The sequence below is a fragment of the Mycobacterium sp. EPa45 genome (genome assembly GCF_001021385.1).
Taxonomy (GTDB): Bacteria; Actinomycetota; Actinomycetes; order Mycobacteriales; family Mycobacteriaceae; genus Mycobacterium.
The window spans coordinates 3,664,494-3,779,537 of sequence record NZ_CP011773.1; the positions used below are offsets into that span (position 1 = coordinate 3,664,494).

General features: G+C 66.5%; 100 protein-coding genes, 2 tRNA genes, 3 rRNA genes and 3 pseudogenes (1 of these 108 cut by a window edge). 31 read left to right on the forward strand and 77 right to left on the reverse strand.

Features of this window, described 5'->3' with window-relative positions; translation table 11 throughout:
• Positions 1–8 precede the first annotated feature (8 nt).
• The 7 genes and pseudogenes from AB431_RS17575 to AB431_RS17605 form a co-directional block, all read right to left on the reverse strand.
• Positions 9–353, reverse strand: a complete 345-nt coding sequence (locus AB431_RS17575; RefSeq protein ID WP_047331015.1) for a hypothetical protein — start codon at positions 351–353, stop codon at positions 9–11.
• Positions 354–446: 93 nt separating this feature from the next.
• Positions 447–1,592, reverse strand: a complete 1,146-nt coding sequence (locus AB431_RS17580; RefSeq protein WP_047331016.1) for a BTAD domain-containing putative transcriptional regulator — start codon at positions 1,590–1,592, stop codon at positions 447–449.
• Complete coding sequence (locus tag AB431_RS17585; protein WP_047331017.1) at positions 1,592–3,424, reverse strand: serine/threonine-protein kinase PknD; 1,833 nt, start codon at positions 3,422–3,424, stop codon at positions 1,592–1,594. The genes AB431_RS17580 and AB431_RS17585 overlap by 1 nt, the downstream gene beginning before the upstream one ends.
• A 396-nt stretch (positions 3,425–3,820) precedes the next feature.
• Positions 3,821–4,249: an arsenate reductase ArsC gene (locus AB431_RS17590; protein ID WP_047331018.1), complete on the reverse strand. Its 429-nt coding sequence runs from the start codon at positions 4,247–4,249 to the stop codon at positions 3,821–3,823.
• A gap of 310 nt (positions 4,250–4,559) precedes the next feature.
• Positions 4,560–5,618 (reverse strand): annotated as a pseudogene (gene arsB / locus AB431_RS17595) (ACR3 family arsenite efflux transporter); the annotation flags it as partial.
• Complete coding sequence (locus AB431_RS17600; RefSeq protein ID WP_047331020.1) at positions 5,615–5,995, reverse strand: helix-turn-helix transcriptional regulator; 381 nt, start codon at positions 5,993–5,995, stop codon at positions 5,615–5,617. The pseudogene arsB and the gene AB431_RS17600, both read right to left, overlap by 4 nt.
• Positions 5,996–6,132: 137 nt before the next feature.
• Positions 6,133–6,627, reverse strand: coding sequence for an ArsI/CadI family heavy metal resistance metalloenzyme (locus tag AB431_RS17605; protein WP_047331021.1), 495 nt, complete (start codon positions 6,625–6,627; stop codon positions 6,133–6,135).
• Between the two features lie 103 nt (positions 6,628–6,730).
• Here AB431_RS17605 and AB431_RS17610 point away from each other — a divergent pair, with 103 nt between their 5' ends.
• The 6 genes and pseudogenes from AB431_RS17610 (at position 6,731) to AB431_RS17630 (ending at position 10,544) form a co-directional block, all read left to right on the forward strand.
• Positions 6,731–7,090 carry an Rv2640c family ArsR-like transcriptional regulator gene (locus tag AB431_RS17610; RefSeq protein ID WP_047331022.1) on the forward strand — a complete coding sequence of 120 codons (360 nt, stop codon included), beginning with the start codon at positions 6,731–6,733 and terminating at the stop codon, positions 7,088–7,090.
• Positions 7,091–7,253: 163 nt separating this feature from the next.
• Positions 7,254–7,588: pseudogene (locus AB431_RS31250) on the forward strand (hypothetical protein); the annotation flags it as partial.
• Between the two features lie 93 nt (positions 7,589–7,681).
• Entirely contained in the window at positions 7,682–8,875 is a 1,194-nt protein-coding gene (locus AB431_RS17615; protein ID WP_047331023.1) for an IS481 family transposase, read from the forward strand.
• A 256-nt stretch (positions 8,876–9,131) separates the two neighbouring features.
• Positions 9,132–9,425 carry a hypothetical protein gene (locus AB431_RS17620; protein WP_047331024.1) on the forward strand — a complete coding sequence of 98 codons (294 nt, stop codon included), beginning with the start codon at positions 9,132–9,134 and terminating at the stop codon, positions 9,423–9,425.
• The gene (locus tag AB431_RS17625; RefSeq protein WP_047331025.1) at positions 9,422–9,739 is read left to right on the forward strand and encodes a hypothetical protein; all 318 of its coding nucleotides are present in this window, start codon (positions 9,422–9,424) and stop codon (positions 9,737–9,739) included. Before AB431_RS17620 ends, AB431_RS17625 begins: the two co-directional genes overlap by 4 nt.
• Positions 9,740–9,815: 76 nt before the next feature.
• The gene (locus AB431_RS17630) at positions 9,816–10,544 is read left to right on the forward strand and encodes a hypothetical protein (protein WP_144418289.1); all 729 of its coding nucleotides are present in this window, start codon (positions 9,816–9,818) and stop codon (positions 10,542–10,544) included.
• 103 nt (positions 10,545–10,647) lie between these two features.
• On the opposite strand, the gene AB431_RS30835 is transcribed toward AB431_RS17630, so the two are convergent.
• The 11 genes from AB431_RS30835 to AB431_RS17685 form a co-directional block, all read right to left on the reverse strand.
• Positions 10,648–10,818: a hypothetical protein gene (locus AB431_RS30835; protein WP_158423545.1), complete on the reverse strand. Its 171-nt coding sequence runs from the start codon at positions 10,816–10,818 to the stop codon at positions 10,648–10,650.
• A 566-nt stretch (positions 10,819–11,384) separates the two neighbouring features.
• On the reverse strand, positions 11,385–12,089 hold the full coding sequence (locus AB431_RS17640) for a hypothetical protein (RefSeq protein WP_052960311.1): 705 nt from the start codon (positions 12,087–12,089) through the stop codon (positions 11,385–11,387).
• Between the two features lie 19 nt (positions 12,090–12,108).
• Complete coding sequence (locus tag AB431_RS17645; RefSeq protein ID WP_047333534.1) at positions 12,109–12,954, reverse strand: phage major capsid protein; 846 nt, start codon at positions 12,952–12,954, stop codon at positions 12,109–12,111.
• Positions 12,955–13,138: 184 nt separating this feature from the next.
• The gene (locus AB431_RS17650; protein WP_047331028.1) at positions 13,139–13,912 is read right to left on the reverse strand and encodes a hypothetical protein; all 774 of its coding nucleotides are present in this window, start codon (positions 13,910–13,912) and stop codon (positions 13,139–13,141) included.
• On the reverse strand, positions 13,909–14,421 hold the full coding sequence (locus AB431_RS17655; RefSeq protein ID WP_047331029.1) for a hypothetical protein: 513 nt from the start codon (positions 14,419–14,421) through the stop codon (positions 13,909–13,911). Before AB431_RS17655 ends, AB431_RS17650 begins: the two co-directional genes overlap by 4 nt.
• Positions 14,418–14,948, reverse strand: coding sequence for a hypothetical protein (locus tag AB431_RS31015; protein ID WP_052960313.1), 531 nt, complete (start codon positions 14,946–14,948; stop codon positions 14,418–14,420). The genes AB431_RS17655 and AB431_RS31015 overlap by 4 nt, the downstream gene beginning before the upstream one ends.
• A gap of 109 nt (positions 14,949–15,057) precedes the next feature.
• Entirely contained in the window at positions 15,058–16,464 is a 1,407-nt protein-coding gene (locus AB431_RS17665; protein ID WP_144418291.1) for an AAA family ATPase, read from the reverse strand.
• A 172-nt stretch (positions 16,465–16,636) separates the two neighbouring features.
• Positions 16,637–16,840: a helix-turn-helix domain-containing protein gene (locus tag AB431_RS17670; RefSeq protein WP_047331031.1), complete on the reverse strand. Its 204-nt coding sequence runs from the start codon at positions 16,838–16,840 to the stop codon at positions 16,637–16,639.
• A 215-nt stretch (positions 16,841–17,055) separates the two neighbouring features.
• Entirely contained in the window at positions 17,056–18,258 is a 1,203-nt protein-coding gene (locus AB431_RS17675) for a site-specific integrase (protein WP_047331032.1), read from the reverse strand.
• Between the two features lie 124 nt (positions 18,259–18,382).
• Positions 18,383–18,456: transfer RNA gene (locus tag AB431_RS17680), tRNA-Pro, on the reverse strand.
• 77 nt (positions 18,457–18,533) lie between these two features.
• Positions 18,534–19,316: a sulfite exporter TauE/SafE family protein gene (locus tag AB431_RS17685; RefSeq protein ID WP_047331033.1), complete on the reverse strand. Its 783-nt coding sequence runs from the start codon at positions 19,314–19,316 to the stop codon at positions 18,534–18,536.
• Positions 19,317–19,442: 126 nt separating this feature from the next.
• Here AB431_RS17685 and AB431_RS17690 point away from each other — a divergent pair, with 126 nt between their 5' ends.
• A complete protein-coding gene (locus AB431_RS17690; protein ID WP_047331034.1) occupies positions 19,443–20,126 on the forward strand; it encodes a nitroreductase family protein in 684 nt (227 codons plus the stop codon).
• Here AB431_RS17690 and AB431_RS17695 read toward each other — a convergent pair.
• The 23 genes from AB431_RS17695 to AB431_RS17805 all read right to left on the reverse strand — a co-directional run bounded on the left by AB431_RS17695 (position 20,123) and on the right by AB431_RS17805 (position 44,821).
• Positions 20,123–20,425: a hypothetical protein gene (locus tag AB431_RS17695; RefSeq protein WP_047331035.1), complete on the reverse strand. Its 303-nt coding sequence runs from the start codon at positions 20,423–20,425 to the stop codon at positions 20,123–20,125. The two genes, AB431_RS17690 and AB431_RS17695, sit on opposite strands and share 4 nt — an antisense overlap.
• A gap of 50 nt (positions 20,426–20,475) precedes the next feature.
• Complete coding sequence (der, locus tag AB431_RS17700) at positions 20,476–21,879, reverse strand: ribosome biogenesis GTPase Der (protein ID WP_047331036.1); 1,404 nt, start codon at positions 21,877–21,879, stop codon at positions 20,476–20,478.
• Positions 21,876–22,556: a (d)CMP kinase gene (cmk, locus tag AB431_RS17705; protein ID WP_047331037.1), complete on the reverse strand. Its 681-nt coding sequence runs from the start codon at positions 22,554–22,556 to the stop codon at positions 21,876–21,878. Before cmk ends, der begins: the two co-directional genes overlap by 4 nt.
• Positions 22,553–23,296, reverse strand: coding sequence for a pseudouridine synthase (locus AB431_RS17710; RefSeq protein ID WP_047331038.1), 744 nt, complete (start codon positions 23,294–23,296; stop codon positions 22,553–22,555). Before AB431_RS17710 ends, cmk begins: the two co-directional genes overlap by 4 nt.
• Positions 23,289–23,924: an SMC-Scp complex subunit ScpB gene (gene scpB / locus AB431_RS17715; RefSeq protein WP_235435943.1), complete on the reverse strand. Its 636-nt coding sequence runs from the start codon at positions 23,922–23,924 to the stop codon at positions 23,289–23,291. Before scpB ends, AB431_RS17710 begins: the two co-directional genes overlap by 8 nt.
• 95 nt (positions 23,925–24,019) lie before the next feature.
• Complete coding sequence (locus AB431_RS17720; RefSeq protein WP_047331040.1) at positions 24,020–24,829, reverse strand: segregation/condensation protein A; 810 nt, start codon at positions 24,827–24,829, stop codon at positions 24,020–24,022.
• Positions 24,826–25,689, reverse strand: a complete 864-nt coding sequence (locus AB431_RS17725) for a ParA family protein (protein WP_047331041.1) — start codon at positions 25,687–25,689, stop codon at positions 24,826–24,828. The genes AB431_RS17720 and AB431_RS17725 overlap by 4 nt, the downstream gene beginning before the upstream one ends.
• Before the next feature lie 94 nt (positions 25,690–25,783).
• On the reverse strand, positions 25,784–26,764 hold the full coding sequence (xerD, locus tag AB431_RS17730) for a site-specific tyrosine recombinase XerD (protein ID WP_047331042.1): 981 nt from the start codon (positions 26,762–26,764) through the stop codon (positions 25,784–25,786).
• On the reverse strand, positions 26,761–27,384 hold the full coding sequence (locus AB431_RS17735; protein WP_047331043.1) for an NUDIX domain-containing protein: 624 nt from the start codon (positions 27,382–27,384) through the stop codon (positions 26,761–26,763). Before AB431_RS17735 ends, xerD begins: the two co-directional genes overlap by 4 nt.
• Positions 27,377–29,140, reverse strand: a complete 1,764-nt coding sequence (locus tag AB431_RS17740; RefSeq protein WP_162489416.1) for a CTP synthase — start codon at positions 29,138–29,140, stop codon at positions 27,377–27,379. Before AB431_RS17740 ends, AB431_RS17735 begins: the two co-directional genes overlap by 8 nt.
• A 150-nt stretch (positions 29,141–29,290) precedes the next feature.
• Entirely contained in the window at positions 29,291–30,232 is a 942-nt protein-coding gene (locus tag AB431_RS17745; RefSeq protein ID WP_047331044.1) for a copper transporter, read from the reverse strand.
• Positions 30,233–30,257: 25 nt separating this feature from the next.
• Entirely contained in the window at positions 30,258–31,442 is a 1,185-nt protein-coding gene (gene steA, locus AB431_RS17750; protein ID WP_047331045.1) for a putative cytokinetic ring protein SteA, read from the reverse strand.
• Between the two features lie 121 nt (positions 31,443–31,563).
• Entirely contained in the window at positions 31,564–33,315 is a 1,752-nt protein-coding gene (gene recN / locus AB431_RS17755) for a DNA repair protein RecN (RefSeq protein ID WP_047331046.1), read from the reverse strand.
• Between the two features lie 7 nt (positions 33,316–33,322).
• Positions 33,323–34,243: an NAD kinase gene (locus AB431_RS17760; RefSeq protein ID WP_047331047.1), complete on the reverse strand. Its 921-nt coding sequence runs from the start codon at positions 34,241–34,243 to the stop codon at positions 33,323–33,325.
• The gene (locus AB431_RS17765; protein WP_047331048.1) at positions 34,240–35,049 is read right to left on the reverse strand and encodes a TlyA family RNA methyltransferase; all 810 of its coding nucleotides are present in this window, start codon (positions 35,047–35,049) and stop codon (positions 34,240–34,242) included. Before AB431_RS17765 ends, AB431_RS17760 begins: the two co-directional genes overlap by 4 nt.
• An 8-nt stretch (positions 35,050–35,057) precedes the next feature.
• The gene (locus AB431_RS17770; protein WP_047331049.1) at positions 35,058–35,246 is read right to left on the reverse strand and encodes a hypothetical protein; all 189 of its coding nucleotides are present in this window, start codon (positions 35,244–35,246) and stop codon (positions 35,058–35,060) included.
• A complete protein-coding gene (locus AB431_RS17775) occupies positions 35,243–36,268 on the reverse strand; it encodes an HAD-IIA family hydrolase (RefSeq protein WP_047331050.1) in 1,026 nt (341 codons plus the stop codon). Before AB431_RS17775 ends, AB431_RS17770 begins: the two co-directional genes overlap by 4 nt.
• A gap of 1 nt (position 36,269) precedes the next feature.
• Complete coding sequence (locus tag AB431_RS17780; protein WP_082135718.1) at positions 36,270–37,109, reverse strand: tetratricopeptide repeat protein; 840 nt, start codon at positions 37,107–37,109, stop codon at positions 36,270–36,272.
• A 123-nt stretch (positions 37,110–37,232) separates the two neighbouring features.
• Positions 37,233–37,345 (reverse strand): 5S ribosomal RNA (rrf, locus tag AB431_RS17785).
• Between the two features lie 132 nt (positions 37,346–37,477).
• A 23S ribosomal RNA gene (locus AB431_RS17790) occupies positions 37,478–40,600 on the reverse strand.
• Positions 40,601–40,990: 390 nt separating this feature from the next.
• A 16S ribosomal RNA gene (locus tag AB431_RS17795) occupies positions 40,991–42,512 on the reverse strand.
• The 16S, 23S and 5S rRNA genes sit together here, the layout of an rRNA operon.
• A gap of 395 nt (positions 42,513–42,907) precedes the next feature.
• On the reverse strand, positions 42,908–44,179 hold the full coding sequence (gene tyrS, locus AB431_RS17800; RefSeq protein ID WP_047331051.1) for a tyrosine--tRNA ligase: 1,272 nt from the start codon (positions 44,177–44,179) through the stop codon (positions 42,908–42,910).
• A 27-nt stretch (positions 44,180–44,206) separates the two neighbouring features.
• Positions 44,207–44,821, reverse strand: coding sequence for a DNA-3-methyladenine glycosylase (locus AB431_RS17805; protein WP_047331052.1), 615 nt, complete (start codon positions 44,819–44,821; stop codon positions 44,207–44,209).
• A gap of 59 nt (positions 44,822–44,880) precedes the next feature.
• Here AB431_RS17805 and AB431_RS17810 point away from each other — a divergent pair, with 59 nt between their 5' ends.
• Genes AB431_RS17810 through AB431_RS17820 form a run of 3 tightly spaced genes read left to right on the forward strand, consistent with a single transcriptional unit; the run spans position 44,881 to position 47,023 of the window.
• Positions 44,881–45,648 carry an ABC transporter ATP-binding protein gene (locus AB431_RS17810; RefSeq protein WP_047331053.1) on the forward strand — a complete coding sequence of 256 codons (768 nt, stop codon included), beginning with the start codon at positions 44,881–44,883 and terminating at the stop codon, positions 45,646–45,648.
• Positions 45,582–46,412, forward strand: a complete 831-nt coding sequence (locus tag AB431_RS17815) for an ABC transporter permease (protein WP_082135719.1) — start codon at positions 45,582–45,584, stop codon at positions 46,410–46,412. Before AB431_RS17810 ends, AB431_RS17815 begins: the two co-directional genes overlap by 67 nt.
• Positions 46,409–47,023 carry a TetR family transcriptional regulator gene (locus AB431_RS17820; protein WP_047331055.1) on the forward strand — a complete coding sequence of 205 codons (615 nt, stop codon included), beginning with the start codon at positions 46,409–46,411 and terminating at the stop codon, positions 47,021–47,023. Before AB431_RS17815 ends, AB431_RS17820 begins: the two co-directional genes overlap by 4 nt.
• Before the next feature lie 4 nt (positions 47,024–47,027).
• Here AB431_RS17820 and AB431_RS17825 read toward each other — a convergent pair whose 3' ends face one another.
• The 4 genes from AB431_RS17825 to AB431_RS17840 form a co-directional block, all read right to left on the reverse strand.
• The gene (locus tag AB431_RS17825; protein ID WP_047331056.1) at positions 47,028–47,840 is read right to left on the reverse strand and encodes a lysophospholipid acyltransferase family protein; all 813 of its coding nucleotides are present in this window, start codon (positions 47,838–47,840) and stop codon (positions 47,028–47,030) included.
• Between the two features lie 31 nt (positions 47,841–47,871).
• Positions 47,872–48,072, reverse strand: a complete 201-nt coding sequence (locus AB431_RS17830; RefSeq protein ID WP_047331057.1) for a Trm112 family protein — start codon at positions 48,070–48,072, stop codon at positions 47,872–47,874.
• A 7-nt stretch (positions 48,073–48,079) separates the two neighbouring features.
• Positions 48,080–48,628: a hypothetical protein gene (locus tag AB431_RS17835; RefSeq protein ID WP_052960314.1), complete on the reverse strand. Its 549-nt coding sequence runs from the start codon at positions 48,626–48,628 to the stop codon at positions 48,080–48,082.
• A 71-nt stretch (positions 48,629–48,699) separates the two neighbouring features.
• Complete coding sequence (locus AB431_RS17840) at positions 48,700–51,657, reverse strand: acyl-CoA synthetase (protein WP_235435945.1); 2,958 nt, start codon at positions 51,655–51,657, stop codon at positions 48,700–48,702.
• Between the two features lie 159 nt (positions 51,658–51,816).
• Between AB431_RS17840 and AB431_RS17845 the strand changes: the two genes are divergently transcribed.
• A complete protein-coding gene (locus AB431_RS17845) occupies positions 51,817–53,598 on the forward strand; it encodes an ABC-F family ATP-binding cassette domain-containing protein (RefSeq protein WP_047331058.1) in 1,782 nt (593 codons plus the stop codon).
• Between the two features lies 1 nt (position 53,599).
• Here AB431_RS17845 and argH read toward each other — a convergent pair.
• From argH to pheS, 10 genes and pseudogenes are all read right to left on the reverse strand, one after another.
• A pseudogene (gene argH, locus AB431_RS17850) lies at positions 53,600–55,011 on the reverse strand (argininosuccinate lyase).
• Positions 55,008–56,216: an argininosuccinate synthase gene (locus AB431_RS17855; RefSeq protein WP_047331059.1), complete on the reverse strand. Its 1,209-nt coding sequence runs from the start codon at positions 56,214–56,216 to the stop codon at positions 55,008–55,010. Before AB431_RS17855 ends, argH begins: the two are co-directional and overlap by 4 nt.
• Positions 56,217–56,256: 40 nt before the next feature.
• Positions 56,257–56,760 carry an arginine repressor gene (locus tag AB431_RS17860; protein ID WP_082135720.1) on the reverse strand — a complete coding sequence of 168 codons (504 nt, stop codon included), beginning with the start codon at positions 56,758–56,760 and terminating at the stop codon, positions 56,257–56,259.
• Entirely contained in the window at positions 56,739–57,668 is a 930-nt protein-coding gene (gene argF, locus AB431_RS17865) for an ornithine carbamoyltransferase (protein ID WP_047331061.1), read from the reverse strand. Before argF ends, AB431_RS17860 begins: the two co-directional genes overlap by 22 nt.
• Positions 57,665–58,831: an acetylornithine transaminase gene (locus AB431_RS17870; RefSeq protein ID WP_047331062.1), complete on the reverse strand. Its 1,167-nt coding sequence runs from the start codon at positions 58,829–58,831 to the stop codon at positions 57,665–57,667. Before AB431_RS17870 ends, argF begins: the two co-directional genes overlap by 4 nt.
• On the reverse strand, positions 58,831–59,700 hold the full coding sequence (argB, locus tag AB431_RS17875) for an acetylglutamate kinase (RefSeq protein WP_047331063.1): 870 nt from the start codon (positions 59,698–59,700) through the stop codon (positions 58,831–58,833). The genes AB431_RS17870 and argB overlap by 1 nt, the downstream gene beginning before the upstream one ends.
• Entirely contained in the window at positions 59,697–60,917 is a 1,221-nt protein-coding gene (argJ, locus tag AB431_RS17880; RefSeq protein WP_047331064.1) for a bifunctional glutamate N-acetyltransferase/amino-acid acetyltransferase ArgJ, read from the reverse strand. Before argJ ends, argB begins: the two co-directional genes overlap by 4 nt.
• Before the next feature lie 35 nt (positions 60,918–60,952).
• Positions 60,953–61,987 (reverse strand): N-acetyl-gamma-glutamyl-phosphate reductase, encoded by a 1,035-nt coding sequence (argC, locus tag AB431_RS17885; protein WP_369802917.1) that lies wholly within the window; start codon positions 61,985–61,987, stop codon positions 60,953–60,955.
• Positions 61,988–62,112: 125 nt separating this feature from the next.
• Positions 62,113–64,608 carry a phenylalanine--tRNA ligase subunit beta gene (gene pheT, locus AB431_RS17890; protein ID WP_047331066.1) on the reverse strand — a complete coding sequence of 832 codons (2,496 nt, stop codon included), beginning with the start codon at positions 64,606–64,608 and terminating at the stop codon, positions 62,113–62,115.
• Complete coding sequence (gene pheS / locus AB431_RS17895) at positions 64,608–65,651, reverse strand: phenylalanine--tRNA ligase subunit alpha (protein ID WP_047331067.1); 1,044 nt, start codon at positions 65,649–65,651, stop codon at positions 64,608–64,610. Before pheS ends, pheT begins: the two co-directional genes overlap by 1 nt.
• Positions 65,652–65,768: 117 nt before the next feature.
• Between pheS and AB431_RS17900 the strand changes: the two genes are divergently transcribed.
• Both AB431_RS17900 and AB431_RS17905 read left to right on the forward strand, forming a co-directional pair.
• Positions 65,769–67,349, forward strand: a complete 1,581-nt coding sequence (locus tag AB431_RS17900; protein WP_047331068.1) for an FMN-binding glutamate synthase family protein — start codon at positions 65,769–65,771, stop codon at positions 67,347–67,349.
• A gap of 206 nt (positions 67,350–67,555) precedes the next feature.
• Positions 67,556–67,930 (forward strand): hypothetical protein, encoded by a 375-nt coding sequence (locus AB431_RS17905; RefSeq protein WP_144418294.1) that lies wholly within the window; start codon positions 67,556–67,558, stop codon positions 67,928–67,930.
• Positions 67,931–68,221: 291 nt separating this feature from the next.
• Here AB431_RS17905 and AB431_RS17910 read toward each other — a convergent pair whose 3' ends face one another.
• The 5 genes from AB431_RS17910 to AB431_RS17930 all read right to left on the reverse strand — a co-directional run bounded on the left by AB431_RS17910 (position 68,222) and on the right by AB431_RS17930 (position 78,068).
• Positions 68,222–69,406 (reverse strand): patatin-like phospholipase family protein, encoded by a 1,185-nt coding sequence (locus AB431_RS17910; protein WP_200902653.1) that lies wholly within the window; start codon positions 69,404–69,406, stop codon positions 68,222–68,224.
• Positions 69,407–69,439: 33 nt separating this feature from the next.
• Positions 69,440–73,699: a TIR domain-containing protein gene (locus AB431_RS17915; RefSeq protein WP_047331070.1), complete on the reverse strand. Its 4,260-nt coding sequence runs from the start codon at positions 73,697–73,699 to the stop codon at positions 69,440–69,442.
• A 141-nt stretch (positions 73,700–73,840) separates the two neighbouring features.
• Entirely contained in the window at positions 73,841–76,099 is a 2,259-nt protein-coding gene (locus tag AB431_RS17920) for a hypothetical protein (protein WP_235435703.1), read from the reverse strand.
• A 322-nt stretch (positions 76,100–76,421) separates the two neighbouring features.
• Complete coding sequence (locus AB431_RS17925) at positions 76,422–77,216, reverse strand: rhomboid-like protein (protein ID WP_047331072.1); 795 nt, start codon at positions 77,214–77,216, stop codon at positions 76,422–76,424.
• 9 nt (positions 77,217–77,225) lie between these two features.
• On the reverse strand, positions 77,226–78,068 hold the full coding sequence (locus tag AB431_RS17930) for an adenylate/guanylate cyclase domain-containing protein (protein ID WP_082135911.1): 843 nt from the start codon (positions 78,066–78,068) through the stop codon (positions 77,226–77,228).
• A gap of 192 nt (positions 78,069–78,260) precedes the next feature.
• Between AB431_RS17930 and AB431_RS17935 the strand changes: the two genes are divergently transcribed.
• Positions 78,261–79,283, forward strand: coding sequence for an oxygenase MpaB family protein (locus tag AB431_RS17935; RefSeq protein ID WP_047331074.1), 1,023 nt, complete (start codon positions 78,261–78,263; stop codon positions 79,281–79,283).
• A gap of 12 nt (positions 79,284–79,295) precedes the next feature.
• Positions 79,296–80,531, forward strand: coding sequence for an acyl-CoA dehydrogenase family protein (locus AB431_RS17940; RefSeq protein ID WP_047331075.1), 1,236 nt, complete (start codon positions 79,296–79,298; stop codon positions 80,529–80,531).
• Positions 80,532–80,616: 85 nt separating this feature from the next.
• Here AB431_RS17940 and AB431_RS17945 read toward each other — a convergent pair whose 3' ends face one another.
• Genes AB431_RS17945 through infC form a run of 7 tightly spaced genes read right to left on the reverse strand, consistent with a single transcriptional unit; the run spans position 80,617 to position 86,481 of the window.
• Positions 80,617–81,603 (reverse strand): xanthine dehydrogenase family protein subunit M, encoded by a 987-nt coding sequence (locus tag AB431_RS17945; RefSeq protein ID WP_047331076.1) that lies wholly within the window; start codon positions 81,601–81,603, stop codon positions 80,617–80,619.
• Positions 81,600–82,139 (reverse strand): (2Fe-2S)-binding protein, encoded by a 540-nt coding sequence (locus tag AB431_RS17950; RefSeq protein WP_047331077.1) that lies wholly within the window; start codon positions 82,137–82,139, stop codon positions 81,600–81,602. The genes AB431_RS17945 and AB431_RS17950 overlap by 4 nt, the downstream gene beginning before the upstream one ends.
• Complete coding sequence (locus AB431_RS17955) at positions 82,139–84,418, reverse strand: xanthine dehydrogenase family protein molybdopterin-binding subunit (RefSeq protein ID WP_047331078.1); 2,280 nt, start codon at positions 84,416–84,418, stop codon at positions 82,139–82,141. Before AB431_RS17955 ends, AB431_RS17950 begins: the two co-directional genes overlap by 1 nt.
• A complete protein-coding gene (locus AB431_RS17960) occupies positions 84,415–85,263 on the reverse strand; it encodes an RNA methyltransferase (RefSeq protein WP_082135722.1) in 849 nt (282 codons plus the stop codon). Before AB431_RS17960 ends, AB431_RS17955 begins: the two co-directional genes overlap by 4 nt.
• Positions 85,232–85,621 (reverse strand): 50S ribosomal protein L20, encoded by a 390-nt coding sequence (gene rplT, locus AB431_RS17965; protein ID WP_047331079.1) that lies wholly within the window; start codon positions 85,619–85,621, stop codon positions 85,232–85,234. Before rplT ends, AB431_RS17960 begins: the two co-directional genes overlap by 32 nt.
• A gap of 49 nt (positions 85,622–85,670) precedes the next feature.
• Positions 85,671–85,865, reverse strand: coding sequence for a 50S ribosomal protein L35 (rpmI, locus tag AB431_RS17970; RefSeq protein WP_047331080.1), 195 nt, complete (start codon positions 85,863–85,865; stop codon positions 85,671–85,673).
• A gap of 13 nt (positions 85,866–85,878) precedes the next feature.
• Positions 85,879–86,481 carry a translation initiation factor IF-3 gene (infC, locus tag AB431_RS17975; protein ID WP_082135723.1) on the reverse strand — a complete coding sequence of 201 codons (603 nt, stop codon included), beginning with the start codon at positions 86,479–86,481 and terminating at the stop codon, positions 85,879–85,881.
• Between the two features lie 285 nt (positions 86,482–86,766).
• Here infC and AB431_RS17980 point away from each other — a divergent pair, with 285 nt between their 5' ends.
• From AB431_RS17980 to AB431_RS18000, 5 genes are all read left to right on the forward strand, one after another.
• Positions 86,767–87,129: a DUF1844 domain-containing protein gene (locus AB431_RS17980; RefSeq protein ID WP_047331082.1), complete on the forward strand. Its 363-nt coding sequence runs from the start codon at positions 86,767–86,769 to the stop codon at positions 87,127–87,129.
• A gap of 47 nt (positions 87,130–87,176) precedes the next feature.
• Complete coding sequence (lysX, locus tag AB431_RS17985; RefSeq protein WP_047331083.1) at positions 87,177–90,500, forward strand: bifunctional lysylphosphatidylglycerol synthetase/lysine--tRNA ligase LysX; 3,324 nt, start codon at positions 87,177–87,179, stop codon at positions 90,498–90,500.
• Positions 90,501–90,587: 87 nt separating this feature from the next.
• On the forward strand, positions 90,588–91,967 hold the full coding sequence (locus AB431_RS17990) for an alpha/beta hydrolase family protein (RefSeq protein WP_047331084.1): 1,380 nt from the start codon (positions 90,588–90,590) through the stop codon (positions 91,965–91,967).
• A 5-nt stretch (positions 91,968–91,972) separates the two neighbouring features.
• Positions 91,973–92,218, forward strand: coding sequence for a hypothetical protein (locus AB431_RS17995; protein WP_047333542.1), 246 nt, complete (start codon positions 91,973–91,975; stop codon positions 92,216–92,218).
• Complete coding sequence (locus tag AB431_RS18000; protein WP_047331085.1) at positions 92,215–92,946, forward strand: SDR family oxidoreductase; 732 nt, start codon at positions 92,215–92,217, stop codon at positions 92,944–92,946. Before AB431_RS17995 ends, AB431_RS18000 begins: the two co-directional genes overlap by 4 nt.
• Here AB431_RS18000 and uvrA read toward each other — a convergent pair.
• A complete protein-coding gene (gene uvrA, locus AB431_RS18005) occupies positions 92,943–95,843 on the reverse strand; it encodes an excinuclease ABC subunit UvrA (RefSeq protein WP_047331086.1) in 2,901 nt (966 codons plus the stop codon). The genes AB431_RS18000 and uvrA overlap by 4 nt on opposite strands.
• An 84-nt stretch (positions 95,844–95,927) precedes the next feature.
• On the opposite strand from uvrA, the gene AB431_RS18010 reads away from it, so the two are divergent.
• Positions 95,928–96,605 carry an MBL fold metallo-hydrolase gene (locus tag AB431_RS18010; RefSeq protein WP_047333543.1) on the forward strand — a complete coding sequence of 226 codons (678 nt, stop codon included), beginning with the start codon at positions 95,928–95,930 and terminating at the stop codon, positions 96,603–96,605.
• 98 nt (positions 96,606–96,703) lie between these two features.
• A complete protein-coding gene (locus tag AB431_RS18015; RefSeq protein WP_047331087.1) occupies positions 96,704–97,165 on the forward strand; it encodes an SRPBCC family protein in 462 nt (153 codons plus the stop codon).
• Positions 97,166–97,168: 3 nt separating this feature from the next.
• Here AB431_RS18015 and AB431_RS18020 read toward each other — a convergent pair whose 3' ends face one another.
• Positions 97,169–97,645 (reverse strand): lipoprotein LpqH, encoded by a 477-nt coding sequence (locus AB431_RS18020; RefSeq protein WP_047333544.1) that lies wholly within the window; start codon positions 97,643–97,645, stop codon positions 97,169–97,171.
• Positions 97,646–97,869: 224 nt separating this feature from the next.
• Here AB431_RS18020 and AB431_RS18025 point away from each other — a divergent pair, with 224 nt between their 5' ends.
• Both AB431_RS18025 and AB431_RS18030 read left to right on the forward strand, forming a co-directional pair.
• Entirely contained in the window at positions 97,870–98,172 is a 303-nt protein-coding gene (locus AB431_RS18025; RefSeq protein ID WP_047331088.1) for a CD225/dispanin family protein, read from the forward strand.
• Positions 98,169–98,609, forward strand: coding sequence for a DUF2752 domain-containing protein (locus AB431_RS18030; protein ID WP_082135724.1), 441 nt, complete (start codon positions 98,169–98,171; stop codon positions 98,607–98,609). The genes AB431_RS18025 and AB431_RS18030 overlap by 4 nt, the downstream gene beginning before the upstream one ends.
• Before the next feature lie 4 nt (positions 98,610–98,613).
• On the opposite strand, the gene AB431_RS18035 is transcribed toward AB431_RS18030, so the two are convergent.
• Both AB431_RS18035 and AB431_RS18040 read right to left on the reverse strand, forming a co-directional pair.
• Complete coding sequence (locus AB431_RS18035; protein WP_047331089.1) at positions 98,614–99,624, reverse strand: magnesium transporter CorA family protein; 1,011 nt, start codon at positions 99,622–99,624, stop codon at positions 98,614–98,616.
• 34 nt (positions 99,625–99,658) lie between these two features.
• Complete coding sequence (locus tag AB431_RS18040; RefSeq protein WP_047331090.1) at positions 99,659–100,105, reverse strand: universal stress protein; 447 nt, start codon at positions 100,103–100,105, stop codon at positions 99,659–99,661.
• Between the two features lie 350 nt (positions 100,106–100,455).
• Here AB431_RS18040 and AB431_RS18045 point away from each other — a divergent pair, with 350 nt between their 5' ends.
• From AB431_RS18045 to AB431_RS18055, 3 genes are read left to right on the forward strand one after another with little or no spacing between them, the layout of a single operon-like run.
• Entirely contained in the window at positions 100,456–101,994 is a 1,539-nt protein-coding gene (locus AB431_RS18045; protein WP_047331091.1) for a glycosyltransferase family 39 protein, read from the forward strand.
• A 36-nt stretch (positions 101,995–102,030) separates the two neighbouring features.
• Complete coding sequence (locus AB431_RS18050) at positions 102,031–102,672, forward strand: UdgX family uracil-DNA binding protein (protein WP_047331092.1); 642 nt, start codon at positions 102,031–102,033, stop codon at positions 102,670–102,672.
• Between the two features lie 17 nt (positions 102,673–102,689).
• The gene (locus tag AB431_RS18055; protein WP_047331093.1) at positions 102,690–103,553 is read left to right on the forward strand and encodes an alpha/beta fold hydrolase; all 864 of its coding nucleotides are present in this window, start codon (positions 102,690–102,692) and stop codon (positions 103,551–103,553) included.
• On the opposite strand, the gene AB431_RS31485 is transcribed toward AB431_RS18055, so the two are convergent.
• Both AB431_RS31485 and AB431_RS18065 read right to left on the reverse strand, forming a co-directional pair.
• On the reverse strand, positions 103,550–106,912 hold the full coding sequence (locus tag AB431_RS31485) for a hypothetical protein (RefSeq protein ID WP_144418295.1): 3,363 nt from the start codon (positions 106,910–106,912) through the stop codon (positions 103,550–103,552). The two genes, AB431_RS18055 and AB431_RS31485, sit on opposite strands and share 4 nt — an antisense overlap.
• A 187-nt stretch (positions 106,913–107,099) precedes the next feature.
• Positions 107,100–107,173 (reverse strand) — tRNA-Cys (locus AB431_RS18065).
• A gap of 99 nt (positions 107,174–107,272) precedes the next feature.
• Between AB431_RS18065 and AB431_RS18070 the strand changes: the two genes are divergently transcribed.
• A complete protein-coding gene (locus tag AB431_RS18070) occupies positions 107,273–107,977 on the forward strand; it encodes an MgtC/SapB family protein (protein WP_047331094.1) in 705 nt (234 codons plus the stop codon).
• 3 nt (positions 107,978–107,980) lie between these two features.
• Here AB431_RS18070 and AB431_RS18075 read toward each other — a convergent pair whose 3' ends face one another.
• Together AB431_RS18075 and uvrB are read right to left on the reverse strand one after the other, a co-directional pair.
• A complete protein-coding gene (locus tag AB431_RS18075; protein ID WP_047331095.1) occupies positions 107,981–109,384 on the reverse strand; it encodes an MFS transporter in 1,404 nt (467 codons plus the stop codon).
• 47 nt (positions 109,385–109,431) lie between these two features.
• Positions 109,432–111,603: an excinuclease ABC subunit UvrB gene (gene uvrB, locus AB431_RS18080; RefSeq protein WP_047331096.1), complete on the reverse strand. Its 2,172-nt coding sequence runs from the start codon at positions 111,601–111,603 to the stop codon at positions 109,432–109,434.
• A 93-nt stretch (positions 111,604–111,696) separates the two neighbouring features.
• Between uvrB and AB431_RS18085 the strand changes: the two genes are divergently transcribed.
• From AB431_RS18085 to AB431_RS18095, 3 genes are read left to right on the forward strand one after another with little or no spacing between them, the layout of a single operon-like run.
• A complete protein-coding gene (locus AB431_RS18085) occupies positions 111,697–112,164 on the forward strand; it encodes a DUF402 domain-containing protein (RefSeq protein WP_144418489.1) in 468 nt (155 codons plus the stop codon).
• A gap of 60 nt (positions 112,165–112,224) precedes the next feature.
• The gene (locus AB431_RS18090) at positions 112,225–112,755 is read left to right on the forward strand and encodes a hypothetical protein (protein WP_047331098.1); all 531 of its coding nucleotides are present in this window, start codon (positions 112,225–112,227) and stop codon (positions 112,753–112,755) included.
• A gap of 13 nt (positions 112,756–112,768) precedes the next feature.
• Entirely contained in the window at positions 112,769–113,209 is a 441-nt protein-coding gene (locus AB431_RS18095; protein WP_047331099.1) for a nitroreductase family deazaflavin-dependent oxidoreductase, read from the forward strand.
• On the opposite strand, the gene coaE is transcribed toward AB431_RS18095, so the two are convergent.
• Positions 113,210–114,391, reverse strand: coding sequence for a dephospho-CoA kinase (gene coaE, locus AB431_RS18100; RefSeq protein ID WP_047331100.1), 1,182 nt, complete (start codon positions 114,389–114,391; stop codon positions 113,210–113,212). It lies immediately after the preceding gene.
• 92 nt (positions 114,392–114,483) lie between these two features.
• Positions 114,484–115,044, reverse strand: the end of a protein-coding gene (gene rpsA / locus AB431_RS18105) for a 30S ribosomal protein S1 (RefSeq protein ID WP_047331101.1). 894 nt of this gene lie beyond the right edge of the window; the window shows 561 of its 1,455 coding nt (coding positions 895–1,455); the start codon falls outside the window, past its right edge — the gene reads right to left on this strand; the stop codon is at positions 114,484–114,486.

Consider the following 115,044-nt stretch of genomic DNA (forward strand, 5'->3'; position numbering starts at 1 on the left):
GTGAGCGCTCAGTGCTGACCCTGCTCATTGCTGCCCTTGTGCCCTTGGCCGTTGTGCTCACTGTGCGGGGCGGCGTCGCGCGGGAACAGGGTGTGCTCCTGGGCGGCGGCGCTGCCGGGAGCGGGGATGGCGGCGACATCGGGGCCCCGCGTCGCGTCTGCCAACTCCTCCGGAATCGCCCGGGCGTCCTCAACGGCCTGCCCGGCGGTCCCGGTCATGTCGGTGCCCTCCACCTGCACGGCGCCCGGGGTCTCGGCATTGGCCGGCGCCGCAATGGCGACGACGGTCCCACCGAAGGCGGCCAGACCGAACGTGACGATGGCTGCGGCGGAGGCGATGCGGTTCTTGATCATGGGAGTTCCTTTTCTCAAAGCCACTCGTGTGGCTGGTTGAGAAAAGAATGGGATGAAGCCCTCAACGAATCCTCAATGCCGAGAAGTGCCGGCTCAGGCCGACCCGGCCCCCGCGATCTCGAACGTGAACTGATAGCCCGCGATGCTGATGATGTCGCCGCCGTTGAGCGTGGCGCTGCCGCGGATGCGCTCGTTGCCCACCACGACGCCATTGCCCGACCGCAGGTCGTTGATCACGAAGCTTGCGCCGGTATCGATGATCGTCGCGTGGTACCGGCTGACTTTCGGGTCGTCGATGACGACGCTGTTGTCGCCGCGGCGGCCGATGCCGGTGACCACCGTCTCAAGGGGATAACAGCGTCCGCCGACATCACGCAGCTGCGCCCGGTTCGATGATGCGACTCCATCTGTGGTCGTCGTGTGAAGTTCGAGCATGGTGGCGACTTCGGACGCATCGCTGCGTGCGATCTGTTGGACGTCCAGCGGCTCTTGACGCAGGATCCGCTCATGCAGTGCCCGCAGCGTCGGCCCCGGATCGATACCCAGTTCCTCGGACAGGGTGGACCTCAGTCGCCGGTACGCGTTGAGTGCATCGGTCTGACGCTCGGCGAGATAGTAAGCCGTGATCAACTGCGCCCACAGCGGTTCCCGATAAGGATGCTCTCCCACCAGCTCTTCGAGTTCGGCAATCACCGAACCAGCACGCCCACAAGCAATTTCGGCCTCCGCGCGCAGTGCGTGGACGGTGACCTTCTCCTCGAGAAGGGCGGTGGCGAACGGTTCGACGAACCAGCATTCGCGAAGATCGTCGAGAACCGGACCGCGCCATTGCACCAGCGCGGCAGAAAGGCGGTCGCTGGCCAGCCCGAACCGGCCGGCGGCCGCGGCCTGCACTCCGGCCGCCTTTTCGGTGTTGAAGCGGCCCAGATCGCACGCCCCGTCCGGCACGTTGAGCTGATACCCCGGCCGGGCGCTGGCCAGCACGGTGCGCGGGTCAGCCCCGGACGACCCAAGGATCTTGCGGAGGTTCGCGACGTAGACGTGCAGATTGTGGATCGCGTCGGCCTGCGGCGAATCCGCCCAGATCGCGTCGATGATGGAGTCCCTCGACACCGGCCGATTACGACTGATCAGCAGCAGCGCCAGCACCGCGCTCTGCTTGGGTGTGCCGAGTCCGACGGGCTGGCTGTTGACGCTCACTTGGAGTGGGCCCAGCACCCCGAAATCCAGGTCCGCCATCAGCCGACGGGAAGTTTCGCCACTGGAGTCTTGCCGACATCGGTCACGTAGACGTCGCCCGCCGCGTCGACACCCACTCCTTGGGGATCGATGAGGCCGACGAACGGCAGCGGGGTCGCCCCGGGCGTGCCCAGCCGCAGTCGCAGCACGCCGGCGTTCCCGCGGTCGGTGATGTAGGCGTTGTGTTCGTTGTCGATTGCCACGCCCTGCGGGTCGCTGAGGCCGGTCAACGGCAGCGGCGTCGCCTGCGTCGCGCCGACCTCCAGCACCAGCACCCGGTTGTTGCCGGTGTCGGTGACGATGACATCGCCGTGCCCGTCGACGGCTACACCGCGCGGGTCATTGAGGCCGCTGAACGGCAGCACGGTCACCAGCCCGGTGGCGGCCGCCAGCCGCAGGATCCGATCGTTTCCGCGGTCTGTGATGAAGACGTCACCCGCCGGGTCGACGGCAACACCGCGGGGATCGCGAAGGCCACTGAACGGCAACGGCGTTGCAGCCGGGGCGCCTACCGCCAATTTCAGCACGCGGTCGTTGCCGGAGTCGGCGACGTAGACGTCACCCGCTGCGCCGACGGCGACATCCCGGGGATTCTTCAGTCCACTGAAGGGCAGCTGGTCCGGCGACCCCCTGCCTGCCGCCAGCCGCAGCACGTGATCGGTCCCGATGTCGGTGACATACACGTCGCCGGCCGCGCTGACCGCGACGCCGGTGGCGAGTCGAACATCATTGAACGGCAACGGAATCTGTGCCGAGAAGCCCTGTGCGGTCGTTGTTGTGGAGGTACTGCCCTTGTCGGACGACAGCCGACCCTCGAGGATTACGGCCCCAGTGATGAGCACAGCAGCGGCAGCCGCCGCAGCAATCCACTTGAATGCCTTACGCGGCAAGCGCTTTGACCGCTCTGGCTGGGCGCCAGTCACCGGGTCGACGACAGGCAAACCGCTCACTGCGGCGCGGGCCGCCGCCGCCAGCTCCTGCACGGTCTGGTAGCGGTCGTCGGGATCCTTGGCCATTCCCTTTGCGACGATGCCGTCAAGAGCGACCGGTACGCCGGGCTCGGTGACGCTCGGCCGCGGAGGCGGGGTGTGGAGGTGGTGAGCGATCATGCCTTGCACACCCATGTCGCTGGCGAAGGGCGGCTGGCCGGTCAGGCACTCGTAGAGGACGCACGACAGTGCGTAAACGTCGACGCGGGAATGGGTTTTGACAGCAGCGCCGATCGCCTCGGGAGCCATGTAGGCCGCGGTGCCGATGGTCTGGCCGGCTTTGGTCAAGGTGTGGTCTTCAGAGGCGTGGGCGATCCCGAAGTCGATCAGGTAGGCGAAGTCGTTGGCGGACACCAGGATGTTGGAGGGTTTGACGTCGCGGTGCACCAGCCCGACATCGTGGGCGGCCTGCAGGGCACCGGCGACTTGAGCGATGATCGCCACGGCTCGCTGTGGCGACATCGCCCCGTGTTGCTTGATCAACGTCCGGAGGTCCGTTCCGTCGACGAGCCGCATGTTGAGGTAGAGCCGACCGTCGATGTCGCCGAAGTCGTGGATCGGAATGACGTGCGGTTCGGTGAGCTGCGCAACGGCCTGGCATTCGCGCCGGAATCGTTCCCGCGGTTCCTCGTCGTCAGCGGAATTCTCGGGTAGCACTTTGAGCGCCACCACGCGGTTCGTCTGGGAGTCCCGGGCCCGCCATACCTGGCCCATACCGCCGGCACCCAACAGGGACAGCAGTTTGTAGCGGCCGAACTCCCCCGCCGGCGTTTCCCCCGCGGTGGCGTCCTTGGGGTCGGGTCCCTGAGTGGCGTCCCCGCCGTCGATCACTGTGTCATCCATGGTCAGATCCCCGAACCGGACGAGTCGTCAACCCCCGCACACTTCTATCTAACCAGGTCAACCGGGGGTCGACGTCGCGTTGCGGGTCATTCGCGGGCCTTTTGCCCTGATCATCGCTTCGATTTGTTCCGGATGGGCATTCCGCGTCCGCGGATTGACCCGCTGGTCGGCTGAGAGCAAACCCTCGTAACGGCGTCCGCGGAATCGCGCCTTACGTCACCTCACGCGGTCAGACAACCGAAGAGATCGAACCGACGGTCGCCCGCATGGTTCCCGAATTCGGTTGTGCCAGAATGCGGCTCGCCATAGCTGACAAACCTTCAAGGTCGTCACCTATCGCCGACCCAGGCAATTGCGACCGGGTCGGCTCGACGTGGGCCTCACGTCCTGATGTCGTCACGAACCGGGTTGGGTGGGCACGCCGGTTGGCAGCAGCTCCGCAACCAGGGCCCGCACGCGGGTCTTGATCTCGTCGCGGATCGGGCGCACCGTGTCGATGCCCTTGCCGGCCGGATCCTCCAGCGCCCAGTCCCGGTAGCTGATGCCGGGGAGCACCGGGCAGGCGTCCCCACAGCCCATCGTGATGACCACATCGGAGGTCTCGACCGCTTCGTGGGTGAGCAGTTTCGGTGACTGATCGGAGATGTCGATACCGACCTCGGCCATCGCCTCGACCGCGGCCGGATTGATGTGGGGGCCCGGGTCACTGCCCGCGGAGCGGACCTCGATGGCATCGCCGGCAATATCACGCAGGAAACCGGCCGCCATCTGGGAACGGCCGGCATTGTGGATGCAGACGAACAAGACGCTGGGGCGAGAAGCCATGAGATATGGAGCCTTTCAAACGCACGTATGGGTCAGGGGTGATGATCAAGTTGGGCGAGTAGTTGGCGCACCGGCGCACCGAGGTCGTCGCGAATCGCGCGGACCGACTCGAAGGACTGGCACTCGGGGTCCGCGAGGGCCCAGCCCGGTCAGCGATTTTCGAGATCGCGGCGATGCGTGAGAGGACGGGATTGCGGCATCGACAGATCAGGTTGGGTACGGCACCCGCGGTCAATTTTGTTCTTGGACATCAGGACTCCTTGGTCGAGGATGCAGATGCGGTAGGAACAGCAGATGTCGGGGGCGGCGTGAAGCGCCCGCGCAGAGCGAGCGAGACATACACCAGAGCGACCAGGACGGGCACCTCGATGAGCGGGCCGACCACCCCGGCTAGTGCCTGTCCGGACGCGGCGCCGTAGGTGGCGATGGCCACCGCGATGGCGAGTTCGAAGTTGTTACCGGCAGCGGTGAACGCCAACGTGGTGGTCCGGGCATAGCCGAGCCCCAGCACGGCGCCCAGGACGTAGCCGCCACTCCACATGAGCGCGAAATATGCCAGCAGCGGGAGCGCGATCCGCACCACGTCCAGGGGACGCGAGGTGACCTGGTGGCCCTGCAGCGCGAACAAGATGACGATGGTGAATAACAACCCGTACAACGCGCACGGACCGATCTTCGGCAAGAACGTCGACTCGTACCAGGTTCGCCCCTTTGCTTTTTCGCCGTAGCGGCGCGTCAGGAAACCAGCCAGCAGCGGTATACCCAGGAAGATCAGCACCGACTTCGCGATCTGCCACGGCGAAGTGTCAATCGTGGTCTGCGCCAAGCCGAGCCAGCCCGGCAGCACCAACAGGTAGAACCAGCCCAGCACCGCGAACATGACAACCTGGAAGACGGAGTTGAGCGCGACCAGCACGGCGGCGGCCTCGCGGTCACCGCAGGCCAGATCGTTCCAGATGATGACCATGGCGATGCAGCGCGCCAGCCCAACGATGATCAGCCCGGTGCGGTACTCGGGCAGATCCGGGAGCAGTAACCAGGCGAGGGCGAACATCAGGGCGGGCCCGATGAGCCAGTTCAGCACCAGGGAGCTCACCAGCATCTTGCGGTCGCCGGTCACCGAGTCCAGGCGGTCGTAGCGGACCTTCGCCAATACCGGGTACATCATGATCAACAGGCCCAGTGCGATGGGCAAGGAGATGCCGTCGACTTCGACGGCCGAAAGCGCATTACCCAGGCCAGGAATTTGGCGACCCAAGAGCAGCCCGGCGGCCATCGCGATGCCGATCCAAACCGGTAAAAACCGGTCCAGCGTGGACAGCTTTCCGACTACCGCAGGCATTTCGTTGTGCGCCACCGTATCGGTCATACCGGCGCCCCCGCCGGTGCTGCGGATTCAGCACTCGTATGCAACAGCGACGACAACGTCGTGAGTACTTGCGGTACCACCGCGTAGTACACCCACGACCCCCGCCGCTCCGATGTCAACAACCCCGCGTCGCGCAGCACCCTCAGGTGATGGGAAACCGTCGGTTGCGACACATCCACGCCGGCCGAGATTTCGCACACGCACGCCTCACCGCCGGCGTGGCTGGCGACCGAACTCAACAGGCGCAACCGCACCGGATCCGACAACGCCTTGAATTTTGCCGCCATCTCAACGGCCGCTCGCATGCTCAACGGTTCGCTCACCATCGGTTCCACCTGACACCGGGCAGCCTCTCGACCGAGGGCTTGATTCGACATTCGTCGATATTGACAAGTATCGAATCTGGATGCAACAAACGCTGGGTGAACACCTCGGGCCGGCGGTCGCCGGAGCCTCGTCATCGAGATCGGCGGACCATCCGCAAGGACGGCCCGCCGATCTCGTCAGTGCGCGTTCAGCAGCACGATGTAGTGGCGGTGGCCTTGTCCTGTCGGTCTTGAACCCCGACTCCGGCAGCGCCGGCTCCGCAGCAGGCCCCACCGGTGGACTCAATGTCGAGATGTTGGGGGCTGGAGCCGAAGGTCTCGGAATCGGCCAAGACGGTGTAGACCTCCCACTTCTCGCCGGCCGGTCCCGTCACCCACACCTTGTCTTGGGTCGCGAAGCAACACGTGGTGCCGATTTCCTCCTCGGTGAACAAGCCTTCACCGGCGAGGCGGGCGATCTCGGCGTGCACCTTTTCACTGGATTCCACCTCAACGCCTAGGTGGTTGAGGGTGCCGCCGTTGCCCGGGTTCTCCAGCAGAACGAGCTTCAACGGCGGTTCGGCGATCGCAAAGTTGGCGTAGCCGGGTTTTACCTTGGACGGCTTGGTGTTGAACAGCTTGGAGTAGAACGTGATCGCCTCGTCAAGGTTGTCGACGTTGAGGGCGAGTTGAGCTCGGGACATGGTCCGATCCTCTCTTCCTGTAAGACATATATCGAATTAGCGCGCTGAGCCCAGCATGCCGACCTCTTTGATATATGTCAATATTTCTGGCATCATCAGTTGCATGCCGAAGGCGTTGCCTGTGATCGATATGTCGGCGCCGGTGTGCTGCGCCCCGGTGGCGGCAGGTCCGATGAGTGATGACGACGCTTTGCAGGTCGCGTTACGCCTCAAGGCGCTGGCCGATCCTGCCCGGGTGAAGATTATGTCGTTTCTGTTCAGTTCCTCGGCCGGCGAGGAGAACAGCGGGGACCTGGCAGCCGCGCTCGGATTGACCGAGTCGACGGTCAGTCACCACCTGACTCAACTGCGCAAAGCCGGGCTGGTCGAATCCGACCGGCGCGGCATGAACATGTACCACCGACCCCACCGAGACGCGGTCGCTGCGCTCTGCACTGTCCTTGACCCCAACTGCTGCCGCTAGTCTCGCAGCTCGGTCCATCGACGATACGCAGCGCACCCGCTGGCGGCCCTCATGTCCGCACCCTCGGTGTGGAGGGGACCGCCGAGAGAGCGGCAGGATTTGTACCCGACTTTCGAGGCCGAGCCGAGGAACTGCACGAGGAAAAGCGGGCACGAGGAGCGGTATTCGGCGGCAGACCACTACGACTCGTCATTCTCGGAGTGGCCCCGGTGGATACGTCGCCACGGTGCGCGTCGCCCATCTCCCCGACCGCGGTCGTGGAGCGCAAGGGTGGGGTATGCCTCAATGTCGGGTGCATCCCTTCGAAAGCGTTGCTGCGCAACGCTTGACTGGCTCATATCGTCGCACGGTAGCCCGACTGGTTCGGCATCCGCGGCATGCCGACTATGGATACGGAACGGCGTTCGACCGCAGTCGTGAGGTCACCGACGGTCGAGTCGCCAGTGTATGCATTTCCCGACCAAGGAGAACAACGTCTCCGAGGTCGACGGCAACGGCACTTAAGTCGGGCTGACAGTGTCTGGTTTCACGACATAGTTGGCAGCTGTCTCGGGACATAGTTGACACCTCGGCTTTTCGGGAGGTCAGCCCATGTCCAAGGCCCAGCTTGTCATCACCGCGGTAGTCCTGGAAGGGCGCAGCAAAAGCGAAGTCGCCCGCGACTACGAGGTCTCCCGCTACTGGGTCCACCAACTCGCCAAACGCTACGAAGCCGAAGGGGCGGCCGCCTTCGAACCCCGGTCACGCCGCCCCCATACCAACCCCCGCGCCATCGACGCCGACCTTGAAGAACGCATCATCAGGCTGCGCAAAACGCTGCACAAAGAGGGCTACGACGCCGGAGCCACCACCATCGCCGAATACCTACGCCGCGACCCCGAAGTCCTCGAGTCACCCGCGATTTCCACCATCTGGCGGGTGCTGTCACGACGGGGCTTCATCACCCCACAACCCCAAAAACGCCCCCGCTCAAGCTGGAAACGCTTCGAAGCCGACCTGCCCAACCAATGCTGGCAAGCTGACGTCACCCACTGGCGCCTCGCCGATCACACCACCGTCGAAATCCTCAACCTCATCGACGACCACTCCCGTCTGGCCATCACTTCGCTCGCCCGCCGCACCATCACCGGCATCCACGTCGTCGAGGCCTTCACCGAAGCCTTCACCACCTGGGGTGTTCCCGCCGCTGTACTCACCGACAACGGTGCGGTATTCACCGCCACACCCCGACGCGGCGGCCGCACCGCCCTGCAAATCCTGCTCGGCGAACTGGGCATCAACTACATCAACTCCCGGCCCTACCACCCACAAACCTGCGGCAAGATCGAACGCTTGCACCAAACACTCAAAAAGCGGCTCAACGCGCTACCCGCAACCAGCACGATCGACGAATTACAAAGCCAGCTCAACGAATTCGCCGAACACTACAACAACACCAGGCCCCACCGAGCCCTGCAGCGGCGCACCCCGACCGAGGCCTTCACCGCCCGCCCCAAAGCCTTCCCCACCGGTTACCAAATCCCGCCGCACTTCCGCGTCCGCCACGACACCATCGACGCCGCCGGCGTCATCACCCTCCGCTACAACAGCCGCCTACACCACATCGGACTGTCCAAACACCTCCGCGGCACCCACGTCATCGTGCTCATCAACGACCGCGACATCCGCGTCCTGGCCCGCGACAGCGGAAAACTCATCCGCAAACTCACCCTCGACCCCCACCGCGACTACCAACCACGCGGCGTAAAACCCGGAAACAGCCCCACCAACAAACCCCAGATGTAAATGATGTCCCGAGACACCTGTCAACGGTGTCTCGAGACATCACAAAGTCGGGCTGACAGGATTTGAACCTGCGACCACTTGACCCCCAGATGGAAAAGTGGTGTTCCCGGGCGTGTCGCAGTGGCCCATTTTTGCAGGTGGGCATCACTTGTGGCACACCACGGCACGGGCCGAAATGCCCAGGAAATAGACCGCGTTGCTGTACCGGTTGCTGTACAGCTCCGACCACTTGACACAGCGAGTTACCTTGCTGGACATGACCATCCGAAACACGACAGTCGTCCGCCACACCTCCCCCAACCCTGCCGACGTCGGCCCGAAACTCGGCTGGTCCGGCGCGATAGTCGAGGTCATCGCGGGCCAAGTCACCGGGTCAATCATCCGCTCCATCGACACCGACCGCGCCGTGGTCGACGAGGCCCAAATTCACATCGACACCGAGCAGCACGACGGATACATGGCCGACGTCGTCACAGATGATCCGGCCGTCCTTCGCGCTCTGTCGGCGGTCGCCGCAACCCTCGCCGACGAACTCGGCGGTGCCGAATGAGGACCAACAACTGGCCCGCGATGTGCGGCCAGGAGCGGACTAGGTTCCGCGATGAATATGACGGCACTGGCCGCCTCGTTGTCGCCGACCGCGCCGACGGCCACCCGGGCGCAGTGTTGGTGCTGCCCGACGACAGCAAGCGCGGCGAGGTCTACGTGCTCACCAGCGGTGAGGTCGACGGTCTGATCGCGGCGCTGCGAAAGAACGCGCACGAAACAGCGATCTCCAGTTGCGGATGGTGCGACAGCGTCGGCATGGTGGACGGTGAGGACGGCCCGGCGTTCTGCGACCACCCACCACCCATCGACGCCTGACCACCGCCATGTGGACAACGAGGATCGGCGCGTCGGCCGCAGGGTGACCGCGGATTCCTCGTAGTCTCAACGCAGGATGTCCGCCCCGAACTACGTAATGGTCGGCAGCCCCGGCGACGTTGCCCCGACCCTGGCTGGGCCGGGCACCCTCCGCTGGGCCAGCGGCCAACCCGTTGGTCCTCGGTCGATGACGTGGCAGGTCATCGGCGCTCGGAACAGCGACGACATTTACGTCGGCGCGCGCGGGCTGATGCACGACATGAAATTGAGCCTGCATATGTCACGCGTATGGCGGTGGGCATTCACGCAACAAGCGCTGCAGAAGTACTTCCCGCCCGGCGCAGACTCGAAAGTCATTCGCTACGAAGAATCCGCACCGTTCGCCGACGGATGGCGCCGGGGAGCGGTAATCCGCACGCCATCAACCACGTTCGGCCCGGCCTATTCCGAGAAACGCCCCAGCGACAAGCAGCCGATCCGGTTCTTCACCGCGCCGGACCCTCCGCAGCATTGGCAATACCACGTCCTGATCGCCGAACCTGCAGCACCGCCCATCCAGATTCCAGTGGTCTTCGTCGGGTCGATGGTGCTCACATCCGGCAAGACCGTTTGCGTCGTCGCTGACCACTGGGAGATGACTACGGAACGCGAGCAGTCGATCGCCCAGGCAATCGGAGCGGCTGCCGAGGAGCCGAGGGCTCGCGCGGGTATTGCGTCGGGCGACATTGGCGGAGTTCCGCTCCTAATCGACCTGGCTAGATTGCGCCCCGAAGACGGCGAACATGCTGACGCGGGTGGCGGTTAGCCCCGCCCGGGGACTTCCTTGTGTGCTGCGGCTGCGTCGCGGAACCAGCAGACCCACATCCGCGACGCCATTACCGGCCGTCGGCCGCACCACGTGGACTACGTTATCGGCCTCCACCCGCGCTACGGAACTGCAGATCTGCAAACGTCTCGTCACGCTTGCGCTTCTCGCCCTCAGCTTCGAGTGCCGCGACCCGCGCGCTCAACGCCTCAATCTTCTCGTTCAGCGCGACAAACGCTTCCTGGACCGACGCCGCAAACTCGTCATTCGACATATCCGTCATTCCTTTGCTCGACAGAACTGATGGAGATCGGGTGCCAATCAAGCGTAGGCGGCGGGTACGACATCGGTGCTTACAGGGCCGCCGGAAAGCCGCAGACCTGTCGACGGCACCAGACCGTCACACGTAGGCAGTCATCCGGCGCCCGCCCCCTCCACGTGCGGGCCGCGTTCCGCGCCGGTGCTGGCCGGACGACCGCTGTTCTGAGCCGCCCACCAGGCCGTGCCAGTGCTCGATTGGATACACCGGCGACCCGTCGACGTAGATCATTCCGCCACGATGTCGTACACCTCGGCTCGTGCCACGCTTGCGGTACAAGCGAGCACGTTTGGCGTGCTCGTCGGTGCAAGTCCGGCAGCGGCACCCGCGTGGGTAGCCGTCACCGGCACGGCGGTGCTTGATTTCGCTCACTTGCAATACCTTTCGCGGGGCGTGGTACCGGAGAGTCCCACACTCGTCCGGCCTGCTAGCGCCAATGACTACCGGCGGCGCGCACCCGGGGGGCGGGGGTAAGGCCCCCGGGGTAGGGCTACCGCCATCCGGCGGGTGGCTCGGGGAGCTCACAGCGCCACCGCCGTGCCTGTCCACGTGCGGCGTACTCCGACGCGCCAGGCGCGGCGTCGGCGTGGCGCTCGCCGTCGACCTGCGATCACGGGTTCGCCGTCTAGGTGATCGACAAGCGACGGCCATGTGTATCCGACCTTGTGGTCGCGTCGCACACACCAGGCGCTGATCGCTTCGTCGATAGGACGACGCGCGTCGATGCAGCCCAACATGTCGGCGACCAGGTGCCCCCGGATAGCCACCCCTACCGCGTGGTGTAGCCGGTCGGCGAGGAACCAGGACACGTCATCGGTTGCTCGGACGATCGCTGAGGCGAACCTGGACTGCAGGTGCGCTGGACTGCCTGTCCCAAGATAGAGGCCCACCACAGGGGTAGGGGCCACCGCTAGCGCGGCTTCTAGCTCTTCACGAAAGTTGTTGACCGGCAGGGCATCATCCTCCAGCACTACGATCCACGCATTGCGCTGCGCCGCGCCCAGACACCACCCCCACGTGTGCAGGTGGTTACGGGTACCGCCCCGGCCCCCCGGGTCTACCTCCACGTGATCTGCCCGTACCCGGGTGGCGAGCCGGTCAGCCATCCCCCGCCTGGCGGGATGTGCCACGACGGCGACCACCGGGGATGCCGCCCCGATGGTCGCCGCGTGGCCCGCGCCTGGGGCTGGAGGAGCGGCCAGCCCCGTCGCGAGTCCGTTGCGCATTGTGTTGCGCATGTTGGTGTTACGACCCGTCGACGCCCAGGAGGACGACCCGGCTGGCGTCGTGGATCGTGGCACCGAACCGCCAGGTTGCGCGGATTGCGACGGCCTGGCGGTTGAAGTAGTAGTGCTCGCTGGAGGCGATTTCCAGCCCGCCGTAGACGCTCAAGATCGCCTCCTTGTCGAGGACGATGATGCTGTCCTCGGGCACATCCCGATCGACGGTCACACCGACCCCTAGCAGTCGCCGGTCAGCCGGTTCCGTTCCGGCACCGATCAGGCTGACATTGCTGTCGACCGCGGACTTGAGCTTGGACAGGGTTGCCCAGGCGTTCGGGTGGGCAAGAATGTTGGTCGCCTCACCACCGGCGTTCTCGATCGCGGCGATCGCGTCGATCAGGGCGTCCAGGTCTTCGCCGATGACACCGCCGTCGGTGACGCCCTGGTGGATGATTCCGGCCGGGGGGCGCACTGCGGGCGGGGTTGGGGCGGCCTGTGCCAGATAGGCGGCGTTCGCCTTGCGGGTCATGGCCCGTCGGGTGGCGTTCGACAACAGCTCGGCGGCCTGGCCGGTTTGATACTGCTCGATCGACACCGGGAATAGCACCGCGATCTTGCTGGTGCCCACCAAGACCTCGTCGTCGTCGGGGTCCGACTCTTCGATCGCGTCACCTTCAGCGACGAAGTCGGGGGCGTCGGTCAGGTCCACTTTCGGCACCCGCACATAGGGCTCGTCGCCCTTGACGTTTCCGGCCTTCGTGCTGGTGTTCAGGATCAGCGCGTTGGGGATGATCTCGGCTGGCGCGGCGCCTTCCACGTCAATGTGAAACGCCTTGGCGCTGCCGGTTGTATTGAACGGATTGGTCACTGGATGTGATCCTTCTGCGGCATCGGCCGCGGACATGTTGCAGAGCAACACAATTCGGATTGAGTTCCGCGGCGGCCACGGGCCGGTCAGCGTCCCCGCGCGGCGGGGGTGGTTCCTGGCGTCGCACCGCCGGGCCACGGGCCACACGCGGAGACGCTGACCACCATTCTACTGTGTCAGCCCGTCACCGCTGACGAAACGCTGCCGTGAACTGTTCAAGCCCACCGGGGATTTGCGGTGCGCCGCCGCGACCGACGGCGCCGACGGGATCAGGGCGGCGCGGTCGGCCGGGGATGTCGACGCGGAATTGCGCGATCGTCGATTCGACTGCGGCGGTGAGCTTGTCGTGGTCGATGAGGCCGCTGTCGTCGAGGAGCGTGTCGGTCGTGTGACCGGCGGCGGTCAGCAACGCGGGGTCGAGTCCTGCCCGGCCAAGCTCGCGGTCGATGACGGCCTGCCGGGTGCGGTCGATCATGTCCCGTGATTCAGCGATCAGCCATTCGGCGGTTATGCGGGCTTCGGCCAGATCGGCTTCGGCTGCGCGCAGACGCGTGCGGTAGCGGGCGGCCTCGTTGGTGGTGCGCTGATCAGCGTCGTCGTCCTGGTGGCCGTCGCCGTTGTCGGCCGAGTCAGCTTCGGCGTCAGCACCCTCGCCGGCGGTAGACAGGTCCACTGGCGCTTCGGGTTTCCCGTCCGCAACGGGCGGCTGCGGCGGATCACCCGCGGCCGCATCCGTTGAGCCGTCAGCGGCGGCGCTGGGTGGCTCAGTGGCGGCCGCGGCGCGCGTCCGCATGTGATCCTCTGCAGAGGTGCGCCAGTCGGTGTCGGTCTGGCCAGGTTGGCGGTCGGGCAGATCGTCAGGGCAGTCGCCATACAAGTCCTGCATGCGGGCTGCCCAGGCCTCGCTGGATTCAGCCGGGTTGCCTTCAGCTGCATCGGTTTCGATTGGGGTCGTCATCGGTTGTCCTCCTTGAGCGTGTTGTTGGCGATGTCGTCGATGATGTGATCGGCCGGACCCGCCCACGCGGCGAGAGTTCGGACCAGGAATACGGTTTGCAGCGCGACCCGGCGGTCGTCGCCGTCGCCGAAGATGCGTGCCATTTCGAGGCGGTTGGCGAAACCGTCGACCGGGGCGATCGCCAGCACCGCGGAACCGATGTCGAAGTCGTCGTCGCGTTGCTGTTCGTGGCGTTCCTCGTCGCCCCAGAAGGTTCCGGCCAGCGCTTGCCGGAATGACAGGAAAATCTCTGGGCCACCGTGGTAGTCGTCAGCGATGTGTCGGGCCAGAGTGGCGGCGGTCGCGGTCAGGACTTGCCACGGTAGACCGGACCGGTCGAGGGCGGCCCCGACGCCGACGCCGCGGATGGTGTCGTTCGTCCACGGCCGGAAGTGCCCGGCCGCATGGGCGGCTTCTACGACAGCCCGTACCGCTGCGCTGGGAGGGCTAGAGGGTTGGTGCTGGGTCATGCGATTGCTCCTTCGGGTTCGGCTTGGAGGGTCCAGGTTGTGTTCCTGCTCGTCCGCGTGATCGTGACGCCCAGGCGTTGGGCTGCCTGGTGGACGGTGGCGCGGTGGTGTCCGGCGGCCGCCGCGGCGGCGTTGATCGCCGCGGATGTGTCGCTGCCACCCACGGCGGCCATGTGGGCGGCAAGCCAGTTCGCGGCCCGGTCGGCTTTGGTGGCCCGCGGTGGCTTCGGGGTGGCCGGTGGGCGCAGCTTGGGTGGTGTCGGTTCGGCGATGATCCGTCCGGCCACGACACCGGCGGGCCGTTGGCGGCGTGGGAGTGACGCCAACCAAAGGGCGCAGGGGGTGAGCGCGGGGCAGCCGTTGCAGATGTCGACGGCGGTCTGTCGGCGTGCCACCTCGTCGGGGTGGTCGCCGGAGATGCCGTCGCCCGGCGGATCGAAGAGATGGTGTCGTCCACGGCAGGCGGCGCCGGGGAGATTCGGGATGGCGCGAGCCAAGTCGGTGAAGAAGTCCTCGATGAATGTCATTGGCGTTGACCGGCGTTCGGGGTGACCGTGGTGACCACCCCCCGGGTCTTAAGGACCCCGGGGTGGTTGGTAATTTCCACCGAGGGGTGGTCATAGTGGTAATTGGTGGTCAACACGATTTGCCGCCTTCTCGGTAGAACGGGCGCTGTTCGCTGCCCAGGTTGACCAGCTGGCCGGATTTCTCCAGGTCATTGATGCCGCGATACGCCGTGACGCTGGGAACGCCTATCTCCACAGCTGTGTTGCGTAGTTGTGCTCGCGTTGCTCCGGTTGCCCCGAAGTGGTCACGGAAGATGGTCAGAATTTTCTCCGCGCGATCATCGGTTACCAGGGGGTGGTCAAAGTCGCTGTGCGCCTTCAGCACCAGGCTGCCGGTGCCGGGAATGGGATCGGGCCGCAGCTGATGGCGATCGTCCTCTGGCCCGTCTTTTCGCTTTTCGCGGGCGAGGTCGATGACGCCGCCGTCGCGGGTGACGGCGTAGACGGTGTCGGCCCCGGCCTCGAACACGGACGAGCCGCGGAAGGTCTTGCCGTCTTTGCCGGTGTGGTGGACACCGAGGACGACGCCGCGACCGTCGAGGGTGTGCTCACGTAGCCGGGTGAGGGTGTCGACGACTTGGCCGCAGTCCTTCGCCGAGTTCTCGTCGGCGCCGACCATGCACCGGGCCAATGTGTCGATGATGACGAACCCGTAGCCGGTATCGGCGATCAGCGCCGTCAGGTCGCGGACGTCTGCGGGGTTGGTGAGATTCACAGCGGCGGGAAGGATGTCGAGGTCGCCGTCACCGATCTTGGTCTGCCAGCCTGTCTCCCACGCGTTCATGCGGGCCTTGAGCCCATAGGCGCCTTCAGCGGCAGCGTAGAGAACCCGGCGCTTCTCGGTGGCCCGCCCCTGCCACGGGTGGCCGGTGGCGACGCTGGCGGCCCAGTCGAGCGCGATGAACGACTTGAATGTCGCCCACCGGCCGTACAGCAGGGCGACGGTGCCTTGGTCGAGAACGTTGTCGATCAGCGGCTCGGGGTCGGGCAGCGTTCGCAACGCCGACCGGTTGAGCAGCTTGGCGGCGAACCGGTTGAGGGTGTCGCCGCACGGGTCGAACGTGGTGTTACCGCCACCGTATTCGTTGAGCAGGGTGATGTCGGCGGGGCCGTGCCGGTCGGCGCCATTCTGGGCGGATTCGAGGGTGCGGCGGATTCCGTTTGGGCCGCAGTTGTGGTCGGTGTCGAGTCCGCAGGCGACGGCGGCGTCGGCCATAGCCTCGGTGACGATCTCGCGGTCTACTCCGAAGCGGTCGGCGATTCGGTAGCCGCGCAGCGCGTTCGCGTTGAGCGTGTGATTGCGGCCGCTGTCTGGCGCCATGCAGGCTAGTTCGGCGGCCAGACTCGCCGCCGCGGCGCGCACATACCGTTCGGCGTCCCTACCGGCCTCCCGGTCCCCCGGTGGTCGCGCGCGTGGCGCTGGGTTGGTTTGATACCGCTCGGCGGCGAGGCCTTGGGCGATGATCCACGCTTTCACGTGCGGCAGTTTCGGCTTGGTGTCTCCGTCCGGTGGTAGCCTTGTGGGGCAATGGTTTTCGCCTGATGAGGCGCTCGGGACGGCATGCCCGGGCGTTTCGTCTTGTTGGGGCAAGGTTTTCCGCACTTCCTTGGACCGGGCCTGCGGTTAGGTTTGATTTAAGTGTCGGCTTTTAGACGGCGGCGGCGGCTTCTCCAAGCCGCTCGACGTATTCGCGCAGTGAATCGGCGGTGATGAACCCTCGCGTCCCGATGTTGACCTTGGTGATCTCGCCGCTGCGGATTAGGCGGTAGAGGGTGCTGCGTCCGATGCCGCCCAGCTGATAGATGGCGGCGTCGATCGGGATCAGCATCTGCGTCGGGCTGTCGGTTGGCATAGGTGCCTCCTTGGGTGTTCTCGTGCGCGGGGTGTGGGCTGGCACGCTTGACACAACGGTGGCACAGGAAATGGACACGGTCGGCTGAGTCAGGACGAAAGTGTTTGCAACAGAACGGTAGACAGGTCTACAGCAGGTTTAGTGGAGTGCTCTCCGCTACGTGCGTCGATGGCGCGAAATGTTTAGCAAACGGCGAAACGTGCGCGTGGCCGACGTCACAGGCCGAGTGCGCTGCTCAACCCCGCGACCGCTGCACGCGCGGTGTCATCGGTGCTGTGTGAGTAGATGTCGCCAGTGATGGCGATTGACGAGTGGCCGAGCAGGTCAGCGACGGCCTTGATGTGCACGCCGGACTCGAGCCAGGCGGTAGCGGCGCTGTGCCGAAGGGTATGCACAACCGCACCTTTCACACCTGCCTTCTCGGACGCGATCTCGATGGTGCGGAGGATGTTCCGCGGCTCTACCGGTCGCCCCATCTCCGTGCAGAACACGAGGTTGTTGTCCTCCCACAGATTCGCGGCCCGCATCCGCTCCTCCAGCTGCGTTTTGCGATGAGCCTTGAGCATCGCCACGACACCCGCTGACAGTGGAATGGTGCGGCGGGAGCGCTCAGTTTTTGGTGCGCTGACGATAATTCGCTTGCCGACTCGGCCCACCGTGGCCGCAACCTTGAGCACCCCTGCATCGAGGTCGATGCGATCCCAGGTGAGCCCGAGGGCTTCACCGCGCCGCAGCCCGGTCGCCGCGATCAGACGCAAGACGGGTGCGTAGCGCAGGCCGTCCGCGGCTTGAAGTAGCGCGGCAACGTCGGCCGCCGGTATGTGGTGTGCCTCCCGGCGCTCGACCCCGGGGCGCTTCACCTGGGCGGCCGGATTGCGCGCCAGCAGCCCATCGCGCACGGCGCCGTCGAGCGCCTGCCGTAGAACCGCGTAGACGGATCGAATGGTGCTGTCGCTGTATCGGCGCACCGGCGCCGGTTCGGCGCCATCCGTCGCGGTCTTGCCGGGCTTCGTGGCGGCCCGCAACGACAGGATCAGACCTTCGATGTCGGACGGCTTGAGCTTGTCCAGCCGGATGGCACCGAACGGGGCGGGCTCCAGGTGCTTGCGGCTCAGATCTGAGTACATTGCGCGGGTCGACACCGCCCGGTCGGACACGGCCAGCGTGGTGGCCCGCCAGTGCTGGAGCCAGTCCTCGACCGTTCGGGTGGAGTCGGTGGGCGGCTGCCCGGCGTCGATCCGTTCACGTAGCTTCTTGAGTTTCTCGCGCACGTCGGCCTGGGTCCGACCGTAGACGACCTTCCGCTTGGTCTGGCCAGTGTCGGGGTCGGTGTAGGTGACGGCACCTTCCCAGCGCAGGAGCTTGCCGTCACGCATCCGTTTGTAGGTCGAGCCCTCGCCGTTCGCCTTCTTCCCCATGCGGCAGAAGGTAGCTCTGTTTTTGGACAGTTGCTGTACCCGTTGCTGTACGTACCCCCAGCGGGTACGAAAAAGGGCGGTCCCGACCTTCTCGGAAACCGCCCTTTACCTGCAAATTCTTCTGTCGGGCTGACAGGATTTGAACCTGCGACCACTTGACCCCCAGTCAAGTGCGCTACCAAACTGCGCCACAGCCCGTTGCCGTCCGACCACCGCCGGCAGCAGGTCGAAAGCCTACCGCAGGCCCGGCCGCGGACCCGAATCGGTTACAGCACTCACACCGTGAGTAGCCGATACAAGCCGATCAGGCCCACCACCACGATGACTGCCCGGAGCACGTTCGGCGACAGCCGCCGGCCGTAGTGCGCCCCCAGCCAGCCGCCGACCAGCGAGCCGACAGCGATCAGGCCGGCCGCTTCCCAGCTCACCCGGTCGAACGCCACCACGGTGTAGCCCACCGCCGCGACGACGTTCACCAGCAGGGACAGCAGATTCTTGGCCGCGTTCATCCGCTGCATGTCTTCGGGCAGGAGCGCGCCCATCACCCCGATCAGCAGAATGCCCTGCGCCGCGGTGAAGTACCCGCCGTAGATGCCCACCGCGAACGTCCCGGCCACCAGCGCCACCATTCGCTTCGACGACACATGTTCAGCCGACCGCCCGGCAGCCTCCGCGCGCTGGCGCGCATACGCCTGGATCCGCGGCCCGATCACCACCAATACGAGGGCCGCGATCAGCAGCACCGGCACGATCTGGGTGAACACCTTTTCCGGCAGGTGCAGCAGCAGGAACGCCCCGATCGCCGCGCCGAACACCGATGCCGGGATCTGCCAGCGCAGCCGGTCCCATTGCCCCCCGAGCTCCTTGCGATACCCCCACGTCCCCGAAACCCCGCCGGCGACCAGACCGATCGCATTCGACATCGTTGCCGTCACGGGCGGAAAGCCGAGCGTCACCAGCGTCGGGAACGTGATCAACGTGCCCGACCCGACCAGGGAATTGATGGCGCCGGCCCCCATCCCGGCCAGGATGATGACGATCATGTGGGCAACGGACATCAAGAAACCCTATCTGGACAACCCACAAGCGCCGATGGCGGCCGCGCCGTCGCCAAACCCGCTCGACCGCAACGTGATACAGCACACAGCACCACGACGGCTGCGCGGCACCTAGCCTCAGTTCCTATGAGCGAGATTCCGAGTACCGACGAGGCGCTGGCCAACCTTTCCATGCCCCTGCTCGACGCGATGATGACCCAGCGGGCCATCCGGCGGGTCAAGCCCGATCCGGTCGACGACGCGATCGTCGTCAAGTGCATCGAGCTGGCGCTTCGCGCTCCCACCGGATCCAACGGTCAGAACTGGGAGTTCATCGTGGTCAAAGACCAAAGGGTGAAAGACCAACTCGGCAAGCGCTACCGCCAGCCCTGGTCCATCTACGGGGCACTCGGCAGACGCCAAGCCGCCAACGACGCATCGATGCTCAAAATCCTCAAAGCCGTCGAGTGGCAGGTCGAGCACTTCAGCGAGATCCCGGTTTTGGTGATTCCCTGCCTGCGCGGTGGCACCCGCGTGCCGTACGTCCCGACCCCGTTCGTCGGGGAGACGTCGTACTTCGGATCGATCTACCCCAGCGTGCAGAACCTGCTGCTCGCCGCGAGGGCGATGGGCCTCGGCGCATCGCTGATCACCATGCCGCTGTGGAACGTCACCTCGGCACGCAAAATCCTCGGTCTGCCCCTGTCGGTGACGCCGATCTGTGTGGTGCCGCTCGGCTGGCCGCGCGGACGCTACGGCCCGACCACCCGCAAACCCGTCCAGGAGGTCGTGCACCTCGACCAGTACGGAAACCGAGGGCTCACGCCTTAGCGGTGGCCGCCGCTTCCGGGTGCGCCACCGGCAGGGCCGCCGCCATGGTTTCCGCCGTTCCAGCCCGGCTCGGCGACCTCAGCCTCGGTCAACACGTCACTGGTGTCCGGGATGACCGACGGCGCGCAGTTCATCGAGAAGCTGTCCTCAGTGTCAGTCTCCGAGCAGGCCAACACCCGCGGCGTAGCGCCGTCAGAGGCTCCCGAGAACGCAGCGACAGCAGGCGCGGCGGCGATCATCAAACCGGCGATCCCGTAGACCAATCGCCGGGTGGGCGCCAAAGAGGTAGCAAACTTCATGCCCGGCAATCTATGCCCAGCGGCGGTCAAATACCGTCAAACCCGCCGAATCAACGCGGCTTGAGCTTGCGCTTCTCGCGCACCCGGACGTTGATCCGGATCGGCGTGCCCTCGAAACCGAAGGTCTCGCGCAGCCGCCGCTCCAGGAACCGTCGATAGCCGGCCTCCAGAAAACCGCTGGTGAACAGCACGAACGTTGGTGGACGGGCGGTGGCCTGGGTGGCGAACAAGATGCGTGGCTGCTTACCGCCGCGCACCGGCGGCGGGGTGGCCGCCACGACTTCCTTGATCCAGGTGTTGAGCTGCCCGGTCGAGATCCGGGCATCCCAGGACGCCAGCGACGTCTCCATCGCCGGCACCAACTTCTGCACGGCGCGACCGCTCTTGGCGGAAATGTTCACCCGTGGCGCCCATTGGAGTTGCGCCAGCTCTCGGTCGATTTCCTTGTCCAGCAGGTAGCGCCGGTCCTCGTCGACGAGATCCCATTTGTTGAACGCGAGCACCAGTGCCCGGCCCGCCTCCATCACCATCGACAGCACTCGCTGGTCCTGTTCGGTCAACGGTTGCGACGCGTCGATCAATACGACCACCACCTCGGCGGCGTCGATCGCGCTGTGGGTGCGCACCGAGGCGTAGAACTCGTGACCGCTGGCCTGCCCGACCCGTCGGCGCAATCCGGCGGTGTCGACGAAACGCCATGTCTTGCCGCCCAATTCGATCAAAGAGTCCACTGGGTCCACCGTGGTGCCTGCGACGTCATGCACCACAGAACGCTCAGCACCCGCCAGCCGGTTCAGCAGCGAACTCTTGCCGACATTCGGTTTGCCCACCAGTGCCACCCGTCGCGGACCCCCGGTGGCCCGAGCCACCTCGGACTGCGTCGGCAGGTCCGCAACAACTTCGTCGAGCAAGTCGGCCACCCCGCGGCCGTGCATCGCACTGATCGGGTGCGGCTCCCCCAGCCCCAGTGACCACAGCGCGGCCGCGTCGGCCTCGCCCTTCTCGTTGTCAACCTTGTTGGCCGCCAGGAACACCGGCTTGCCCGAACGGCGCAAGATGCGCGCCGCCGCCTCGTCGCCGGTGGTTGCGCCGACCGTCGCGTCGACAACGAGAATCACCGCGTCGGCCGTCTGCATCGCCACCGAGGCCTGCTCGGCCACGAGCTGCTGCAAGCCCTTCGCGTCGGGCTCCCACCCACCGGTGTCCTGCACGACGAACCGCCGCCCGGTCCAGGACGCGTCATAGGAAACCCGGTCGCGGGTCACCCCCGGCAGGTCCTGCACGACGGCCTCGCGCCGGCCCAGTATCCGGTTGACCAGTGTGGACTTGCCGACGTTCGGCCGGCCGACCACGGCCACCACGGGTGGCGGCGCGAGTGCTTCGTCGTCGTCGTCGAATCCGTCATCGGAAAGCTCCCAATCGCTTTCGTCAGACCACGTGCCGTCCTCGCTCATCGCATTGCACCACTTCGCTTTTCGACCAGTTCGAGAAGGTGGGTGACCACCTCGTCCTGGGTCATGTCACTGGTGTCGACGATGATCGCGTCCTCGGCCGGACGCAGCGGCGACACCGCGCGGGTCGAATCCAGGTGATCGCGACGGACCACATCCGCGAGCACCGTCTCGTAGTCATCGGGCAGCCCGACGGCGACGTTCTGATCGTTACGCCGGCGCGCCCTGGTCTCGGCCGAGGCGGTCAGAAAGATCTTCACGTCGGCATCCGGAAGCACGACGGTGCCGATATCGCGACCTTCGACGACGACCCTGTCTGCACCCGAGGCCAATTCACGCTGCATCGCGACCATCCGGGTGCGCACCTGCGGAACCGCCGACACCGCCGACACCGCACGGGTCACCGCGTCGCCGCGGATTTCTGCCGAAACGTCTTCATCGCCAAGGTAAGCGCGGTCGACCTCCGGATCCGAACCCACCGACAGTGGTACGTCGGAGGCCGCCGCGATCGCGTCAGCGTGAGCCAGGTCGATCTTGGCGCGCAGCACCGCCAGCGTGGCGAGCCGGTACATGGCCCCGGTGTCCAAGTAGCGCGCACCGAGTGCACGCGCCAATCCTCGTGACACCGAGGATTTCCCGGTCCCAGCAGGCCCGTCGACGGCCACCACACATCGGGTCACAGACCTACCGCCTTGTACAGATCGCCGACTTCCTTGCGGGTCAACACGCGGATGCTGCCCGGGCGCTGCTCCCCCAACGTCACCTCACCGATGCTGACTCGCACCAGGGCCTCCACCGGATAGCCCACCGCCGCCAGCAGTCGGCGCACGATTCGCTTTCGACCCTCGTGCAGCGTCACCCGCACCAACGTCTTGCCCGGCACCGCGTCGACGACCGCGAAGTCGTCGACCGCGACCGGTCCGTCGTCAAGCTCGATGCCGGCGCGTAACGTCTTGCCCAAACCCCTTGGCACCGAACCGGTTACCGTGGCCAGGTAGGTCTTGGGCACCTCGAACGAGGGATGCATCAACCGGTGCGCCAGTTCGCCGTCGTTGGTCAACAGCAGCAGGCCCTCGGTGTCGGCGTCCAGACGCCCGACGTGAAAGAGATTCTTGTTACCGCGCACCCGATGCTCCACGAGATCACCGACGCACGGCCGGCCCCGGTCGTCCGACATCGTCGAATGCATGCCAATGGGTTTGTTGATCGCCAGGTACATCATCGAGTCGTCCAGGACGATCCGCGCCCCATCAACCCGGATGTCGGCATTGACCGGATCGACCCGGGTGCCCAGCTCGGTGACAATGCGTCCGTCGACCTCCACCCGGCCGTCGGTGATCATCCGCTCGGCCACCCGCCGCGAGGCAACCCCCGCCTGCGACAGGACCTTCTGCAGCCGCACTCCCTCTGGCTCAGGCATCAGTGTCCACATCAAAGGAGGCGGGTACCTCGCCAGAAGAGCCGGCACCGGACAACTTGGCGAAACGTGGTTCGCTGTCCAGGTTTTCACTCAGATCGTCGATCACGTCGACGTCGGGAAGCAGTGGCGCGATATCGGGGAGGTCGGTGAGCGACGAGAGGCCGAGGCGCTCGAGGAACAACTCGGTGGTGGCGAACGTCGTCGCACCGGTGTCCTCGTCGGTGCCCGCCTCGGTGATCAGCCCACGGGCGACCAACGTACGGATCACCGCATCGACGTTGACGCCGCGGACCGCACTGACCCGCGCGCGGGTGACCGGTTGGCGGTAGGCCACCACCGCCAGCGTCTCCAACGCCGCCCGGGTCAGTTTCGAGCGCGACCCATCGAGCAGTAGCCGCTCGACATAGGGCGCGAACCGGGCGCGGGTGTACATCCGCCAGCCCCCGCCCGCCTCACGCAGGTCGATACCGCTGTCGCGCGCCGCCAACTCCGCGGCCATGCTCTCCAGCTTGGCGGTGACGCGAGAGACCGGCTGCTCGGTCACCGAGGCGAGGGTCTCGGTGTTGACCGGGGTGTCCACCACCAGCAGCAGGGCCTCGAGCACCCCGGTCAGTTCGTCGTCGTCCATCTCGGCGTGGGCGACGTCAATACCCAGATCGGAGCCCAAGTCGGACCCAGGGTCCACCTCGGCTACGTCGGCTGCGTCCTCGGTCATGATTGGTTCTACTCTTCTTCCCACTCGGATCGGACCAGCTCTTCGTTGACAACCCGGTCTCCGGTCCATGAAACCTGGAGCACACCAAGTGGTTCTGGCTGTTCGAATGCTACCGTCCTGGCCCGATACAGTTCGAGCAGCGCCAGGAACCGACCGACGATCTGGATCGGCGCCTCGCAGTCGGCCACCAGCTCTTTGAACGACGCCCACTGCCCCACCCCGCGCGCCGACAAGAACTCCAGCAGCCGCTCGGCCTGCTCGGGCACTGATACCCCAGGCGCGTGCAGATGGTCCGTGCCGACGGTGGGAACCGGTCGCGGGGTGAACGCGGCGGCCGCGATATCGGCGAAGCTGGCGACGTCGACACCCAGCATGACCTCGGGAAGCAGGTCGGCGAAGCGCTCCTCGACGGCCACCGCCCTGGGGTAGCTTCGCAGCGCCGCGGCCTCCAGCTCCGCGAACATCTCGGCGACATGCTTGAACGCGCGGTACTGCAGCAGCCGCGCGAACAACAGGTCGCGTACCTCCAGCAGCGCCAAATCTTCCTCGTCATGCACGTCACCGGCGGGCAGCAGACGGGCAGCCTTGAGGTCGAGCAGTGTGGCAGCAATCACCAGGAATGTCGTGGTCTCGTCGAGCTCGAGCTCACGGCCGATCTCACGGGTGTAGGCGATGAACTCGTCGGTGACCTGATGCAGCGCGACCTCGGTCACATCGAGGCGGTGGGCGAAGATCAGCTGCAACAGCAGATCGAACGGACCCTCGAAGTTGGTCAGCCGGACGCGGAAACCCTTTTCGGGCGCCGGTGATTCGGTCACTTGCCGAAGCGGTCGATGACCTCACGGGCCAGCGATCGATATGCCTGTGCGCCAACCGATTTCGGCGCCCACGTGGTGATGGGCTCGCCGGCGACACTGGTCTCGGGGAAGCGCACGGTGCGGCTGATGACGGTGTCGAACACCAGGTCGCCGAAGCGCTCCAGGACCCGGGCCATCACCTCGCGGGCATTGACCGTGCGGTTGTCGAAACGGGTGATCAGAATGCCGCTGATCGTCAGCCGCGGGTTGAGCCGCTCGCGCACCTTGTCGACGGTGTCGGTGAGCAGCGCCAGCCCGCGCAGCGAGAAGTACTCGCACTCGGTGGGGATGACCACCCCATCAGAGCAGGCCAGCGCATTGACGGTGAGCAGACCCAGCGACGGCTGGCAGTCGATCAGCACGTAGTCGTAGCGGTCGAGCACCGGATGCAGCGCGCGGGCCAGCGTCTGCTCGCGACCCACCTCGTTGACCAGCTGGATCTCGGCAGCAGACAGGTCGATATTGCTGGGCACCAGGTCCAGGTTCTTGACCCGGGTGTTGATCAGCACCTCGTCGATGCTCACCCGCGGCTCGATCATCAGGTTGTGCACGGTGTGAGCAAGCTCGTAGTGCGGCACGCCCAACCCCGCCGACAGCGCGCCCTGCGGATCCAGATCCACCAGCAGCACCCGGCGGCCGTACTCGGCCAGCGCCGCGCCCAGGTTGATCGTGGAGGTGGTCTTGCCCACCCCGCCCTTCTGATTACACATCGAGATGACCGTGGCCGGCCCATGCGAGGTCAGCGGTTGCGGTTCGGGGATGGGTCGGGGCGGGCGGCCGGTGAGACCGATAGCGGCATCGTCTGGTGCCTCGTCGGTCACGCCGTGCCCCCCGTCATCAGGCTTTTCGGCGGCGTGGCGAACATCCGCGAAAGTCTAACGGTGTGGCGGCTCCACACGAGGCAGACCCGCGACATCATGCGCGCGGATGTGCGCCGGCCCATACCTCCCGCAGGGCATGCACCGTGACCAAGGTGTAGATCTGCGTCGTGGTCACCGAGGCGTGGCCGAGTAGCTCCTGGACCACGCGGACGTCGGCGCCACCGTCGAGGAGATGCGTGGCGAAAGAGTGCCGCAGTGTGTGCGGTGACACCGCCACGGAGATGCCGGCACGCTCGGCGGCGTCCTGCAGCACCTGCCACGCGCTCTGCCGCGAGAGCTGGCCGCCGCGGGCGTTGAGGAAGATCTTCGGCGTACCGCGGCCACGGCGCGCCAGGTCGGGCCGGCCCCGCACCAGGTAAGCATCGAGGGCGGCGATGGCCGGGCGGCCGACGGGCACCAGCCGCTGCTTGCCGCCCTTGCCGCGCAACAGCACCGACCGGGCCTCGGTGTCGACATCGTCGACATCGAGGCCGACGGCCTCTGAGATCCGCGCGCCGGTGGAGTACAGCAGCTCGAGCAGTGCGCGGTTGCGCAGTGTCAGTGGGCCGTCCGACGGGCTGTCCCCGCCGGCGCCCTCGAGCAGTGCGAGCACCTCGTCGAGAGTGAGGCTCTTGGGGAGCCGCCGGCTCGGTGTGGGTGGCTTCACTGCCCGGGCGACGTCCACGCCGATGATCCCCTCGGCGGCGGCAAACCGGTGAAAGCCGCGCACCGCGATCAGCGCCCGCGCGGCCGAGACCGCCGACAGCGGCACGACGCCGGTGTCGGGATCGCCGCGGCGCAGCGCGACCAGAAACTCGCTGACGTCGGTCTCGGTTGCGTTGGTCAGGTCGTCGATACCGCGAAGATCCAGGTGCTCGACGTAGCGGCGCAGATCACGCCGATATGAGCTGATGGTGTTGGCCGCCACCCCGCGCTCGATGGTCAGGTGGTCGAGATAGCCCTGCAGCTGCCCGTCCAACGCAGGGCGGAGGGCAGGAGCGGAGCGACCCGGGATATCGGCGGAGAAGGTGGTCATGATCCGGCCTTGCGCGCGGCGAATGCTCTCGAGCGATCGGGCCACGGCGCGTCGACGGGACGGGTCGGCTTACCCTCCACGATCACCGCGTGGGCGGCCAGAATTCCAGCTGCCGCAGTGGAATTCACAAACTCACCGGTCAGTACCTTTTGCGCGGCGTCCTCGATGCCGAACCAGTGCACCTCCATGTCGGCTTCCTCGTCGTGTCCGTCCGGGCGGCCACCGTCCGTCAGACCCTGGGCGAGGTAGACACGCAACGCCTCGTCGGCGAAACCCGGGGAGGACACCAGATCCACCAGCACGCTCCAGCGCTCGGCCGTGAAACCGGTTTCTTCGTACAACTCACGCGCAGCAGCCGCCACCGGGTCTTCGCCGGGTTCGTCGAGCAGCCCCGCCGGCAGCTCCCACAACCGGCGGCCGACCGGATGGCGGTACTGGTGCACCATCGCCACACGGTAGGCATCGTCAACCGCGGCGACGGCCACTGCACCATAGTGTTCGACGACCTCGCGCTTGGCGACGTGGCCGCCGGGCATGCGGACCTGGTCGACCCTCAGGGCGAGAATGCTTCCGCGATAAACGGTTTCGGAGGATACGGTTTCGAAGTCGTGGTCAGCCACGAGAAGAGTGCTCTGGAACCTGCTCGGCAAGCGGCTGGGCCGCCTGGTCCGGGTGTTCCTTGCCGTTGGAGTGCTGCTCGGGAATCTCCAGGGACAACCGCTCGCCCGCCTTGTAGTCGATGGCCGCACCGACGAACGAGACGAACAGCGGATGCGGACGGGTGGGCCGGCTCTTGAGTTCCGGGTGGGCCTGGGTGCCGACCAGGAACGGATGCACGTCGCGGGGATACTCCACGAACTCCACCAGGTGACCGTCGGGTGAGGTGCCGGAGAACCTCAACCCGCTCTGCGCAATCCGATCGCGGTACTCATTGTTGACCTCGTAGCGGTGCCGGTGCCGTTCGGAGACGTGCGTCGAGTCGTACGCCTCGGCGACGATCGAACCGACTTCCAGCGTCGCCGGGTACGCGCCCAGCCGCATGGTGCCGCCCAGGTCGGCCTCACCGGCGACGGCGTCGCGCTGGTCGGCCATCGTGGAGATCACCGGATCCGGTGTGTCCGGCTCGAATTCGGCCGAGTTGGCTCCGGTCAAGCCCACCGATCGGGCCGCCTCGATCACGATGCACTGCAACCCCAGGCACAATCCCAGCACCGGTAATCCACGATGGCGAGCATGGCGGATCGCGCCGATCTTGCCCTCGATTCCGCGGATGCCGAACCCGCCGGGAATGAGCACCCCGTGCACATCACCCAGCGCGATGGCCGCGCCGCTGTCGGTCTCGCAGTCGTCGGAGGCCACCCAGCGCATCTCGACCTTCGCGCGGTGCGCGAAGCCGCCGGCGCGCAGGGCCTCGGCCACCGAGAGGTAGGCGTCGGAGAGGTCGACGTACTTGCCCACCAACGCGATTCGCACGGTCTCCTTGGGCTCGTGCACCCGGCGCAGAAGGTCGTTCCACTGCGTCCAGTCGACATCGCGGAACGGCAGGTTCAGCCGGCGCACCACGTAGGCGTCGAGTTCCTCGCGGTGCAGCACCTTCGGAATGTCGTAGATCGACGGAGCGTCCGGCGTCGAGATCACCCCGTCGATGTCGACGTCGCACATCAGCGCGATCTTGTTCTTCAGCGGCTCCGGCACGTCGCGGTCACAGCGCAGGATCAGTGCGTCGGGGCTGATGCCGATGCTGCGCAGTGCGGCCACCGAGTGCTGGGTGGGCTTGGTCTTCAACTCGCCGGACGGCGCCAGGTACGGCACCAGGGACACGTGCAGGAAGAAGCAGTTCTCCCGGCCGACTTCGTGGCGGACCTGGCGCGCGGCCTCCAGGAACGGCAGCGACTCGATGTCACCGACCGTGCCGCCGATCTCGGTGATCACCACATCCGGGCGGTTGCCGGTCGCGTCGGGCTCTGCCATCGCGAGGATCCGGCCCTTGATCTCGTCGGTGATGTGCGGAATGACCTGCACCGTGTCGCCGAGGTACTCACCGCGGCGCTCCTTGGCGATCACCGACGAATAAACCTGCCCGGTGGTCACATTGGCCGAGCCGGACAGGTTGCGGTCCAGGAAGCGTTCGTAGTGGCCGACGTCGAGATCGGTCTCGGCGCCGTCCTCGGTGACGAACACCTCACCGTGCTGGAACGGGTTCATCGTTCCCGGGTCGACGTTCAGGTAGGGGTCGAGCTTCTGCATCGTCACCTGCAGGCCGCGCGCGGTGAGCAACTGACCGAGGCTGCTCGCGGTCAGGCCCTTGCCGAGGGACGATGCGACTCCACCGCTGACGAAGAGGTGCTTGGTGGCGGTCTGTGGGTGCTTGCGCAATGGTGGCAAGAGCAACCTCCGTGACGTCGGGCAGGGGATCGCTGTGAACTGCCTGGGGCCTGCCTACCCACGGAATCTCACCCTAACACCGACACCGACAAGGTGGCGCTAACACGCGGGTGGCCTGCGTTACCTCCAGGTTGCCGCGGCCTACTGGGGGACGGTGACCGACGCCGCGCCGGGCCCGGTCCCGAACTTGCCCGACGGCGCCCCGTTGATCAGGTTCTGCAGCGCCAGCACGGTGGTGATCCGACCCGACTCCGAGCTGATGTCGTCAACGGTGGTGACGTCGGCGGCCATGCCCGCATCCGCCCGGGTCACCGCCAGCGCGGAGGTTCCGGTAGCCGAACCGTCGCGCCCGGCGAGCACCGTTCCCGACCCGTGCGGCGCCATGCCCGCGGCGAAGCGTGCCACCGTCGAGCCCTGATTGCCGGCGTCGTCGCCCAACGCTCCCCCGGTGACGACGACGGCGGCGTTGGCCGCGCCGAGGTGATCGCCCTGGTAGGTCAGGAAGCCGGTATCGCGCAGCGCGGCCAGCACGGTGTCGCGCTGGGCGTCATCGGCGGGCCGGATCGCCGGATTGCGGTTGATCAGTAGCGCAATGCCCAGCAGGTCACCGGCCTGCGAGCCCTGGTCGACCAGCGTGGTGCTCAGCTGCGCACCCGCGGGCACGATCGAGGAGTTGACCACCGAACGCAGCTTCTCCGCCGAGTTGGCGTCGACGAACTCCTTCGTCAGCGCAACCGTGCCGGTGACGATGCCGCCGGCCTGACCGACGATTCGGCTCATTGCCGCCACATCGTCGTTGTCGGCGTCTGGCGTTCGGAACAGCACCACCGACTTGCCTGCCAGCGCGTCCTTGACGATTCGGCTCGACATCTGCTTGTCGAAATCATCTGCAGCACCGAGCTTTTCATTCAACGCATTGCGCTGGTCGGTGAGCGAGGTGATCTGCTTGTTCAGGTCCTGCTTCTCGTCGCGCAGCCCGGACAACAGCGTGTCGGAAAGCACGCCGGAGCCCAGGAAGACGCCGACGGCCAGCGCCAGAAACACCGCAGCCAGCGAAATGGCGTGGTGGCGTAGCGAAATCACAGCGAAACGCCTTTCTGCTCTAGGCCTAGGTCACCCAGCTCTGTACCCACAGCGAGAAGCGGTTCCAGTAGGTCACGATCCAGTCGATGACGAAGGTGTCGGCCCGCGACACCCACAGCGCGGCGATGATCGCGAACAGCACCGCGAGGATCAGCATGGCGATCGCACCGCCGGAGATGTGGTTGCGATACAGCGTGGCAACGGCTTTGGCGTCGACCAGCTTCTCGCCCACCTTCAGCCGGGTGAGGAACGTCGAGGGGTTGCTCTGCTGCCGCGACCGGTCGAAGAACTCTTCGATACTGGCCGAATGCCCTGCGGTGACGATCAGCGAGGCACCGTGGTGGTCGACCAGCAGCAGCGCCAGGTCGGCAGCCGAGCCCGCGGCCGGGAACGTCATGGCCCCGATGCCGAGGTCCTGAATTCGTTCCAGACCGTTGGCATGTCCGTCGGCGTCGGCGGGAAGTACCACCTGTGCACCGCTCTTGAGCACGTCGGCGCTCATCTGGTCCGGGTTGCCGACGATCAGCTGTGGCCGGTAGCCGTTCTTCTGCAGCAGGTCGGCGCCGCCCTCCACGCCGATCAGCACCGGCTGATACTCCTTGATGAACGGCTTGAGCGCTTTGAGGTCGTCCTCGGCGCCGGGACCGTCGGCCACCACGAGGACGTGGCGGCGGTAGACATCGACGTCGATATCGGGGATGCCGATCCCGTCGATCAGCAGCGGACTCTCACTGCGGATGAACTCGATGGTGTTGCCGGCGAAGGCCTCCAGGTGTGCGACCAGTCCGGTCTTGGCGTCCTGCATGAGGTCGGCGATCTCTTCGTCACTGCGCTCCACGCCGAGCGCCAGCCTGCGATCACCGGCGTACACCCCACCGTTGTGCAGGCGGATCTTCGCGCCATCCTTGATCTTCTTGAAGACCTCGGGACCCGCGCTGTCAATCAGCGTGATGTTGTTGGCCACCAACACTTCCGGGCCGAGGTTCGGGTACCGACCCGAAATCGACGGGGAGGCGTTGACGACGCCGGCGATGTTGGCGTCGACCAGAGCATCAGCGGTCATCCGGTCCAGGTCGAGGATGTCGAGCACGACGATGTCGCCCGGACCGACGCGGCGCAGGAGGCGGTCGATGTCGCGATCGACACGGGCCGTGCCCGCGACTCCTGGTCGTGCACCGGTATTACGGGAGAGAAGCGCTGACATCTTCATGCTGGGATTCTGTCGGCGACCGGACGGATATCCACGGAGGCGCGCCGTAACACCAGCCACACAAGTCACATTTTGTCACAGCAGTAACACAGTTCTGTTACGCGAATTCGACCGTTCGGGCTCAGCTGAGACGTTCGTCCTGCGCGGCCTCGAGTAGCTCCCGGGCATGCGCGCGCCCGGTATCGGACTCCCCCAACCCGGCGAGCATCCGCGCCAGTTCGCCGACCCGCTGTTCGGTGTCCAGGCGACGGACCTCGCTGGTCCCGTTGCCCGCGCTGTCGACGACGAGGTGACTGTCGGCGTAGGCGGCGACCTGCGGCAGGTGCGTGACGACGATGACCTGATGGCTGCGGGCCAGCCGCGCCAGCCGGCGTCCGATCTGCACCGCGGCGCGGCCACCGACCCCGGCGTCCACCTCGTCGAACACCATTGTGGTGCCCTCCGCCGAGGCTGCCAGCACCACTTCCAAGGCGAGCATCACGCGGGACAACTCACCACCGGACGCGCTCTTGTTCAGCGGCAGCACATCGGTGCCGCGGTGCGCGGTGAAGCCGAATTCGACGAGGTCGATGCCTTCGCCTCCAGCATGCACGGTCTCCCCGGAGGGCAACCGCAGCGGTGCGGTGTCGTCATCGCGTGCCGGCATCGGCGACACGGTGACGCTGAAGTCGGCGTGCGTCATCGCTAGCCCGGTCAACTCAGCGGTGATCGCCTTGGCCAGTCCCTTCGCCGCCTTGGTGCGGGCCTTGGATAGTTCGAGGGCAGACGTCGCGACCTGTCCGGCGAGCTCGTCGACGCGGCGGGCCAGCCCGGCCAGCGCGTCCTCGGAGACGTCGAGCTGTGCCAGACGATCCCGGGACTCCTTGGCCCAGGCCAGCACACCGTTGACGTCCGCGGCGTACTTGCGGGTCAGGCTGCGCAGCTCGGCCTGGCGGGCGAGCTTGGTCTCCAGTGCGCTGGCGTCGTCGGGCAAATCGCCGAGGAAGTCACCGAGTTCACGCGCCACATCGCCGACAACGGTCAGCGCGTCGGCGAGCTGGCGGGACAACGCGCCCAGAGCGGGATCGTCGGTGGACTGCAACAGCGCCACCGCACGGCCCAAAGTGTCTGTCGCCGAATGAGGTTCGCCGTCGGCGAGGTCATCAGCCGACAGGTTGAGGCGGGCACCGGCAACCGCCTCGCGCAACGCGTCCAGTTCGGAGAGCCGGCGGATGTCGGCCACCAGCGATTCGTCTTCACCCGGCACCGGGTCGACGCCGTCGATCTCGGTCAGCGCGAATTTCAACCGGTCGGCCTCCTGGGCCAGCTCGCGGGCACGCTTGGTCCGGTCGACCAGATCGCGCCGGGCCACCTGCCACTGGTCGCGCAGCTTTCGGTACCGCTCGAGCTTCGCGTCGACCCCGGCGAAGCGGTCCAGCGCGGCGCGCTGCTCCTCGGGTCGCATCAGCCGCAGCTGGTCGTTCTGGCCGTGCAGTGTCAGCAACTCCGAGGTGAACGTCGACAGCGACTTGGCCGGCACGCTGCGCCCGCCGAGGTACGCCCGCGACGGACCGTCGCGGCTGACTGTCCGCAGGGCGATGATGCTGCCGTCATCGTCACGGTCGGCACCGGAGGAGTCGAGAATCGCGTCGATCTGCTTACCGGTGGCGGCGTCGAGTTCTGCTGTGGCGAAGCGACCTTCGACGACGGCCCGTTCGGCACCCGACCGCACCCGGGCGGCGTCGGCGCGCGCACCGCCAAGCAGGTGCAGCCCGGTCACCACCATGGTCTTGCCCGTGCCGGTCTCGCCGGTCAGCACGGTCAGGCCGCGGTCGAACTCCGCGGTGGCGGCGCTGATCGCGCCCAACGACTCGATTCGAATTTCGGCCAGCATCGCCGGATCACTGCCCCCGCCAGCCGGTTACCGGCAGGCGGAACTTGCGCACCAGCCGATCGGTGAACGGCGCACTGTCCAGCCGTACCCACTGCAGTGGTGTCGTGCATTTGGTCACCTCGAGTCGGCCGCCTGCCGGGACCCGCATTTCGCGGCGGCCGTCGCAGAACACCAAGGCTTCGTGGCTGTCGTCCTCGATCTCGATAGCGATCAGCGCGGTCGGGCTGGTGACCATCGGGCGCGCGAACAATGCATGCGCGTTGTTGGGCACCACGATCAGTGCCTCCAGATCCGGCCAGACCACCGGACCGCCGGCTGAGAACGCGTAGGCGGTCGACCCGGTCGGGCTCGACACCAGTACGCCGTCGCAGCCGAAGGCGGACACCGGTCTGCCGTCGATCTCCAGGACGACGCCGATCACGCCGAGGCGCGCACCCTTCTCCAGGCTGGCCTCGTTGAGTGCCCAGCCGCGAGCGATCACCTCCCCCTTGGTGCGCACGGCGATGTCGAGCGTCATCCGTTGCTCGACGCGATACTCGCGGGCGATGACATGTTCGAGGACGGTGTCGATGGCTTCGGCCTCGGCCTCGGCCAGAAAACCAATACGCCCGAGGTTGATTCCGAGGACGGGGATCTCGGCGTTGCGGGCCAGTTCCGCTGCCCGTAGGAAGGTGCCGTCACCGCCGAGGACGAGCACCAGCTCGCATCCGACGGCCGCATTGGCGTCGGCGTCGACCACCTCGGTGGTCGAGCCCACCGCCCGCATGTCGCTGGGGTCGAAGTGGGTGGCCCGGTCGACGGCTTCGGCAGAGAGCAACCGTAACGTTATCCCGTTGTCGCCCAATACCTTTTCGACCCGGCGAGCCGTCTCGGTAGCCTCGTCGCGGCCATTGTTCACAACGAGCAGGATCGCCCGCTCAGCAGTCATTGCGGTCCTTCCGCGACGGCGCGGCGTACCGCGGCGTCCAGCTCGTCTCCTTGCAGCCCATGACCGGTCTCGGCACGCAGCCACAGAAAGTATTCGACATTGCCCGATGGCCCGGGCAGCGGGCTCGCGGTGGCCCCGACCGTCTGCCAGCCGAGCTCGCAGGCGCGGGCGGCGACGCCGAGCACCGCGGCGGTCCGCAATGCCGGGTCGGACACCACCCCGCCGGCGCCGACCTGCTCGCGCCCAACCTCGAACTGTGGCTTCACCATGGGAACGATATCGGCGTGGGGCGACGCGCAGACAGTCAGTGCGGGCAGCACAGTGGCCAGCGAGATGAACGACAGGTCGGACACCACGAGGTCGACGGGGCCGCCGATCGCCTCGGGCGTCAGATCACGTACGTTCGTGCGTTCGATGACCGTCACTCGCGAGTCCGAGCGCAGCGACCAGGCCAGCTGGCCGTAGCCGACGTCGACGGCCACGACCTCGGCCGCCCCGCGATCCAGCAGCACCTCGGTGAAGCCGCCGGTCGAGGCGCCTGCGTCCAGGCAGCGCCGCCCGGCCGGGTCGATGCCGAAGGCGTCCAGAGCGCCGATCAGCTTGTGAGCGCCGCGGGACACCCACGAGCGTTCCTCGGTGGCCTCGACGGTCAGGTTGGCGGTGATGGCGACGGCGGTGGCGGGCTTGACCGCCCGCATCCCGTCGATGCTGACCCGGCCCGCACCGATGAGTTCGGCAGCCTGCTGTCGTGAACGCGCCAATCCGCGACGGACCAGCTCAGCGTCAACCCGGGCACGCCGCGTCATGCGCGAACTCAGCCCTTCTCCACCGATTCCAGCGCATTGACCAGGATCTGGTGCGCTTCCTCGAGCTGCCGTCCGACGGCGTCGATGTCGACACCGGTGACGTCGGCGCTGTCCGGGTCGACGCTGGGCAGCTGGGCCAGCACGGCGTCGATATCGGCGCGGATCTGTTCGGGATCGGTGTTCATGTCACCGTTCACGCTAGCGGATCCTGCGCCGTCAGCAGGGACCAGCGCTGCAGCGCGGCGCGTGCGGTGTCGTCGCCGGCCCGCACGGCAAGCTGACGTCCGTTCTCGGCCGCATCCCACACCGCCCGGGCGGTCGCCCGCACCACCGACAGGCCGTCCTCGCTGTGGTCGGTATTCACCGCGGTCACGGTCACCGCACCGTCGGCGACTTCGATGCGCCAGGCGGGCTGCTCGGTGACTTCGAGGTTTTCCGCGCCGGTATGCAGATCCCGCAGGTCTGCGCCGATGTAGGTGGGCCGTTGCTCGGGCACCGCGTGCACCGCCTCGGCCGCGGTGCTGACGCCGCACAACACCATCAGGCTGGGCAGGTCCGCGGCGTTGGCGCCGGCGATATCGGTGTCGAGGCGGTCACCGACTACCAGTGGACTGTCAAAAGAGCCACGCGCCAACGCGTCTCGCATGAGCGCGGGAGCCGGTTTACCCGCCACCTGGTAGTCGGCATCAGTGGCGGTGCGCAGTGCGGCGACCATCGACCCATTCCCGGGCAGCAGGCCCCGCTCGGTGGGCAGAGTGCGGTCCACGTTGGCGGCCACCCACAGTGCACCGGCGCGGATGGCAAGTGCGGCCTCGGCCAAGTCGGGCCAGGCGGTCGTCGTCGAGTGCCCCTGCACGACGGCGACGGGCTCGTCATCGAACCGTCGTACCGGCCGCAGCCCGACGGCCTCGACCTCACCGGCCAGCGCGTCGGTTCCCACGATCAATACCTTCGACCCTGGTTCCAGCTGCTGAGCGAGCAGGCGTGCCGCGCTCTGGGCGCTGGTCACCACATCCGCGGCGTCCGCGGTGAAACCGAGCTCGCGCAGATGGGCGGCCACGTCCTCGGCGGCACGGGAGGCGTTGTTGGTGACGAACAGCTTGCGGGGCTGCGCGGCGTCGAGGGCGTCGATGGCACCTACGGTCGGCTCATGACCCCGAAACACGGTGCCGTCCAAATCCAGCAGCAAGCAATCATGCTGCTGCGCAAGCGTTGCCACGTCAGGCCAGCTCGCTGACCCGGTCTTCGGCGTCGGTGACGCCGTCGATGTCCGCGGCGGCGGCATGGATGAACCACTGCAGCGCATCATCGCCACGATCGAGCGCGAGCAGCGTCTCGGCGTAGGCGTAGAACAGACGGGCGGCCGTCGATCCAGTGCGTGACGGATCGGGCTGCGGAGTCGACAGCACCACCAGCGCCTGCTCGAGCTGACCGAGGTCGGCACGGGCACCGGCGGCGACAATCCGCAGTTCGTCGGCATCGTCGCCGGTGAGCTGAGCCGCCTCTGGACTGCGGGCCAGTTCAATGGCGCGTTCGGGCCGCCCCACCCCGCGTTCGCAGTCGGCGATCAGCGGAAGCAGCTGCGACTTGCTGCCCATGCGGCGGGCGGCACGGAATTCCGAGAGAGCCTGAGCCCAGTCCCCACATTGATAGGCGGCGATTCCAACGGCCTCACGCACGGCCGCGATGCGCCCGGAGCGGGCACGGGCGGCCTGGGCATGCTCGAGAGCGGCCTGCGGATCGTCCTCGAGCAGTTCGCCCGCCGCGACCAGATGGCGGGCCACCGTGTCGGCAGTCGCGCGATCCAAAGTCGAGAGTTCACCACGGATTTCGGGCGAGAGTTGTTTGGCCTCGATGGTCGACGGGATGGCCGGACCGGCTGCGCGTGACGCTGCGTCGTCACCGTTGGAAGACGGTTGGGGCTGAGTCGGACGGGCCCGGCCCGGACCGGACCGGCGTGGCGCACCGCCGCCCCGGCGATCGCGGTTCCCGGCGCCGCCGGCTCCCGCGGGGCGACGCGGCGGACGTGCGCCGGAATTGCCTTGCCTGTCATCGACCACCTGTGAAGGATACGGGCAGCGGCGAGGCAGCCACAATTCGCGACAAATAAATGGCGGTAATGGAATACGTACTGAGAAATGGAAACGCCCCCCGATTTCTCGGGGGGCGTTTCACTAAATTGTGTTCGGCGGTGTCCTACTTTTCCACCCGTTGGGGTAGTATCATCGGCGCTGGTAGGCTTAGCTTCCGGGTTCGGGATGGGACCGGGCGTTTCCCTGCCGCTATGGCCGCCGTAACTTTATTCACTCGTTTTTGAGTGTGAATTTGTGTTTTGGTGGTGGGGTGCAGTCGTTTGACTGTTGTGGGTGTGGTTGCGGGCGTTGGTGTGTTCTTACTTTTTCCGTGTCAACTGGTGTGTTGTTTTGGTTGTTGTAAGTTTTCGGCCGGTTAGTGCCAGTTCCCTGAACACCTTGCGGTGCGTGTAGGTCTGGTCTATCGATCCCGTGGTCTGCGGGGGGCCTTATCCCTCTAAAAGGGTGAGAAACCTGGTCTTGGAGAAGGTTTCCCGCTTAGATGCTTTCAGCGGTTATCCTGTCCGAACGTGGCTATCCAGCGGTGCCCCTGGTGGGACAACTGGTGTACCAGAGGTTCGTCCGTCCCGGTCCTCTCGTACTAGGGACAGGTTTCCTCAAGTTTCTGACGCGCGCGGCGGATAGAGACCGAACTGTCTCACGACGTTCTAAACCCAGCTCGCGTGCCGCTTTAATGGGCGAACAGCCCAACCCTTGGGACCTGCTCCAGCCCCAGGATGCGACGAGCCGACATCGAGGTGCCAAACCATCCCGTCGATATGGACTCTTGGGGAAGATCAGCCTGTTATCCCCGGGGTACCTTTTATCCGTTGAGCGACACCCCTTCCACTCGGGGGTGCCGGATCACTAGTCCCGACTTTCGTCCCTGCTTGACATGTCCGTCTCGCAGTCAAGCTCCCTTGTGCACTTGCACTCAACACCTGATTGCCGTCCAGGTTGAGGGAACCTTTGGGCGCCTCCGTTACATTTTAGGAGGCAACCGCCCCAGTTAAACTACCCACCAGGCACTGTCCCTGGACCGGATATACGGTCCGAGGTTAGAAGTCCAATACGATCAGAGTGGTATTTCAACAATGACTCCACACTAACTGGCGTCAGTGTTTCACAGTCTCCCACCTATCCTACACAAACCGTATCGAACGCCAATACCAAGCTATAGTGAAGGTCCCGGGGTCTTTTCGTCCTGCCGCGCGTAACGAGCATCTTTACTCGTAGTGCAATTTCGCCGAGTCTATGGTTGAGACAGTTGAGAAGTCGTTACGCCATTCGTGCAGGTCGGAACTTACCCGACAAGGAATTTCGCTACCTTAGGATGGTTATAGTTACCACCGCCGTTTACTGGGGCTTAAATTCTCCGCTTCACCCCGAGGGGTTAACGGGTCCTCTTAACCTTCCAGCACCGGGCAGGCGTCAGTCCGTATACATCGTCTTGCGACTTCGCACGGACCTGTGTTTTTAGTAAACAGTCGCTTCTCACTGGTTTGTGCCACCCCCCACCGCTGCCGGCAGCAAGTGCCATGACAGTAGGAGGTCCCCCTTCTCCCGAAGTTACGGGGGTATTTTGCCGAGTTCCTTAACCATAGTTCACTCGTACGCCTTGGTATTCTCTACCTGACCACCTGTGTTGGTTTGGGGTACGGGCCGTGTATACGCTCGCTAGAGGCTTTTCTTGGCAGCAAAGGATCACCGAATTCGCCTCACTCGGCTATGCATCACCTCTCAGGATATGTGAAACGCGGATTTGCCTACGTTTCTCCCTACAGGTTTACCCCAGTATTACCACTGACTGGTACGGCTACCTACCTGCGTCACCCCATCGCTTGACTACTACCACCGAAGGTCCCGCGCAGCCCCAGAAACCGTCACCCCGAAGGGATCAGTGATTCTGGTTTTGGGCGGTTAGTACCGGTGATTCATCAGGGACGCTTATACACGGGTACGGGAATATCAACCCGTTGTCCATCGACTACGCCTGTCGGCCTCGCCTTAGGTCCCGACTCACCCTGGGCGGACTGGCCTGGCCCAGGAACCCTTGGTCTTTCGGCGGGCAAGGTTCTCACTTGCCTTATCGCTACTCATGCCTGCATTCTCACTCCCACACCCTCCACAGCTCCATTACCAGGCTGCTTCACCGGTGTGCAGGACGCTCCCCTACCCATCCAACGAGACGTTGAATGCCGCGGCTTCGGCGGTGTGCTTGAGCCCCGCTACATTATCGGCGCACAATCACTTGACCAGTGAGCTATTACGCACTCTTTCAAGGGTGGCTGCTTCTAAGCCAACCTCCTGGTTGTCTCTGCGACTGCACATCCTTTTCCACTTAGCACACGCTTAGGGGCCTTAGCCGGCGATCTGGGCTGTTTCCCTCTCGACGCACGGAGCTTATCCCCCGCCGTCTCACTGCCACGCTTTCACTTACCGGCATTCGGAGTTTGGCTGACGTCAGTAACCTAGTAGGGCCCATCGGCCATCCAGTAGCTCTACCTCCGGTAAGAAACACGTAACGCTGCACCTAAATGCATTTCGGGGAGAACCAGCTATCACGGAGTTTGATTGGCCTTTCACCCCTACCCACAACTCATCCCCTCAGTCTTCAACCTAAGTGGGTTCGGGCCTCCACGCGGTCTTACCCGCGCTTCACCCTGGCCATGGGTAGATCACTCCGCTTCGGGTCCAGAACACACCACTACACCACACACTATTGTGTGGATACGCCCTATTCAGACTCGCTTTCGCTACGGCTACCCCACCCGGGTTAACCTCGCGACATGTCCCTGACTCGCAGGCTCATTCTTCAAAAGGCACGCCATCACCCCACGACAAGTCGAAGGCTCTGACGGATTGTAAGCGCACGGTTTCAGGTACTCTTTCACTCCCCTCCCGGGGTACTTTTCACCATTCCCTCACGGTACTAATCCGCTATCGGTCACTGAGAAGTATTCAGGCTTACCGGGTGGTCCCGGCAGATTCACAGCAGATTCCACGGGCCCGCTGCTACTCGGGAACAGTTCCACAGGAGCCGCGATGTTTTCAGTTACGGGGCTCTCACCCACTACGGCAGACCATCCCAGGTCACTTCACCTAACACCACGGTTTATCACTCCCGCCCCGGCCGGCAGACCGAAGACGAAACGTCCCACAACACCGCACACACAACCCCTGCCGGGTATCACATGCATACGGTTTAGCCATCCTCCGCTTTCGCTCGCCACTACTCACGGAATCACAATTGTTTTCTCTTCCTACGGGTACTGAGATGTTTCACTTCCCCGCGTTCCCCCCCATACCCTATGTATTCAGGTATGGGTGACACGACATCACTCGTGCCGGGTTTCCCCATTCGGACATCCTCGGATCAACGCTCGGTTGACAGCTCCCCGAGGCATAACGCAGCCTCCCACGTCCTTCATCGGCTCCCAGTGCCAAGGCATCCACCATGCGCTCTTAAACACTTACAACACAAAAAACCAATTCGAAAAAAGAAATTGCACATCAACACACACACACACCCGCCAACCCCCGAAGAGGCCGACGCACATGTGCGTGCTAGATGCTCGCAACCACTATCCACAAATCAAACACCACACCCCACCACCAAAGATGGAGCAACAACACCCCTCCCACCCCACACAGGGGCCAGGGAACCACGGGCCTGTTGTCTCAAAGCCCAACAGTGTGTTTGGCAGCACCAGACAACCCCCCCAAAGGAAGGTCCCCGTCCTGGATGTTTGCTTGTCGTGCACCAGACCCCCACCCACTACAGGTGAAAAGGGCCATCCAACGAATCGCCTGACAATCAGCTCATCCCACACGATGTGGGGCCGGCCAGGTCTCGTGGTGCTCCTTAGAAAGGAGGTGATCCAGCCGCACCTTCCGGTACGGCTACCTTGTTACGACTTCGTCCCAATCGCCGATCCCACCTTCGACGGCTCCCTCCCACAAGGGGTTAGGCCACCGGCTTCGGGTGTTACCGACTTTCATGACGTGACGGGCGGTGTGTACAAGGCCCGGGAACGTATTCACCGCAGCGTTGCTGATCTGCGATTACTAGCGACTCCGACTTCACGGGGTCGAGTTGCAGACCCCGATCCGAACTGAGACCGGCTTTGAAAGGATTCGCTCCACCTCACGGCATCGCAGCCCTTTGTACCGGCCATTGTAGCATGTGTGAAGCCCTGGACATAAGGGGCATGATGACTTGACGTCATCCCCACCTTCCTCCGAGTTGACCCCGGCAGTCTCTCACGAGTCCCCACCATAACGTGCTGGCAACATGAGACAAGGGTTGCGCTCGTTGCGGGACTTAACCCAACATCTCACGACACGAGCTGACGACAGCCATGCACCACCTGCACACAGGCCACAAGGGAACCGACATCTCTGCCGGCGTCCTGTGCATGTCAAACCCAGGTAAGGTTCTTCGCGTTGCATCGAATTAATCCACATGCTCCGCCGCTTGTGCGGGCCCCCGTCAATTCCTTTGAGTTTTAGCCTTGCGGCCGTACTCCCCAGGCGGGGTACTTAATGCGTTAGCTACGGCACGGATCCCAAGGAAGGAAACCCACACCTAGTACCCACCGTTTACGGCGTGGACTACCAGGGTATCTAATCCTGTTCGCTCCCCACGCTTTCGCTCCTCAGCGTCAGTTACTGCCCAGAGACCCGCCTTCGCCACCGGTGTTCCTCCTGATATCTGCGCATTCCACCGCTACACCAGGAATTCCAGTCTCCCCTGCAGTACTCCAGTCTGCCCGTATCGCCCGCACGCCCACAGTTAAGCTGTGAGTTTTCACGAACAACGCGACAAACCACCTACGAGCTCTTTACGCCCAGTAATTCCGGACAACGCTCGCACCCTACGTATTACCGCGGCTGCTGGCACGTAGTTGGCCGGTGCTTCTTCTATAGGTACCGTCACTTACGCTTCGTCCCTACTGAAAGAGGTTTACAACCCGAAGGCCGTCATCCCTCACGCGGCGTCGCTGCATCAGGCTTGCGCCCATTGTGCAATATTCCCCACTGCTGCCTCCCGTAGGAGTCTGGGCCGTATCTCAGTCCCAGTGTGGCCGGACACCCTCTCAGGCCGGCTACCCGTCGTCGCCTTGGTAGGCCATTACCCCACCAACAAGCTGATAGGCCGCGGGCCCATCCCACACCGCAAAAGCTTTCCACCACACACCATGAAGCATGCGGTCCTATTCGGTATTAGACCCAGTTTCCCAGGCTTATCCCAAAGTGCAGGGCAGATCACCCACGTGTTACTCACCCGTTCGCCACTCGAGTCACTCCGAAGAGCACTTTCCGTTCGACTTGCATGTGTTAAGCACGCCGCCAGCGTTCGTCCTGAGCCAGGATCAAACTCTCCAAACAAAAACCCCTCGCAAAACGAGGCAGAATTCGAATCAGAAAAATCTGACCAGACAAAAAGACACCAAACAAACTGGCATCAAAAAACGACCACACCCCAACACGGGGGTACCAGAGCATGGCCAAAAAACAACAACAAACAAAAACCACCAAACACACTATTGAGTTCTCAAACAACACACCCCGGCAAGCTGCCGGCCGCGCGACTACCCCGCGACCGAAGGGCCGCGACGGAGTAGAGCGGACAGTAGGAACACCCTGTATTCCAGGGTTATTCCCGGGGATATCGTCGCGCTCTCCGGGCTGACCGGGTCGCGACGACTTGGAATAAGTTACAGAGGAGCTAACAGGGAGTCAAATCGCCTGCTAGATCGGCGTTTCGCCGCAGCTCCGAAGCCTCAAACCCGGTGTACCCCAGCGATATTCCGCTTCCCGCGCCGCAGCACCAGCCAGCGCCCGTGGAGGAAATGGGACGGTTGTGCCACCCAGTCCTCGCTGTCGATCTTCTCGTTGTTGACCGACACTCCGCCCTCGGCGATCGTCCGCTTTGCGGCACCCTTGCTCGCCGACAGTCCGGTGGCTACCAAAAGGTCGACGATCCCGTCCGCGCCGCCGGGCTCGAGCTCGGCCACTGAGGTTTCCCGCAGCGCCGCCGCCAGGGTCGGTTCGTCGAGCCGCGACAGCTCGCCTCGGCCGAACAACGCCTGCGACGCGTGCTCGACGGCCTCGGTCGCGGCCTGACCATGCACCAATGTGGTGAGCTCCTGGGCGAGTCGGCGCTGTCCGGCACGCTCGTGCGGCCGTTCCGCGGTGGCCTGCGCAAGCTCGGCGAGCTCTTCTGCCGACAGGAACGTGAACCAGCGCAGATACTTGACCACGTCGGCGTCGGCAGTATTGACGAAGTACTGGTACCAGGCATACGGGCTGGTCATCTCGGGATCCAGCCACAGGCTGCCGCCGCCGGTGGACTTGCCGAATTTCGTCCCGTCCGCCGCGGTGACCAGCGGCACCGTCAGCGCATGGACGCTCGCGCCCAGCGTCTGACGGGCCAGCCGCACGCCGGCGATGATGTTGCCCCACTGATCCGAACCGCCGATCTGCAGCGAGCAGCCGTAGCGCCGGTGCAGTTCGACATAGTCGTTCGCCTGCAGAAGCATGTAGCTGAATTCGGTATAGGAGATGCCGTCGCCCTCGAGGCGGCGCCGGATCGTGTCGCGGTCGAGCATCACGTTGACCGAGAAGTGCTTGCCGACGTCGCGCAGGAAATCGATGGCGCTCAGCTGCGCGGTCCACTCCAGGTTGTTCTCCACGATGGCGCCGCTGGGTGTGTCGTCGAAGTCCACGAACCGCTCCAGCTGGCCGCGGATCCGCTCGGCCCACTGGGCGACGGTGTCGGTGGTGTTCATGGTCCGCTCGCCGGTGTCACGCGGATCACCGATCATGCCGGTGGCGCCGCCGGCCAACACGATCGGCCGATGCCCGGCCCGCTGGAATCGCCGAAGTGTGAGCAACGGCACCAGATTTCCCGCGTGCAGGCTCGGGGCGGTCGGGTCGAATCCGCAATAGACCGTCATCGGTGGCTGCGCGGCCGCCGCAGCGAGCGCGTCGATATCGGTCGACTGCGCGATCAGTTCGCGCCAGCCCAACTCATCGAGAATCGTCGTGCCCATGCGTCGATCTTCCCGCATGGGGTGTACTCAGTCGCTCGCGCCCGGGATTGGCGCGCGGGGACTGCGGCGGTACGCCGATACCTCCGGCCGTCCGGTGAGCCACAATCGCCACGGCCGATCGGCCGCTTGCGACACCCCGACCCGCGGGCCGACGCTCTCCGAACCACCCGGGGCGCCGAGTTGAACCGTCACCGGTGAGGCCGGGTCGAAGACGTCGAGGCCGTTGTCCTCCATCACGATGCCAAGAGCCGAACACAGGTTGCCCGGGCCGCGGGCCAACGCCCTCGGGCGGACCAGCGGGCCGCGGCGGACCTGCGCCATGTCCAACCCCGACTCGATCGCCGCAGCCCGCAACAACACCGCTGCGGCCGTGCCATCTGGACCACACGACACATTCGCGCACACGTGGATGCCGTGGCTTCGATACGTGTAGAGGTGACCGGGCGGGCCGAACATCACCGCGTTGCGCAGGCCCGGACCCCGGTAGGAGTGCGCAGACGCGTCCGGCCACGGCCCGTCCGGCGGACCGCCGTATGCCTCGACCTCGACAATCAGCGCGCTGACGCCCCGGCAGCTGATCACCCCGCCGAGCAGCAGCCGCGCCGCCGAGACGGGGTCGGTGTTCAGCTCATCGGCACCCATCGGAAGAAATTCTGCCCCAGGCATTGACCCGCGCTCCGCCGGGGAGGATTATTCATCACATGATGAGTTCATCGGATGGTGAATTAATGTCCACCGGCCGAGCCGAGCCGGCCATCGATATCGAGAACCTGCGCGTGATCCGCGGCAAAAGGGTCGCGCTGCACGACATCTCGGTGACGATCCCCCGCGGCTCGATCACCGGATTGCTGGGTCCATCGGGCTGTGGCAAGACCACGCTGATGCGCAGCATCGTCGGCACCCAGATCGTTGCGTCGGGCACCGTGACCGTCCTCGGGCATCCGGCCGGCTCCCCCGCCTTGCGGCACCGGGTCGGCTACGTCACTCAGGACCCGACGATCTACAACGACCTGCGGGTGATCGACAACGTCCGCTACTTCGCCGCTCTCTACGGCGCCGCCCCCCAGACCGCCGACCGCGCCGTCGACGACGTCGGGCTGCGGGATCACGCCGGGGCCTATTGCGGCAACCTTTCCGGCGGCCAGCGCACCCGGGTGTCGCTGGCCTGCGCCCTGGTCTGTCAGCCCGACCTGCTGGTGCTCGACGAACCGACCGTCGGCCTGGATCCCGTACTGCGCGTGGACCTGTGGGCTCAATTCGACGAGCTGGCCCGCCGGGGCGCCACCCTGCTGGTATCCAGTCATGTGATGGACGAGGCCGACCACTGCGCCGGCCTGCTGCTCATGCGCGAAGGCCGGCTGCTGGCCCACACCACTCCCACCCGACTGCGAGAGGACACCGGATGCACGTCACTCGAGGAAGCGTTCCTGTCCATCATCAGGCACAGCACCGCGGCGTCAGCAAGCTGAGGCTCCGTCCCTCCCTGGGCGCCTATCTGGCCACCACGGGCCGCATCCTGCGCCAATTGCGCGCTGATCGGCGAAGTGTCGCAATGATTCTCGTGGTGCCCAGCGCAGTGATCACGCTGATGTACTTCATGTTCGACGACGTACCGAAGTTCCCGGGCGCGGTCTCGCCGTTTCAAACCGCATGCCTGATCCTGCTCGGGCTGTTCCCGCTGTTCGTGATGTTCCTGATCACCTCGATCACCATGCAGCGCGAGCGATCGTCGGGCACGTTGGAGCGAATCCTGACCACCCCGCTACGCCGGCTGGATCTACTTGCCGCCTACGGCTCGGCCTTCTCGATCGCGGCCGCCGCGCAAGCGATCCTGGCCTGCATCGTCGCCTTCTGGTTGCTGGGCTTCGACACCAAGGGCAGCCCGGTCTGGGTGTTCGTCATCGCCGTGATCAACGCGGTGCTGGGGGTCGGACTAGGTCTGTTGGCCAGTGCGTTCGCCCGCACCGAGTTTCAGGCTGTGCAGTTCATGCCGGTGTTCATCGTTCCGCAGTTGCTGCTGGCGGGAATCATCGTGCCGCGCAATCAGATGCCGACGTGGCTGGAGTGGATCAGCAACGCGATGCCGGCCAGTTATGCGCTGGAGGCGCTGCAACAAGTCAACGCCCACACCGGCCTGACGAGCATCGCGATCCGGGATATCGTCATCGTTCTCGCCTTCGCTGTGGCGGCGATGGCGCTGGCTGCGGTGACCCTGCGGCGGCGCACCCCGTGACAGCCGAACCCCGACAGTCGAAGCGTCCGGGACGCCCCCGCGGCACCTCCGACACTCGTGAACGGATCCTCGTCAACGCTCGAGAGCTGTTCGCCCGCAACGGTATCGACAAGACATCGATCCGGTCGATCGCTGCGGCCGCCGGCGTCGACTCGGCGCTGGTGCACCACTACTTCGGCACCAAGGAGCAGCTGTTCGCCGCGGCGATCAACATCCCGATCGACCCGATGACGATTCTGGTTCCACTGCGTGACACCCCGGTCGAGGAGCTCGGGCATGTGCTGCCGTCGATCCTGTTGCCACTGTGGGATTCGGAGATGGGCACCGGGCTCATCGCCACGATGCGCTCGCTGCTCGCCGGCTCCGACATCAGCCTGGTCCGCTCGTTCCTGCAAGAGGTCATCACCGGCGAAGTCGCGCCCCGCGTGGACAACCCAGCGGGCAGTGGTCGGCTGCGGGTGCAGTTCGTGGCCTCGCAACTGGTGGGCGTGGTGATGGCGCGCTACATCATCGGGCTGGAGCCGTTCGCGTCGCTACCGCCGCAACAGATCGCCGAGACCATCGCACCCACCCTGCAGCGCTATCTCACCGGAGACCTGCCGCTGTCCTGATCGGTCACCCCAGAATCGGGAAGCGTCGCTGCCGGGACAATCGATTCAGCGCGCGTTGCATGACCCGCCGGACGTGGGTGTCGACCTCGTCTACATCGGGGTTCTCGCCGAAGTCCTTGGGGTCGACCGGGTCCAGAACCTCCATCACGATCTTCGACGGGAGCGGGAAGTTCGGCGGCAGGGTTACCGTCAGCCCGAACGGGAGGCCCACCGTCGCGGGCAGAATGTCCATCCGAATCTTGGTCAGCCCCAACAATTGTGCGAACCGCGTGCCGCGACCGAGGAAGAACTGCGTTTCCTGGGCGCCGATCGAGACCATCGGCACAATCGGCACACCGGTTTCGATGGCGATGCGCGCGTAACCCGTGCGACCGTCGAAGTCGATGGCGTTCTGCCGCGTCGTGGGCCGGTAGGCGTCGTAGTCGCCGCCCGGGAAGACCAGCACGACCGCCCCCGCGTTCAGCGCCGCCCTGGCCGTGTCCGGACTCGCGTGCACCACACCGAGGCGCGGCAGCAGCGGACCCCACGGCGCGATGAAGATCCCGTAGTGAGCCAGCGTGTAGAGCGGCCGGTCGTAACCGAATCTGGCGTAGAACGCCGGACCGAAGATCGGCACATCGGGCGTCAACATTCCGCCGGAGTGGTTGCACACCAACAGCGCACCGCCGGTCGGCGGAACCAACTCGAGACCGCGCACCTCGGCGCGAAAGTACAACCGCAACAACGGCCACATCGGGGCCAGGACTTGTCGGGTGAAAGACGGATCCCACTTGGCGAGTTCGCCGGGAAGCTGCGCGGCGACGACGGTGTCCCCCATGGCGCAACGGTACGCCCGAGAGGCAGCGCGGTCAGGAGTCCGCGGCCGCCATCAGTCGCTCATGCTCCTCGGGCGCGACGTCGACGGCCTCGTCGACCAGCAGCACCGGGATGCCGTCCTCGATGCGGTAGGCCTTGTGCAGGCGCGGGTTGTAGAGCAGTCCGTCGACAAGTATCAGCGGCCCGCGGTCTGCGGGGCACACCAGAATGGTCAGCAGCTTCTCGTCGAGCATGTAGCGGCTACGGGCTCGGCGCCGGCGGAATCGCCGGAGCGTTGTTGCCGCCGATGGTCGCGGCGCCGTCGCTTGGCATCTGACCGGCACCCATCACAGCGTTGTTCTGCTGCCGCTGTTGCGCCTGCTGCAGGAGCTGCATCTGGGCGAACACCTTCTGCTGGTAGCTCAGCGTGTTCTGGAGCGCATCGATCAGCGGCTTTTGATTCGGGCGGTACTGCAGCGCGTTCTGAATCTCGGCGATGTTGGTCTTGGACGGCTTGATGCCCTGCGCGCGCAGCTTCATCACCGACTTGATCAGGTTCGACAGCTGACCCCCGCCGGAGCCCTGGTCGTATTCCTGGTCGATGAAGGCGATCAGCTGATCGGCGCTCTGAAACTGCGGGACGCCGGTATCGGAAGCCGGTGCCGCCGGGGTCGGCGACGGCGCGGTGGCCGGATCGGCCAGCGCCGCCGCCTGCGTGCCGACGCCGACCAGCAGCCCAGCGGTCAGGGCACAGATCGCCGTGCCGCGGACGGCGCGACGCCAGTGACGTGAAACGGTCTGGGTTGTCATGCATTCCTCCGGCGCGTGGGCAGCTGCGACTATCGGCGAGCCTAACAGCGCCGCGCGACCTCGGCAGAGGCTCAGTTCTCGGTCCCGCTCGAGTCATCGGTACCGCGAAGCCGAGCGCGTGCCGAAGCCGTCAAGCGCTTGTACTTCCCCGTATCGGGCTCTAAAAGCCAGGCGTTACGCGTCGCCTTCGGTATCCCCTCCGCCCGCAACGCCGACACGGTCGGGCGGCAGGTGGCGCTGAGCGGGATCTCGGGCACCACGTGGACGAGGTCGGGCGCCAGTCCCACCGGCATCGACGCGAACGCGTCGGTCAGATCCGCCGTGGTGACGGTCATTCCCTGGCGCAGCGTGATCGCGGTGACAGCGACGACGCCGCCGGGCACCTCGACGCCGTAGGTGGCGGCGAGGTCGACGACGGCGATCCGGTTGGCGGCGTCGGTGACCGCCTCCGGGAACACCACACCGCGCTCGGTGCGGATGAGCAGCGGGCGGTTGCCCAACAGCCAGAAATCGCCATCGGCGTCTCGGCGGAACACATACTCCGTGGAGATCCAGGTGTCGCCGGGGGCGAACACCCCGCGCTTGACCGACGCCGTCGGGTCGATGGGGCCCCATGGCCGGGCCAGCAGCACACCGACCTCGTTCGGCTCGGCCACCGCGACGAACCCACGGTCGTCTTCGATGATCAGGTCCTCGTCGGCGTCATAGGCCGCCAGTTCGACCTGCCCACCCCCGGGCAGCGGCCGGCCCTTGCTGCCGATCTTGAGCCCCGCCACGTTGGCCAGCACGGCCTGACCATCGGTGGTGGCGAAGAACTCGACGACGTTGGCCGGGCTGAAGGCGTCGACGGTCCGCTGCCACAGCCCGGGCGGCATGCCCGAGCCGATGAACAGCCGCACCGGATGGTTGCCGCGCATGAAAAGGCCGGAGTCGTCGGCAGTGTCATCCAAGATGGCACGCAGCATCGTCCAGGTGTAGGAGACGACGGTGACGCCGTACTGGCGGATCTCGGCGAGGAAGCGGTCCGGACGCAACCCGCGCGACAACGCGATCCGCGTGCCGCCTACCACCGCGCCGCCGAGGCTGACCAGCAGGCCGGACTGGTGATGCAAGGGCGTCAGGCAGTACACGGTGTCACCACGGCCCAGCGCAGCGGCCGAGGCGGTGCCGAACGCCGACAACGCCCAGCGGTAGTTGGTGATCTGCTTGGGCACCAGCACGCCGCCGACGGTGTTGAACGCGACGAACGCCAGATCGCGGGCGAAGCCCGGATTGGGGCGGTACCAGCCGGGCAGTTCGACGATGTCCGGGTCGATCTTCTCCATGTCGACGACGTCGCTGTCGGCGGCCAGATTCAGGTCCCGGCTCTCGCCGCCGCCCAGAACCAGCACCTTGACCGGCAACTTGCGGGCCGCGTCGAGGTTGCCGGGGTCGGTGACGACCTCGGCGACGCCCCCGATCCGGACCGCTTCGTCGAGGTCGGCGTCGGGCGGCATCAGCACCGCCACCGCGCCGAGGCGGGACAGCGCGGCGATCGCCACCAGCGCCGACGGCCGGGTGTCCATCAGGACGCCGACCCGCACGCCCTGGCGAACGCCGACCGAGATCAAGCCTCGGACCACGTTGTTGATCCGTCGGTTCACTGCTTCGTAGGTATGCACCCGGCCGTCGAACAGCAGGAACTCGCCGTTGGGGGCTTCGCCGGCCTGCTCGTCGATGATCCGGCCCAGCGAGATCCGGGTGTGGTCGTTGATCTGGCCCAGCCGGGTCAGCCGCGGCAGCGTGCGGGCGGTCTCCACCGCCAGCGTGCGCATCGACTTGCGGGTGTTCACCACCGCACCCGCCGCGCCGCGGGCCAGCGACCAGGCGACTTCGGAGGCCTCGGCCATGCTGTGCATCACGCGCGCGGACAGGGCGACCCCGGAGTCGTCGGGCTCGGCATCGCTGTCCAGCATCGGCGCGATATTCGCCGGCCGGGCGTCCTCCCCGGATAGCCAGCGCACCCAGTCAGCCACCGTCGGCCATGTCGACGTCGCCGCCTTGGATCCCACCACCAGTCCGAAGTGGCCGGCCCGAATCATCACCTCGTAGACGTCGGCGCCGGGAGCGGCGCGCTTGATGCCACGCACCGACGCGGGCTGGCCGATGTCGTCGACCTCACCAACGAACGCCAGCACCGGGCAGGTGATATCGGACAGCGTCACCAACTGACCGTTGATCGCGAAACCGCCGGACATCATCCGGTTGTGCGCGATGAACTGCTTGAGCAACTCCGACACCGCGGGACCGGACCAGGCGATCCAGCCCTCGGAGTCCAGGAAGCGCCGCTGCTGCTCGCGTGGGAGCAGCGCGTCGCGGTCGTGCAGCTGGCGCAGGAAATCGATGCGCGCCTTCGCGGTCTTGAGCGGGTCGAGCATCTGAAAGCCGGTGCGGGCCAACCAACCCGGGATGTCGATGCGGTTGAACACGTGATCGGCCATGAAGTCCGCCGCCACCGCGCCGATGTTGGGTGGGATGCCCAACGGCAGCGCGGCCAACGTGTCCACCGGGGCACCGAATGCGACGATGCTCGCGATGTCCTTGGTGCGCCGGTAGGCCGCGGTCTGGTAGCAGAACATGCCGCCTTGGGAGTAGCCGGCAAGGTGGATGCTCTGACCGGTGATGTCCCTGACGGTGTCGATGGCCTCGTTGAGGGCGACGATGTGGTCGGTGAGGTTGCGCTCCATGCCGCCCTCGATCTCGTCGGGCGAGCCGAAGTCGATCACCCACGGGTCGATGCCCGCCTCGTGCAGGATGCCGACGGCGCCGTCCTCGCGGGTGACGTCCCACATGTTGGCCGACATCATCATCGGGTGGACCATCAGCACCGGCGGGCCGGCAGGCTTTTGGCCGGGCCTGCTGTCCGGCGGGAAATAGCGGCGGAGCTTGTACATGGTCTTGTCTTCGACGATCTGGAAGGGTGACGGCACCGCCCCGGTCTCCAGACCGCCCCAGCGCAGTACCTCGAAACCGTTCTGGGCCGTCGCCATCAGCCGTTCCACAGGCCTGGTGACCGCCGACAAGTTCAGATCCACGGCTGCTCCCCTGTCCCACATCGCTGCTGCATAAGGCCCCGACAGCCAGCACATCATGGCATAACGCCGAACCGCTTCCGTTCGCTTTGAGCCCTGACCAGTAGCCTGTTGCCAGTGGCACACCTGCTCGGCGCCGAAGCGCTCCATCTCGAATATCCGACTCAGGTGGTCTTCGAATCCGTGACCGTCGGTGTGAACGACGGTGCCCGTATCGGGATTGTCGGGCGCAACGGCGACGGCAAGTCCAGCCTGATGGCGATGCTGACCGGGCGGCTCTCGCCCGATTCGGGCCGGGTGACCCGGCGCGGCGGGCTGCGCGTCACCGCTCTCGACCAGGCCGACACCATGCCGCCCCAGAGCACCGTCGGTGAACTGCTCGTCGGCGACATCCCCGAGCACGAATGGGCGGGCAACCCCCGCATCCGCGACGTCGTCGCCGGACTGGTGGCCGATCTCGACTGGCAGTCGCCGATGTCCGCGCTGTCCGGCGGGCAGCGTCGGCGGGTGCAGTTGGCAGCGCTGCTGATCGGAGACTGGGACGTTATCGCCCTCGACGAGCCGACCAACCACCTCGACATCGAAGGCATCACCTGGCTGGCCGAGCACCTCAAGTCGCGGTGGCCGCGCAATGCCGGGGGCCTGCTTCTGGTCACTCACGACCGCTGGTTCCTCGACGAGGTCGCCGACACCACGTGGGAGGTGCACGACGGGGTCGTCGAGCCGTTCGACGGCGGATACGCGGCGTATGTGCTCCAGCGCGTCGAACGCGACCGTGTCGCCGCCGCCGCGGAGGCCAAGCGGCAGAACCTGATGCGCAAGGAACTGGCCTGGCTGCGTCGCGGCGCCCCGGCCCGAACGTCCAAGCCGAAATTCCGCATTGACGCGGCCAACCAGCTGATCGAAGACGTGCCGCCGCTTCGCAACGGGGTCGAGTTGGCCAAGCTGGCCACTGCACGGCTGGGCAAGGACGTCATCGACCTGCTCGACGTGTCGGTCGCTTATGACGGTAAACCCGTTCTCCGCGATGTGGAATGGCGCATTGCGCCTGGTGAACGCACCGGCATCGTCGGCGCCAACGGCGCGGGAAAGTCGACGCTGCTGGGGTTGATCGCGGGAACGCTGAACCCCGATTCGGGCCGGGTCAAGCGCGGCAAGACGGTGCGGCTGGCGATGCTCGACCAGCAATCCAGTCAGCTCACCGAGATCGCCGACGACATGGTCCGCGAAGTCGTCGGTCGGCTCAAGACCGATTACCAGGTGGACGGCAAGGACATCACCCCCACACAGTTGTTGGAGCGCTTGGGTTTTCGCCGAGAGCAGCTCTCGTCGCGGGTCGGTGAGCTCTCGGGAGGACAGCGCAGGCGACTGCAGTTGATGCTGACGCTGCTGGAGGAGCCCAACGTCTTGGTGCTCGACGAGCCGACCAACGACGTCGACATCGACATGCTGTCGGCCACCGAGGATCTGCTCGACTCATGGCCGGGCACTCTGATCGTGGTCTCCCACGATCGGTACCTGCTCGAGCGGGTCACCGATCAGCAGTACGCCATCCTCGACGGCCACTTGCGGCATCTGCCGGGCGGGATCGACGAGTACCTGCGCATCAAGGCGCGCCGGGAGTCTGCCGGTGGTGCGTCGACACCAGCGCGACAAGAAGCTGCCGCGCCGGCGCTGTCGGGTGCCGAATTGCGCGGTGTGGAAAAGGAAATCGCATCCCTGGACCGGGCGCTGAGCAAACTGAGCGACCGGGTGAACGCCAAACACGTCGAATTGGCCGAGCATGACCAGTCCGACCATGTCGGCTTGGGCAAGCTGACGCAGCAGCTGCGCGATCTGGAGGCCGAGGTGGCCGAGAAGGAGAACCGCTGGCTGGAGCTGTCCGAGCTGGTCGACTAGCTCAGCGGCGCAGTCGAATTCGCAGCCTCTCGACGCTGTCCCGCACCACACCGAGCTGATTGGCCACCTGGATCGGGGCAGTGCCGCCGCGGGCATCGCGGGAGGACACCGACCCTTCGACGGTCAGCACGTCACGCACCTCGGGGGTCAGCTCACCACTGATCCCGGCCAGTTCGGAATCGGTGAGCTCGTCTAGGCCCACGCCGCGACCCTCGGCGGCACGCACCGCCGCACCGGCCGCTTCGTGCGCCACCCGAACGGCACGCCGCGACGGACCAGCCATTCGGCGACGTCGGTGGCCAGGGTGTAGCCGGCCGGCGCCAGCGCAGCCATCCGGTCGGTGTCGAAGCGCAGGGTCGCGACCAGCCCGGCCATTGCGGGCAGAACGAGTTCCAGCTGCGCAACGGAGTCGAACAACGGCTCCTTGTCCTCCTGCAGGTCGCGGTTGTAGGCCAGCGGCTGCGCCTTGAGTGTGGCCAGCAGCCCGGCGAGGTTGCCGATCAACCGGCCGGCCTTGCCGCGGGCCAGTTCGGCGATGTCCGGATTCTTCTTCTGCGGCATGATGGAGCTGCCGGTCGACCACGAGTCGTGCAATGTCACGTAGCCGAATTCGGTTGTGCTCCAGAGGATGATGTCCTCGGCGAGACGAGACAGGTCGACCCCGATCATCGCCAGCACGAAGGCGGCCTCGGCGGCGAAGTCCCGGGATGCCGTCGCGTCGATCGAATTATCCGCCGCAGCAGCGAATCCCAGCTCCGCGGCGATGGCGTCAGGATTCAGGCCCAGCGAGGACCCCGCGAGGGCACCCGAGCCGTACGGCGAGACCGCGGTGCGGTCGTCGAAGTCGGCGATGCGGTCGACGTCTCTGAGCAACGGGTGTGCGTGCGCCAGCAGGTGGTGCGCCAGCAGCACCGGCTGTGCGGCCTGCAGGTGGGTCTTGCCCGGCATGATCGCAGTGGGATGCGCGGCAGCCTGGGTCGCCAGTGCTCCGACCACTTCGAGCGCACCGTCGGCGATCCGGCGCATCGCGTCCCGCAGCCACATCCGAAAGAGGGTGGCCACCTGATCGTTTCGGGAACGCCCGGCCCGCAGTCGGCCGCCGAGCTCGGGACCCACGCGGTCGATGAGGCCGCGCTCCAGCGCCCCGTGCACGTCCTCGTCGGTGTCCAGCGGGGTGAAGCTGCCGTCGGAGACGTCGTTGCCCAGGCTGTCGAGGCCGGCGAGTAACCCGTCGCGCTGCTCGTCGGTCAGCAGGCCCGCGGCGTGCAGCACCTTGGCGTGCGCCTTCGAGGCCGCGACGTCATAGGGCGCCAGCACCCAGTCGAAGTGGGTGGACTTGCTCAGCGCCGCCAGCGCGGGCGCCGGCCCGTCGGCGAAGCGGCCACCCCACAGCGAGCCCTCGTTGGTGCTCACGTCTGATTGCCTGCCAAGTCCCGGCGCGCGGCGATCTTCGACGACAGTCCGTGCACGTGGACGAAACCCTTGGCCGACGACTGGTCGAACGTGTCGCCCTCGTCGTAGGTCGCGAGATTGAAGTCGTACAGCGATGTCGGGCTGCGCCGGCCGTTGACCGCAATGTGCCCGCCGTGCAACACCATCCGGATCTCACCGGTCACGTGCTGCTGGGTGTCGGCGACGAACGCCTCCAGCGACCGCTTCAGCGGTGAGAACCACAGACCGTCGTACACCAGCTCGCCCCACTTGCGGTCGGTCCCGCGCTTGAACCGGCCGAGCTCGCGCTCCAGGGTCACGTGCTCGAGCTCGGTGTGGGCGGTGATCAGCACCATGGCGCCGGGGGCCTCGTAGATCTCCCGGCTCTTGATGCCGACGAGGCGGTCCTCGACGACGTCGAGGCGACCGACGCCCTGGGCGCCTGCGCGGCGGTTGAGCTCCTCGATGGCCTGCAGGACAGTGACCGAATTACCGTCGATCGAGACCGGCACACCGCGCTCGAAGCCGACGATCACCTCGTCGGGGGTGCTCCAGTTCAGGGTCGGGTCTTCGGTGTAGTCGTAGACGTCCTTGGTCGGCGCGTTCCAGAGGTGTTCCAGGAAGCCGGTTTCCACCGCCCGGCCCCAGACATTCTGGTCGATGGAGAACGGCGAGCGCTTGGTGACGTTGATCGGGATGGCGTTCTCTTCGGCGAAGGCGATCGCTTTCTCCCGGGTCCAGGCGTAGTCGCGGACCGGCGCCAGCACCTCGAGATCCGGGGCGAGCGAGGCAAATCCGACCTCGAAGCGGACCTGGTCGTTGCCCTTGCCGGTGCAGCCGTGCGCGACGATGCCGCCGCGGTGTTCACGCGCCGCGGTCACCAGGTGCTTGACGATCAGCGGCCGGCTCAGCGCGGACACCAGCGGGTAACGGTCCATGTAGAGGGCGTTGGACTGGATGGCCGGCAGGCAGTACTGCTCGGCGAACTCGTCGCGGGCATCGACCACGACCGCTTCGACGGCACCGCAATCCAGGGCGCGCTGGCGGACGACCTCCATATCCTCGCCGCCCTGGCCGAGGTCGATGGCCACGGCCACCACCTCTTTGCCGGTCTCCTTGCCGATCCAGCTGATGGCCACCGAGGTGTCCAGGCCACCGGAATACGCCAAGATGACGCGTTCGGACATGAAGTGCTCCTTAGTCTTTGGTCTAGCGGATTTAGTTCTCTTAGTGGATGGTTTCGAACATGGTGGCCAGTTGCGCGCCGGTCATCGGCTCGCGGGCCACCACCAGGATTGTGTCGTCACCGGCGACGGTACCCACGACGTCGGGCAGCGCGGCCCGGTCGATGGCACTGGCCAGATAGTGCGCCGCACCGGGCGGGGTGCGCAGCACGGCCAGGTTTCCGCTGGCGTCGGTGGACACCAGCAGATCACCGAGGAGACGCGACACCCGCTCGGTGCCGCCGGACACCCCGCGCACCGGGCTGCCGTCCTCGGGCACGACGTAGACGCCGCTGCCGCCGTCGGCGCCGCGCAGCTTGACCGCGCCGAGCTCTTCCAGGTCGCGTGACAAGGTGGCCTGCGTGACCTCAATGCCCTCGTCGCCGAGCAGCGCGGCGAGTTCGCTCTGGCTGTGCACCGACCGCGAGGACAGCAGCGCCACGATCCGGGCCTGCCGCCCGGCTCGCGTGGTGCTGACCTCGCTGGTCACCGCTTCTCCAACAGCCACACCAGCAGCGCTTTCTGCGCGTGCAGCCGATTCTCGGCCTCGTCCCACACCGCGCTGTGTGTGCTGTCGATCACCTCGTCGGTGATTTCGTGGCCGCGGTGGGCCGGAAGACAGTGCAGCACAACCGCTTCGGAGTCGGCCTGGTTGAGCAGTGCGGCGTTGAGCTGGAACGGCCGGAACGGCAGCACCCGGTCCAGTCCGTCGTTCTCCTGACCCATCGACGTCCAAGTGTCGGTGACCAGCACGTCGGCGCCCTTCGCGCCGGCCACTGGATCGGCGGTGAGCGTGACGGTTGCACCGGTCTGCCGGCCGCGGTGTTCGGCGGCGGCGACGAACAGCGGGTGCGGCTCGAATCCCGCCGGCGCGGCGATAGTGACGTGGATACCGGCCGTCACCCCGCCGAGCATCAGAGAGTGCGCCATGTTGTTGGCGCCGTCGCCGAAGTAGGTCATCCGCAGTCCGTTCAGCGAGCCCTTCCGTTCGGCCAGGGTCTGCAGGTCGGCCAGCACCTGGCACGGGTGAAACTCATCGGAGAGCGCGTTGACCACGGGAACCGTTGCCGCCGAGGCCATTGCGTTCAACCGCTGTTGAGCGAACGTGCGCCAGACGATCGCATCGACGTAGCGAGAGAGCACCCGCCCGGTGTCCTCGAGGGTCTCTTCACGGCCCAGCTGGGTGGCGCGGCCGTCGACCACGACCGCGTGTCCGCCGAGCTGGGCGATGCCCACCTCGAAGGAGAACCGGGTGCGGGTGGAGTTCTTGTCGAAGATGACCGCCACCCCGCGCGGGCCCTCCAGCGGCCGCCGGCTCATCGGCTCCTTCTTCAGAGTTGCTGCGAGCTCGAGGATTTCGGCCTGTTCCGCGGGTTGCAGGTCGTCGTCGCGCAGGAAGTGTCGCACTGTGCTCATCGGGCCGCCTCATCCAGGATCGCGGGTAGTACGTTGAGGAAGCTGTCGATCTCCGCTTCGGTGATGATCAGGGGTGGAGCGAGCCGCACCACGTCCGGTGCTGCGGCGTTGACCAGGAAACCGGCCTCGCGGGCGGCGGTTTCGACGACCTTGCCCTGCGGGGCGGTCAGCACCACGCCGCGCAGCAGGCCCCGGCCGCGGACATGGTCGACCAACGGGTGACCCAGCGCCTCGATGCCGTGGCTCAGCGCCTTGCCCAGCACGTCGGCCCGGGTGACCAGATCCTCTTGCGCCAGCACCTTGAGCACCGCCAGTGCGGCCGCGGTGCATACCGGATTGCCGCCGAAGGTGCTGCCGTGCAACCCCGGCGTCAGCAGGTCGGCGGTCGGGCCGATGGCCAGGCAGGCGCCGATCGGCAGTCCCCCACCGAGACCCTTTGCCAACGTGACGATGTCGGGTGTGATGCCGTCGTGCTGGTGGGCATAGAAAGCACCAGTACGCCCGACGCCGGTCTGCACCTCGTCAAGGACCAGCAGGGCGCCGTGGCGGCTGGTGATGTCGCGGGCCGCCACCAGGTAGCCCTCGGGTGGCACCACGACGCCGCCCTCGCCCATGATCGGTTCGAGGAACACCGCGGCGGTCTCCTCGGTGACAGCTTGTTCGAGCGCCGCGACGTCCCCGTAGGGCACGTGCGTGACGTAACCCGGAAGCGGCTCGAACGGTGCCTGCTTGGCGGGCTGCCCGGTCAAAGCCAGCGCGCCCATGGTGCGGCCGTGGAATGCATTCTTAGCGGCGACGAGCTTGGTGCGCCCAGTCAGCCGAGTGATCTTGAAGGCGACCTCGTTGGCCTCGGCGCCGGAGTTGCAAAAGAACGCCCGCGCCGGGGTGCCTAGCTGGTCAACCAGCGCCTCGGCCAAGGCAATTCCCGGCTCGGTGGCATACAGGTTCGACGTGTGGCCCAGCGTGTTCAGCTGAGTGGTGACCGCGTCGATGATCGCCGGATGCCGGTGGCCGAGGATGTTGACCGCGATGCCGCCCAGCAGATCGAGGTAGGTCTTGCCGTTCTCATCGGTCACCACGGCGCCTTCACCGCTGGCCAGTGCCAGGGGCGGGGTTCCGTAGTTGTCCATCATCACGTCGGCCCAACGTTCGAGCAGCGTCATCAGGGAATCACCTTCGTTCCGGTGCCTTCGTCGGTGAACAGCTCGACGAGCACGCAGTGTTCGACGCGGCCGTCGATCACGTGTGCGCTGGGAACCCCGCCCTCGACGGCCCGCAGGCAGGCCTCGATCTTGGGGATCATGCCGCTTTCCAGGTTGGGCAACAGCTTGGTCAAGGCGACGGTATCGATCTGGCTCACCAGGGAGTCGCGGTCGGGCCAGTCGGTGTACAGACCTTCGACGTCGGTGAGCATCAACAGCTTCTCGGCGCCCAGCGCCCTGGCCACTGCGGCAGCGGCGGTATCGGCGTTGATGTTGTGCACCACACCGTCGACGTCGGGCGCGATGGTCGAGATGACCGGGATACGCCCGGCCGCAATGAGATCCAGCACCGCTGCGGTGTTCACGTGTTCGACGTCGCCGACCAGGCCGATGTCGGTGAGGACACCGTCGACGGTCACGCCGCGCCGCACTGCCGTGAACAATTGGGCGTCCTCGCCGGTGATGCCGACGGCGTACGGGCCGTGAGCGTTGATCAGGTTCACCAGTTCGCGACCGACCTGACCGAACAGCACCATCCGCGCGATGTCGAGCACCTCGGGCGTGGTGACCCGGAAGCCGCCCTTGAATTCTCCGGCGATACCAAGCTTTTTGAGCATCGCACTGATTTGCGGGCCGCCACCGTGCACGACGACAGGGTGGACACCGGTGTTGCGCAGGAACACCATGTCGTCGGCGAACGCGGCCTTCAGCCGGTCGTCGGTCATCGCGTTGCCACCGTATTTGACGACGACGATCTTGTCGTTGAGCTGCTTGAGCCAGGGCAGCGCCTCGGCGAGCACCGCGGCCTTGGTGTTCACGGTCGCGGTCATGAGCTGTAGGCCGAATTCTCTTCGACGTAGGCGTGCGAGAGGTCGGTGGTGCGGATGGTCGCCTCTCCGTCGCCGAGCTTGAGGTCCACGGTCACCGCAATGTCCGCACCCGACAGGTCCACGTCGCGGGCACCGGGCGCGCCGGCGCCGTCGATGCACACCGGGAACCCGTTGAACGACACGGTGATCCGCTGCGGATCGATCGCGAACGGGACCATGCCGACCGCGGCCAGCACCCGGCCCCAGTTCGGGTCGGAACCGAACAGCGCAGTCTTGACCAGGCTGTCGCGGGCGACGATACGGGCGGCAGTGACCGCGTCGTCGTCGCCCGGCGCGCCGGTGACGGTGATCGCGATGCGCTTGGTGACCCCTTCGGCGTCGGCCTGCAGTTGTGCGCAGAGGTCGTCGCACACCCGCAGCACGGCCGCGTCCAGATCCTCCTGGCTGGGCGCGATCTCACTGGCGCCGGAGGCCAGCAGGAGCACGGTGTCGTTGGTGGAGCAGCTGCCGTCGACGTCGAGGCGGTCGAAGGTCCTGGCGGTGGCTCGACGCAGCGCGGTGTCCAGGGCGGCGGCGTCGGCCACCGCGTCGGTGGTCAGCACCACCAGCATCGTGGCCAGCGACGGGGCCAACATGCCGGCCCCCTTGGCCATGCCGCCGATGGTCCAGTTCTCCCCCGACTCGATGGAGTGATGCAGCGCAACCTGTTTGGGCACCGTGTCGGTCGTCATGATGGCACGCGCGGCTTCCTCACCGCCGGTCAGCCCGCCGCCGAGTTCGTGGACGATGTCGGTGACACCGGGCAGCACTTTTTCCATCGGCAGCCGGTCGCCGATCAGGCCTGTCGAGCAGATCGCGACCTCGATCGGACCGGTCTCGGTGCCCCAACGCGACAGTGCTGCGGCAACGGCCTCGGCGGTCGCGTGGGTGTCCTGGAAGCCACCAGCGCCGGTACAGGCGTTGGCGCCACCGGAGTTCAACAGCACCGCGCGCAGCCGCCCGCTGGTGAGCACCTGCTGGCTCCACAGCACCGGCGCCGCTTTGACCTGGTTACGGGTGAACACCCCGGCGGCCGCATAGTCGGGGCCTTCGTTGAACACCAACGCCAGGTCGAGCGCGCCGGACGCCTTGATACCGGCGGCAATTCCCGTCGCACGGAATCCAGCCGGCGCCGTAACCCCCTGTGTGCGAACCAGTTTCGTCTCGTTAGTGCCCATTCCCGGGTCGCTCCGCTCCTGCCCTCCGATACGCGTCACGGTGCCACCCCCACGATCGACAGCCCTTCGGTCTCCGGCCAACCGAGCGCCAGGTTCATCGACTGCACCGCCGCGCCGGCCGTGCCCTTGACCAGATTGTCGATGGCGCACACCGCGACCAGGACGCCGGCGTCGGCATCAACGGCCACTGCCAGCTGCGCAGCGTTGCTACCGATCACCGCTCCGGTGCGGGGCAATTGCCCTTCGGGCAGCAGGTGGATGAACGGTTCCGCGTCGTAGGCCTTCTCATAGGCCGCGCGGATCTCCGACACCGGCGCATGAGTACGGGCAGTGCAGGTGGCCAGGATTCCGCGGGAGGTCGGGATCAACACCGGAGTGAAGGAAACGGTGACGTCGCGGTCGGTCACCGCCCGCAGACCCTGGGCGATCTCCGGGGTGTGTCGATGCGCACCGGCGATGTTGTAGGCGCGCGCCGAGCCGATGACCTCCGACCCAAGCAGGTCGACTTTCGCGGCACGACCCGCCCCGGAGGTACCGCTGACCGCCACCACGGTGACCGCCGGTTCGACCAGATCTTCGGCGACAGCAGGCAGCAGGGCCAACAGCGCGGCAGTCGGATAACAACCCGGCACGGCGATCCGGTTGGTACCCCGCAACCGGTCCCGCCCACCCGGCAGTTCCGGCAGCCCGTACGGCCAGCTGCCCGCATACTCCGAGCCGTAGAACCGCTGCCAGGCGTCGGCGTCCGTGAGCCGGAAGTCCGCGCCGCAGTCGACGATGAGCGTGTCCTCGCCGAGCTGCTCAGCCAGGGCAGCCGAGTGGCCGTGTGGCAGGCCCAGGAAGACCACGTCGTGGCCGGCCAGAATGTCGCGCTCGGTGGGCTCGAGCACCCTGTTGGCCAGCGGCAACAGGTGCGGGTGGTGCTCGGACAAGTGGGTGCCCGCACTGGCGGCGGCGGTCAGCGCGCCGATGGTCAGACGGCCGTCCGCGTACGCCGGATGTCCGAGCAACAGACGCAGGATCTCGCCACCGGCATAGCCGCTGGCACCGGCAATCGCCACCGAAGTCATGCCCGAATTCTGCATGGTTATGCACAAGTATGCAAATAGATTCCCGACTGCGTCGCCGAGATCGACGAATTGTTGCGATCCACTCGCACAATCCCTGCCAAATGTCGGTTTGGGCGGAAGAGGAATCAGGTCCTGAGCTCGGCGCCGACCCGCTCGGCGGCCGCGGCCACCGCGGCGTCGCGGGCGGCACTGGCCTCGTCTTCGGTCAGCGTCCGGTCCGGCGCCCGGAACCGCAGCGCCAGCGTCAGCGACTTGCGGTCCGCGCCGATCTGCGGACCGGTGTAGACGTCGAACAGCGACACATCCTCGAGCAGCTCCCCGGCGCCGGCGCGCACGGCGTCGATGACCGCCTGGGCAGCGACATCACCGGCGACCACGAGGCTGACATCCTGGAACACCGCCGGGAACGGCGACACCCGCGGGGCGGGCAACGTCTCGGTGATCGGCACGGCGTCCAGATCCAGCTCGAGAGCGCAGGTGCCCTTCGGCAGCCCGGAACGCTCGATGACCGCGGGGTGCAGCTGTCCGGCGTGCCCGACCACCCGCCCGTCAACCAGAACCTCCGCGCACCGGCCGGGATGCCACGGCAGGTACTGCGCCGCCCGCAGTGTCACACTGACACCGCAGGCGCGGGCGATGGTCCGCACGGCCTCGAAGGCGTCGGCGGCCTCCACCGCACGCCCGGGCCCCCAGGGCCCGCGCGGCTCGCGCAACCCGGTCAGCACCGCACCAACGTGAACCGGCTGGCTGGGCAGCGAGGCATCCAGCGCCGCGATCTCATCCTCACTCGGCCGGCGATGAGTCGGGATCAGCTCGACACCCGCGGTCTGATCGGTGGGGTACACCACCTGCGCGATGGAAAACAGGGCGACGTCTCCGAAGCCACGGGATACATTGCGGGACAACGCTTCCAGCAGCGCGGGCAGCAGGGTGGTGGCCAGGTGGGGCCGGTCTGCCTCCAGCGGGTTGAGCACCGTCGTGGTGACCCGCCGCGGATCACGGTCGGGCAGGCCCCACTGGTCGAAGATGCCGGCAGGCAGGAACGGGGTGGGCAGCACCTCGACGTAGCCCGACAAGCCCAACGACTTGCCGACCGCGCGGCGCCGCTTCTGTGCCGCGGTCAGGCCGCGACCCGACGGAGCGGTCGGCAGCACCGACGGGATCTTGTCGAGGCCTTCCAGCCGCAGCACCTCTTCGACCAGGTCGGCGGGCTGCACCAGGTCGGGCCGCCAACTCGGCGGAGTCACGACCAGAATCGCCGGGTCGTCACCGTCCTCGACCACCTCGGCGCCGATCTGGGTCAGCCGCTTGACGGTGGCACCGCCGTCGTACTCCACCCCGGCCAGTTGATCGGGTAGATCGAACCGCATCCGCACCGGCGGCGGTGACCAGTCGTCACGCGGCGGGTCACCGCGCCAGTCGGTGAGCGTGGGTTCGACGGTGCCGCCGGCGATCGAGCCCAGCAGCCGGGCGCACCGGTCCACTGCGGCCACCGAGATGGCGGGGTCGACGGAGCGTTCGTAGCGCCGGCCGGCCTCGCTGACCAGGTGCAGGCGGCGAATCGTGCGCGATACCGCGGCAGGATCCCACACCGCAGCCTCCAGCAGAATGTCGGTGGAGTCGTCGTCGATCTCGGTCGTGCCGGCACCCATGACGCCACCGATCGCCGCGGTCGCCACGTCGTCGACGATCAGCACATCGGCGGGGTCGAGCTTGCGTTCGATGCCGTCGAGGGTGACGACGGTCTCCCCGGGCTTCGCGAAGCGGACGACGAACTCACCGTTGATCCGGCTGCGGTCGTGCGCGTGCATCGGGTGCCCGAGTTCGAGCATCACGTAGTTGGTGACGTCGACGGCCGGCGAAATCGGCCGGATACCCGAGAGCATCAGCCGGCGGCGAAGCCACCACGGCGACAACGCGTTCGGATTGATGCCGGTGACCGGTCGCAACGCGAAACGGCTGACGCCGGTGCCGGATTCGACGGTGACCGGCAGTGCCACCCCGTCGGCGGGCAGCGGCGGGACGTCCGCGGGGTCGGCGTAGTCCAGGTCATAGGCACACGCGATCTCACGGGCGATACCGCGAACCGACATGCCGTAGCCACGGTCCGGGGTGACCGCAAGGTCGAAGATCACGTCGTCGAGACCGAGGATGGCGATACCGTCGGCGCCGGGTTCGGCGGTGTCCGGGGGCAGCACCAGGATCCCGGAATGATCTGTGCCCAAGCCCAATTCGGCCGTCGAGCAGATCATTCCGTCGGAGAGCCGGCCGTAGGTCTTACGGCTGGCGATGTGGAAGTCACCGGGAAGCGTGGTGCCCGGCAGCGCCACCACGACGAGGTCGCCAACCGCGAAGTTGCTTGCGCCGCAGACGATATCGCGGTCATCGTCCTCACCCACGTCGACTTTGCACGCCCGGATCGGCTTCTTGAACTCGGTGAGCTCCTCGATTGCGGTGACTCGACCGACAGTAAGCGGGCCGTTGACCGGCCCCAGAGTGATGATGTCCTCGACCTCGTGGCCGACGCGGATCAGCGCCTGCTCCAGGTCGTGGGGCGTGACATCCCAGTCGGGTGCGCCGCGCTGCACGACCTCGCGTAGCCAGCTGTAGGGAAGCCGCATCAGACGCCGACCCCGAACGGCAGCGAGAACCGGACATCGCCTTCGACCATGTCACGCATGTCAGGGATGCCGTTGCGAAATTGCAGGGTGCGCTCCAGCCCCATCCCGAATGCGAAGCCGGAGTAGACCTCGGGGTCGATTCCGGCGGCGCGCAACACGTTCGGATTGACCATGCCGCAGCCACCCCACTCGACCCAGCCGGGGCCACCTTTCTTGTTGGGGAACCAGATGTCCACCTCGGCGGACGGTTCGGTGAACGGGAAGAAGTGCGGCCGCATCCGGGTGCGGGCGCCCTCGCCGAACTCCGAGCGGGCGAACGCGTCGAGCGTGCCGCGCAGGTGAGCCATCGTCAGCCCGCGGTCCACCGCGAGGCCCTCGACCTGATGGAAGACCGGGGTGTGGGTGGAGTCGAGTTCGTCGGTGCGGAAGGTGCGCCCGATCGAGACGATGTAGACCGGCAGCTCGCGATCGAGCAGGGTGCGCACCTGCACCGGGGAGGTGTGCGTGCGCAGCAGCTGGCGCGATCCCTCCGGGGCGATGTGGAAGGTGTCGGACTCGCTGCGGGCCGGATGGTCGGGCGGAAAGTTCAGCGCGTCGAAGTTGAACTGCTCGGTCTCGACCTCCGGGCCTTCGGCCAGCTCCCAGCCCATCGCGATGAAGGTGTCGGCGATGTGCTCGGCCAGGATCGTGATCGGATGCCGCGCCCCGACGGGCTGCCGCGTCGAGGGCAGCGTGACGTCGATGGCCTCGGCGACCAGGACCGCCGCGTCGCGCTCGGCGCGCAGCACCGCCAGTCGCTCGTCGTAGCTGCGCTGCACGTCGCCCCGGGCGACGTTGACCAGCTTGCCGGCCTCGGCGCGGTCGGTTTTGGGCAGCGTGGCCAGTGCCTGGCGGGCCAGGGCGAGCGGCGCGCGGTCCCCGAGGTGATCAGTCTTGGCGCGGGCCAGCGCATCCAGGTCGGCCGCCTGCTCGAAGGCATGCCGGGCCGCGCTGACCGCCTCGGTCAGCGATTCCTGCGACAGGTCAACGGGTTGGGAACCCACGCGGCAAGACGCTCCTTTTGGCAGCTGGGGTTGGCTCCGCCACGGATGTGACGCAAGTGCCGATCATAGGTGATGCCACAATGACGCCTCGCAGGCATTTCACCCCAAGGAATCCCGATGCTCCGAGCTCTCGCCGTTGCGGCCGTATGGGTGGTCGCGCTGGCCGTCGCGGGACTGGCGTTCGTATTCGACCCGTGGTGGTGGCTGCTCGCGGCACCGGTGGCGGCAGCCGCGGCGCTGGGAACGTGGGACCTACTGCAGACCCGGCACACCCTGCTGCGGTCCTACCCGGTCATCGCACACGCGCGGTGGCTGGCCGAGGCGCTACGTCCGGAGATCCGGCAGTACTTCATCGAATCGAACACCGAGGCCAGCCCGTTCGACCGGGAGACCCGCGACATGGTCTACGAGCGGGCCAAGGCCACCAAGAGCGACGAACCGTTCGGCACCGAGCGTGACGTGAACGCGCTGGGCTACGAATTCCTGCGCCATTCGCTGCGCGCCCGGCTGGCCACCGACCTCGCGCCCAGGGTGCGGCTCGGCGGCCCCGACTGCTCCGCGCCGTACGACATTGCGTTGTTCAACGTCTCGGCGATGAGCTTCGGCGCGCTGTCGGGCAATGCGATCGAGGCACTCAACGGCGGCGCGGCCCGCGGCGGATTCGCCCACGACACCGGCGAGGGCGGGATCAGCCCCTACCACCTCAAGCACGGCGGCGACCTGATCTGGGAGATCGGCTCGGGATATTTCGGGTGCCGCGACGCGGGCGGGCACTTCGATGCGGGACTGTTCGAGGAGAAGGCCGCCTGGCCCACGGTCAAGGCCATCTCCATCAAGCTGTCCCAGGGCGCCAAGCCCGGCCTCGGCGGCGTACTGCCTGGCGCCAAGGTGAGCGCCGAGATCGCCGCGACTCGCGGTGTGCCGATCGGGCAGACGGTGGTGTCCCCGCCGTCCCACACCGCATTCCACACCCCGTTGGAGATGATGCATTTCATCGCGACGCTGCGCAGCCTGTCCGGCGGCAAGCCGATCGGGTTCAAGCTGTGCATCGGGGCGCGCACCGAGTTCTTGTCGATCTGCAAAGCCATGCTGCACACCGGCATCACGCCGGACTTCATCATCGTCGACGGCTCCGAGGGCGGAACCGGTGCGGCGCCACAGGAATTCGAAGACCACGTCGGCATGCCGCTGACCGAGGGCCTGATGCTGGTGCACAACGCGCTCGTCGGTAGCGGGCTGCGAAGGTCTATCAAGATCGGGGCGTCGGGCAAAGTGGCCAGCGGCGTCGATATTGTCAGCCGCATCTGCCAGGGCGCGGACTTCACGATGTCCGCGCGGGCAATGATGTTCGCGGTCGGCTGTATTCAGGCGATGAAGTGCAATACCAACAAGTGCCCGACCGGGGTGGCCACCCAGGACAGAGCTCGCGCCCGGGCGCTCTACGTTCCCGACAAGACCGAGCGGGTGGTCAACTTCCAACGGGCCACCGTGGCCAGCGCTGCCCAGATCGTTGCCTCGATGGGGCTAAACGGATTCGGCGATCTCGAGCCGTCGATGCTCAACCGCCGCATCGAGGGGCAGCGCACGCGCACCTACGCTGAGATCTACGACTGGCTGATGCCCGGGGAGCTTCTCGACGACCCGCCGGAGTCGTGGCGCTCGGACTGGATCGAAGCGTCCGCGGAGGAGTTCCGGTGAGCGGTGCCTGCCACCTTGCTTCATCCAATCCTCAAGCCGCGGAGTAATTTTCCCACCGACGACGGACCTCGTCGCGGAGATCAGCAGGCCCTGACATCGGACACCGCCCAGTCCACACATCTCACCTGGCCAAACACCGCTTGGTGCCTGGCTCGGTCCAGTACGATATCGATAAAGACCTGGGGGTCCTCATGTTTCATGTTCCGTTGACCGTCGCGGCAGTCGCCGTGTTGTCGGTATCGCTGGCACCGGTCGCCGCCGCCGACACCCTCGGGGCACAGTGCACCGACTGGATGAAGATTTCGGCCGATTCCACCACCGGCGCGAAGATGTTCTGCGCCGCGCCGCCAGGGACGGGCGAGGACGCCCTGACGTGGACTGCGTGGTCACAGGGGGCTTGGAGCGATGCTCCGCCCGTCGGTCCGGTCGGCAGCCCATGCTCGGGTCCGAACTACGCGTTCGGGCTATCTAGCGACGACTACGTCGTATGGTGCTACGCGGGTGGAAAGGTGCTGCTGCCGGGCGGTGACGGGTATGTCCCCGCCGCGTCATCATCGGTCTGGAGCCTGTACTCGCCGTGATGACACCGCGTCCGCACGGTCGCTAAGCCGGTCCGCCGTACTGCCACACGAGACTGTGGCTTCCGGTCATGGTCGGATTGCACCACATCGTCCGACCAGTGTCGTCCTGGCTGGTGGCGTGAAACTCCACGCACGGGTCACCGGGCGATGGCGCCTGGGCATTGGCGGAACCGCCCGCCACGACGAGAACGATCGGCATAACAGCCGTAACCAGGGTGACCCTGACGAACCAGAGTGTCTGCATAACCGACACCTCCTTGCGGTCTATCCGAAATCTTCAGCGCCCAGCTGTCACGGTAATCCGCGAACGACCGCCGAGCGCGAAGAACGTGCGAACCTGTGCGGGTAGCCCCCGCGACCCTGTCGACTATAGAAACCCGTCGAAGTGGGAAATGTGCCCTTCCGGGCGGCACGCTGACCGATACGTTGAAGGTCGCCGATGTGGTCGACGGAATCGATCTTTTGAATAGGTTCCGGTTGTATGTCGTGCAACCCCAGCGCGTCGAGGCCGACGCGGGTCAGTTCGGCGTTGTAGCGGACATAGGTGAACAACCGCGCGCCCGGTAGCGCATCCCCGTCAGCCATAAGATCACCAACCTCTTGATCCAACACCGAACCGTAACGGCAGCGCCCGAACACCCGGCAGAGCAGATCTTGTTGATGCAGGGCTGCCGACATCAGGGCTGCCGGCACTGAGGTCGCGTTGAACAGCAGATTCATGTCGTCGGGACGAAGGCTGTCGACAGCCTTGGGAGCTGTGCCGGTGCCGACCGACACCAACATCAACCGGTCCTCCCCGGTGGGCCAGCCCAGTCGGTAGACACCGAGGGTAGCCATCAGAAAAAGGTGAAAGGCCGGATTGTTGTACATGGTCAAACCACCATCGACGAAGACGAAATCGCTTGAGCCGACGCGGATTCTCTCGGGCGGGAAGTAGACCGGTGCCGCGGTGCTCGCCCGTACCAGCTGCCACAACGGCAGGCGCAGATTGCTGTTCTCAGCATCCGCATTGAACATTCCGCCCGGGTTGTTACTCAGCGGCCATGGTGAATCCGTTGTGGCGTTACGCAAAACCATCATCAACAACGTGTCCAGACGCTCATCGCCAAAGGTGATGTCGCCGAACGTCTCCTGTAGCAGCTCCTGCAGGCGTTCGCTGCTGTAACGCTGCTTGTACCACTGGGTGATGAATGCACGGTCAAACATCGGTTTGGCGTGGGTGCTGTAAAACTGACGAAGCTGCGCCACTGACATGCGACATGACAAACCTGCGGCGATGATCGCACCCGTGCTGGTTCCGGCGATGTAGTCGAAGTAATCGGCAAGGACGAAGTTGTGATCCCGAGATAGCCCCTCGCGCAGTTGCGCTTCGATCTCCGCGAGTATTTCCAGTGCGAGGACACCGCGAATGCCGCCACCGTCGATGGCGAGCATCTTTTTGGGGCCGTCCGCCCGCAGCCGATCACGGTAGCTCACCAGCCCGCCGTCCAGATCACAGCCTTCATGCCGTCAGCGGTTCGCGGCGTCGGGCGGTGTCGGAAGTCCGGGGCAGACCGGAATGTAGCCTATGGCAGATGAGACCCAGTCGTTCCATTCCCGATGGCTCATGTTCTGAGTGATCTTACGGCACAACAGTTCTGGCCAGATTGCCTGATCCGGAGTCGGCCATTCCAGTACGGTACCGTCGGAGCTGCCGGAGATGACACGCTGCCCATCGGGGCTGAACCCGACACTGGTTACCCCCTTGGTGTGGCCGTTGAGCGGTGCGCCGATCGCGTGGGGCGTGTCCGCCTCCCACAGTCGAAGTGTTTTGTCAGCGCTGCCCGAGATGATGCGGTGTCCGTCGGGGCTGAATGCCACCGCGGAGACCAGGTCGGTGTGGCCGGTCATCGGAAGTCCGATGGGTCCGCCGGTGTCGGCATCCCACAATCGCAAGGTTTGATCCCAGCTGCCCGAGACGATGCGGTGTCCGTCCGGGCTGAACCCGACAGCCGACACAACGTCGCTGTGGCCCGTCATCGGTTCCCCGATGGGTTTGCTGGTGTCGACGTCCCATTCGCGTACGGTCTTGTCGAAGCCGCCGGAGACTACGCGGTGCCCGTCCGGACTGAATGCCACGCTCCACACCAACTCGGCGTTGCCGGTCAAAGGTTGCCCAATCGGCTTTCCGGTGTCGGCGTTCCACACCCGCAGCGCGTTGTCCTCGACGCTCGCGGTCACGATACGGTGCCCGTCCGGGCTGAATGACGCCTTGATGACAATCGCATCCGGCGGGGTCATCGGCTTTCCAACGGGCTCGCCGCTATCTGAGTCCCACACTTGCAATGTGCCGATTTTGTCGACTGCGAGGACCCTGCGACCATCGGGGCTGAACGCCACCTTGGTGACCCCCACGGTCTGGCCCGGGAGCGGGGGGCCGATGGGCTGGCCGGTGGCTGCGTCTCGCATCTGCACCGTGTCGCCGGTCGCGGCGACGATACGACGTCCGTCGGGACTGAAGCCCACGCTCGATATCGGGCCCGCGCCAGTCACCAGCGCGGCGGTGGTGGAGTCCCACAGCCGCAAGGTTCGGTCGCCGCCGCCGGAGAAGATCCGCCGTCCGTCGGGGCTGAAGGTAACCGCTTGGACGTAAGCCGTGTGGCCAGTGAGCGGGGCGCCGATGCGCTGGCCGGTGTCGACATCCCATACGGTGACCGTGTGGTCAGCGCCGCCCGAAACGAGCCGGCGGCCGTCAGGGCTGAAGGCCACACCATTCCCCGAGCCGCTCATCGGCGACCCGACGGGCCGACCGGTGCCGGCATCCCATAACTGCAGGATGTCGTTTCGGGAGCTGGCCGATGCGATGCGGCGACCGTCGGGACTGAACGCCACGCTGGACACCTCGTCTCCGCAGTCGATCGGCACGCCAAGGGGTTGGCCGGTGTGGGTGTCCCACAGCCGCAGTGTGTGATCGGAACTGCCCGAAACGATGCGCTGCCCATCGGGACCGAACGCGACGCCGTTCACGGCACCGGTATGGCCGGTCATCGGCGGCCCCACGGGCTGGCCGGTGTCGGCGTCCCAGAGCCGCAGGGTCTGATCGGAACTGCCCGAGACGATTCGGCGCCCATCGGGACTGAACGCCACGCCGTTCACGGCACCGGTATGGCCGGTCATCGGCGGCCCCACGGGCTGGCCGGTGTCGGCGTCCCAGAGCCGCAGCGTGTAATCCCAGCTGCCCGAAACGATGCGACGCCCATCGGGACTGAACGCCACGCTGGTCACCGCGTCGGCGTGGCCGGTCATCGGCGGCCCCACCGGCTGGCCGGTGTCGGCGTCCCACCGCCGCAATGTCTTGTCGTTGCTCGCCGAAGCCATTCGCCGTCCGTCGGGGCTGAAAGCCACACTGTTCACAACGTCGCCGGTAGGGATGATCTTGAGTGTTTTCCGCAACCCGACCACGCCGGCAAACAGCGCGCCGGTGTCGGCAGCTGTCGGCGCGATTCGCGGCGCGGCGAGGATCTGCTGAAGCGCCCTCGCATCACCTCCGCCCTGAATGCCGGCCAGCATGGATTGCCCCTCGGAGGTCAGTTTGAGAGCGACCGCTTCGCGCGTGCGGGCGTCGGCCTGATACCGGGCCGTAGTTGCCTGGACGATCCCGACGACGGCAACGGCAGCACCGACAATGGCGATGATTGCTATCACGGCGGTCGCGGCGAGGACTCGGCGCAGTATGCGTGAGCGTTTCCGCAACACCACCGCGTGTGACTGCGCCTGCTCCTTCGCAGCGGTCTCGGCGGCCGCGAGTTTCTCCGCGGCATCGCGCCGGTCCTTCTCGGCCTGCAATTCGGCTTCCTGCTGACGCTTCTCGGCTTCGACCCGCGATTCCTCTCGCGCACGGGAGGCGCGCAGGAAGTCGCGGCAGGGTTGCACGCGATCTCGGAATCCAGGTGCGGCCGCCAAGATTTCGGCGTCCGCGAGCCGCGTACCTTGCAGCAGCCAGGCGTCGTCGCGTTGATTTCTCTCCCACGCAAGAGCACCACGCTCGATCGAGTCGGCATTCTTGAGATCCTCGCGTTGCTCAGCCAGCCATCGGGCCAACTCGTCCCACTGACGCAACAGGCTTTCCAACGCGACCTCGACGACCACCTCGCCGTCACGGGTGTCTTTGACCAGTAGCCGTTTGGCAACGAGCTTCTCGAGCAGCGGACGACTCTGCTCGGGCAGCTCGGTCCAGCGGGTGACCCGCCGCATCGGCTGGTCATTGTCGGGATTGATCGTGGCCAGCCACGGAATGAATGCCGCACGCAACTGTTGCAGCTGCAGTGCCCGCTGCTCGGCGCACTGACTCAACAAACTGTCAATTTCGGTGCGCACCACGGATTGGATGCCACCCATCGAAAGATATTCCGGCAGCGACAATGTGCCGTCGCTTCCGTAGTCTTCGTAGAGCCGGGCCAGCGTCAATGCCAGCAGCGGCAGCGTATCCGCACCCTCGGTGCAGTCGTCGAGCAATCGGTTGACCAGTTCGGGTTCTATCTGGACAGGTCGACCACCTTCGGTGGCGCGGACGGCTGGACCGGTGACTACGTCTTTGAACTGCGTACGCGGCATCGGTTTGAGTTCGTCAAACAACACGGTGCCCACCCCAGCCAGCTGCGGAGCAGTCTGCAACGCCTGGTAACGATCGGTCCGGATAGTGACGGCCAGTACCAGACCCAGCCGGTCCGACTGACCGTCGCCGCACGCAGCCAGGCCCGCAATCAGCTCCAGGAACGCCGCCGCCTCCCTGCCGGCATCGGCGCCGAACAGTTCCTCGGCTTGATCCAAGGGCAGCACAAGCGTCGGCAGCGGCATCTCGCCGGCCTCGGTCAACAACCGGGCGCTCGCCGCACGTTGTATCTCGAGGAGCCACTGCGCCAGCTGGGCCACCGAACCGCCCAAGCACGCCTGTTTGATCTCACCGAGCCCCGGTGCGCCCAAACCCAATCGGGTACGAGTGGCGTGAATGGCTCGGGCCAACCCGGTGTCCCCGGTGAGAGCGCTGCGTTGTGGTCGCACGATGTCAAGAACCATGAACTCACGGTCGTCGCGGCGCAGTCGCGGCAACAAACCCGCACGCAGGAACGACGACTTCCCGGTTCCTGATGGGCCGAGTACGACGAAGAGCGTCTCTAATCCGGATCTGCGCATCCCGCGCAGCGCATCCAGCCCTCGCAGGATCTGAGCGTCGCGGCCGAAGAATACCGCCGCGTCGACTTCTTCCAGCGGTTCCCATCCCCGATACGGTGCGCGCTCAGGATCATTGGGGGGCGGCCAGACGAATGACTCCGCGCCGATCCCGGCGCCGACGATGCCCTCCCGCAGCCGGTACAGGCCCTCGGACAAGAACTCGACCGGTGCAGCGTCATCACCAATGTCGATCAGGGTGGTCGGGCCGGGACCGATAAGGTCGATCTGCTGCCACTCCCGCGTGGGGTCATCACCGGTCAGCGCACCAATCCGAGCGGAAAAGACTTTCTTGTTCAAGTATTCGGCGAACCGATACTCCGTCTTGCACTCCGGGGAGGCCTCCCAGTCGGCTGACACAAGGCATATCACCGCCTCGCAGCGGGTGCTGGCCTGCCGCAACGCGTCCTTCCACCGCACGCCCGATCGAATCCCGCTGTCACGATCAAGGTCCAGGAAGATTTCGTTGGCCAACGGCGGCTCCTGACCGATCAGCCACTGCCGCAACGCGATCGCCTGCCGATTGTCCCGGCTGGAGTGACTCAGGAAGATCCGCGACATGCGATCACCGGGTCCTGTGCCCTACCAACATCTGCCACCCCGCGCCGCCAGCAGCCCTGGATCGGGTCAAAGAACCACACCCGTAGCAGAAAGCGTAGATCTGTCGGCCTCGCCCTCGGGGGCAAAATCGGGAATCCGCGGTCACGGCGGCAGTGGTCCCTCGTAGCGTTGCCGGAACTGAACGTCCGGAATCGGCCACAGCTCGCCGTTGCCACCTGTCACGATCCAATCGCCATCGGCAGCCGTCGCGGGCCCCTCGAGGGTCTCGATGGTCTCCCCGGCACGGGCAGGTCGAGCAGTAACGAAACCCGTTCTCCGCCAACGATTTCCGTCGACATATTCGTGGGTCGCGCGGAATATGTCGTCGTTGACCGACCAGGCGTTGCCTGCGCCATCCTGAACAGCCCAGTCACCGGCATCGCCGTTCATGATGTTGCCCGAGCTCGACGTCCAGGTCCATGCGTCGGTTTGTTGGGTGGCGGTGACGATGCCCGTCCGTCGATACCGCTGCCATAGCGGACGCGAGCGGTAACCCAGCTTCGCCAGTTCCACCAGGGTGTTGGCCAGGCTCCGGAGCGCAGTCTTCTTGAAGTGGGGGTTGTGTTCGGCGGCGTCCCAATCCAGTAGCTTGTCGTGGACTTTGTGCTCATCGTCGCGCACCGGCCCATAGCGCCACCCGTCGGCGCGGTAGAAGCGACACCAGTCAACATGCTCGGCGCGAGCCATCGCGACGGCGGTGCTGGCATCAAAGCCGAGCAAGCGCAGGGATTCGAGTGGCTCGGCCTGCCGGTACACCTCGGAGTCCAGAGGCGGCGCCCACTGGCCGGTGGCGGTGCTCCAGGTGTGGCCGCCAATCGATTCGACGATCCAGAGAATGTTGCGCACCTGGCGCCGGTTCGACTCGCGATAGAACTCGGCGAGTTGCGCCCACGGTTGGGTCGCGGGTGTTCGGTGGCCGTTCTCGGCGGCGAAGTCATCTGCGAAACGTTCGTGGATGAGCCTCGCGGCCCGCTCCCAGGCATCGTGGGCCATACCGGCCGGCAGATTCATCCCGAGGCCGAATGTGCGCAACCGACCCACGATCGGAGCCCGGTCGTCCTGGACCGTTGAGTATGGATCCCACGCGAAGATCAGCAACTCGGGAAAGCGTGCGGCCAGTCGGGTGCCTGTCATGGCGTCTGCCGCTGCCACGGTGTCGTCCACCACGATCACCGCGTGAGAACGCGGATCAGCATGGCTCTCGTTTATCAATTCGGCCACAACCCGCACTGACGGCCTCCTCGGCACCGCCTCGATGGCACAGGGGATCGACGCAAGACCGAGCTGATCTTGATGGAATTCGTGGTCCTGCAAGTAATCATCGGCGTTGTCCCCGACCAGGACCAGCGCCGGCAAGGCGGCATCCGTTGGGTCGGCGCGGTATGTGCGCTCCCGTTGACGTTGCGCCATATCGGCGCATAGTGCCAGGGTCAGCGGGGAGGTGCCGCAGACCACGACACGGGTCACCGTCGTATCCGCGGTGACGTTCTCGAGTAGCCGGCGCGCCGTTACGTCATACTTGCCCACTGCATCCGCCGCCCACCGGCTGTCCGATCCTCCGAACTGCTGGGCGCGCCAGGCCTCGGCCTGCCAAGGGTCATCGATCCGCACTATCAAAGGCACCCGGCGCTTTACGTTGACCGCTGGGATACAGCGATTGATCACGTCAAGGCACGACAGGTTCGCCATCGGGTCTGACGAGAGCAAATACAGTCGGTCCAGCTTGCGCCACAGTGACAACGCTTCCAACGTCTCCGGACGAGCGAAATCGACAACGACCACACGCGCACCCTGATGGCGAGCTTCCTGGACGGCGGGAAGATCAGGGCTCGCGGTGATCACCACGAGCCGGCTGTTCCTCTCCAGTGTGTTTCGCACCGCGCTGACCATCGAACGCGCATCGTCGTCAACGCCCACAACCACACTCATCGACCGGTCCATACGAATTCGAATCCGGTCGGCCTGGGACCGTAACAGGGCGATCACCACACCGCCGATGCCCACCGTGATCGCCGCGAGAGCAGACAACCGGGCGATCTCCAAGGCGATCGGAGTCGGTGCCGGGCACGTGTCGCCGCCGATCGACTGATCACCGACACCGCCCTTGAGCAGGCCGACGGTCCACATCAGCGGTGTGTAGAAATATGGATTCGCCCCCCCGTGGCAATTCCAGTAGGAGCTCAATCCCAACACGAAGTTCGCCACGGTCAAGCCCACGACAATTCGCAGAGTGACGTTTACGCCCTGCCCCTGTCGGCCGCCGACGACGTCGAGTGCACAAGCCACGGTGACTATCGCCACGACGATCGTGATCGCCAGCGACGACCCGGGCTCGCCGAGCCATCGCACAGCAACCGGCATGTGCTGATTGAGTCCGGGCCGCAAAGCTAACGCCGCAAGGTAGCAAACGACCAGAGCGACCAATACAAGCGATACCGCTCGAAGAGCCTTGAGGACGCTGCGCTTGCCTGGCCCCACCGCCGGACCCCATTTCACGTCGACGCACCGCATGTGGTTTCCCGAAGTGATTTCATCAGTTATGCGGTCGTTGCGCCGGAGGTTCGTTGGCGCCCGCTCGAAGCCGCTCACACGGCAACTGACGACCGCACTGCTCTGCGAGGTGCCTGACTGACGTCAGCGCGGCGGGGGCCGACAGTGTCGGCCTCAACGGGTTCGGCCCGGTTTAGGTGGCGGCCACCCGCGCCGTTACGCAGGTCGAAGTCCTGCGCACCGAGCGCCGGCGCGCGAGGTAGGCGGCTGTCAGCGCGCCCAGCACACCGAGCGTCGATGTCGTCAGGATCGACAGTCCGGTGTTGGCCATGATCAGGTAGCCGAACGCCGCCGCGACGGCGAGCAGCGCGTACCGCGCGGTGGTCCAGTGCGCGGGATGGCCGAATCGGGTGCCGACCACCATGCCGAGCACCAGTGCGACACCATGGCCGACGTTGGTGAAGTCGCCCCACGTACTGACCGCCGACCCGACCGCGACCGCCAGCCACCAGCCGGTCCAGGCTGCGCGCCACTGGCGTGGGATCGCCGCGGTGAGCGCGCCCAGGACACCGACCGCTCCGTAACTCATGCCGACATCGGTGACATTGACGATCGACCATGACGCCAAGCCGGCCGCCAGCGCGGCGACCAGCCCCGCGGCGACCAGCATTGTGGCGCCGACGTGACCGACGACGAACGCCAGCGCCATCCACCGGCTGCGCCACAGCAATTCGGCCAGGCCGAGAATCGCGAAGAGGCCGGGCAGCCACACATAGATCGGCCCGTTCTCGATGACGAATGCGCTGCCGATCAGCGTGCCGAGCCGCCCGTGTGCGAGATTGTGCAGATTGGTACTCGCGTGCAGGATCACCTGGTCACGTACATGGGGGCCGAGTGCCAGCAGCACGGCCGCCACCACCGCGAGTACGGCGGTGTAACCCAGAGTGACCCGAACGCGGACCAGCCGCGTCAGCAGTGAGAGAACCATCTCTATCCACTATGCCTGGGCTTCGAGATCCTCTCCATCGTCCTCGACTGGCAGGTCCCTGCGGGTTTTGAGGCGGTACATCACCAGATCGGTCGGCACGCCGCTGGCGCGCGGGGCAAACACCTGACGCCGCACCCGCTTGGCCGTGACCCCGAGCGCGTCGAGTTCCTCGGGGCCGATGGACTCCAGCGTTTCCCCCGAAACGACGAGGCCGCCGCGGGGCGCGCGGTCCATCACCCGGGCGGCGATGTTGACGTCGACACCGAGCCAGTCCGAGCCGATGCGTTGCGGGCGGCCGGTGTGGATACCAGCGCGCATCCGGGGCGTATAGCCGTCTACCTCGACTGTTCGGATTGCGTCGCGGGCGGCCATAGTGGCTCGCACCGCGGTCGCGGGGTCGGCGAACACGGCCATGATGCCGTCGCCCATGCGCTTGACGATGTGACCGCCGGCGTCGAGCAGGGGTGGCTCGACGACCTGGGCGACGCGACGCAGCAGCCGCAGCGTGGCGTCGTCACCGGCCTGCAGCGACCAACTGGAGAACCCGACCAGGTCGGTGAAGACCAGAGTGACTTCCGGGTTGGCCGGCCGCCCGGCGACACGTTCGGTGAGCGCTTGCCAGACCTGAAGTGTGGCCAAACTCACTTCGCGGGTGGCGGCCTCTCGGTCGCGCAGCAGACGGTCGGCGGCCCGCGCGGCGGCACGGGCACCGCCGTCGCCGGCCGCGGACAGCGGATCGCCGAAGTCCGGATCGCCGGGCAGCAGGCGCCGGGCCCGGCGAACCAGGGCGATGAGTCCGGGATTGTGGTTGGTGTTGTGCCACCACGCCCCGGGCCCACGCCCGGGCCGCATCCGTTGGTCGACGTCAACATCTGGATCGGGTTGATCGCCGAACGGCTCGACGTCCACAAGATCAAGCCTAGGCAACGCTTTTCGGGCCAGCCAAGCTGGTGTGACACGGTCGACGTATCGCTATGCCAAACGACTGGTCACAGCTTCGTAGCCGCCGTAGACAACGCTTGTTGTCAGCCCTATCGTTAGGCGATGAGGTCAACGACGACCACACGCACCGCCGAGCCGCTCGGGCCGGACTCTCTGACCTGGAAGTACTTCGGCGATCTGCGCACCGGGATGCTCGGGGTATGGATCGGCTCGCTGCAGAACATGTACCCGCAGCTGGGCGCCGGGGTGGAAGAGCATTCGATTCTGCACCGGGAGCCGCTTCAGCGGGTCGCGCGATCGGTGTACCCGATCATGGGCGTGGTGTATGACGGCGAGCGCGCCCGTCAGACGGGCGAACAGATCAAGGGATTCCACCGCGAGATCAAGGGCGTCGACACCGCGGGCCGGCGCTACCACGCACTCGACCCCGAAACGTTCTACTGGGCGCACGCCACATTTTTCATGTTGATCCTCAAGGTCGCCGAATACTTCTGCGGCGGGCTGACCGAAGCCGAGAAGCGCCAGCTGTTCGACGAACACGTGCAGTGGTACGCGATGTACGGAATGAGCATGAAGCCCGTCCCGGAGACCTGGGAAGACTTCTGTGAATACTGGGATCGGGTGTGCCGCGACGAATTGGAGATCAACCGGGCCACGCGCGAGATCTTCGATATCCGGATTCCGAAGCCGAAGTTCGTCTTGATGCCAACGCCGGTGTGGGACCAGCTCTTCAAGCCGATGGTGGGCGCACAGCGCTGGATCGCCGCCGGCCTGTTCGACCCGGCGGTCCGGGAGAAGGCCGGGATGAGGTGGACGCCCGGCGACGAGGTGGTGCTGCGGTTGTTCGGCAAGGCCGTCGAACTCGCGTTCTGGGCGGTACCCGACGAGATCCGGCTGCACCCGCGGGCGTTGTCGGCGTATCGACGGGCGTCGGGACAGATTCCGGCCGACGCGCCGCTGGTCGAGGCGCCCGGTTTCATGGCACCCCCTAAAGACCGCCGTGGGCTGCCCATGCACTATGTCCCTCGAACCAAGAGCCTCGTCGCGCGTGCGGGGTCGCTGGTCCACACGACGTTCTCACTTGCCGGTTTGCGGCCCGCCCGAGGACGTTCCGCCGCCGCCTGAACCGGAGAACCCATGATCGAATGGTCCGACGTCGATATCGCCGTGCGCGACGCCGTCCGTGAGTTCGTCGACAAAGAGGTGCGCCCGCACCTGGACGAACTGGAGAGCGGCGATATGGAGCCCTACCCCATCATCCGGAAACTGTTCGCCACCTTCGGTATCGCAGAGATGGCGCGGGAGTCACTGGACAGGCGACTCGACCGGCTGCGGGCCGGCACCGAGTCGAAGTCCGGCGGCGGCGGTGGCATGTTCGGCGACGGTGGCTCGGCCGGAATGGGTTTCGTCCTGATCAGTGAGCTATGCCGGGTCAGCATGGGTCTGGTCACCGGAATGGGTGTCAGCCTGGGGCTGACGGTGCCGACGATTCAAAGTCGAGGCACGCTGGCCCAGCAGGAACGCTGGCTACCGGAGCTGGTGACCTACGACAAGATCGGCGCGTGGGCAATCACCGAGCCGGATTCGGGTTCGGATGCGTTCGGCGGCATGAAGTCCTACGTGGTTCGTGACGGTGACGACTACATCCTCAACGGGCAGAAGACATTCATCACCAATGGGCCCGATGCCGACGTGGTGGTGGTGTACGCCAAGTTGGACGAGGGTGATGGCGCTGACAAGCGCGACCGCAAGGTGCTGACATTCGTGCTGGACCGCGGAATGGAGGGCTTTGTTCAGGCGAAGCCGTTCCGCAAGATGGGCATCCACAGTTCGCGCACCGGTGAGTTGTTCTTCAACAACGTCCGCCTTGGCCGCGACCGGTTGCTCGGCGAGACCGAGGAGAACAAGTCCGGAGACGGCCGCGACAGCGCCCGGTCGAGTTTCGCCGCGGAGCGGATCGGCGTGGTGTCGATGGCGCTCGGCGTGATCGAGGAATGCCTGCGGTTGTGCACGGACTACGCCAAGACGCGCACGTTGTGGGGCAAGGAGATCGGTCAGTTCCAGTTGATCCAGCTCAAGCTGGCCAACATGGAGGTGGCCCGGATGAACGTGCGCAACATGCTGTTCCGGGTGATCGAATGCGGGCAGAGCGGCACACCGATATCGCTGGCCGAAGCGTCAGCCATGAAGTATTACTGCTCGCAGGCCGCAACCGATGTCGCGATGGAAGCCATCCAGTTGTTCGGCGGCAACGGGTACATGACCGAGTACCGCGTGGAACAACTTGCCCGCGATGCGAAGTCGCTGATGATCTACGCCGGCAGTAACGAGGTACAGATCACCCACGTGGCCAAGGGGTTGCTCGGGGCGTGAGCTCCGAACCGGGTTCGCCAGTGTGCGGTTTCGTACGCCTGACGCGGCGTGTCGCGTACGAAATCGCACATTCGCGGCAGTGCCGTCATGAAGTACCGAGCGCACGAACCAGCGCCCGATGCACCGCGCTGCGTCCGAGCGGGACCTTGAAGCCGTTCTGACTCAGCGGCCGGGCACCCGCCATCGCCTGCTGGGCGGCTGCGCGCAGTACCGCATCCTCGGGCCGCCGACCCCTCAACGCAGCTTCGGCCGCAGGTACCCGCCACGGCCGCGGAGCGACACCGCCCAGCGCTATCGCTGCCGACGCGATCACGCCATCAATCAGCTCGACACCAACAGCCGCCGACACCAGCGCAAAGGCATAGCTGTGCCGATCACGCAGCTTGAGGTACCACGAGTGCGCCGCAAATGCCGACGGGGGCAGCTCGACAACAGTGATGAGTTCCGCTGTCTGCAGGCAGTTTTCGCGATCCGGGGCATCTCCGGGCAGCGTGAAGAAGTCGGCGATCGGGATCGCGCGGGTTCCGTCGGGGCCCTGCACATGCACGACGGCATCGAGAACGGCCAGCGCCACGGCCATGTCGGAGGGATTGGTGGCCACGCACTGCTCACTTCCGCCGAACACTGCATGCTCGCGGTTGAACCCGTCGAGCGCGGCACAACCCGAGCCGGCTACCCGTTTGTTGCAGCGGTCGAACTCGGTTTGCATGAAGTAGGGGCACCGGGTTCGTTGGAGCAGATTGCCACCCACTGTCGCCATGTTCCGCAGTTGCGTGGTGGCGCCGCTCAGAATCGCGTGCGACAGCACCGGGTACTGGCGGCGAATCAACGGATGGTTGGCCAGCACGCTGTTGGTGACGCCGGCACCGATGCGCACACCGCCGATGTCGGTACTCAGTACCGAGGTCAGCCCAAGGCGTCGAACGTCGACGAGCGCTGGTGGTTGCAGCACACCATTTTTCATGAGATCGACGAGGTTCGTGCCACCGGCCAGGTACGTGCCGCCGGTCTCGACGACGGAGCGGATCGCGTCGTCCACCGACACCGCATGCCGGAAGTCGAAAGTCTTCACTGCGACGGCGCCTTCGCGGCCGCCGCGACGGCGTCGACAATGTTCGAGTAGGCGCCGCACCGGCAAATGTTGCCCGCCATTCGCTCTCGGATCTCGGGCTCGCTCAATACCGGGTGGCCCCCGAGCGCGGCGTCGCGATCACCGTCGAACGATGCCGCCGACAGATCCCCGCGGGCGTGCTCGCGAAGCATGGCATGTGCCGACGAGATCTGGCCCGGAGTGCAATAGCCGCACTGGAAGCCGTCGTGGTGCAGGAAGGCCTCCTGCACCGGATCCAGGGCGTCACTGCCACCGATCCCTTCGATTGTCGTCACCGCCGACCCGTCGACCGACACGGCCAGCGCAAGACAGCTGACGATCCGCTCGCCCTCGACGGCCACCGTGCAGGCGCCGCACAAGCCGTGATCGCACCCTTTCTTGGTACCGGTCATCCCGAGGCGCTCACGCAACAGGTCCAACAGGGTGGTCCGGACATCGACCGCGATCTCATGGAGCGCCCCGTTGACGCGGAGGGCGATCTCGTATTCGGATGCCATCAGCTCCCCTGACTCGCGGTGTCATGAATCATCAACTGCTCCACTGCGATCGGCAGGTCGCGGATCCTGCGGCCGGTGGCATGGAAGATCGCGTTGGCCACCGCCGCGGCGACGCCGCAGGCGCCGATCTCACCGATGCCGCGCACGCCGATCGGGTCAAGACCGAAGTCGGGTTCGTCGATGAACGTGATGTCGAAGTCGGGGCGGTCCGCATGAGTCGGAACGTAGTACTCACCGATGAGTTGCGAGGTTCGGGCGTCGTACGGCACCTGTTCCAGCAGTGCCATGCCCACGCCGAACGTGATGCCTCCCATCACCTGGTTGCGGGCCAGCGCGGGGTTGAGGACTCGTCCGCAGTCCATCACCGCAACCCAGCGGGTCACCGTCGCCCGCCCGATCTCTTCGTCGACCTCGACTTCGCAGAAGTGCGCGCCGAACGACTGCGATACGCTGTCGCGCTGCTGACCACCGTCGACCGAGACCGTGAAACTCAAGTCGTCGAGGTAACGCTGGCCGCCGTGCGCGATCACCTCGGCGACCGCGACCCGGTGGCCTGCAGACACGACATCGCCATCGATGAACCGGATGTCGCCTGCGCCGTGAAACGGGGTGCTCGCATCGCCTTTGAGCAACACGCGTAAGCGGTCGCTCCATTGGGTGGCGGCGGTATGGACGGCCGAGCCGACCGTGGCCGTCGTCTGCGACGCGCCGCTGTAGGGGGCATCCGGGAACAGCGAATCACCGGAATCGAACGTCACGGACGGCAACGGCAAGCCCGTGGCGTCCGCGGCGACCTGACACATCGCCGTGCGCACCCCGGTGCCGATCTCGTGGGTGGCCGAGGTGAACCGCACCGAACCATCAGCGGCAGTGGTCACGCTGCACGACGCGGGCATCCGGCGACCGGGATACGTCGCGGTGGCCATCCCCCAGCCGAGTTGCATTCCGTTGTCCGACAACGATCGCGGCTCCAGAGGGCGCTTATCCCAGCCGAACTGCCGCGCCCCGGACTCGTAACAGTCCAGGAGATGCTTGCCCGACCATGGTTTGCCGCTGGCCTGGTCGGCGTCGGCGTGGTTACGGATCCGCAGTGCCAACGGGTCCATACCGAGGTCGACGGCGAGTTCGTCCATCGCGGATTCCAGCGCGAACAGACCCGGCGCCTCCCCCGGTCCTCGCATGAAACATGGTGTGGGAGCGTTGATTCGCGCAGTGCGGTGGGACACCACCAGACGCGGCGTCTGGTAGAGGATGCGGCTGGACAGCCCGGCGGGCTCGCAGAAGTGAGCCACCGTCGACGTCTCGGTGACGGTGTGATGCTCAACGCTGCGGAGCGCACCGTCATCGTCTGCGATCAGACGGATCTGCTGGCGGGTCCGAGGCCGATGCCCTGTCGAGGAGAACATCTGGTTGCGGGTGAGGACGAGTTTGACCGGACGCCCGATCTCCCGCGCGGCGACCGCGCACAACACCACATGCATCCACAGAAAGCTCTTCGACCCGAACGCGCCACCGACCAGGGGTGCGATCACCCGGACGTGAGGTTCCGGGATGCCCAGGTAGGCGGCCAGCGCCGCACGTTCACCGGTAATCCAACGAGTCGCGTCATGCACGGTGAGAAGATCACCGTCCCACGCCGCGATGGTGGCCGAGAGTTCGATCGGATAGTGCGCGTTGAGCGGTGTCGTGTAACTGACATCGACGCGTGCCGCGCCGAGCGGTTCGTCACGCGGCCCGCGATGGTCTTGCAGCTTCTCCTCGTCCAGCTTCACGAAGTGATCCGGAAGGTAACTGCCGTAACGGATCTGGCCATCCTTCTCATCCGGTGGCGAGGTGGCGCCGAGCACCTCGTCGATGCCCAATGCGGCCGGTTGCACCTCGTAACGCAGGTCGAACAACGACGCCGCATGGGTGGCGTTCTCCGGCGAATCGGCCACCACTACGGCCATGTGTTGGCCGACGTGCTGAACCGTCAGATCCGACAGCGGTGGCCGGCGCTCCATCGGCAGGTCGAACGTGACGTCATCCGGTAGCCGATGCAGGACGGGGCAATTCAACGGGGTCACCACATGCAGAACGCCGGGGGCCGCGGCGGCACGAGCGCTACCGTCGCGCAGTGATTCGACGGTCACGATGCCGTGGGCGATCTCGGACTGCACGACGCTGGCATAGGCCAACCCGTCCACTACGGTGTCGGCGGTGTAGCGGGCTCGACCGGTCACTTTGTCCCGGCCCTCTATCCTGGTGACCGGTAATCCGATGTGCCGAGCCGAACTCATTCCGCCATTGTGCACGAGCTGCCGCCAGCACGCTGGACACGCGCGCTTTGATACAGGCAAATAGCCGCAGCGGCAGCGACATTCAGGCTCTCCGCGCCGCCGCTCATCGGGATTGTCACCCGGTGGTCGGCCAGCGCGGCAATCTCAACGGACAGCCCCTGCGCCTCTGGGCCGAACACCCAGGCGGTCGGCGCAGCCAGCACCTCGTCGGCGTCGTCGAGGCTCAACTCGCCGTCCAACGTCGTCGCCAGCACCTGCAGGCCGGCGCCACGCAGCCCCGCCAACACGTCAGCGGTCTCAATGGCGCTCACCACCGGCACCGCGAAGATGCTGCCCGCCGAGGACCGTAAGACCTTGCCGTTATAGGGATCCACACTGTGCCCGGCGAACACCACCGCCGCGGCTCCCATCGCGTCGGCCAACCGGATCAGGGTCCCGGCGTTACCCGGCTCCGACAGTTCGACCGCCACCACCACCAACTGTGGCCGTCCGGCCAGCGCCGCATCGATATCGTCGTCGGGCGTCGTACACACCGCGACCAGCCCCGAGGGCGTCACCGTCTCCGAGAGCGCCTTGGCCGCCCGCTCGGTGACCCGGTGGACAACCAACCCGGTAAGCATCTGGGCATGGCGCTGCGCGGCCGCTTCGGTGGCGAAGACCTCGATCACCAGTCCACGGCGGCCCGCGGCCTCGACCAGATTCGGACCCTCGGCCAAAAAGCGCCCAACACGACGACGCCCGGTGTGGCGCTGCAATTTAACTGCAGCCGCCACCCGGGCGGATCGTTCAGTGAGTGCCTCTGACTCCGAAATGTCAGGCGGCTTCACCGGAGGGAGCGTTGACATCCTCCGGCAGCGCCTTCTTGGCGACCTCGACCAGCGCGGTGAACGCGGCCGGATCACTGACGGCGATCTCGGCGAGGTTCTTGCGATCGACCTCGACGCCGGCGGCCTTCAGGCCCTGGATCAGACGGTTGTAGGTGATGTCGTTGGCGCGGGCCGCCGCGTTGATGCGGGAGATCCACAGCTTGCGGAACTCACCCTTGCGGGCACGACGGTCCCGGTAGGCGTAGGTCAGCGAATGCAGCTGTTGCTCTTTGGCCTTGCGGTAGAGCCGCGAGCGCTGGCCGCGGTAGCCCTTCGACGCCTTCAGTACTGTGCGCCGCTTCTTTTGGGCATTGAGTGCGCGCTTCACGCGTGCCATTGCGGTGTTCCTATTCTCGTTCGGTCAAAAAGGTGAGGGGTTACGGCGCTTAGCCGTTCAGCATCGCGTTGATGCGCTTGGCGTCATTGGCCGCCACGACCGTGCGACCGTCCAGGCGGCGGGTGCGCTTGCTGGCCTTGTGCTCGAGCAGGTGGCGACGGTTCGCCTTCTGCCGCACGATCTTCCCGGTGCCGGTCTTGCGGAAGCGCTTCGAAGCTCCGCTGTGAGTCTTGGCCTTGGGCATTGGTCCTCAGTTTCTACGTGGTCTCAGGTGTTTCGGTGGGCTGCGGCTCGGCCGGGCGCCCCGCGGGGGCGTCGGCGTCGTGCGCCGCCTTGGCGCGAGTCTTCGCGCCGCGGTGCGGTGCCAGCACCATCGTCATATTGCGTCCGTCCTGCTTGGCCGACGTTTCGATGAAGCCGTAATCGGCGACATCGGCGCCCAGCCGCTGCAAGAGTCGGTACCCGAGTTCGGGCCTCGACTGTTCGCGACCGCGGAACATGATCGTGACCTTGACCTTCGACCCCGCCTCCAGGAAGCGGATGACGTGACCCTTCTTGGTCTCGTAATCATGCGGGTCGATCTTGGGTCGGAGCTTCTGCTCCTTGACGACGGTCTGCTGCTGGTTCTTGCGGGACTCGCGCGCCTTCTGCGCCGTCTCGTACTTGAACTTGCCGTAGTCCATGATCTTGCAGACCGGAGGCTTGGCGTCCGGTGCTACTTCGACGAGGTCAAGATCGGCATCCGCGGCGACGCGAAGAGCGTCTTCGATGCGCACGATGCCTACCTGCTCCCCGCCAGGTCCGATCAGTCGGACTTCAGGTACGCGGATGCGCTCGTTGACACGGGTCTCAGTGCTGATGGGGCCTCCCTGGTTCGGTTTCTGTTCAGACCACCGCGGCGTTCACAGTCGGGAACAGCCGGGGAAGAAACCACGCCATCAGCGAGAAGGCCCTGCATGAAGCAGGGCCCAGTGCCGACCGATCACGGCTGTCGCCGCCTGCGAAACCGCAGAACAGATACCATTGCGGTATCTGTGACCGGACCGCTGTACCTGCGGAAACATCCGTGGCCAACGGTGGGAGTGGGACTCCACTTGCTGTCCCTGGCGTACGCCGGGACGGTCGTGCATGCCAGTCTAGCAGGCATGACGGACTCCAATGCTCAGCCATCTGACCCGAGTGACCCGCGCGCCCGCGACCTGGCCGAGATTCCCGCCGTCGAAGTGATCACCCGCGCCGCGGTGATGCTGATGAGCGCCGCCGCCGAGAAGATCGGGCTGTCCTCCCCCGATCCCGACGCCAGCGAACACCGCGACCTCGACGAGGCACGCCGGCTGATCACCGCGCTGGCCGGGCTGGTGACCGCCTCAGCGGAGTACCTGGGCCCGCACGCGGGCCCGGTCCGCGACGGACTGAAGAGCCTGCAGCTGGCCTTCCGCGAAGCCAGTGCGGCTCCCGACGAACCCGGCCATGGGCCGGGCGAAAAATATACGGGTCCTGTCTGGTAGCGCACCACAGACATTTCGCATGTCGAAGTAATATCCTCGGCGGCACTATGACCGTCACCTCGAGTCGGCCAACGTCACGGTTCCGCTGGGTACCCGCCGCAGCCGGCTGGATCATCGGCGTCATCGCGACGCTGTCGCTGCTGTCGAGCATTTCGACGATCCTGCGGCACGCCATCCGCATGCCGCGGGAGTTCATCAACAGCTACCTGTTCAACTTCCCGGACACCAGCTTCGCATGGGCCTTCGTCCTTATCCTCCTGGCCGCCGCGCTCGCCGCGCGCAAGCGCATCGCCTGGTGGATTCTCGTCTTCTACATGGTCGCCGCGTCGGTCTGGAACATCACCGACCTGCTGACCGGTGAGGAGTCAGCGGCCGTCGACGTCGGCGAAGTGATCGGCCTGACCTTCCACATTGCCGCTGCTGTTGCCCTGGTGCTGGCCTACAAAGAATTCTGGGCCAGGGTCCGCCGCGGCGCCTTGCTCAAGGCCGCTGCGACTCTGTTCGCAGGCTTGGCCGTCGGTACCGCAATCGGCTGGGCACTGCTCGAATTCTTTCCCGGCACACTGGCCCGCGAAGACCGCTTCCTATATGCGCTGAACCGGGTCAGCGCGTTCGCCGGTGCCGGCTCTGAATCCTTCACCGGCCATCCGCACACGTTCGTCAACGCCCTGCTCGGGCTGTTCGGCGCGCTGGCGCTGATGGTCGCCGCGGTCGTGTTGTTCCAGTCCCAACGCGCCGAGAACGCGCTGACCGGCGAGGACGAGTCCGCCATCCGCGGACTGCTGCAGGCGTACGGCAAGAACGACTCGCTGGGCTACTTCGCGACCCGTCGCGACAAATCCGTGGTGTTCGCCGCAAACGCGCGCGCCGCCATCACCTACCGCGTCGAGGTCGGTGTCTGCCTGGCCAGCGGCGACCCGATCGGCGATCCGCGGGCCTGGCCGCAGGCGATCGCGGCGTGGCTGTCGCTGTGCCAGGAGTACGGCTGGGCGCCGGGCGTCATGGGCGCCAGTTCCACAGGCGCGCAAGCATTCCGCGAGGCCGGCCTCAACGCTCTACAGCTCGGCGATGAGGCGATCCTCTACCCCGACCAGTTCCACCTGTCCGGGTCGGACATGCGCGCCGTCCGTCAGGCCGTGACCCGCGCCCGACGCGCCGGGCTGACGGTGCGGTTTCGCAGGCACCGCGACTTCTCCGCCGATGAGATGGCCGCCGTGATCGCGCGTGCCGACGCGTGGCGCGACACCGAGACCGAACGCGGGTTCTCGATGGCCCTTGGCCGGCTCGGCGACCGCGCCGACGGTGACTGCCTGCTCGTGGAGGCGGTGCACGGTGACGGTGACGGCGGGCAGGACCCGGGATCCGGTCAGGTCGTCGCGATGCTCTCGCTGGTGCCCTGGGGTACCAGCGGGCTGTCGCTGGACCTGATGCGCCGCTCGCCGAAATCCCCCAACGGAACCATCGAGCTGATGGTCACCGAACTGCTGCAGAACGCCGAAGACCTTGGCGTCAGTCGCGTCTCACTCAATTTCGCGATGTTCCGCGCGGCGTTCGAGCAGGGCGCCCAGCTCGGCGCCGGCCCGGTCGCGCGGCTGTGGCGCGCCATGCTGGTCTTCTTCTCGAAGTGGTGGCAGCTGGAGACCCTGTACCGCTCCAACATGAAGTACCAACCGCATTGGATACCGCGGTACGCCTGCTACGAAGACGCCCGCCTCATCCCGCGGGTCGGTGTCGCGTCTGTCATCGCCGAGGGTTTCTTGGTGCTGCCTTTCTCCCGGCGCACCAAACAGCACACCGGCCATTACTCGTCGGTCCCCGAGGACCTGGCCGCCTCGGGCCGGCTGCACTCCGACGGCACCGCACCCGACGCCGTCGACGAGCCCGTCCACGCGTCCGAAACCGGCCAGCGCGAGCGGCTTCCGGACCAGGTCCGCGTGCGGATGGCCAAGCTCAAAACGTTGCAGCGCAACGGTATCGACGCCTACCCGGTTGGCCGCCCGCCATCCCATACGATCGCCCAGGCACTCGACGAAGCCGACGACGTCACGCTCAGCGTCGCGGGACGTATCCTGCGCGCCCGCGACTACGGCGGTGTGGTGTTCGCCCAGCTGCGGGACTGGTCGGGCGACGTGCAGCTGCTGTTGGACAAATCCACGCTCGACGGCGCGACCGAAGACTTCGCCGCGGTCGACCTCGGCGACCTCGTCGAGGTGACCGGGCACATGGGTTTCAGCAGGAACGGCACCCGCTCGGTACTGGTCCAGCAGTGGCGAATGCTTGGAAAGTGCTTGCGCCCGTTACCCGACAAGTGGAGGGGCCTGCAGGACCCGGAGGCGCGGGTTCGCGCACGCTACGTCGACCTCACGATCAATCCGCAAGCCCGCGACCTGATCCGCGCTCGCAGCAACGTCCTGCACTCGATCCGGAATACCCTGTTCGACAAGGGGTTTCTCGAAGTCGAGACACCGATCCTGCAGCAGATCCACGGCGGTGCCAACGCCCGGCCATTCAAAACCCATATCAACGCCTATGACCTGGACCTGTATCTGCGGATCGCCCCCGAGCTGTACCTCAAGCGGTTGTGCGTGGGCGGCGTCGAGCGAGTCTTCGAACTGGGCAGGGCATTTCGCAACGAAGGCGTCGACTTCAGCCACAACCCCGAGTTCACCCTGCTCGAGGCCTACCAGGCGCACGCCGACTACCGGGTGTGGATCGACGGTTGTCGCGAGCTGATCCAGAACGCGGCGATCGCCGCCAACGGCTCCGCGGTGGTGATGCGGCCCCGCCACGGCGCGCCCGACCAACTCGAGCCGGTGGATATCTCCGGGACGTGGGCGGTCAAGACCGTGCACGACGCCGTCTCCGAAGCCCTCGGCGAACAGATTGACACCCAAACCGATCTGGCCACCCTCCGACGCCTGTGCCACGGCGCGAGAATCCCGTACCTGACCCACTGGGACGCCGGTGCGGTGGTGCTGGAGCTCTACGAACGGTTGGTCGAAGACGCCACCGGCGCGCCGACGTTCTACACCGACTTCCCCACCTCGGTGTCGCCGCTCACCCGTCCCCACCGCAGCAGGCCGGGGGTCGCTGAGCGCTGGGACCTGGTGGCGTGGGGTGTGGAGTTGGGCACGGCATACAGCGAGCTGACCGATCCGGTCGAGCAGCGGCGCCGCCTCCAGGAGCAGTCCCTGCTGGCCGCCGGTGGCGACGCCGAGGCGATGGAACTCGACGAGGACTTCCTGCAGGCGATGGAATACGCGATGCCGCCGACCGGGGGCCTGGGCGTCGGCGTCGACCGAGTGGTCATGCTGATCACCGGGCACAGCATTCGCGAGACGCTGCCGTTCCCGCTCGCCAAACCGCGTTAGCCGACGACGTCAGCCTCACAGCGACCAGCCAGGAAACGCCGTCACCATGAAAGCGTGACCGAGGCTGCTCACCAACACATTTCGTTGATGCACGGATGGTTGCCGCTCACGGTGCAGATCCTGGCCGGCCTCGTTCTGGCGGTGGCTGTGGGCTGGCGGACGCGCCGCTGGCGGCTGGTCTGGCTGCCACTCGCCGCGATCGTCGGCATCGGCGCCGCGTGGTTCACCCAATGGAGCATTTCCGACGACGGCCTGGCCGGCGATCCGGCCCCGCACCAGCTGTGGGTGTGGATCGCTGCCACGGGTCTGGCCGCGGTGGTCGCGATCGCAGGTTGGCGGGGCGCCCGATGGTGGCGTCGGGGCATGTCGGTGCTGGCGGTACCGCTGTGCGCGTTGGCGACCGCGCTGATGCTCAATGTGTGGGTGGGCTACTTCCCCACCGTGCAAACCGCCTGGAACCAGCTCACCGCGGGCCCGCTGCCCGACCAGACCGACCGCGCCACGGTCACCGCGATGGTGCAGCAGCACGCCATCCCCGCCAAGGGCACGGTGGTGGAAGTGACAATCCCGTCGGACGCCTCGCATTTCGCGCATCGTGACGAGTGGGTCTATCTGCCACCGGCGTACTACGCGACCAACCCGCCGCCGAAGCTGCCGACGGTCATGATGATCGGTGGGGAATTCAACACTCCCGCCGACTGGCTACGCGCGGGCAATGCGATCAAGACGATCGACGACTTCGCGGCCGCACATCACGGCAACGCCCCGGTGTTCGTGTTCGTCGACTCCGGCGGGGCGTTCAACAACGACACCGAGTGCGTCAACGGCCCGCGCGGCAATGCCGCCGACCATCTCACCAAAGACGTTGTGCCGTTCATGCTCTCGAACTTCGGCGTCAGCGCCGACCGTGCCAACTGGGGCCTGGTCGGCTGGTCGATGGGCGGTACCTGCGCCGTCGACCTGGCCACGATGCATCCGGACATGTTCAGCACGTTCGAGGACATCGCCGGCGATCTCGCGCCCAACTCCGGCACCAAGACCCAGACCATCGCCCGGCTGTTCGGGGGCAACGCGGCCGCCTACGCGAGCTTCGACCCTGCCACCGTCATCACCAGACATGGTCCCTACCAGAACGTGTCGGGCTGGTTCGCCATCTCCGGCGCACCGTCGGCCCAGCGCGCAGCTCCCGCCGCCGTCGCCAACAACCCGAATCCCAATGACCAGACCGGCGCGGCGAACACGCTCTGCGGACTGGGCACCGTCAACGGCATCAATTGCGCGGTGGTGGCGCAGCCCGGTAAGCACGATTGGCCGTTCGCCGCACGCGCCTTCGCCGCCGCACTGCCCTGGCTGGCCGGACAGATAGCGACGCCGGGCATCCCGCCGGTCGCGCTGCCGGGTCCGCCGGACCCCCGCCCGGGCCCGGTGACGATCGCTGCCGCGGGGAGGCCACCGGGAGTACGGTGATCGTCATGCCCGACGAACCCGCTGCTCAACCACCGCTGGACTCCGGCTACAGCGACTCCGGGGTACCCACCTTCGAATCGGTGCAGGAGAAGATCGAGACGCGGTATGGAACCGCGCTCGGCTCAGCCGAATTGGCCGCCGAGACGCCGGAGGGTCGCACCGTCGAAGAACAGTACGAAGCCCGCCAGAAGGCGGCCGCCGAACGGCTGGCCAAGATCCGCGAGTCGATGCACGAACCGGATCAGTCCTGACCGGCAAGATCGTCGCGATCACCGGTGCCAGTAGCGGGATCGGCGCCGCGACAGCGCGACTGCTGGCGCAGCGGGGTGCGGCCGTCGTCCTCGGTGCGCGCCGCGAGCACCGGTTACACGGACTGGCCGACGAGATTCGCGACGAGGGCGGGACGGTGCTGGCGGTCCCGACCGACGTCACTCAACGCGCCGATGTCGAGCGCCTGGTTGATTCCGCGGTGCGGGAGTTCGGCGGCCTCGACGCCTTCGTCGGCAACGCCGGCATCAGCCGGATCGGTCCGGTGAGCGAACTCGACGTCGACGGCTGGTCGGCGATGATCGACGTCAACTTGCTGGGTGTGCTGCACGGTGTTGCGGCGGCGCTGCCGGTTTTCCGCGCGCAGGGTCACGGCGATTTCATCACGGTGGTGTCGACCGCCGGGCTCAAGATCGTCCCGACCATGGCGGTCTATGCCGCGACGAAGAACGCCGTGCGCACCCTGATGGAGGGCTTGCGGCAGGAATCGACGGACGGCGTCATCCGTACCACGTCCGTGTCCCCCGGCTACGTCAACACCGAACTGGATTCGTCCATCGAAGATCCGGACGCCCGACGCCGGGCACGCGCGGAGATGGACCGCATGGGCCTGCCGCCCGAGGCCGTTGCCCGCGCTATCGCGTTCGCCCTCGAACAACCGCGCGAGGTCGAGATCGGCGACATCACCATTCGCCCAACGGTTCAGGGCTAGCTGACCTTGCGCCTGCGCGTCGCCCGCTTGGGTGCGGGGGCCGCAGGCAGTACGTCGGCGAGGAACTTGCCGGTGTAGCTGTTCGGCGCCGCCGCCACATCTTCGGGCGTGCCCTGGGCGACGACCGTGCCACCACCGGAACCACCCTCGGGGCCCATGTCGACGATCCAGTCCGAGGTCTTGATGACGTCCAGGTTGTGCTCGATGACGATCACTGAATTGCCTTTGTCGACAAGGCCGTTGATGACCTTGAGCAGCTTGCGGATGTCCTCGAAATGCAGACCGGTGGTCGGCTCGTCCAAGATGTAGACGGTGCGCCCGGTCGAGCGCTTCTGCAGTTCGGCAGCCAGCTTCACACGCTGCGCCTCGCCACCGGACAGTGTGGGCGCGGGCTGGCCCAGCCGCACGTATCCCAGCCCGACGTCGACGAGGGTTCGCAGATAGCGGTGGATTCCGGTGATCGGCTCGAAGAATTCGGCGGCGTCCTCGATGGACAGGTCCAACACCTCCGAGATGGTCTTACCCTTGTAGTGCACCTCGAGCGTTTCGCGGTTGTAGCGGGCGCCATGGCACACCTCGCATGGCACGTACACGTCGGGCAGGAAATTCATCTCGATCTTGATGGTTCCGTCACCCGAACAGGCTTCGCAGCGACCACCTTTGACGTTGAACGAGAACCGGCCGGGCTGATAGCCGCGAACCTTTGCCTCGGTCGTGGCGGCGAACAGCGTCCGGATCTTGTCGAAGACGCCGGTGTAGGTCGCCGGATTGGAGCGCGGGGTGCGCCCGATCGGTGACTGGTCGACCCGGACCAGCTTGTCGACGTGCTCGAGCCCGTTGATCCGGGTGTGCCGGCCGGGCACCTGGCGGGCGCCGTTGAGCTTGTTGGCCAGCACCGAGGCCAGGATGTCATTGACCAGTGTGGACTTGCCCGAGCCCGACACACCGGTCACCGAGGTCAGCACGCCGAGCGGGAACGCGACGTCGATATCGCGCAGGTTGTGTTCGCGCGCACCGATCACGGTGAGCTGCCTGCGTGGGTCGATCGGCCGGCGGATAGCCGGTACGTCGATGCTCTGCTTGCCCGAGAGGTAGGCGCCGGTGATGGAATCCGGGTTGCGCAACAGGTCGGCATACGGCCCGCTGTGCACGACTTGACCGCCGTGCTCGCCGGCCGCCGGGCCGATGTCCACCACCCAGTCGGAGTGCGCGATCGTATCCTCGTCGTGCTCGACGACGATCAACGTGTTGCCCAGATCCCTTAGCCGCGTGAGGGTTTCGATGAGTCTGCGGTTGTCGCGCTGGTGCAGCCCGATCGACGGCTCGTCGAGCACGTACAGCACACCGACCAGACCCGAACCGATCTGGGTGGCGAGCCGAATGCGTTGCGCCTCGCCGCCGGACAGCGTGCCCGCCGCGCGGGACAGCGACAGATAGTCCAGCCCGACATCGAGCAGGAAGCCCAGCCGGGATTGCACTTCCTTGAGGACCTGCCCGGCGATCGCGGACTCGCGGGTGCCGAGCGTGAGGTCGTTGAGGAACTCGGAACAGTCGGAAATCGACAGTTCGGACACTTCGGCGATCGACTTCGCACCGTGCTCACCCGCCGCCAGCGTGACCGCGAGGATCTCCGGCTTCAGGCGGGTGCCATTGCACTCCGGGCATGGCACGTCGCGCATGAACCCGTCGTAGCGCTCCTTCATCTGCTCGGAGTCGGTCTGTTCCATGCGCCGGTGCAGGAACGCCATCACGCCTTCGAATTCGGCGTAGTACGAACGGGTTCGGCCGTAGCGGTTCTTGTAGCGGACGTGGACCTGCTCGTCGCAACCTTCCAGAATCGCCCTGTGTGCCTTGGCCGGAAGCTTGCGCCACGGCGTGTTGACGTCGAAGCCCATTGCCTCACCCAGACCGGACATCATCCGGGTGAAGTACTCGGCGGTGTGGCCCATGGCCCACGGCGCTACCGCACCTTCGGCGAGCGTCAGGTCGGGATCGGGCACGACCAGCTCGGGGTCGACCTCCTTGCGGATGCCGAGGCCGCTGCACTCCGGGCAGGCGCCGTAGGGCGAGTTGAACGAGAACGACCGCGGCTCGAGGTCGTCGACGGCCAGCGGGTGGCCGTTGGGGCAGGCCAGCTTCTCGGAGAACCGCTGCTCGCGGTGGGGGTGGTCGTCCTCGCGGTCGACGAACTCCAGCACGACGATGCCGTCGGCCAGGTTCAATGCCGTCTCGACCGAGTCGGTGAGGCGCTGCTTCGCGGTGGCCTTGACCGTGAGCCGGTCGACCACCACCTCGATGTCGTGCTTCTCCTGCTTCTTCAGCTTCGGCGGGTCGGTGAGCGGATGCACGACGCCGTCGACCCGGACCCGGCTGTAACCCTGGCTGTTGAGATTGTCGAAGAGATCCACGAATTCGCCCTTGCGGGTACGGACCACCGGGGCCAGTACCTGGAACCGCAGGCCCTCGTCCATGGCCAGCACCTGGTCGACGATCTGCTGCGGGGTCTGCCGGGCGATGCGCTCACCGCAGACCGGGCAGTGCGCGGTGCCGGCCCGGGCGTAGAGCAGGCGGAGGTAGTCGTAGACCTCGGTGATGGTGCCGACGGTCGAGCGCGGGTTGCGGTTGGTGGACTTCTGATCGATAGACACCGCTGGGGAAAGCCCCTCGATGAAGTCGACATCCGGCTTGTCCATCTGGCCGAGGAACTGACGCGCATAGGCCGACAGCGACTCGACGTAGCGGCGCTGCCCCTCGGCGAAAATGGTGTCGAACGCCAACGAGGACTTGCCCGATCCGGACAGTCCGGTGAAGACGATCAAACTGTCGCGAGGCAGGTCCAGGTCGATGCTGCGCAGGTTGTGCTCACGCGCCCCCTTGACGACAAGCCGGTCAGCCACCAGCGCCCCCTTCCTGCAGATATGTGGGCATGGTGATGCCGAGCCCCATGCTATGTCGGCCCACCGACAAGTAACGTGGCGACCATGACAGTCGTCGACGACACCTATACCGGACACGTCGAACCGCAGACCGCAGCCCGCAGGACCCTGCCCGGCGCCACCATCGTCAAGATGTCGGTGGGCCCGATGGACAACAACACGTACGTGGTGACGTGTTCCCGTTCTGGGGACAGTCTATTGATCGACGCGGCCAACGACGCGGATCTGCTCGTCGACCTGGTGCGCGAGCACGCGCCGAAGCTGACCCTGATCGTGACCAGCCATCAGCACTTCGACCACTGGCAGGCGCTGGCGGCCCTCGCCGAGGCGACCGGCGTCCCGACCGCCGCCCATCAGCTGGACGCCGAGCCGCTGCCGGTGAAGCCGCACCGCTACCTGAACGACGGCGACACGATCGCCGTCGGCGACCTGGTCTTCGACGTGATCCACCTGCAAGGGCACACGCCCGGCTCGGTGGCCCTGGCGCTGCGGCCCACCGGCGAGCGGACCGCCACCCACCTGTTCACCGGCGACTGCCTGTTCCCCGGCGGGGTAGGCAAGACGTGGGAGCCGGGTGCATTCGAGCAACTGCTCGGCGACGTGAACAGCAAGGTGTTCGGCCAGTACGGCGACGACACCGTCGTCTATCCGGGCCATGGTGACGACACCACGCTGGGCGCCGAGCGTCCGCACCTCGACGAATGGCGTGAGCGAGGCTGGTAGACCGTGTGCAAATCTGACGTCTGACCTGAAAAGGGTTGCATCCCAACGCGTCGGGTACGCGCTTCATAAGCGAACCGACGGGAAGGGCAGGTAACCCAATGAGCACCACCACGGCGTCCATCGACGTGAACCGACCGATCAGGACCGTGTACAACCAGTGGACGCAATTCGAGTCCTTCCCGAAGTTCATGGAAGGCGTCGAAGAGATCACCCAACGCGACGACACCCACACGCACTGGCGCATCAAAGTCGGTCCGGTCAGCCGGGAGTTCGACGCCACGATCACCGAGCAACACCCCGAAGAGCGGGTGGCCTGGAAGTCCGACAGCGGCCCGGACCACGCGGGCGTCGTGACGTTCCACCGCCTCGACGACTCGACCACTCGGGTGACCACCCAGATGGACGTCGACCCGGAGGGCTTTCTGGAGAACGTCGCCGACAAACTCGGCGTGCTCAAGGCCCGCGTGAACGGTGATCTCGAGCGGTTCAAGAAGTTCATCGAGGAGCAGCCCTCGGAAACCGGTGAGTGGCGCGGCGACGTCTCGCGGCCCGACGCCTGATCGTCAGGGGCAGGTGGCGACGACTTCGAAGGGCTTGCTGACTTGCTTGCCGGCCGAGTCTGAACCGCTGGCGGTGCCCTTGATCGTGTAGGTGTTGCCGTCCTTGGTGGCGGTGGCCGTGTCGCCGGGCACCCCGTCGGTGAAGTTGAGCACCACGCCGTTCACGTCGCCGAGCCCGACGGCGCGGACCTTCGACGCGTCCTGCTCGAGACCGACGATCACACCGGTGATCACCTCGCCGATGGCGATCGAGAACTTGCCGTCCGTCGTCGCGCACACCACCGGTCCGTCGACCTGTTTGGCCTGGCCGTCGATCGTGACCTTGGCGCCGGCTGGTGGCGCGGTCGTGGCCGTCGTCGTCTTGGCTTCAGCGGACGTCGCGGTCTTGGCATCGCTGGGCTTGTCGTCTTTCGCGCAACCCACCCCGCCGATCAACAAAAGACCCAGTGCCCCAACAACACTCATCAATCGAACGTTCATCGACGTCTCCTCCGCATGTCCGGCCACCCACGGGCGAGCCTAGACCCCCGGCGGCTGTCGAATAGCGAAACGGCAATCCCCGCAACAGCCTCTCGGCAAAATTTCGTCTCGACCGGAAACAACAGCCGGTGACATGCATGCCGATGCCCCCTGTGCAGGGCCTTCATCCGGTAGCGTATGCACCGCTCTGCCCCCTAACTCAGACCGAAAACACGGAGGCGTCGATGACCCAGCAACCACCCGGCTATGCCCCACCGCCGGCTCAGCAGCCAAAAAACAACCTGGCGCTCGCCATCCTGGCGACGATCTTCTGCTTCCCGATCACCGGCATCGTCGCAATCGTGAAAGCCGCTCAGGTGAATGGACTCTGGGTCCAGGGCCAATACGCCGAAGCCCAGGCCTCGGCCGCCGCCGCCAAGAAATGGGTAATCTGGAGCGTCGTCATCTGGTTCGTGATCCTCGTGATCTATGGCGTCCTCTTCGCTACCGGCGTGATGAACATGGACGTCGACACCACCACGTCATGATCTCGACAGAGGCCGGGCAGGCGACCCACGGTCGCCTCGCCCGCCTCGGGCAGCCGCTGCTCGTGGGTGCACTGGCAGCGGGGGCCTGTGCGGCCGTGTGGATCGCTGACCCGACCACACCCGGCGGCATGCTTCCGCTCTGTCCCACGAAAGCCCTTCTGGGCGTTGACTGCCCGGGTTGCGGCACCCTCCGCATGATCTATTCGCTGTTGCATGGTGACCTGCTGGCAGCAATCCGGTTCAACGCACTCGGGTTGGTAGCGCTGGTATTCCTGGCTGTCGCCTATGGCACCTGGTCCTACGGCCGCGCTACCGGCCGCCAGATCGTCGGGTGGCAACGCCATCGATTGGCGCCGTATATCGCGCTGGTGTTGGTGTCGGTCTGGTTCGTCGTGCGCAACGTGCCGTTCGCCCCGTTCACCGCACTGCGCGTCTGACGTCTCAGAGCCAGCCTTTTCGTTTGAACACGAGATACAACAAACCCGACACCAGGACGATGATCACCGCGCTGGACACGTAACCAATGACACTCTGAAATCCGGGATACGGCACATTCTGGCCGTACCACCCGGTTACCGCAGTCGGCACCGCGATGATCGCTGCCCAGCCGGTGAGCTTCTTCATGATCGTGTTGAGCCGCGCGTCCTGAAGCGACAGATTGGTCTCGAACACCGTAGTGATCATGTCTCGCAACGACTCCGTCCACTCGGCTGCGCGGATGACGTGGTCGTACAGGTCGGCGTACCAGCTGTCGAGTTCGACGGTGTCGGCATGCTCGGCACGGCGGCGCATGATCGTGTTGATGACTTCGCGCATGGGCAGCACGACGCGGCGCAGTTCGACGAGCTCTTTGCGCAGCCGGTAGGTCGACCGCTGGACCGTGCGGGTTACCGCGCGGTCGTCGAACAACCCGTCCTCGAGCGCTTCGATGGCGTCGTCCAGTTGCTGGATGGTGTCGAATTGCCCGTCGACGATCACGTCGAGCAGGCCGTGCAGCAACGCCGGTGCACCCATTTTCAGCAGATCGGCGTTCTCATCCCACCGCCGAACCACCTCATCGATGTCGAAAACCGGTTGCTGCGGGTCTAATTCGTGCCGCACGGTCACGATCCCCGCAGGCAACACGAAGATCGACACCCTCGTCAACAGCAGCCGCGACTCCAGATCGTTGGCCAGTGGCGGCGCCAACGCCGTCGCGTACACCGTCATGAACGTGTGCGTCGCGTACCGGGTGGCCTTGGTGCGTTCGGCATGCGCCACGGTGTCTTCGACGGCGTGCTGGTCGAAGCCCAGTTCGTCGGAGAGCTGACACAACACGTCGTGGTCTGGGTTGCACATATCCACCCAGACCAGCGCGCCGTCCTCGGCGAGATGGTTCGAGGTCTCCCGGAGCGGAAAATCTTCCGTCTTCAGTTCGCCATCGACCCACAGTCGGGTTCGGCAGTGGGTCATGGAGTCCAGTGTGCGGCAGCCCTGACCGGGGTGACTAACCGGTGGTGTGAACGATCAGCACATCGGTCTTGGACCGGCGCGCGACGTTTGCAGGCACCGAACCCAGCAGGCGGCCGGCGATCGTGCTCAAGCCCACGTTGCCGACGATCAGCAGATCGGCGCCGACCTCTTCGGCCAGCTCCACCAGCGCATCGACGGGAGCGCCGACGACGGCGCGTTCTTCGACCTCAGCGGCACCGGCGGCCTTGGCGCGGTCACGTGCCTCGCGCAGGATCGCGTAGATGGGGGCATTGCCCGCCATCTTGTAGCCCTCGTCCTTCAGCAGGTCGGCCGCGCGAGTGTCCTCGTTGGCCGGGAAGTAAGCGGTTGCCACGATGACTTTGGAGCCTGGTTCGGAGGCGAGATATCCCGCCCGGTCGACTGCACGCAGCGAGGAATCCGAGCCGTCCGTGCCGACGACCACGGTCTTGTAACCGCCCATTCGTACCCTCCAGTCTCCATTTTCAACGCCACCGGGAACACTATCGCTTTGGCACCACGCAAGGGTGCGATTCACGCCACGCGGCAATTCCGGCGCGCCGCGCGATGCCACTCTACCGGGGCAAATGGCGGCGCCGACAGTTGCGTGAGCTGTTCGACAGCCGCTGCAATTGCAAATCCGCATCGCATCTGATTCACGAATGTCAGCGCTGCCACATCGCTGATGACCAATGGCCGCAATTCGATACCTCGGAAATTCTGCCGGTGGCGTCAACCCATGCGCCGCACGCTATTGGTGGGCTGCGGGTTAGCGTTTTGGACATCAATTGACAGGGGTAGAGGACGACCCACGTGAGCATCACCCTTCGGCCCGAACGAGTCAGCAGCGACGGGGAGCGGTCACCCGCGTCCGCCGGGCCGCTCGACGCCGTGTTCGTGGCAGTGTTCGCCGCTGCTGTCAGCGCAGCCGGCGCGGCGCGGCCATCGCTGTGGTTCGACGAAGCTGCCACGATCTCGGCGTCCACCCGGCCGGTGCCCGACCTGTGGCGCATGCTCGGCAACATCGACGCCGTTCACGGCCTGTACTACCTGCTCATGCACGGCTGGTTCTCGGTGTTCCCCGCCACCGAATTCTGGTCACGGTTGTCCAGCTCGATCGCGGTCGGGTTCGCGGCCGCAGGTGTCGTGGTGCTCGGCCGACAACTGTCCACCCGATCTATTGCGGTGACCGCGGGTGTCGTATTCGCGGTACTCCCCCGGGTGACGTGGGCCGGCCTGGAAACCCGGTCCTATGCGCTGACAATGGTCGTTGCGGTATGGCTGACCCTGCTGTGGGTGGCCGCACTGCGCCGCGACCGGCCGCGATGGTGGCTCGGCTATGCGCTGGTGGCCATCGGCGCCACGCTGCTGAACGTCTTCTCGATTCTGTTGCTGCCCGTGCATGCGGTGATGGCGCTGGCGATGACCGACTCGAAAAGGACGAGACGGCACGGGATTCTGGCGGTGCTGACCGCCTGCGCCGCGACGGCCCCGTTCCTGTTCTTCACCCAGACCCAGCTGTTCCAGGTGGGCTGGATCTCGCCGCCGGGCGCACGCACCGTCGGAATGATGTTGGTAGATCAGTACTTCGACCGTTCACTCCCCGTCGCGGTGTTGTCCGGATTACTGATCGTCGTCGGCCTCGTGTCGTGGCGACGGGCCGGATGGCGGCCACGTCGGTTGGTCGCCATCACCGTGGCTTGGATACTGCTGCCCACCTGTGCCGTGCTCGTGTATTCACTGCTGCGCGATCCGGTTTACTACCCGCGCTATCTGTCCTTCACCGCCCCCGCCATGGCGCTTCTTCTCGGCTCTTGCATTGTGGCGCTGGGCCGCTCCTCCCGCGCCGCCATCGCAGTCGTGCTCGCCGTCTTTGCACTCGTCGCGACACCGAACTACCTGACCCAGCGGGGGCCGTACGCCAAAGAAGGCATGGACTACAGCCAGGTCGCCGATGTCATCACCTACCACGCCGCGCCGGGCGACTGCCTCGTGATGGACAATTCGACCGCGTGGAAGCCCGGTCCGATCCGCCCGTTGCTGGCCGCGCGTCCCGCTGCCTTCGCCAAACTGCACGATTTCGGCCGCGGTCCCACGGGCATCGATCGAAACCTGTTGTGGGACGCGCACATCGCCGTGTGGACGTGGGCCGACAAGATGCCCGGTTGTCCGGCGATCTGGACGGTGTCCGAGCGTGACAACCGTCTGCCCAGCTACGAGCGAGGGCCGGCGTTGCGGGGCGGTCCACGGCTCGAACGGGCGATGGCCTACCAGGTGCCCTACCGGTTCGGCTTCCGGGTAGTCGAACGCTGGCAGTTCAATTTTGCCCAGGTGACCAAGTCGATTCGCTGATGCATCACCAGGTGGTGCATCGGGTACGCGGCGGGTATGACGTCCACCGCTGATGCCTATGTGCCGCAGACGCACAACCTCGATCAGCTGGCCGAGACCGCGCGGACCTGTCGGGGCTGTGATCTCTACCGCGACGCCCGGCAGACGGTGTTCGGTGAGGGCGCGGCCGGTGCGCCCATGATGCTGGTCGGCGAGCAGCCCGGTGATCAGGAGGACCAGCGCGGCCGTCAATTCGTCGGCCCGGCCGGCAAACTCCTCGATAAGGCGTTGGCCGCCGCGGAGATCGACCGCGAGCGCCTCTACGTCACCAACGCCGTCAAACATTTCAAGTTCACCCGCACCAACGGCCCACGGCGTATCCACAAGACGCCAAGCCGCACTGAGGTTGTCGCCTGCCGACCCTGGTTGTTCGCCGAAATCACCTCTGTCGAACCAGAAGTCGTGGTTCTGCTCGGCGCCACTGCAGCACAGGCATTGATGGGTACCGGTTTTCGGCTCACCGCGCATCGCGGCGAGGAATTGCGGCTGCCCGCCGAACCAGACCTCGGGGTCGATCCAAGCGTCGTCACCACCGCACACCCGTCGGCGATTCTGCGAGGCCCGGCCGATGAACGGGCCAAGAACTTCGACGCGCTTGTCGACGATCTGAGGTTCGCCGCGGGGCTACTATCCGGCTGAAGAGAAAGCGAGCGCCAATGCCCGCATCAGCCGAGAGCCTCACCGCACGACTGCGTGACGGGCGTTCAGTGTGTTACGCGCAGTACGGTGCACCCGATGGCGAGGTCGTCGTCAACGCCCACGGGGGCCTGGCCTGCCGACTGGACGTCGCGGCTGCCGACGCCGCCGCACGAGTGGCTGGTGTCCGGCTGATCTCGCCGGATCGGCCCGGTATCGGCGGATCGGATCCCCGCCCCGGGCGCACGGTCCTGGACTGGGCCGACGATGTGGCCGATCTGATGGATCAACTCGGTGTCGCGCGGTTCGCCGCGATGGGCTGGTCGATGGGCGGCCAGTATGCCGCCGCCGTTGCCTGGGCGCTGCCCGAGCGGGTGCGGCGGGTGGCGATCATCGCCGGGGCGCTACCGCTTACCGAGCCGGGCGTGTTCGAGCAGTTGCCTGCCTTCGACAGGATCTACACCCGGCTGTCGCTGCGTGCCCCGTCATTGGTCAAGCCGTGTTTCGCCGCGATGGCGCTGGCCGCCCGACGGGCGCCCGCGCTATACGGGCGGCTCGCCGCCCGCCAGTTGGGCGCCGCTGACGACGCGGTGCTGCGCGCCGAGGGTTACGACGAGTTCGCGCGGATGTCCGCCGAGGCGCTACGACGTCCGGCCGGCGTCGTCGAGGACTACCGGGCATGGATTCGGCCGTGGGGTTTCATGCCTGAACAGATCGCGATCCCAACCGACATCTGGGGCGGTCACCAGGACGAACTGGTCAGCCACGCCTGGCCGCCCGAGTTGGCCCGCCGGATTCCCGGCGCGACCCTGCGCGAGCGACCCGGCGGGCACTTCCTGGCTCACCTGTACTACCCGGACATCTTCGCGAACCTGCTGGCTTAGTCACCAAACCACCGGTTCGTCGGCGGCACCTCGGTACCGAGCAGAGCGCCGGCCGGAGCGCCGGTCTCGGTGCCCGCCTTCGCCGACCAGCCGGTGCCCATGCACAGCAGGTCACGCGGCCCCGAGATCGTCGACGGCAACGGGATCCCGAATCCCGGGATACCGGGGATCGTGATCTGCGGCGGCGAGAGCAGCGTGGCCACACCTTGCGCCATCGTCCCGAACAGCTGCGCAGGCGGGGTGGGCAGCGTGCCCGCGGCATCGGCGATCGGTGCTGCCGGGATCAGGCTCCCGAGACCACCCGGTGTGGGCCCAACGTAACCGCCCGGACCACCCGGCAGAACCGTCGGCGGGGTCGGCGGCGTCGGTACCCGGTTGCCACCGGGAGTGCCCGGCGTCGCGGCGGGCGGCGTGGGCAGGCCAGCGCCACCGCCACCACCCGGACCACCCGGCACCGCGGCGGGCGGCGTGCCCGGCGTCACCACGCTGTTGGTGAACGGAGTGCCAGGCACGACGGCCGGCGGCGTGGGCAGGCCAGCGCCACCGCCACCACCCGGACCACCCGGCACGGCGGCCGGAGGCGTCGGCAAACCAGCGCCGCCACCACCACCCGGACCACCCGGCACGGCGGCCGGAGGCGTCGGCAAACCAGCGCCACCGCCACCACCCGGACCACCCGGCACGGCGGCCGGAGGCGTCGGCAAACCAGCGCCACCGCCACCACCCGGACCACCCGGCACGGCGGCCGGCGGGGTCGGGATGCCGGTACCGCCAAGAGCATCAGCGGCCGCGGGCAGGGCCCCCGGCGGGGCAGGCACACCGGCGGCCGCGGCGGCGATATCCGCTGCGGGCACACCGGCGGACGGCGCGACAACACCTGCGGCGTCGGCGACCGGCGCGCCTAGTGCGCCACCCGCGCCGGCGGCTCCGGAACCTGCGCCACCGCCACCGCCACCAGCTGCCCCGGCGGCTGTGGAGGCATCGGACAGTGCGGCGGCCGGCACGCCGCCGGCTGCGCCGTTGTTGTCAGTGATCGGAGCGGCGGGAACCGCGGCGCCCGCGTTGTCGGTGATCGGCGCGGCCGGGACGCCAGCGGGGCCGGGAACGGTCCCGCCTTCGCCGAGCGGGGCTCCGGGCACACCGGCCGGTGGGGTCGGCACACCGCCGCCGGCACCTCCACCCGGACCACCCGGAACCGCACCCGGAGGCGTCGGCAGACCACCACCGGTACCTTCACCGGGACCACCCGGAACGGCGGCCGGCGGCGTCGGCAGACCACCACCGGTACCTTCACCCGGTCCACCCGGAACGGCGGCCGGAGGCGTCGGCAGACCACCGCCAGTGCCTGCACCCGGTCCACCCGGAACGGCAGCCGGCGGGGTTGAGCCGGTTTCGACGAGATTGCCGCCCGGAGTGCCGGGGACCGCGGCCGGCGGCGTGGGCAGACCACCGCCGGTGCCCTCGCCGGGAGTGCCGGGAACGGCGGCCGGCGGGGTCGGAAGTGTCTCGGCGCCAGGGGTTCCCGGCGTTCCGGGAATCACCTGCGGCGGGGTCGGCGGAAGCTCCATGCCGGGAGTTCCCGGGGTGCCCGGCACCGCGACGGGCGCACCCGGCACGTTCACATTCACCGGGACACCCGGGCCACCCGGCACCGCGGCGGGCGGCGTGACGATCCCCGGAGTGGACGCCGCGCTCGGCACACCCGGCAGGGTGACCGACGGCGTTCCGGGAACGTTGATCATGCCGCCGGGGGTCGAGACGCCCGGAATCGATGCGCCGGGAGGGGGAAGGGTTCCCGCCGAATCGTTGACGACGTTGCCGGGCACCGGGTTTGCGGGAATGCCCGGGGTGTTGAGGGACAGGTTGTTCCCGCCGCCGGGGCCGCCGGGCACCGCGGCCGGCGGCGTCGAGACGGAGCCGTTCACGTCGCCAGCGGGCACTGCGGCCGGCGGCGTCGGCGGGGTGCCGCCCCCACCGGGGATCTCGCCACCGGGAACGGCGGCAGGCGGAACCGGCGGTGTGACAACGGTTTCGGGCACCTCGCCACCGGGGACGGCGGCCGGCGGAGTCCCTGGGACACCGCCACCACCGGGCAGACCGCCAGGAGGCACCGCAGCCGGCGGGGTGCCCGGGACACCGCCACCACCGGGCAGACCGCCAGGAGGCACCGCAGCCGGCGGGGTCCCTGGGACACCGCCACCACCGGGCAGACCGCCAGGAGGCACCGCAGCCGGCGGGGTCCCTGGGACGCCACCACCACCGGGCAGACCGCCAGGAGGCACCGCAGCCGGCGGGCCGGGAGGAAGCGCATCAGCTCCGGGGACCGGCACCGGCGGGGCTGCCGCCGGGGGTGCCGGCGCGAGACCGGACGCGTCCGCCAGCGGGGCGGCGGGTACGGCGGCGGCCGGCGGCGGGACCAGCCCGTTGGCATCGGAGATGGGAGCACCGCCGGGCAGGGCGCCCGCGGCGTCGGCCACCGGCGCACCGGGTGCGCCAACTCCAGCTCCAGCTCCTGAGCCTCCACCAGCACCAGCACCAGCACCGGGCAGGCCGGCTGCACCGGGGGCAGCGCTCTCGCCGCCACCGGGGCCGGGCAGGCCACCGGCGGCATCAGCCACGGGGGCTCCGACCGGCCCGGCAGGCAGACCCGCGGCATCGTTGACAGGAGCAGGCGGCAGTCCTCCCGGCGGAGTCGGAATACCACCGCCACCACCACCCGGCGGAGTACCAGGAACCGCGGCGGGCGGCGTCGGAATACCACCCCCACCGACACCCGGCGGAGTACCAGGAACCGCGGCGGGCGGCGTCGGAATACCGCCGCCACCGACACCGGGCGGAGTACCAGGAATCGCGGCGGGCGGCGTCGGAATACCGCCGCCACCGACACCGGGCGGAGTACCAGGAACCGCGGCGGGCGGAGTCGGAATACCACCCCCACCGACACCCGGCGGAGTACCAGGAACCGCGGCGGGCGGCGTCGGAATGCCACGAGTGGTGCTGGTGCCGGGCGCGCCGGGAACGGACGCCGGGGGCACAGTCACGCCACCGGTCCCGGGCATGCCGGGCGAGCCGGGCACGCTGGCCGGCGGGACGTGGACGCTGCCCGGCACGGTCGCGGGCGGGATGGGCCCGCCTGCGGCCGGCGGATTGTTCGTGAACAGCGAGTTCGACGTGCCGGGGATGCCCTGCGACAGGTCGGGCGGGGAGGTAAGGCCCTGATGGAGGATGCCCATGCACGGAACACCGGGGGTGCCGACTTCAGCGACGACACGGGGGCTGAACAGCGGAGCCGTCCAGAAAAACCCCGCCGTCGCCATGGCAGTGACCGCCGCCACGCGAGAGGTGGTCCGAGACATCATTTCCCCGTTTCTTTGAGAGGCCTGCCAGGGAAACTACAGACGTGTAAGTACCGAACCCGGGACACCTTTCGGGCGGTTACCGAACTGTTGCCAAGCGGTGTTGGTGCGGTTACTCCGACGACAATTTGATCGCGCAAACATGCGGCTTGACGTGCGGCATGCAGGCCGCACAATTGCGGCCTGACGTTGGAGCGAGTGACGGGATTCGAACCCGTGTAAACGGCTTTGCAGGCCGGTGCCTAGCCACTCAGCCACACCCGCGCGTCAGTCCGATACGTTTCCAGCGCGGGCGCGACTCGCCCAGCCTTCGGCTCAGCGTGATTGCTGACCCGCCGGCCATGCGGCCAATACGGTTACGACATGCAGACTTGGTTGGCCGACCCGCCGTTGCTCGGCGGCCCCGGACAGGGCACCCGGCAGATCGTCGAACTCCTGATCGCCTTCGGGTTGACGGCACTGATCGGCCTGGAACGCGAGATCCACGGGAAAAGCGCCGGGCTGCGTACCCAGGCGATCGTCGGCACGGCGTCGGCACTGATCCTCATCGTCAGCAAGTACGGCTTCTTCGATGTGCTGACCGCAGGACTGGTCGAAGTCGACCCGTCGCGCGTCGCCGCCCAGATCGTCTCGGGCATCGGCTTCCTCGGCGCCGGGCTGATCATCACTCGGCAGGGAGCGGTGCACGGGCTGACCACGGCGGCGGCGATCTGGGAGTGCGCCGCCATCGGCATGGCCGCCGCGGCGGGTCTGGTCAAGCTCGCGATCATCGTCACGATCCTGCACTTCGTGATCATCCTGGCGTTCAATCCGCTCAGTCGGCGCCTCACCGCGCGGCTGGCCGGTTCGGTACGCCTTCGCGTGACCTACGAGCCCGACCGGGGGGTGCTCACCCACATCCTCGCCGCGTGCGACAAGCACCAGTGGAGCCTCACCGAACTCAACAACGATCCCGACGGCGGCGTGCTGATGACCTTGTCCGGCGCGCGAATTCTGCACGCTGCCAACACAGTCGCCGGAATTGCCGGCGTCACCGGCGTGCGCCGACTCGACGAGAAGGACGAGTAGGCGTCAATCCGCCCGGCCACGACCGGACCGGTACGACGCCACAAATCCCACCGCCGCCAGAACCGCGAACGCACCGAACATCAGCCGGCTTGCACCGGCGTCGGGCGCGGCCCGCAGATTCACCACGACCCCGGCCAGTCCCGCACCGAACGCCCCGCACATCAGCTGCACCGTATTGATCGCTGCCGCCGCCACCGCCTGCTGGGGCGCGTCGTCGACGACCGCACCCATCGCCCACGCCGACAGGTGCGGCCACGCCATCCCGATGCCGGACCCGGTGATCGCCAGCGCCACCGCCCACAGAGCCACGACTGGCGTTGAGACACCGTCGTTTTGGGTGAGTGCCGCCAGTGCCAGACCCGCAGCCATCACCAGCGGGGCGATCGCCACCACCCGCACCGTAAGCCGGACATTGGTGATCGATGCGCTGGCGATCTCCCCGACCGTCCAGCCCACCGAGAGCGCCGCGCCGAGGAAGCCCGCAACGACCGGCGCCAGCGCACCCAGCCGCTGGCCGAACAGCGGCACATACATGTCGACCATCGTGGCCGCCATCAGCAGACCCAGAGTGAGATAGATCCACTTCAGCGGCCCGGGCCCAAAAGCCATGCGCGGCAATACCGCAGCCGGCGCCCGACGGTCGACGACGACGAAGGCCGCCACCAGCGCCGCACCGACGGCCAGCAACCCGGCGATGGCGCCCGCGCTCTGCGGGATCACCGCGACGCTGACCGTCAGCGCTGCCACCCCGAGCAGCAGCAACGACCACACCGGGATTCGGGTTCGCGGCGGATGTTGGTCGGCCTTGGCACGGGCCGGCAACGCCAACGGAACCAGCAGACTCATCGCGACGGCGAGCGCTGCGAGCAATCCGAATCCGCCTCGCCACAAACCGAATTGGGCGAACAGGCCGCCGGCAGCCGGACCCACCAAGGTGCCGACCCCCCACATCGCAGAGACAACCGCCGACGCGCGGGTCCACAACCGGTCGGGCAGCGCTGCGCTGATCACTGCATAGCCGAGACCGGCCAGCACACCGCCGGCCAGGCCCTGCACCAACCGCCCGCCGAGAAGCAGCGGCATCGTCGGCGCCAGCGTGCACAGCACACTGCCCGCGGCGAAGGACAGCAACGCACCCAAATACGCCGCGCGCGGGCCGAATCGGGTCAGCAGCGGTCCCACCGTCGTCGCCGCTGTCACCGACGCCACCAGATACACCGTCGTCACCCATGCATAGAGCCGCTCGCCGCCGATGTCGGCGACAGCGCTCGGAAGCAGGCTGATCGTGATGAATTCGTTGATGGCGTAGATCGCCACACCGCCGGCCAGCACGATGACCGCACCGAGATAGTCACGGCCCAGCAGCTCGCGCCAACTGCCCGCAGCCGACGCGGTGGTCTCGGTCATGGCATCACCGTAAAGGCTCAACCATGGTTGAGCTCAAGCATCGCCGGCTACTTCAGCCCGGCGGCGTCCATGCCGCGCAGTTCCTTCTTCAAGTCGGCGATTTCGTCGCGGATCCGCGCGGCCAGCTCGAACTGAAGGTCACGTGCCGCCGCCATCATCTGTGCGGTCAGGTCCTTGATCAGGTCTGCCAGTTCGGCGCGCGGCATGTTCGAGGTGTCGCGGCCCTCGATGATGCCCGCGCTGACCGCCCGGCCCGGCTCACCCTGCGCCCGCCGGCCGCGGGAGGCGTTGCGCCCCGAGCCACCGACTTCGATGGCGTCGGTGTCGTCTGCCTCCCGGTACACCTGATCGAGGATGTCGGCGATTTTCTTGCGCAACGGCTGCGGGTCGATCCCGCGCTCTTCGTTGTAGGCGATTTGCTTGGCCCGCCGGCGCTCGGTCTCGTCGATCGCTTCCTTCATCGAGTCGGTGAGCTTGTCGGCGTACATGTGGACTTCGCCGGAAACGTTGCGCGCCGCGCGACCGATGGTCTGGATCAGGCTACGGGTGGAACGCAGGAAGCCTTCCTTGTCGGCGTCGAGGATCGCCACGAGCGAGACCTCCGGCAGGTCAAGACCCTCGCGCAGCAGATTGATGCCGACCAGCACGTCGTACTCACCCAGCCGCAACTGGCGCAGCAGCTCGACGCGGCGCAGGGTGTCCACCTCGGAATGCAGGTAGCGCACCCGGATGCCCATCTCCAGCAGGTAGTCGGTGAGGTCCTCGGCCATCTTCTTGGTCAGCGTGGTGACCAGGACGCGCTCGTCGCGTTCGGTGCGGATCCGGATCTCGCCGATCAGGTCGTCGATCTGGCCCTTGGTCGGCTTGACCACGACCTTCGGGTCGATCAGGCCGGTCGGGCGGATGACCTGCTCGACGAACTCACCGCTGGTCTGGCTGAGCTCGTACGGACCCGGCGTCGCCGACAGATACACCGTCTGCCCGATCCGGTCCGCGAACTCTTCCCAGGTCAGCGGCCGGTTGTCGACCGCCGACGGCAGCCGGAAGCCGAACTCCACCAGGTTGCGCTTGCGGGACATATCGCCTTCGTACATCCCGCCGATCTGCGGAACCGTGACATGGGATTCGTCGATCACCAGCAGGAAGTCTTCGGGAAAGTAGTCGAGCAGCGTCGCGGGAGCCGAACCCGCGGGCCGGCCGTCGATGTGGCGCGAGTAGTTCTCGATACCCGAGCAGAAGCCGACCTGGCGCATCATCTCGATGTCGTAGTTGGTGCGCATCCGCAGTCGCTGCGCTTCCAGCAGCTTGCCCTGGTTCTCCAGCTCGGCCAGCCGCTCGGCCAGCTCCTGCTCGATCGTCGAGATCGCCATCGCCATCCGCTCCGGGCCCGCCACGTAGTGGGTGGCCGGGAAGATCCGCAGCGAGTCGACCTGGCGCACGACATCGCCGGTCAGCGGGTGCAGGTAGTACAGCGCCTCGATCTCGTCGCCGAAGAACTCGATCCGGACGGCCAGTTCCTCATACGACGGGATGATCTCGACCGTGTCACCGCGCACCCGGAACGAACCGCGCGTGAACGACAGGTCGTTGCGGGTGTACTGCACGTCGACCAGCAGCCGCAGCAGCCCGTCCCGTGGCACCTCGGAGCCGACCTGCAGTTCGACCGAGCGGTCGAGGTAGGACTGCGGGGTGCCCAAGCCGTAGATGCACGACACCGACGCCACGACCACGACGTCGCGGCGGGACAGCAGGCTCGACGTCGCCGAGTGACGCAACCGCTCCACGTCATCGTTGATCGAGCTGTCCTTCTCGATGTAAGTGTCGGTCTGGGCGATGTACGCCTCGGGCTGGTAGTAGTCGTAGTACGAGACGAAATACTCGACGGCGTTGTGCGGCAACATCTCTCGCAGCTCGTTCGCGAGCTGGGCGGCCAGGGTCTTGTTCGGCGCCATCACCAGCGTCGGCCGCTGCAGCCGCTCGATCAGCCAGGCCGTGGTCGCGGATTTACCGGTGCCCGTCGCACCGAGAAGCACCACATCGCGCTCCCCCGCCCTGATCCGGCGTTCCAGCTCCTCGATCGCGGCGGGCTGGTCTCCGGCGGGCTCATACTCACTGACCACGCGGAATTCGGCGCCACTGCGCACGAGACCGTCCACAGCGTCGGCGGCAGGTCGGTACTCCGAGTGCGCGAGCACCGGGTGTTCGGTAGCAAATGCCATGTCCCCAGGTTAAGCGTCCCCACCGACACATTCATTCCTCGTTACGCTTGCGCGGTGACCGTCCACCCGCCCAAGCAGGAGACGTTCGACCTGATCGCCTACACCAACACCGATCCGAAGGGCATCGCTCGGGCGGTCGACGAGTACGTGGTCACCCCCTGGGGTCTGTACATGGCCCGCCCCACTCCCGGCCGTGCCCAGTTCCACTATCTGGAGTCGTGGCTGCTGCCGTCGCTGGGGCTTCGGGCCAATGTCTTCCATTTCAACCCCGGCTTCGAGCGGCCCCAGGACTACTACCTCGACATCGGCGAGATCACCACCGGTGAGACCGCCTGGCAGGCCGAGGACCACTACCTCGATCTGGTCGTCTACGCCGGTGACCGCACCGACCTCATCGACACCGACGAGCTGTTCGCCGCCCACCGCGATGGGCTGCTGAGCACCAGAACGGCCGAGGAAGCACTGCAACGGGTTGTCGTCGCGATCGAGGGGCTCGCCCGCCACGACCACGACCTCAACGCCTGGCTCGCCTCTGCCGGGATGACGCTGACCTGGCGCTGAGACGCCTCGAACCGGGCAACGAATCGGCACTGGCGTACCGGACGGGTAGTCTGCCTAGCTATGAGCTCCAGCAAGCGCGGATGGCTGAGGATCGTCGCCGCGGCCGCCCTGGCCGTGAGTTCTCAGTTAACGGCGGCGACCGCACTGGCAGATCCAGAGCCGGCTCCCCCGCCGACGCCGGTGGCCAACGGCGATCCCGACCCGAACCTGCTGCACAACATCACCTACCGGGCGTCGGCGACCGGCACCTCCCGCGGCGCTGTGGTCGCGTACAAGATTGATGACAACAACGTCAACAGCGACCAGCCGACCCTGCTGCCGGGTATGACCTTCGAGGTCAACACAGTGCTCCACGACCCCAAGAAGGCGGGCATGCAAGTGTCCATCCAATGGCCGTACGGATCGAATCTGCATTGCGAGATCCTGGCCGACGACCAGATCGTGGCGCAGGCGGATCAGTTCATCGCCCCGCGGTTGTTCCGTCCGAAGGACGACCCGCTGTACGGCACGATCCAATGCGGCGCACCGCTGGACAATCCCGCTCCGGCGTCAGCGCCAGCTCCGGCGCCCGCACCACCACCCGCCGCCTAGCTAGGCTGGCCCCATGCAAAAATCCGATCGTGTCGCGGCGGGCGGCGCCTGGCTGCTGGAAAACGGTCACCGGCTCCTGCTCGCGCTCACCGGCGGCCGCTACCCGCGCACCGTGATGGGTATGTTGACGCTCGAATTGCACACCGTCGGCCGCAAATCCGGTAAACCGTACGCCAACCTGCTGACGTCGCCGATCCACGACGACGACCGCATTGTCGTCGTGGCCTCCAAAGGCGGCCACCAAGATCATCCCGACTGGTACAAGAACGCGCTCGCCACCTCGGATGTCACGGTGACCGTTGACGGCGCGACGGTTCCGATGCGGGCCCGCAGTGCCAGCCCGGCGGAACGCGCCGAGTTGTGGCCCCGAGTGGTCAACGCCTACAAGGGATATGAGGGCTATCAGCGCAACACACCGCGCGAGATCCCGTTGCTGATTTTGGAACGCCGCTAGTCAGGTTCGCGACGTCCAGCCCGTCGTGTCGGCCCATGCCCATGCCCGCCGGTAGGCATCGAGGAACCACGGCTCCTTGGCCTCGGCGTAGGCCCCGATGTCAGCCTGCTGAGCCGCCGACCTCTTGACGGCCAGGTAGTCGGCCTGCACGCCGGGGTTGGCCTTCAGCCAGTCCACGAACAGCAGCGCGAACTGCTGATTGGGCCAGCCGTCCACCCGGACGTGTACGTTGGTGGGTCGACCCGGGTCTCCGGATGCGTGAAAACGCTTGCGCCACAACGCCGGATCTGTCCCCTCCTTGGGCGCGTCCGTCGTGATGGACTCGACGCGGGGATACCCGGCGCGCAGCAGGTCGTCGGCGAGTTCGTCGGCCACCTCGAGTGAGGGCACCGTCACCTGGACGTCGATGACGTCCTTTGCGTCCATGCCGGGCACCGCCGTCGACCCGATGTGGTCGATGCGCACCGCCCGATGCCCGCAGGTGGTGTTGAGCCGGGCCAGGATTCGCCGGGCCTGATCGGGCCAGGTGGGATCGGCCGGCACGATCATTGTCGAGCTCGGCACCGGGGTGCGGGTGGCGAGGTTGTGCGCGAACGGGAGGATGCGCTGATACCACAGCTCCCGGGCCTTCTCGACGAGTTGGCCGGAACTACCGGAGTTGTCCAGCCAGACGTCGGCCACCTGCCGCCGCTGCTCCTCGGTGGCCTGCATGGCGATGCGAGCCCTGGCGTCGTCCTCGCTGAATCCGCGATATTCGATCAGCCGCTTCACCCGCACCTCGGGGTCGGCGTTGACGATGATGACCAGCGGGAACATCGGCGCCATCTGGGACTCGACCAGGAGCGGGATGTCCTCGACGATCACCGCATCCTCCCCGGCGGCGGCGATCAGCTCCGAGCGCCGAGTCGCCACCAGCGGGTGGACGATGCCATTGAGGACTTGGCGTTTCTCCTCATCGCTGAACGCGATCGCGGCCAGGGCGGGTCGGTCCAGTGCACCGTCGGCCTGCAGAATCCCGGAACCGAAGGCGTCCACGAGCTTGGCCAAGCCTTCGGTGCCCGGTTCGACGACCTCGCGAGAGATGACGTCCCCATCGACGACGATGCCGCCACATTCCGAGAACGTGGCGGACACCGTCGACTTTCCGGCGCCGATACCGCCGGTCAAACCGATGCGCAGCAATGCAGTGCCCTCACAGGAAGATGGTGAAAAAGAACCGCGCAGCACGTCGGTGAGACGTGCTGCGCGGCTTCACTCGGCGAATGAGTGTCTTGTTAGGCGTTGCCCGCCAGCTTTTCGCGCAGCGCGGCGAGCTGGGCGTCGCTGGCCAGCGATCCACCGGCCGACTCACCCGAGCTCGACGAAGACGACGACGACGAGCCGTTGCCGGCCGGCCGCTCGGCCGCCTCGGCCTCAGCCTTGGCGAACTTCTCCATCTGCGCGGTGTGCATCTTGTGCCGGCGCTCGGCCTCGGCGTAGCGGGCCTCCCACTCGGTGCGCTGCTTGTCGAAGCCTTCGAGCCATTCGTTGGTCTCGGCGTCGAAGCCCTCGGGGAAGATGTAGTTCCCCGCCTCGTCGTAGCTGTCGGCCATACCGTACTTCGAGGGGTCGAACTCTTCGGTGTAGTCCTCGTTGGCTTGCTTGAGGCTCAGCGAGATCCGGCGGCGCTCCAGGTCGATGTCGATGACCTTGACCATGGCGTCGTCGCCGACAGCCACCACCTGATCGGGCACCTCGACGTGGCGCTCAGCCAGCTCGGAGATGTGCACCAGACCCTCGATGCCCTCCTCGACACGGACGAACGCGCCGAACGGCACCAGCTTGGTGACCTTGCC

What these genes read in the sequence shown, in the direction of transcription:
- AB431_RS17695 (WP_047331035.1), bottom strand. Translation starts at nt 20,425, where the DNA reads ATGAAGTTTGCTACCTCTTTGGCGCCCACCCGGCGATTGGTCTACGGG.
- AB431_RS17685 (WP_047331033.1), bottom strand. Translation starts at nt 19,316, where the DNA reads ATGTCCGTTGCCCACATGATCGTCATCATCCTGGCCGGGATGGGGGCC.
- AB431_RS31485 (WP_144418295.1), bottom strand. Translation starts at nt 106,912, where the DNA reads ATGATGTCTCGGACCACCTCTCGCGTGGCGGCGGTCACTGCCATGGCG.
- uvrB (WP_047331096.1), bottom strand. Translation starts at nt 111,603, where the DNA reads ATGGCATTTGCTACCGAACACCCGGTGCTCGCGCACTCGGAGTACCGA.
- AB431_RS17835 (WP_052960314.1), bottom strand. Translation starts at nt 48,628, where the DNA reads ATGACAACCCAGACCGTTTCACGTCACTGGCGTCGCGCCGTCCGCGGC.
- AB431_RS17825 (WP_047331056.1), bottom strand. Translation starts at nt 47,840, where the DNA reads ATGGGGGACACCGTCGTCGCCGCGCAGCTTCCCGGCGAACTCGCCAAG.
- AB431_RS17960 (WP_082135722.1), bottom strand. Translation starts at nt 85,263, where the DNA reads ATGTCAACGCTCCCTCCGGTGAAGCCGCCTGACATTTCGGAGTCAGAG.
- AB431_RS18095 (WP_047331099.1), top strand. Translation starts at nt 112,769, where the DNA reads ATGCAAAAATCCGATCGTGTCGCGGCGGGCGGCGCCTGGCTGCTGGAA.
- AB431_RS17955 (WP_047331078.1), bottom strand. Translation starts at nt 84,418, where the DNA reads ATGAGTTCGGCTCGGCACATCGGATTACCGGTCACCAGGATAGAGGGC.
- AB431_RS18075 (WP_047331095.1), bottom strand. Translation starts at nt 109,384, where the DNA reads ATGACCGAGACCACCGCGTCGGCTGCGGGCAGTTGGCGCGAGCTGCTG.
- rplT (WP_047331079.1), bottom strand. Translation starts at nt 85,621, where the DNA reads ATGGCACGCGTGAAGCGCGCACTCAATGCCCAAAAGAAGCGGCGCACA.
- AB431_RS17615 (WP_047331023.1), top strand. Translation starts at nt 7,682, where the DNA reads ATGTCCAAGGCCCAGCTTGTCATCACCGCGGTAGTCCTGGAAGGGCGC.
- AB431_RS17625 (WP_047331025.1), top strand. Translation starts at nt 9,422, where the DNA reads ATGAGGACCAACAACTGGCCCGCGATGTGCGGCCAGGAGCGGACTAGG.
- AB431_RS18025 (WP_047331088.1), top strand. Translation starts at nt 97,870, where the DNA reads ATGACCCAGCAACCACCCGGCTATGCCCCACCGCCGGCTCAGCAGCCA.
- AB431_RS17675 (WP_047331032.1), bottom strand. Translation starts at nt 18,258, where the DNA reads ATGGGGAAGAAGGCGAACGGCGAGGGCTCGACCTACAAACGGATGCGT.
- AB431_RS18050 (WP_047331092.1), top strand. Translation starts at nt 102,031, where the DNA reads ATGACGTCCACCGCTGATGCCTATGTGCCGCAGACGCACAACCTCGAT.
- AB431_RS17650 (WP_047331028.1), bottom strand. Translation starts at nt 13,912, where the DNA reads ATGACGACCCCAATCGAAACCGATGCAGCTGAAGGCAACCCGGCTGAA.
- AB431_RS17940 (WP_047331075.1), top strand. Translation starts at nt 79,296, where the DNA reads ATGATCGAATGGTCCGACGTCGATATCGCCGTGCGCGACGCCGTCCGT.
- AB431_RS17810 (WP_047331053.1), top strand. Translation starts at nt 44,881, where the DNA reads ATGATGAGTTCATCGGATGGTGAATTAATGTCCACCGGCCGAGCCGAG.
- AB431_RS18055 (WP_047331093.1), top strand. Translation starts at nt 102,690, where the DNA reads ATGCCCGCATCAGCCGAGAGCCTCACCGCACGACTGCGTGACGGGCGT.
- argJ (WP_047331064.1), bottom strand. Translation starts at nt 60,917, where the DNA reads ATGGGCACTAACGAGACGAAACTGGTTCGCACACAGGGGGTTACGGCG.
- AB431_RS18020 (WP_047333544.1), bottom strand. Translation starts at nt 97,645, where the DNA reads ATGAACGTTCGATTGATGAGTGTTGTTGGGGCACTGGGTCTTTTGTTG.
- AB431_RS18040 (WP_047331090.1), bottom strand. Translation starts at nt 100,105, where the DNA reads ATGGGCGGTTACAAGACCGTGGTCGTCGGCACGGACGGCTCGGATTCC.
- AB431_RS30835 (WP_158423545.1), bottom strand. Translation starts at nt 10,818, where the DNA reads ATGTCGAATGACGAGTTTGCGGCGTCGGTCCAGGAAGCGTTTGTCGCG.
- AB431_RS17575 (WP_047331015.1), bottom strand. Translation starts at nt 353, where the DNA reads ATGATCAAGAACCGCATCGCCTCCGCCGCAGCCATCGTCACGTTCGGT.
- AB431_RS17950 (WP_047331077.1), bottom strand. Translation starts at nt 82,139, where the DNA reads ATGGCATCCGAATACGAGATCGCCCTCCGCGTCAACGGGGCGCTCCAT.
- AB431_RS17830 (WP_047331057.1), bottom strand. Translation starts at nt 48,072, where the DNA reads ATGCTCGACGAGAAGCTGCTGACCATTCTGGTGTGCCCCGCAGACCGC.
- AB431_RS17765 (WP_047331048.1), bottom strand. Translation starts at nt 35,049, where the DNA reads ATGACGCGGCGTGCCCGGGTTGACGCTGAGCTGGTCCGTCGCGGATTG.
- AB431_RS18070 (WP_047331094.1), top strand. Translation starts at nt 107,273, where the DNA reads ATGCAGACTTGGTTGGCCGACCCGCCGTTGCTCGGCGGCCCCGGACAG.
- AB431_RS17900 (WP_047331068.1), top strand. Translation starts at nt 65,769, where the DNA reads ATGCTCCGAGCTCTCGCCGTTGCGGCCGTATGGGTGGTCGCGCTGGCC.
- AB431_RS17620 (WP_047331024.1), top strand. Translation starts at nt 9,132, where the DNA reads ATGACCATCCGAAACACGACAGTCGTCCGCCACACCTCCCCCAACCCT.
- AB431_RS17610 (WP_047331022.1), top strand. Translation starts at nt 6,731, where the DNA reads ATGCCGAAGGCGTTGCCTGTGATCGATATGTCGGCGCCGGTGTGCTGC.
- lysX (WP_047331083.1), top strand. Translation starts at nt 87,177, where the DNA reads ATGACCGTCACCTCGAGTCGGCCAACGTCACGGTTCCGCTGGGTACCC.
- AB431_RS17760 (WP_047331047.1), bottom strand. Translation starts at nt 34,243, where the DNA reads ATGACTGCTGAGCGGGCGATCCTGCTCGTTGTGAACAATGGCCGCGAC.
- AB431_RS17815 (WP_082135719.1), top strand. Translation starts at nt 45,582, where the DNA reads ATGCACGTCACTCGAGGAAGCGTTCCTGTCCATCATCAGGCACAGCAC.
- AB431_RS17980 (WP_047331082.1), top strand. Translation starts at nt 86,767, where the DNA reads ATGACGGACTCCAATGCTCAGCCATCTGACCCGAGTGACCCGCGCGCC.
- pheT (WP_047331066.1), bottom strand. Translation starts at nt 64,608, where the DNA reads ATGCGGCTTCCCTACAGCTGGCTACGCGAGGTCGTGCAGCGCGGCGCA.
- tyrS (WP_047331051.1), bottom strand. Translation starts at nt 44,179, where the DNA reads ATGGGCACGACGATTCTCGATGAGTTGGGCTGGCGCGAACTGATCGCG.
- AB431_RS17930 (WP_082135911.1), bottom strand. Translation starts at nt 78,068, where the DNA reads ATGCGGCCCGGGCGTGGGCCCGGGGCGTGGTGGCACAACACCAACCAC.
- AB431_RS17925 (WP_047331072.1), bottom strand. Translation starts at nt 77,216, where the DNA reads ATGGTTCTCTCACTGCTGACGCGGCTGGTCCGCGTTCGGGTCACTCTG.
- AB431_RS17630 (WP_144418289.1), top strand. Translation starts at nt 9,816, where the DNA reads ATGTCCGCCCCGAACTACGTAATGGTCGGCAGCCCCGGCGACGTTGCC.
- AB431_RS17920 (WP_235435703.1), bottom strand. Translation starts at nt 76,099, where the DNA reads ATGCCGGTTGCTGTGCGATGGCTCGGCGAGCCCGGGTCGTCGCTGGCG.
- AB431_RS17580 (WP_047331016.1), bottom strand. Translation starts at nt 1,592, where the DNA reads ATGGCGGACCTGGATTTCGGGGTGCTGGGCCCACTCCAAGTGAGCGTC.
- AB431_RS17990 (WP_047331084.1), top strand. Translation starts at nt 90,588, where the DNA reads ATGCACGGATGGTTGCCGCTCACGGTGCAGATCCTGGCCGGCCTCGTT.
- AB431_RS17935 (WP_047331074.1), top strand. Translation starts at nt 78,261, where the DNA reads ATGAGGTCAACGACGACCACACGCACCGCCGAGCCGCTCGGGCCGGAC.
- AB431_RS17915 (WP_047331070.1), bottom strand. Translation starts at nt 73,699, where the DNA reads ATGTCGCGGATCTTCCTGAGTCACTCCAGCCGGGACAATCGGCAGGCG.
- argF (WP_047331061.1), bottom strand. Translation starts at nt 57,668, where the DNA reads ATGAGCACAGTGCGACACTTCCTGCGCGACGACGACCTGCAACCCGCG.
- rpmI (WP_047331080.1), bottom strand. Translation starts at nt 85,865, where the DNA reads ATGCCCAAGGCCAAGACTCACAGCGGAGCTTCGAAGCGCTTCCGCAAG.
- AB431_RS17585 (WP_047331017.1), bottom strand. Translation starts at nt 3,424, where the DNA reads ATGGATGACACAGTGATCGACGGCGGGGACGCCACTCAGGGACCCGAC.
- AB431_RS18015 (WP_047331087.1), top strand. Translation starts at nt 96,704, where the DNA reads ATGAGCACCACCACGGCGTCCATCGACGTGAACCGACCGATCAGGACC.
- AB431_RS17805 (WP_047331052.1), bottom strand. Translation starts at nt 44,821, where the DNA reads ATGGGTGCCGATGAGCTGAACACCGACCCCGTCTCGGCGGCGCGGCTG.
- AB431_RS17690 (WP_047331034.1), top strand. Translation starts at nt 19,443, where the DNA reads ATGAGCGAGATTCCGAGTACCGACGAGGCGCTGGCCAACCTTTCCATG.
- AB431_RS17605 (WP_047331021.1), bottom strand. Translation starts at nt 6,627, where the DNA reads ATGTCCCGAGCTCAACTCGCCCTCAACGTCGACAACCTTGACGAGGCG.
- AB431_RS17855 (WP_047331059.1), bottom strand. Translation starts at nt 56,216, where the DNA reads ATGTCCGAACGCGTCATCTTGGCGTATTCCGGTGGCCTGGACACCTCG.
- xerD (WP_047331042.1), bottom strand. Translation starts at nt 26,764, where the DNA reads ATGACCACCTTCTCCGCCGATATCCCGGGTCGCTCCGCTCCTGCCCTC.
- argC (WP_369802917.1), bottom strand. Translation starts at nt 61,987, where the DNA reads ATGACTTCGGTGGCGATTGCCGGTGCCAGCGGCTATGCCGGTGGCGAG.
- AB431_RS17590 (WP_047331018.1), bottom strand. Translation starts at nt 4,249, where the DNA reads ATGGCTTCTCGCCCCAGCGTCTTGTTCGTCTGCATCCACAATGCCGGC.
- AB431_RS17870 (WP_047331062.1), bottom strand. Translation starts at nt 58,831, where the DNA reads ATGACGCTGCTCGAACGTTGGGCCGACGTGATGATGGACAACTACGGA.
- argB (WP_047331063.1), bottom strand. Translation starts at nt 59,700, where the DNA reads ATGACCGCGACCGTGAACACCAAGGCCGCGGTGCTCGCCGAGGCGCTG.
- AB431_RS17710 (WP_047331038.1), bottom strand. Translation starts at nt 23,296, where the DNA reads ATGCCTGAGCCAGAGGGAGTGCGGCTGCAGAAGGTCCTGTCGCAGGCG.
- AB431_RS17995 (WP_047333542.1), top strand. Translation starts at nt 91,973, where the DNA reads ATGCCCGACGAACCCGCTGCTCAACCACCGCTGGACTCCGGCTACAGC.
- AB431_RS17640 (WP_052960311.1), bottom strand. Translation starts at nt 12,089, where the DNA reads ATGCGCAACGGACTCGCGACGGGGCTGGCCGCTCCTCCAGCCCCAGGC.
- AB431_RS18035 (WP_047331089.1), bottom strand. Translation starts at nt 99,624, where the DNA reads ATGACCCACTGCCGAACCCGACTGTGGGTCGATGGCGAACTGAAGACG.
- AB431_RS17840 (WP_235435945.1), bottom strand. Translation starts at nt 51,657, where the DNA reads ATGGCGACGGCCCAGAACGGTTTCGAGGTACTGCGCTGGGGCGGTCTG.
- steA (WP_047331045.1), bottom strand. Translation starts at nt 31,442, where the DNA reads ATGAAGATGTCAGCGCTTCTCTCCCGTAATACCGGTGCACGACCAGGA.
- AB431_RS18030 (WP_082135724.1), top strand. Translation starts at nt 98,169, where the DNA reads ATGATCTCGACAGAGGCCGGGCAGGCGACCCACGGTCGCCTCGCCCGC.
- der (WP_047331036.1), bottom strand. Translation starts at nt 21,879, where the DNA reads ATGAGCGAGGACGGCACGTGGTCTGACGAAAGCGATTGGGAGCTTTCC.
- AB431_RS18090 (WP_047331098.1), top strand. Translation starts at nt 112,225, where the DNA reads ATGAGCTCCAGCAAGCGCGGATGGCTGAGGATCGTCGCCGCGGCCGCC.
- AB431_RS31015 (WP_052960313.1), bottom strand. Translation starts at nt 14,948, where the DNA reads ATGACATTCATCGAGGACTTCTTCACCGACTTGGCTCGCGCCATCCCG.
- AB431_RS17600 (WP_047331020.1), bottom strand. Translation starts at nt 5,995, where the DNA reads ATGTCGAATCAAGCCCTCGGTCGAGAGGCTGCCCGGTGTCAGGTGGAA.
- scpB (WP_235435943.1), bottom strand. Translation starts at nt 23,924, where the DNA reads ATGGACGACGACGAACTGACCGGGGTGCTCGAGGCCCTGCTGCTGGTG.
- recN (WP_047331046.1), bottom strand. Translation starts at nt 33,315, where the DNA reads ATGCTGGCCGAAATTCGAATCGAGTCGTTGGGCGCGATCAGCGCCGCC.
- AB431_RS17670 (WP_047331031.1), bottom strand. Translation starts at nt 16,840, where the DNA reads ATGCCAACCGACAGCCCGACGCAGATGCTGATCCCGATCGACGCCGCC.
- AB431_RS17655 (WP_047331029.1), bottom strand. Translation starts at nt 14,421, where the DNA reads ATGACCCAGCACCAACCCTCTAGCCCTCCCAGCGCAGCGGTACGGGCT.
- AB431_RS18010 (WP_047333543.1), top strand. Translation starts at nt 95,928, where the DNA reads ATGACAGTCGTCGACGACACCTATACCGGACACGTCGAACCGCAGACC.